This is a genomic window from Streptomyces hyderabadensis, from assembly GCF_020404845.1.
Classification (GTDB): domain Bacteria; phylum Actinomycetota; class Actinomycetes; order Streptomycetales; family Streptomycetaceae; genus Streptomyces; species Streptomyces hyderabadensis.
Genome location: NZ_JAIOJZ010000016.1, coordinates 1 through 112,882, shown reverse-complemented (window position 1 = coordinate 112,882; position 112,882 = coordinate 1). Strand labels below are relative to the sequence as shown.

General features: G+C 72.8%; 104 protein-coding genes, 1 tRNA gene and 1 pseudogene (1 of these 106 cut by a window edge). 48 read left to right on the top strand and 58 right to left on the bottom strand.

The genetic code is table 11. The annotated features are described in order from the left end of the window. A protein-coding gene (gene ddaH, locus K7854_RS15065) for a dimethylargininase (RefSeq protein ID WP_226026997.1) crosses the window boundary here: on the top strand, positions 1-399 show its final stretch. Its footprint begins 441 nt before the window's first position; 399 of the gene's 840 nt are visible here — the last part of the coding sequence; the start codon falls outside the window, past its left edge; it ends in the stop codon at positions 397-399. Further along, a complete protein-coding gene (rocD, locus tag K7854_RS15060; protein ID WP_226026996.1) occupies positions 396-1,619 on the top strand; it encodes an ornithine--oxo-acid transaminase in 1,224 nt (407 codons plus the stop codon). Before ddaH ends, rocD begins: the two co-directional genes overlap by 4 nt. Positions 1,620-1,634: 15 nt before the next feature. On the opposite strand, the gene K7854_RS15055 is transcribed toward rocD, so the two are convergent. After that, entirely contained in the window at positions 1,635-2,093 is a 459-nt protein-coding gene (locus K7854_RS15055; RefSeq protein WP_226026995.1) for an RpiB/LacA/LacB family sugar-phosphate isomerase, read from the bottom strand. A gap of 141 nt (positions 2,094-2,234) precedes the next feature. Here K7854_RS15055 and K7854_RS15050 point away from each other — a divergent pair, with 141 nt between their 5' ends. Beyond that, a complete protein-coding gene (locus tag K7854_RS15050; RefSeq protein WP_226026994.1) occupies positions 2,235-3,749 on the top strand; it encodes an MFS transporter in 1,515 nt (504 codons plus the stop codon). Between the two features lie 88 nt (positions 3,750-3,837). Here the strand turns inward: K7854_RS15050 and K7854_RS15045 are convergent, their stop codons facing one another. Both K7854_RS15045 and K7854_RS15040 read right to left on the bottom strand, forming a co-directional pair. Beyond that, a complete protein-coding gene (locus K7854_RS15045; protein ID WP_226026993.1) occupies positions 3,838-7,038 on the bottom strand; it encodes a M20/M25/M40 family metallo-hydrolase in 3,201 nt (1,066 codons plus the stop codon). Positions 7,039-7,306: 268 nt separating this feature from the next. Next, positions 7,307-8,782: a helix-turn-helix domain-containing protein gene (locus K7854_RS15040; RefSeq protein ID WP_226026992.1), complete on the bottom strand. Its 1,476-nt coding sequence runs from the start codon at positions 8,780-8,782 to the stop codon at positions 7,307-7,309. Positions 8,783-9,000: 218 nt separating this feature from the next. On the opposite strand from K7854_RS15040, the gene K7854_RS15035 reads away from it, so the two are divergent. Further along, positions 9,001-9,723 (top strand): lysophospholipid acyltransferase family protein, encoded by a 723-nt coding sequence (locus tag K7854_RS15035; RefSeq protein WP_226026991.1) that lies wholly within the window; start codon positions 9,001-9,003, stop codon positions 9,721-9,723. 91 nt (positions 9,724-9,814) lie between these two features. Beyond that, positions 9,815-10,828: pseudogene (locus K7854_RS15030) on the top strand (NAD-dependent epimerase/dehydratase family protein). Positions 10,829-10,894: 66 nt separating this feature from the next. On the opposite strand, the gene K7854_RS15025 reads toward K7854_RS15030, so the two are convergent. The 8 genes from K7854_RS15025 to K7854_RS14990 form a co-directional block, all read right to left on the bottom strand. Continuing rightward, positions 10,895-12,508, bottom strand: coding sequence for an alpha/beta hydrolase (locus K7854_RS15025; protein WP_226026990.1), 1,614 nt, complete (start codon positions 12,506-12,508; stop codon positions 10,895-10,897). Between the two features lie 152 nt (positions 12,509-12,660). After that, positions 12,661-13,425: an urease accessory protein UreD gene (locus tag K7854_RS15020; protein WP_226027033.1), complete on the bottom strand. Its 765-nt coding sequence runs from the start codon at positions 13,423-13,425 to the stop codon at positions 12,661-12,663. Next, the gene (gene ureG / locus K7854_RS15015; protein ID WP_226026989.1) at positions 13,422-14,099 is read right to left on the bottom strand and encodes an urease accessory protein UreG; all 678 of its coding nucleotides are present in this window, start codon (positions 14,097-14,099) and stop codon (positions 13,422-13,424) included. The genes K7854_RS15020 and ureG overlap by 4 nt, the downstream gene beginning before the upstream one ends. Positions 14,100-14,290: 191 nt before the next feature. Then, positions 14,291-14,965 carry an urease accessory protein UreF gene (locus tag K7854_RS15010; RefSeq protein ID WP_226026988.1) on the bottom strand — a complete coding sequence of 225 codons (675 nt, stop codon included), beginning with the start codon at positions 14,963-14,965 and terminating at the stop codon, positions 14,291-14,293. A gap of 8 nt (positions 14,966-14,973) precedes the next feature. Next, positions 14,974-16,695: an urease subunit alpha gene (locus K7854_RS15005; protein ID WP_226026987.1), complete on the bottom strand. Its 1,722-nt coding sequence runs from the start codon at positions 16,693-16,695 to the stop codon at positions 14,974-14,976. Then, on the bottom strand, positions 16,688-16,999 hold the full coding sequence (locus K7854_RS15000; protein WP_226026986.1) for an urease subunit beta: 312 nt from the start codon (positions 16,997-16,999) through the stop codon (positions 16,688-16,690). Before K7854_RS15000 ends, K7854_RS15005 begins: the two co-directional genes overlap by 8 nt. Before the next feature lie 14 nt (positions 17,000-17,013). Continuing rightward, a complete protein-coding gene (locus tag K7854_RS14995) occupies positions 17,014-17,316 on the bottom strand; it encodes an urease subunit gamma (RefSeq protein WP_059297606.1) in 303 nt (100 codons plus the stop codon). A gap of 223 nt (positions 17,317-17,539) precedes the next feature. Further along, positions 17,540-17,821: a type II toxin-antitoxin system Phd/YefM family antitoxin gene (locus K7854_RS14990; RefSeq protein WP_226026985.1), complete on the bottom strand. Its 282-nt coding sequence runs from the start codon at positions 17,819-17,821 to the stop codon at positions 17,540-17,542. A 108-nt stretch (positions 17,822-17,929) separates the two neighbouring features. Between K7854_RS14990 and K7854_RS14985 the strand changes: the two genes are divergently transcribed. The 3 genes from K7854_RS14985 to K7854_RS14975 all read left to right on the top strand — a co-directional run bounded on the left by K7854_RS14985 (position 17,930) and on the right by K7854_RS14975 (position 19,870). Further along, complete coding sequence (locus K7854_RS14985; protein WP_226026984.1) at positions 17,930-18,565, top strand: ATP-dependent Clp protease proteolytic subunit; 636 nt, start codon at positions 17,930-17,932, stop codon at positions 18,563-18,565. A 7-nt stretch (positions 18,566-18,572) separates the two neighbouring features. Further along, positions 18,573-18,881 (top strand): hypothetical protein, encoded by a 309-nt coding sequence (locus tag K7854_RS14980; RefSeq protein ID WP_226026983.1) that lies wholly within the window; start codon positions 18,573-18,575, stop codon positions 18,879-18,881. Between the two features lie 515 nt (positions 18,882-19,396). Continuing rightward, entirely contained in the window at positions 19,397-19,870 is a 474-nt protein-coding gene (locus K7854_RS14975) for a C40 family peptidase (RefSeq protein ID WP_226026982.1), read from the top strand. Here K7854_RS14975 and K7854_RS14970 read toward each other — a convergent pair. After that, positions 19,841-20,353: an ATP-binding protein gene (locus K7854_RS14970; RefSeq protein ID WP_226026981.1), complete on the bottom strand. Its 513-nt coding sequence runs from the start codon at positions 20,351-20,353 to the stop codon at positions 19,841-19,843. The two genes, K7854_RS14975 and K7854_RS14970, sit on opposite strands and share 30 nt — an antisense overlap. A 216-nt stretch (positions 20,354-20,569) precedes the next feature. On the opposite strand from K7854_RS14970, the gene K7854_RS14965 reads away from it, so the two are divergent. After that, positions 20,570-21,430 (top strand): helix-turn-helix domain-containing protein, encoded by an 861-nt coding sequence (locus tag K7854_RS14965; protein WP_226026980.1) that lies wholly within the window; start codon positions 20,570-20,572, stop codon positions 21,428-21,430. Between the two features lie 9 nt (positions 21,431-21,439). Continuing rightward, a complete protein-coding gene (locus K7854_RS14960; protein WP_226026979.1) occupies positions 21,440-21,682 on the top strand; it encodes a DUF397 domain-containing protein in 243 nt (80 codons plus the stop codon). A gap of 41 nt (positions 21,683-21,723) precedes the next feature. Here K7854_RS14960 and K7854_RS14955 read toward each other — a convergent pair whose 3' ends face one another. Then, positions 21,724-22,851, bottom strand: coding sequence for an 8-amino-7-oxononanoate synthase (locus K7854_RS14955; RefSeq protein WP_226026978.1), 1,128 nt, complete (start codon positions 22,849-22,851; stop codon positions 21,724-21,726). 150 nt (positions 22,852-23,001) lie between these two features. Between K7854_RS14955 and bioB the strand changes: the two genes are divergently transcribed. The 4 genes from bioB to K7854_RS14935 all read left to right on the top strand — a co-directional run bounded on the left by bioB (position 23,002) and on the right by K7854_RS14935 (position 27,171). Continuing rightward, on the top strand, positions 23,002-24,237 hold the full coding sequence (gene bioB / locus K7854_RS14950) for a biotin synthase BioB (protein WP_226026977.1): 1,236 nt from the start codon (positions 23,002-23,004) through the stop codon (positions 24,235-24,237). Continuing rightward, positions 24,230-25,516, top strand: coding sequence for an adenosylmethionine--8-amino-7-oxononanoate transaminase (locus tag K7854_RS14945; RefSeq protein WP_226026976.1), 1,287 nt, complete (start codon positions 24,230-24,232; stop codon positions 25,514-25,516). The genes bioB and K7854_RS14945 overlap by 8 nt, the downstream gene beginning before the upstream one ends. Position 25,517: 1 nt before the next feature. Then, a complete protein-coding gene (bioD, locus tag K7854_RS14940; protein WP_226026975.1) occupies positions 25,518-26,234 on the top strand; it encodes a dethiobiotin synthase in 717 nt (238 codons plus the stop codon). A gap of 259 nt (positions 26,235-26,493) precedes the next feature. Then, the gene (locus tag K7854_RS14935; RefSeq protein ID WP_226026974.1) at positions 26,494-27,171 is read left to right on the top strand and encodes a class I SAM-dependent methyltransferase; all 678 of its coding nucleotides are present in this window, start codon (positions 26,494-26,496) and stop codon (positions 27,169-27,171) included. A 25-nt stretch (positions 27,172-27,196) separates the two neighbouring features. Here the strand turns inward: K7854_RS14935 and K7854_RS14930 are convergent, their stop codons facing one another. Together K7854_RS14930 and K7854_RS14925 are read right to left on the bottom strand one after the other, a co-directional pair. Next, positions 27,197-27,571, bottom strand: coding sequence for a fic family toxin-antitoxin system, toxin component (locus K7854_RS14930; RefSeq protein ID WP_226026973.1), 375 nt, complete (start codon positions 27,569-27,571; stop codon positions 27,197-27,199). 19 nt (positions 27,572-27,590) lie between these two features. Then, complete coding sequence (locus K7854_RS14925; protein WP_226026972.1) at positions 27,591-27,818, bottom strand: toxin-antitoxin system HicB family antitoxin; 228 nt, start codon at positions 27,816-27,818, stop codon at positions 27,591-27,593. A 119-nt stretch (positions 27,819-27,937) separates the two neighbouring features. Here K7854_RS14925 and K7854_RS14920 point away from each other — a divergent pair, with 119 nt between their 5' ends. The 7 genes from K7854_RS14920 to mug all read left to right on the top strand — a co-directional run bounded on the left by K7854_RS14920 (position 27,938) and on the right by mug (position 34,826). After that, positions 27,938-28,828, top strand: coding sequence for an LLM class F420-dependent oxidoreductase (locus K7854_RS14920; RefSeq protein ID WP_226026971.1), 891 nt, complete (start codon positions 27,938-27,940; stop codon positions 28,826-28,828). 98 nt (positions 28,829-28,926) lie between these two features. After that, positions 28,927-29,367 carry a GNAT family N-acetyltransferase gene (locus K7854_RS14915; protein WP_226026970.1) on the top strand — a complete coding sequence of 147 codons (441 nt, stop codon included), beginning with the start codon at positions 28,927-28,929 and terminating at the stop codon, positions 29,365-29,367. A gap of 67 nt (positions 29,368-29,434) precedes the next feature. Next, positions 29,435-30,856: a hemolysin family protein gene (locus tag K7854_RS14910; protein ID WP_226026969.1), complete on the top strand. Its 1,422-nt coding sequence runs from the start codon at positions 29,435-29,437 to the stop codon at positions 30,854-30,856. Continuing rightward, entirely contained in the window at positions 30,853-31,866 is a 1,014-nt protein-coding gene (locus tag K7854_RS14905) for a hemolysin family protein (RefSeq protein WP_226026968.1), read from the top strand. Before K7854_RS14910 ends, K7854_RS14905 begins: the two co-directional genes overlap by 4 nt. 94 nt (positions 31,867-31,960) lie before the next feature. Further along, positions 31,961-32,743 carry an SGNH/GDSL hydrolase family protein gene (locus K7854_RS14900; RefSeq protein ID WP_226026967.1) on the top strand — a complete coding sequence of 261 codons (783 nt, stop codon included), beginning with the start codon at positions 31,961-31,963 and terminating at the stop codon, positions 32,741-32,743. Positions 32,744-32,829: 86 nt separating this feature from the next. Further along, a complete protein-coding gene (gene purB / locus K7854_RS14895; protein WP_226026966.1) occupies positions 32,830-34,272 on the top strand; it encodes an adenylosuccinate lyase in 1,443 nt (480 codons plus the stop codon). Between the two features lie 20 nt (positions 34,273-34,292). Beyond that, complete coding sequence (mug, locus tag K7854_RS14890; protein ID WP_264087321.1) at positions 34,293-34,826, top strand: G/U mismatch-specific DNA glycosylase; 534 nt, start codon at positions 34,293-34,295, stop codon at positions 34,824-34,826. A gap of 9 nt (positions 34,827-34,835) precedes the next feature. Here mug and K7854_RS14885 read toward each other — a convergent pair whose 3' ends face one another. The 3 genes from K7854_RS14885 to K7854_RS14875 all read right to left on the bottom strand — a co-directional run bounded on the left by K7854_RS14885 (position 34,836) and on the right by K7854_RS14875 (position 36,987). Further along, entirely contained in the window at positions 34,836-35,276 is a 441-nt protein-coding gene (locus K7854_RS14885) for a hypothetical protein (RefSeq protein ID WP_226026965.1), read from the bottom strand. Between the two features lie 62 nt (positions 35,277-35,338). After that, positions 35,339-36,064, bottom strand: coding sequence for an ABC transporter permease (locus K7854_RS14880; RefSeq protein ID WP_226026964.1), 726 nt, complete (start codon positions 36,062-36,064; stop codon positions 35,339-35,341). 2 nt (positions 36,065-36,066) lie between these two features. Then, the gene (locus tag K7854_RS14875) at positions 36,067-36,987 is read right to left on the bottom strand and encodes an ABC transporter ATP-binding protein (RefSeq protein WP_226026963.1); all 921 of its coding nucleotides are present in this window, start codon (positions 36,985-36,987) and stop codon (positions 36,067-36,069) included. 107 nt (positions 36,988-37,094) lie between these two features. On the opposite strand from K7854_RS14875, the gene K7854_RS14870 reads away from it, so the two are divergent. The 3 genes from K7854_RS14870 (at position 37,095) to K7854_RS14860 (ending at position 40,186) form a co-directional block, all read left to right on the top strand. After that, entirely contained in the window at positions 37,095-38,255 is a 1,161-nt protein-coding gene (locus K7854_RS14870) for a sensor histidine kinase (protein WP_226026962.1), read from the top strand. A gap of 14 nt (positions 38,256-38,269) precedes the next feature. Continuing rightward, on the top strand, positions 38,270-38,932 hold the full coding sequence (locus tag K7854_RS14865; protein ID WP_226026961.1) for a response regulator transcription factor: 663 nt from the start codon (positions 38,270-38,272) through the stop codon (positions 38,930-38,932). A gap of 99 nt (positions 38,933-39,031) precedes the next feature. Next, complete coding sequence (locus K7854_RS14860; RefSeq protein ID WP_226026960.1) at positions 39,032-40,186, top strand: ROK family transcriptional regulator; 1,155 nt, start codon at positions 39,032-39,034, stop codon at positions 40,184-40,186. 51 nt (positions 40,187-40,237) lie between these two features. Here K7854_RS14860 and K7854_RS14855 read toward each other — a convergent pair whose 3' ends face one another. Continuing rightward, complete coding sequence (locus K7854_RS14855; protein WP_226026959.1) at positions 40,238-40,999, bottom strand: GntR family transcriptional regulator; 762 nt, start codon at positions 40,997-40,999, stop codon at positions 40,238-40,240. A 187-nt stretch (positions 41,000-41,186) separates the two neighbouring features. Beyond that, positions 41,187-42,083, bottom strand: coding sequence for an RNA polymerase sigma-70 factor (locus K7854_RS14850; RefSeq protein ID WP_226026958.1), 897 nt, complete (start codon positions 42,081-42,083; stop codon positions 41,187-41,189). 153 nt (positions 42,084-42,236) lie between these two features. On the opposite strand from K7854_RS14850, the gene K7854_RS14845 reads away from it, so the two are divergent. Then, complete coding sequence (locus K7854_RS14845; RefSeq protein ID WP_226026957.1) at positions 42,237-43,115, top strand: alpha/beta fold hydrolase; 879 nt, start codon at positions 42,237-42,239, stop codon at positions 43,113-43,115. On the opposite strand, the gene K7854_RS14840 is transcribed toward K7854_RS14845, so the two are convergent. The 9 genes from K7854_RS14840 to K7854_RS14800 all read right to left on the bottom strand — a co-directional run bounded on the left by K7854_RS14840 (position 43,067) and on the right by K7854_RS14800 (position 51,137). After that, positions 43,067-43,936 carry an esterase/lipase family protein gene (locus K7854_RS14840; protein WP_226026956.1) on the bottom strand — a complete coding sequence of 290 codons (870 nt, stop codon included), beginning with the start codon at positions 43,934-43,936 and terminating at the stop codon, positions 43,067-43,069. The genes K7854_RS14845 and K7854_RS14840 overlap by 49 nt on opposite strands. Beyond that, a complete protein-coding gene (locus K7854_RS14835; protein WP_226026955.1) occupies positions 43,933-45,225 on the bottom strand; it encodes a beta-ketoacyl-[acyl-carrier-protein] synthase family protein in 1,293 nt (430 codons plus the stop codon). Before K7854_RS14835 ends, K7854_RS14840 begins: the two co-directional genes overlap by 4 nt. Next, positions 45,222-45,479, bottom strand: coding sequence for an acyl carrier protein (locus K7854_RS14830; protein ID WP_226026954.1), 258 nt, complete (start codon positions 45,477-45,479; stop codon positions 45,222-45,224). Before K7854_RS14830 ends, K7854_RS14835 begins: the two co-directional genes overlap by 4 nt. A gap of 106 nt (positions 45,480-45,585) precedes the next feature. Continuing rightward, positions 45,586-46,704: a 2-oxo acid dehydrogenase subunit E2 gene (locus K7854_RS14825; protein WP_226026953.1), complete on the bottom strand. Its 1,119-nt coding sequence runs from the start codon at positions 46,702-46,704 to the stop codon at positions 45,586-45,588. Continuing rightward, positions 46,701-47,714, bottom strand: a complete 1,014-nt coding sequence (locus K7854_RS14820; protein WP_226026952.1) for an alpha-ketoacid dehydrogenase subunit beta — start codon at positions 47,712-47,714, stop codon at positions 46,701-46,703. Before K7854_RS14820 ends, K7854_RS14825 begins: the two co-directional genes overlap by 4 nt. Next, a complete protein-coding gene (locus K7854_RS14815; RefSeq protein WP_226026951.1) occupies positions 47,711-48,682 on the bottom strand; it encodes a thiamine pyrophosphate-dependent dehydrogenase E1 component subunit alpha in 972 nt (323 codons plus the stop codon). Before K7854_RS14815 ends, K7854_RS14820 begins: the two co-directional genes overlap by 4 nt. A 10-nt stretch (positions 48,683-48,692) precedes the next feature. Beyond that, on the bottom strand, positions 48,693-49,655 hold the full coding sequence (locus K7854_RS14810; protein ID WP_226026950.1) for a ketoacyl-ACP synthase III: 963 nt from the start codon (positions 49,653-49,655) through the stop codon (positions 48,693-48,695). Beyond that, positions 49,655-49,927 carry an acyl carrier protein gene (locus tag K7854_RS14805; RefSeq protein WP_226026949.1) on the bottom strand — a complete coding sequence of 91 codons (273 nt, stop codon included), beginning with the start codon at positions 49,925-49,927 and terminating at the stop codon, positions 49,655-49,657. Before K7854_RS14805 ends, K7854_RS14810 begins: the two co-directional genes overlap by 1 nt. A gap of 70 nt (positions 49,928-49,997) precedes the next feature. Further along, positions 49,998-51,137, bottom strand: coding sequence for an SDR family oxidoreductase (locus K7854_RS14800; RefSeq protein ID WP_226026948.1), 1,140 nt, complete (start codon positions 51,135-51,137; stop codon positions 49,998-50,000). A gap of 348 nt (positions 51,138-51,485) precedes the next feature. Here K7854_RS14800 and K7854_RS14795 point away from each other — a divergent pair, with 348 nt between their 5' ends. The 6 genes from K7854_RS14795 to K7854_RS14770 all read left to right on the top strand — a co-directional run bounded on the left by K7854_RS14795 (position 51,486) and on the right by K7854_RS14770 (position 57,951). Beyond that, entirely contained in the window at positions 51,486-52,145 is a 660-nt protein-coding gene (locus tag K7854_RS14795) for an HD domain-containing protein (RefSeq protein WP_226026947.1), read from the top strand. A gap of 49 nt (positions 52,146-52,194) precedes the next feature. Continuing rightward, complete coding sequence (locus tag K7854_RS14790; protein ID WP_226026946.1) at positions 52,195-53,952, top strand: NAD(P)/FAD-dependent oxidoreductase; 1,758 nt, start codon at positions 52,195-52,197, stop codon at positions 53,950-53,952. Positions 53,953-54,031: 79 nt separating this feature from the next. Then, a complete protein-coding gene (locus tag K7854_RS14785) occupies positions 54,032-54,628 on the top strand; it encodes an RNA polymerase sigma factor (protein ID WP_226026945.1) in 597 nt (198 codons plus the stop codon). Between the two features lie 53 nt (positions 54,629-54,681). Then, the gene (locus K7854_RS14780) at positions 54,682-55,359 is read left to right on the top strand and encodes a hypothetical protein (RefSeq protein ID WP_226026944.1); all 678 of its coding nucleotides are present in this window, start codon (positions 54,682-54,684) and stop codon (positions 55,357-55,359) included. A gap of 91 nt (positions 55,360-55,450) precedes the next feature. Then, on the top strand, positions 55,451-57,028 hold the full coding sequence (locus tag K7854_RS14775; protein WP_226026943.1) for an ABC1 kinase family protein: 1,578 nt from the start codon (positions 55,451-55,453) through the stop codon (positions 57,026-57,028). 44 nt (positions 57,029-57,072) lie between these two features. Beyond that, a complete protein-coding gene (locus K7854_RS14770) occupies positions 57,073-57,951 on the top strand; it encodes an SAM-dependent methyltransferase (protein ID WP_226026942.1) in 879 nt (292 codons plus the stop codon). A 61-nt stretch (positions 57,952-58,012) separates the two neighbouring features. Here the strand turns inward: K7854_RS14770 and K7854_RS14765 are convergent, their stop codons facing one another. The 9 genes from K7854_RS14765 to K7854_RS14725 all read right to left on the bottom strand — a co-directional run bounded on the left by K7854_RS14765 (position 58,013) and on the right by K7854_RS14725 (position 66,938). Then, positions 58,013-59,254, bottom strand: coding sequence for a wax ester/triacylglycerol synthase domain-containing protein (locus K7854_RS14765; RefSeq protein ID WP_226026941.1), 1,242 nt, complete (start codon positions 59,252-59,254; stop codon positions 58,013-58,015). Positions 59,255-59,368: 114 nt separating this feature from the next. Next, positions 59,369-60,691, bottom strand: coding sequence for an NAD(P)/FAD-dependent oxidoreductase (locus K7854_RS14760; protein ID WP_226026940.1), 1,323 nt, complete (start codon positions 60,689-60,691; stop codon positions 59,369-59,371). Continuing rightward, positions 60,688-61,287 (bottom strand): flavin reductase family protein, encoded by a 600-nt coding sequence (locus tag K7854_RS14755; RefSeq protein WP_226026939.1) that lies wholly within the window; start codon positions 61,285-61,287, stop codon positions 60,688-60,690. Before K7854_RS14755 ends, K7854_RS14760 begins: the two co-directional genes overlap by 4 nt. Beyond that, entirely contained in the window at positions 61,259-61,726 is a 468-nt protein-coding gene (locus tag K7854_RS14750; RefSeq protein ID WP_226026938.1) for an aromatase/cyclase, read from the bottom strand. Before K7854_RS14750 ends, K7854_RS14755 begins: the two co-directional genes overlap by 29 nt. An 81-nt stretch (positions 61,727-61,807) precedes the next feature. Beyond that, positions 61,808-63,106, bottom strand: a complete 1,299-nt coding sequence (locus K7854_RS14745; protein ID WP_372481034.1) for an aspartate aminotransferase family protein — start codon at positions 63,104-63,106, stop codon at positions 61,808-61,810. Further along, a complete protein-coding gene (locus K7854_RS14740; protein WP_226026937.1) occupies positions 63,103-64,224 on the bottom strand; it encodes an SDR family oxidoreductase in 1,122 nt (373 codons plus the stop codon). Before K7854_RS14740 ends, K7854_RS14745 begins: the two co-directional genes overlap by 4 nt. Before the next feature lie 55 nt (positions 64,225-64,279). Beyond that, entirely contained in the window at positions 64,280-65,413 is a 1,134-nt protein-coding gene (locus K7854_RS14735; protein ID WP_226026936.1) for an acyl-CoA dehydrogenase family protein, read from the bottom strand. A 72-nt stretch (positions 65,414-65,485) separates the two neighbouring features. Beyond that, on the bottom strand, positions 65,486-66,448 hold the full coding sequence (locus K7854_RS14730) for a bifunctional lysylphosphatidylglycerol flippase/synthetase MprF (RefSeq protein WP_226026935.1): 963 nt from the start codon (positions 66,446-66,448) through the stop codon (positions 65,486-65,488). Beyond that, complete coding sequence (locus K7854_RS14725) at positions 66,432-66,938, bottom strand: hypothetical protein (RefSeq protein WP_226026934.1); 507 nt, start codon at positions 66,936-66,938, stop codon at positions 66,432-66,434. Before K7854_RS14725 ends, K7854_RS14730 begins: the two co-directional genes overlap by 17 nt. Positions 66,939-67,099: 161 nt before the next feature. Between K7854_RS14725 and pdxR the strand changes: the two genes are divergently transcribed. The 5 genes from pdxR to K7854_RS14700 all read left to right on the top strand — a co-directional run bounded on the left by pdxR (position 67,100) and on the right by K7854_RS14700 (position 76,138). Further along, entirely contained in the window at positions 67,100-68,620 is a 1,521-nt protein-coding gene (pdxR, locus tag K7854_RS14720; RefSeq protein WP_226026933.1) for a MocR-like pyridoxine biosynthesis transcription factor PdxR, read from the top strand. 188 nt (positions 68,621-68,808) lie between these two features. Beyond that, positions 68,809-70,395 (top strand): alkaline phosphatase D family protein, encoded by a 1,587-nt coding sequence (locus K7854_RS14715; protein ID WP_226026932.1) that lies wholly within the window; start codon positions 68,809-68,811, stop codon positions 70,393-70,395. Positions 70,396-70,557: 162 nt separating this feature from the next. After that, positions 70,558-71,961 (top strand): SWIM zinc finger family protein, encoded by a 1,404-nt coding sequence (locus K7854_RS14710; protein ID WP_226026931.1) that lies wholly within the window; start codon positions 70,558-70,560, stop codon positions 71,959-71,961. Continuing rightward, positions 71,958-74,663, top strand: a complete 2,706-nt coding sequence (locus tag K7854_RS14705; protein ID WP_226026930.1) for a DUF7824 domain-containing protein — start codon at positions 71,958-71,960, stop codon at positions 74,661-74,663. The genes K7854_RS14710 and K7854_RS14705 overlap by 4 nt, the downstream gene beginning before the upstream one ends. A 116-nt stretch (positions 74,664-74,779) precedes the next feature. Next, a complete protein-coding gene (locus tag K7854_RS14700; protein ID WP_226026929.1) occupies positions 74,780-76,138 on the top strand; it encodes a GNAT family N-acetyltransferase in 1,359 nt (452 codons plus the stop codon). Positions 76,139-76,194: 56 nt separating this feature from the next. Here the strand turns inward: K7854_RS14700 and K7854_RS14695 are convergent, their stop codons facing one another. Beyond that, positions 76,195-77,418, bottom strand: coding sequence for a trans-sulfuration enzyme family protein (locus tag K7854_RS14695; protein WP_226026928.1), 1,224 nt, complete (start codon positions 77,416-77,418; stop codon positions 76,195-76,197). Positions 77,419-77,478: 60 nt separating this feature from the next. On the opposite strand from K7854_RS14695, the gene K7854_RS14690 reads away from it, so the two are divergent. Then, positions 77,479-78,000, top strand: coding sequence for an Lrp/AsnC family transcriptional regulator (locus tag K7854_RS14690; protein ID WP_226026927.1), 522 nt, complete (start codon positions 77,479-77,481; stop codon positions 77,998-78,000). A 78-nt stretch (positions 78,001-78,078) separates the two neighbouring features. Further along, complete coding sequence (locus K7854_RS14685) at positions 78,079-79,767, top strand: DUF885 domain-containing protein (protein WP_226026926.1); 1,689 nt, start codon at positions 78,079-78,081, stop codon at positions 79,765-79,767. A 22-nt stretch (positions 79,768-79,789) separates the two neighbouring features. Here K7854_RS14685 and K7854_RS14680 read toward each other — a convergent pair whose 3' ends face one another. Together K7854_RS14680 and K7854_RS14675 are read right to left on the bottom strand one after the other, a co-directional pair. Further along, positions 79,790-80,635 (bottom strand): SDR family oxidoreductase, encoded by an 846-nt coding sequence (locus tag K7854_RS14680; RefSeq protein ID WP_226026925.1) that lies wholly within the window; start codon positions 80,633-80,635, stop codon positions 79,790-79,792. Positions 80,636-80,755: 120 nt separating this feature from the next. Further along, positions 80,756-81,247 carry a rhodanese-like domain-containing protein gene (locus K7854_RS14675; protein ID WP_226026924.1) on the bottom strand — a complete coding sequence of 164 codons (492 nt, stop codon included), beginning with the start codon at positions 81,245-81,247 and terminating at the stop codon, positions 80,756-80,758. 121 nt (positions 81,248-81,368) lie between these two features. On the opposite strand from K7854_RS14675, the gene K7854_RS14670 reads away from it, so the two are divergent. Further along, positions 81,369-81,815: an Lrp/AsnC family transcriptional regulator gene (locus K7854_RS14670; RefSeq protein ID WP_226026923.1), complete on the top strand. Its 447-nt coding sequence runs from the start codon at positions 81,369-81,371 to the stop codon at positions 81,813-81,815. A gap of 18 nt (positions 81,816-81,833) precedes the next feature. On the opposite strand, the gene K7854_RS14665 is transcribed toward K7854_RS14670, so the two are convergent. The 11 genes from K7854_RS14665 to K7854_RS14615 all read right to left on the bottom strand — a co-directional run bounded on the left by K7854_RS14665 (position 81,834) and on the right by K7854_RS14615 (position 95,578). Further along, positions 81,834-84,830, bottom strand: a complete 2,997-nt coding sequence (locus K7854_RS14665) for an AAA family ATPase (RefSeq protein WP_226026922.1) — start codon at positions 84,828-84,830, stop codon at positions 81,834-81,836. Then, the gene (locus K7854_RS14660; protein WP_226026921.1) at positions 84,827-85,990 is read right to left on the bottom strand and encodes an exonuclease SbcCD subunit D; all 1,164 of its coding nucleotides are present in this window, start codon (positions 85,988-85,990) and stop codon (positions 84,827-84,829) included. The genes K7854_RS14665 and K7854_RS14660 overlap by 4 nt, the downstream gene beginning before the upstream one ends. A 374-nt stretch (positions 85,991-86,364) precedes the next feature. Beyond that, positions 86,365-87,288, bottom strand: a complete 924-nt coding sequence (locus K7854_RS14655) for an NAD(P)/FAD-dependent oxidoreductase (protein WP_226026920.1) — start codon at positions 87,286-87,288, stop codon at positions 86,365-86,367. After that, positions 87,285-87,998 carry a GntR family transcriptional regulator gene (locus K7854_RS14650; protein ID WP_226026919.1) on the bottom strand — a complete coding sequence of 238 codons (714 nt, stop codon included), beginning with the start codon at positions 87,996-87,998 and terminating at the stop codon, positions 87,285-87,287. Before K7854_RS14650 ends, K7854_RS14655 begins: the two co-directional genes overlap by 4 nt. Position 87,999: 1 nt before the next feature. Next, entirely contained in the window at positions 88,000-88,746 is a 747-nt protein-coding gene (locus K7854_RS14645) for an enoyl-CoA hydratase/isomerase family protein (RefSeq protein ID WP_226026918.1), read from the bottom strand. Then, on the bottom strand, positions 88,746-89,621 hold the full coding sequence (locus tag K7854_RS14640; protein ID WP_226026917.1) for a 3-hydroxyacyl-CoA dehydrogenase family protein: 876 nt from the start codon (positions 89,619-89,621) through the stop codon (positions 88,746-88,748). Before K7854_RS14640 ends, K7854_RS14645 begins: the two co-directional genes overlap by 1 nt. Before the next feature lie 87 nt (positions 89,622-89,708). Then, the gene (locus K7854_RS14635) at positions 89,709-90,935 is read right to left on the bottom strand and encodes a CaiB/BaiF CoA transferase family protein (RefSeq protein ID WP_226026916.1); all 1,227 of its coding nucleotides are present in this window, start codon (positions 90,933-90,935) and stop codon (positions 89,709-89,711) included. Further along, entirely contained in the window at positions 90,935-92,131 is a 1,197-nt protein-coding gene (locus K7854_RS14630; RefSeq protein ID WP_226026915.1) for a CaiB/BaiF CoA transferase family protein, read from the bottom strand. The genes K7854_RS14635 and K7854_RS14630 overlap by 1 nt, the downstream gene beginning before the upstream one ends. Positions 92,132-92,195: 64 nt before the next feature. Then, entirely contained in the window at positions 92,196-93,023 is an 828-nt protein-coding gene (locus tag K7854_RS14625) for an enoyl-CoA hydratase/isomerase family protein (protein WP_226026914.1), read from the bottom strand. A 102-nt stretch (positions 93,024-93,125) separates the two neighbouring features. Next, positions 93,126-94,340, bottom strand: coding sequence for an acetyl-CoA C-acetyltransferase (locus K7854_RS14620; RefSeq protein WP_226026913.1), 1,215 nt, complete (start codon positions 94,338-94,340; stop codon positions 93,126-93,128). An 11-nt stretch (positions 94,341-94,351) separates the two neighbouring features. After that, entirely contained in the window at positions 94,352-95,578 is a 1,227-nt protein-coding gene (locus K7854_RS14615) for an FAS1-like dehydratase domain-containing protein (protein ID WP_226026912.1), read from the bottom strand. A 274-nt stretch (positions 95,579-95,852) separates the two neighbouring features. On the opposite strand from K7854_RS14615, the gene K7854_RS14610 reads away from it, so the two are divergent. Further along, positions 95,853-96,986 carry a lactonase family protein gene (locus tag K7854_RS14610; RefSeq protein ID WP_226026911.1) on the top strand — a complete coding sequence of 378 codons (1,134 nt, stop codon included), beginning with the start codon at positions 95,853-95,855 and terminating at the stop codon, positions 96,984-96,986. 15 nt (positions 96,987-97,001) lie between these two features. Here K7854_RS14610 and K7854_RS14605 read toward each other — a convergent pair whose 3' ends face one another. Continuing rightward, positions 97,002-97,751, bottom strand: coding sequence for a GntR family transcriptional regulator (locus K7854_RS14605; RefSeq protein ID WP_226026910.1), 750 nt, complete (start codon positions 97,749-97,751; stop codon positions 97,002-97,004). 233 nt (positions 97,752-97,984) lie between these two features. Between K7854_RS14605 and selD the strand changes: the two genes are divergently transcribed. From selD to selB, 6 genes are read left to right on the top strand one after another with little or no spacing between them, the layout of a single operon-like run. Next, on the top strand, positions 97,985-99,010 hold the full coding sequence (selD, locus tag K7854_RS14600) for a selenide, water dikinase SelD (protein ID WP_226026909.1): 1,026 nt from the start codon (positions 97,985-97,987) through the stop codon (positions 99,008-99,010). Positions 99,011-99,046: 36 nt separating this feature from the next. Next, on the top strand, positions 99,047-100,174 hold the full coding sequence (locus K7854_RS14595; protein WP_226026908.1) for an acyl-CoA dehydrogenase family protein: 1,128 nt from the start codon (positions 99,047-99,049) through the stop codon (positions 100,172-100,174). Positions 100,175-100,229: 55 nt separating this feature from the next. Then, on the top strand, positions 100,230-101,084 hold the full coding sequence (locus K7854_RS14590) for a phosphate/phosphite/phosphonate ABC transporter substrate-binding protein (protein ID WP_226026907.1): 855 nt from the start codon (positions 100,230-100,232) through the stop codon (positions 101,082-101,084). Further along, complete coding sequence (locus tag K7854_RS14585) at positions 101,062-102,258, top strand: ferritin-like domain-containing protein (protein ID WP_226026906.1); 1,197 nt, start codon at positions 101,062-101,064, stop codon at positions 102,256-102,258. Before K7854_RS14590 ends, K7854_RS14585 begins: the two co-directional genes overlap by 23 nt. After that, entirely contained in the window at positions 102,255-103,610 is a 1,356-nt protein-coding gene (gene selA / locus K7854_RS14580) for an L-seryl-tRNA(Sec) selenium transferase (protein ID WP_226026905.1), read from the top strand. Before K7854_RS14585 ends, selA begins: the two co-directional genes overlap by 4 nt. Next, positions 103,601-105,379, top strand: a complete 1,779-nt coding sequence (selB, locus tag K7854_RS14575; RefSeq protein WP_226026904.1) for a selenocysteine-specific translation elongation factor — start codon at positions 103,601-103,603, stop codon at positions 105,377-105,379. Before selA ends, selB begins: the two co-directional genes overlap by 10 nt. A 96-nt stretch (positions 105,380-105,475) precedes the next feature. On the opposite strand, the gene K7854_RS14570 is transcribed toward selB, so the two are convergent. From K7854_RS14570 to K7854_RS14550, 5 genes are all read right to left on the bottom strand, one after another. Beyond that, positions 105,476-105,570, bottom strand: a tRNA-Sec gene (locus tag K7854_RS14570). A gap of 67 nt (positions 105,571-105,637) precedes the next feature. After that, on the bottom strand, positions 105,638-107,338 hold the full coding sequence (locus K7854_RS14565; protein WP_226026903.1) for an ABC transporter permease: 1,701 nt from the start codon (positions 107,336-107,338) through the stop codon (positions 105,638-105,640). A 235-nt stretch (positions 107,339-107,573) separates the two neighbouring features. Continuing rightward, positions 107,574-108,632: an ABC transporter substrate-binding protein gene (locus K7854_RS14560; RefSeq protein WP_226026902.1), complete on the bottom strand. Its 1,059-nt coding sequence runs from the start codon at positions 108,630-108,632 to the stop codon at positions 107,574-107,576. 260 nt (positions 108,633-108,892) lie between these two features. Continuing rightward, positions 108,893-109,645, bottom strand: coding sequence for a GntR family transcriptional regulator (locus K7854_RS14555; RefSeq protein WP_226026901.1), 753 nt, complete (start codon positions 109,643-109,645; stop codon positions 108,893-108,895). Between the two features lie 112 nt (positions 109,646-109,757). Next, positions 109,758-110,915 (bottom strand): ABC transporter ATP-binding protein, encoded by a 1,158-nt coding sequence (locus tag K7854_RS14550; protein WP_226026900.1) that lies wholly within the window; start codon positions 110,913-110,915, stop codon positions 109,758-109,760. 258 nt (positions 110,916-111,173) lie between these two features. On the opposite strand from K7854_RS14550, the gene trxB reads away from it, so the two are divergent. Both trxB and K7854_RS14540 read left to right on the top strand, forming a co-directional pair. Next, entirely contained in the window at positions 111,174-112,124 is a 951-nt protein-coding gene (trxB, locus tag K7854_RS14545) for a thioredoxin-disulfide reductase (RefSeq protein ID WP_226026899.1), read from the top strand. Continuing rightward, a partial coding sequence (locus K7854_RS14540; RefSeq protein ID WP_226026898.1) for a permease occupies positions 112,121-112,882 on the top strand: 762 nt, incomplete at its 3' end. The genes trxB and K7854_RS14540, both read left to right, overlap by 4 nt.

Below are 112,882 nucleotides of genomic sequence, written 5' to 3'. Positions count from 1 at the left end.
GAGGTGCAGGAGTTCTTCGGCGTGCCGGTGATCTCGCTGACCCTGGTGGACCCGTACTTCTACCACCTGGACACGGCGCTGTTCGTACTGGAGGAGGGGTCGGACGCGGACGGCGGGAACATCGCCTACTACCCCGGCGCCTTCTCGCCCGGCAGCCGGGAGGTGCTGGAGCGGCTCTACCCGGACGCGGTGCTCGCCACCCGCGAGGACGCGATGGCATTCGGGCTCAACTCCGTGTCCGACGGGCGGCACGTGTTCATCGCGCCCGAGGCCCGGGCACTGGCCGACCGGCTCGCCGGTCTGGGCTACGTGCCGGTCCCCGTCGACCTGTCCGAGTTCCACAAGGCCGGTGGCGGCATCAAGTGCTGCACCCAGGAGATCCGGGAGACCCGCTCATGACCGCACCCGCCCGCGCCGACCGCGGCTCCGCGGAACTGATCCGCGCGGAGGAGCCCGTCCTCGCGCACAACTACCACCCGCTGCCCGTCGTGGTGGCCCGCGCCGAGGGCGCCTGGGTCGAGGACGTCGAGGGCCGCCGCTACCTGGACATGCTGGCCGGGTACTCGGCGCTCAACTTCGGCCATCGCCACCCGGCGCTGATCGAGGCCGCCCACCGGCAGCTGGACCGGCTCACGCTCACCTCGCGCGCCTTCCACAACGACCGGCTCGCGGGCTTCGCCGAGCGGCTGGCCGCCCTGACCGGCACGGACATGGTGCTGCCCATGAACACCGGCGCCGAGGCGGTGGAGAGCGGCATCAAGGTGGCCCGCAAATGGGCCTACGACGTCAAGGGCGTCCCGGCGGACCGGGCGACGATCGTGGTCGCGGCGGACAACTTCCACGGCCGTACCACGACGATCGTGAGCTTCTCCACCGACGAGACGGCCCGTGCCGGTTTCGGCCCCTTCACGCCCGGTTTCCGGATCGTCCCGTACAACGACCTGGCCGCGCTGGAGGCGGCGGTCGACGAGACGACGGCGGCCGTGCTGATCGAGCCGATCCAGGGCGAGGCGGGCGTGCTGATCCCGGACGACGGCTATCTGGCGGGTGTGCGGGAGCTGACCCGGCGCACGGGCTGTCTGTTCGTCGCGGACGAGATCCAGTCCGGCCTCGGCCGCACCGGGCACACCCTGGCCGTCGAGCACGAGTCGGTGGTGCCGGACGTGGTGCTGCTCGGCAAGGCGCTGGGCGGCGGCATCGTGCCGGTGTCGGCGGTGGTCGGCAGGCGCGAGGTGCTGGGGGTGCTGCACCCGGGCGAGCACGGTTCGACGTTCGGCGGCAATCCGCTGGCCGCCGCGGTGGGCACGGCGGTGGTGGAGCTGCTGGAGACCGGCGAGTTCCAGCGCCGGGCGGCCGAGCTGGGCACGGTGCTGCGCGAGGGCCTGGCCGCCCTGGCCGGCAAGGGTGTCGTCGGCTTCCGGGCGCGCGGGCTGTGGGCGGGCGTGGACGTGGACCCGGCGCTGGGCAGCGGACGCGAGATCAGCGAGCGGCTGATGCGCGAGGGCATCCTGGTCAAGGACACCCACGGCTCCACGATCCGCCTGGCGCCGCCGCTGACGGTCACGGCCGAGGAGCTGGCGGGCGCCCTCGGGACGCTGGAGAAGGTCCTGACCGCCTGATCGCCCCGCCGGGGCTCACCGAGCGGCTCGGCGGTCCTCGTCGAGCCGCTCCACGTGTGCGACGTTGTCCCGGTCCTCGGCGTCCTCGCTCGGCCCGGCCGCGAACCAGGCGTCGAGGATCTCACCGAGCAGCGGCCCGGACGTCAGCCGCAGGCTCAGGGCGAGCACGTTGGCGTCGTTCCAGCGGCGGGCCCCGTCGGCGGTGTACGCGTCGGCGCACAGGGCGGCGCGCACGCCCGGCACCTTGTTGGCGGCGATGGAGGCGCCGGTGCCGGTCCAGCAGCAGACCACGGCCTGGTCGGCCCGCCCCTCGGCGACCTCGCGCGCCGCCCGCTCGGAGCAGACCGCCCACTGCGCGTCCGCCCCGGGGTCCAGCGCGCCGTACGCCCTGACCTCGTGGCCGCGGGCGCGTAGTTCCCCGACGAGGAGCCGGGCCACGGGTTCGTCCATGTCGGAGGAGACGGAGATACGCATGTGCGAAGCGTACTCACCGGCCGCTCACCTCATCGGCCCAGTCACATGACCGAAGTCACGACCATACCCAGCATGATCGGGGGAACGGGTACGACCTGAGAGACGTACGACCGAGCAGCGCTCCGCCCGGAGTGTCTGCGCGTGGAAAGGGAGGCCGCCACGTCCCCCACCGAGAACGGCCAGGAGACCGACGCCGCGGCGGTGCGCCGCCACCCCGCCCTGTTCCGGGCGATCAAGCGTCGGCAGAACCCCCGACTGCGCCGGTCGGACATCACCGTCACGGACGAGGCGGCCGTCAAGCGGGCCGTCAAGGCGGCCTCCCTCGGCAATGCCATGGAGTGGTTCGACTTCGGCATCTACGCCTATCTGGCGGGCACGATCGGCCGGGTGTTCTTCCCCTCCGGGAGCGACACCGCACAGCTGCTCTCCTCGTTCGCCACGTTCGCGGTGGCGTTCCTGGTGCGGCCGATCGGCGGCATGGTCTTCGGCCCGATGGGCGACAAGATCGGCCGCAAGAAGGTGCTGGCGCTGACGATGATCCTGATGGCGATCGGCACGGCCGCCATCGGGTTCATCCCCAGCTACGACTCGATCGGCTTCTGGTCGCCGCTGCTGCTGATCCTGTTCCGCCTGCTCCAGGGCTTCTCCACCGGCGGCGAGTACGGCGGCGCGTCCACCTTCATCGCCGAGTACGCGCCCGACAAGCGGCGCGGTTTCTTCGGCAGCTTCCTGGAGCTGGGCACGCTGGCCGGGTACACCGGTGCGGCCAGTCTCGTCACCGCGCTGACGGCGGGGCTGGGCAGCGACACGATGGACGCCTGGGGCTGGCGGATCCCGTTCCTGGTGGCGGCGCCGCTCGGCATCGTGGGTATCTATCTGCGGCTGAAGCTGGACGACACGCCCGCCTTCCTGAAGCTGGAGGACTCCAACGTCCACATCTCCGAGGCGGCGAACGCGGTGGAGACCACCGCGCGGGGCGACCTCGCCAAGATCTTCCGCACCCACTGGCGGTCGCTGGTGCTGTGCATCGCGCTGGTCGGCGCGTACAACATCACCGACTACATGCTGTTGTCGTACATGCCGACGTACCTGTCGGACGAGCTGGACTACAGCGAGAGCCACGGTCTGATGATCCTGGTGGCGACGATGGTGCTGCTGATGCTGATCATCAACCAGGTGGGCCGGCTGTCGGACCACTTCGGCCGCAAGCCCGTCCTGATGACCGGCATGCTCGGGTTCTTCGTGCTGTCCGCGCCGGCCTTCGTGCTGGTGCAGGAGGGCAGCCTGCTCGCGGTCTCGGGCGGCATGCTGATGCTCGGTCTGTCGCTGGTCTGTCTGCTGGGCACGATGTCGGCGGCGCTGCCGGCGATGTTCCCGACCAACGTGCGGTACGGGTCCCTGTCGGTCGGCTACAACCTGTCGGCGTCGATCTTCGGCGGGACCACACCGCTGGTGATCACCGCGCTGATCAGTGTGACCGGCTCCGACATGATGCCCGCCTACTACTCGATGGCGGCGGCCCTGTTCGGTGTCGTGGCCGTGGCCTGCATGAAGGAGACGGCCCAGAAGCCGCTGGCGGGCTCCCCGCCGTCGGTGGGGACGGAGGAGGAGGCCGCGGAGATGGTCGAGGCGCAGGCGCCGACGCCGAAGTTCTGACGCGGGGCGTCGCACCGCCGACGGGCGGTGGGGTTCGGTGTGCGAACCCCACCGCCCGTGGGCGTGTCAGGCGTCTGTCAGTCGTGTGTCACAGGCGCTGCCACAGGGCCGGCACGTTGGGCGGCTCCCAGCCGGGGTAGGCGGTGTGGCCCTGGAGGCACCGGTAGTTGACGCCGTCGTAGCTGACCACGTCACCGGCCGCGTAGGTGGCTCCCAGCTGCCAGGTGGTCTCGCCGCCGCCGTCGCCGGGCACGGTGAGGGTGTACGTGGTGGTGTGTGTGACGGTGCCCGTGCCCGTGAGGGTCAGGGTGTAGGAGCCGGGGGCGGTGCCCGCGGCGACCTGGACCGTGGCGGTCGAGGACTGGCCGGAGGTCACCGAGTCCGGGGTGAAGCCGACGCTCACTCCGGTCGGCGCGCCGGACGCCGACAGCCGCACGTTCTGGGCGTCACCGCTGGTCGTGGCGGTGTTCACGGTGACCGTCGCGGAGCTGCCCGGCTCGACCGTGCCCGAGGACGGGTTCGCGGAGATCGAGAAGTCGTCCTGCGGGTTCGGCGCGTCGCCGACGGCGGTCTTCCAGATCGTGTACGCGATGCCGTCGGCGCTGCGGTTCAGCGCGGTGGCGCTGATGTTGGAGGTGGTGTCACAGGCGGAGTGGTAGCACGGGTCGTAGGACCGGCCCGCGGTGCCGCCCCACTTGGCGGCCTCCGTGGCCGACTTGATCGCGGAGGCGCCGGTGGCGTAGCCCGAGGTGGGGACGCCGACCTGCTGGAACGAGTAGTCGTCGGAGCGGCCCTGGCCCTCGACGTTCTCCTGCGGGGCGAGGCCGAGGGAGGTCCAGTACTCCCGCATCGGGGCGGAGGCGGCGGAGGTCAGGTTGTTGATGAAGTAGCCGCCGTTGACGGAGCCGACCATGTCGAAGTTGTAGTACGCCTTGATCCTGGCGCGCTCGGTCGAGGACAGGGCCCGGGCGTAGAAGTCGGAGCCGTTCAGGCCCTGCTCCTCGTCGGTCCACCAGGCGAAGCGGACGCGGTTCTTCATGGTCGGGTTCTGCTCGGCGAGCGTGAGTGCCGTCTCAAGGAGCGCGGCGGAACCGGAACCGTTGTCGTTGATGCCGGGGCCCGCCGAGACTCCGTCGAGGTGGGCGCCGAACATGTAGACGCTGTTGGCGTCGCCCTTCGGCCACTCGGCGATCAGGTTGTTGCCCGCGCCGGCGGAGCAGCCGGAGGTGCAGGTCTGCTCGGTGACGGTGTAGCCGGCCGCCTGCAGCTTGCCCTTCACGTACGCGAGGGAGGCGTCGTACCCGGTGCCGGTGGAGCGGCGGTTGCCGCCGTTCTGCGCGGCGATCGAGCCGAACTGGGCGAGGTGGGCCTGCACCTGGGCGACGTCGACGTCGGGCGGGGTGCCCGGATTGCCGCCGCCGCCCACGGTGAGGGTGTACTGGGCGGTGTGGCTCTTGCTGCCCGCCGTGCCCTTGACGGTGAGCGAGTAGGTGCCCGCGGCGGTGCCCGACGTGGTGGACACGCGCATGGTGGAGCTGGAGCCGGAGGTGACCGTCGAGGGGCTGAAGGTGACGCTCACGCCGGGCGGGGTGCCGGTGGCGGTCAGCGACACCTGCTGGGCGCTGCCGGCGACGGTGGTGGTGTTGACCGTGGCGTTGACCGCGGAGCCCGCCTCGACGTTGCCGCTCGCCGGGCTGAGGGCCAGCGAGAAGTCGGTCTCCTGCCGGACACAGGTCGGGTCGCCGCTCTGGGCCGGGATGTCGATCGCGTTCCAGGCCGCCTTGGTGCGGTCGAACAGGTCGCAGGACGGGTCGAGGTTCTTGGCCGCGGTGAGGGTGGCGCTGCGGTAGCGCTTGTAGGTCATGCCGCTGGTCTTGAGCAGCATGCCGCCGTAGAAGATCTTGCCGGCGTTCTGGATGCCGATGCCGGTGACCTGGCTGCCGTCGCAGGTCGGGCTGGAGGGCTTGCCGCCGCCGGGGTTGGAGCCTTCGGCGAGGAGGTAGAACCAGTGGTTCATCGGCCCGGCCGCCGCGTGCTCCTCGGTGCGCGGGATGGCGGAGGAGTAGCAGTTGGGGTCGTTGTTGACCAGCTGGGGGTTGTACATGTTGCGGATCGGGCCGCGGCCCTGGAGGTTGATCTCCTCGCCGACGGTGTAGTCGGGGGTGTCGTGGGGGGCCGGCTGGTTCGCGTACGCCTCGGTCAGGGCGCCCATGATGTCGCCGGTGGCCTCGCCCAGGCCGCTCTCGTGGTTGGCGCCGCCGGGGGTGAAGCTGTCCAGGCCGTGGCCGTACTCGTGGCCCACCACGTCCATGCCGGCGATCCACTTGCCCGCGCTGTTGTGGCCGATGGTGACCCGGGAGCCGTCCCAGTAGGCGTTGAGCTGGTTGAGACCGACGAGGGTGGGCCAGCTGCCGCCGTTGCCGTCGTGGCCGTTGCGGCCGAGCCAGTCGCGGAGCATGTCCGACTCCTTCTGCGCCGCGTACATGACGTCGACGCAGCCGGTCTCACGGCTGGTGGCGTTGCCGGTGCCCCAGTCGTCGTCCGGTCCGGTGAACAGGCCGCCGTTGTAGTCCGAGCACTGCAGTCCGGGGCGGGTGGTGTCGCGCAGGGCGTACTGGCTGCCGGAGCGGGAGGTGTCGATGGTCAGCGGGTCGGGGCCGTTCCACTCGCTGTGGCCGGTGCCTGCCTTCACGTCGTCGTAGCTGTCGACGACCTTGCCGGTGCGGGCGTCCACGAACACGTGCAGCTTGCTGGGCACGTGGTCCTCGGTGGTGCCGACGAGCACGGTCTCCCAGGCGAGGGTCTGGACGTCGTCCTTGACCCGCACCACCAGCCGCTTGGAGTCGACCTTGTCGACCTTCGCGAGCCGCTCGCGGCTGGTCTTCACCGCCTGCTCGGCCTTGATCCGGGCCTCGGTGGGCACGGCTATCGCGGCCTCGGTCGCGGACTGGACGGCGCGGACCCGTCCCTTGCCGTCGGCGAGCACGACGGCGTCGCCGCCGACCACCGGCAGGCCGTTGTAGGTGCGCTCGTAGGCGACGGAGAACAGGTTCTTGTCCCAGGGGGTGACCTGGTGGCGGTCGTACTGCTCGTCGGGGCCGCCGGCGACGAGGGCGTCCAGGCCGCTGCGCACGGCCTGGTCGGCCGCTGCTACGGCCCTCTCGACGGGGGTGGGCTGCGCCGCGGAGGGCGCGGACCGCTCCGAGGCCGAGGCCAGGGAGGTCGGTACCACCACCCCTGCGAGTGTCATGGCCAGGACTGTCCCGGCCACCGCGGTCTGTCTGAGCATCGTGGCTCCTTGTGAGAGTGGGGGGGCTCCTTGCGGGCCGGCCCGGGCCGTGCCATGCCGGACGCGCACCCTGGGGTGCGGGGACGCGTCCTCGGATGTCATTTGCATGTCAGGTCGCGGGCTGGCGGAACCCTCACACCCCGGCGCACCGGATTCAACGGCTCCGCGGGCGCGGTACGGTCCTGTCAAAATCCGGCAAGTGGGCGTGCGCGGCGGCGAGGTGCCGCGCGCCCCGCCTCCCCGTGCGCCACCGGAGCCCTCCCCCGCCTCACTCGCCCGCGTCCAGCAGCCGCTCCCGGTACGCCCTGACCTCCGGCAGGTCGGCCCACTGCCCGGTGAGCCGGCTGTGCAGGCCGCGCAGTTCGGCGGTGACCATCGACTCGCGCGAGCGCACCGCCTCCGGCAGGGCCTCCGAGGCGAGGGCGACGGCGGCGCCGGGATCGCCGGCACACGCCCAGCTGTCCGCCAGGCGCAGGGTGAGCAGCAGCCGGGCGCTGCGCATCTGCGGCGGCACCTGTGCGCGCGAGCGTGCGGTGGCGTCCACCGCCCGCCGGGCCGCCGCCCGGTCCCCGGTCGCCACGGCGAGGTCGCGCAGGGCGCCGCCGATCGCCGAGTCGACCCGCATGGCGCCCTCGGGCCCGGCCATCCAGGGCGCCTCCAGGTGGTCCTGGGCGCCGAGGCGGGCGAATCCCCGCCGGGCCAGGGTGATGTGGTGCCGGCAGGCCGCCGTGTCCCCCGCCAGGGCGTGGCCGCGGGCCTGGTACAGGTCGGACAGGGTGGCCATCCACCGGCGTCGCGCGTCCACCGCGCCGATGCCCTGGGCGTACCCGAGCATCAGGGACGGGTCCCCGTCGAGCCGGACCAGGGTGCACATGTCGCTGAGCAGGGTCGCGCGGGCCGAGGCGTCCCGGACGGCGTCCGCCCAGCGCAGTCCGTGGCCGAACCAGGCCATCGCCACGCCGACCTGACCGCGTTCCATCCGCAGCCGGCCGGCGACCTGGGCGTACTGCGCGCCGAGCCGCAACTGCCCGTAGGGCAGCCGTCCGGCGGAGTTGACCTCGCCGGCCCAGCGGGCCAGGGCCCGCAGCAGGCCCTCCACGGCGGTCACCCGGCCCTCGTGCCGGAACGCCTCGCGGATCAGGCAGGCCAGGACGGCGGTCAGGCCGTGCAGCAGCTCCGTCTCGGCGACCGCCGGTCCGTCGTCCGCGCCCCACGCCGGGGCCGCACCGCCCGCCGGATGCGGACCGCCGAGCAGTACCGGTAACTCACCCGGATCGGGCACCGCGCAGCCCGCGGTGCCGTGCAGCGGGCAGGCCAGCCCTTCGGCGGGCAGCCGTGCGGGCCACATCCGGGCGTCCGGCGCGCCCTGTCCGGCGGGGGCGTCCGCCCCGGGCAGCGGCGCGAACAGCGCCGGGTCGGCCGGGAAGCGGCCCGGCCGCGGTACCTCGCGCGGCGCGGCGGCGAGCGCGGCCAGCTCTCCGCCGGTCTCCAGCACCGCGTCGAGCCTGCGCACCAGCCCCACGGGCGGCTCGCGCAGGCCCGCCTCCAGCTTGCTCACGGCGGAGTGGTGGTAGCCCACCCGGAGGCCCAGTTGCAGCTGCGTGAGCCCGGCCGCCCGGCGCAGGGACCGCAGTTGCCGTCCGAACTCCGCCCACGGGGCCCCGTCCGCCCGCGCCGGCCCTTCCGCCCGCGCCGGCCCAGCCGTCCGTGCCGGTCTGTCTCCCGGTGCCGATCCGCCGGTCATCCGCCCTCCCCCGGGTCGCGCCCCCGCCGCGGGCCGTGCGCCACCCGGGGCTTCGCGCCTTGTGCCACCGGACAGCACAGAGGAGCGGGCAGGCCGCGTCAATCGAGTTGACCGAAGAGCGTCCGAACCGGTCCCGTCCGGTTTCGGCGCGGTCGGGCTACGATCGATCACCGGTCGCGGACGACCGGCCGAGAGCCCGGAGAACTGGGAGACACACCGTGTTCTACTACGTGCTCAAGTACGTGCTGCTGGGCCCCCTGCTGAGGGTCGTCTTCCGCCCCCGGATCGAGGGCCTGGACCATGTGCCGGGGTCCGGGGCGGCCATCGTCGCGGGCAACCACCTCTCCTTCTCCGACCACTTCCTGATGCCCGCGGTGCTCAAGCGCCGCATCACCTTCCTCGCCAAGGCCGAGTACTTCACCGGGCCGGGCCTCAAGGGCAGGCTGACCGCGTTCTTCTTCCGCAGCGCGGGACAGATCCCGGTGGACCGCTCCGGCAAGGAGGCCGGGCAGGCCGCGATCCGCGAGGGGCTCGGCGTGCTGGGCCGGGGCGAGTTGCTCGGCATCTATCCGGAGGGCACCCGCTCGCACGACGGCCGGCTGTACAAGGGGAAGGTCGGCGTCGCGGTGATGGCGCTCAGGGCCGGGGTGCCGGTCGTGCCCTGCGCCATGATCGGCACCTTCGAGGCGCAGCCGCCGGGCCGGAAGATCCCGAAGCTGCACCCGGTGGTCATCCGCTTCGGCGAGCCGCTGGACTTCTCCCGCTACGCGGGCATGGAGGGCGAGAAGGCCGTACTGCGCGCCGTGACCGACGAGATCGTCTACGCGATCCTCGGCCTCTCCGGTCAGGAGTACGTCGACCGGTACGCGGCGGACGTGAAGGCCGAGGAGGCCGAGAAGGCCGCCCAGGGCCGTAGGTTCCCCCGGCTGCCGCACCGCTAGCCGGGGCCCTGAGGGTTCCGCCGTCTGCCGTCGGCAGAAGGGCGTGGCCGACCGGTGGCGGGGCGCCTACGGTCGCCGTATGACACGTGCAGTGGTGATCGGGGCGACGGGACAGATCGGACGGGCGGCGGTCGGTGCGCTGGCCCGGGACGGCTGGGAGGTGACGGCCGTCTCGCGGGGCGGCGACCGGGACGCACGGTGACCCAAGGACGTACGGGTGGCGCGCGCCGACCGGGAGGACGACGCGGCGCTGTCGGCGGCGGTGGGCGAGGGCTGCGACGTCCTGGTGGACATGGTGGCGTACGGGGCAGGGCACGCACGGCAGTTGGTCTCGCTGGCCGGGCGGGTCGGCTCGGCGGTGGTGATCTCCAGCGTCTCGGTTTACGAGGACGACAAGGGCCGCAACTTCGACACCCAGGCCGAGCCCGACGGCTTCCCCGAGTACCCGGTGCCGGTCCCGGAGACGCAGCGCACCATCCGCCCGGGCGACGGCTCCTACAGCACCGGCAAGGCGGCGCTGGAGCGGGAACTCCTGGCGGCGGGCGACCGGTTGCCGGTGACGCTGCTGCGGGCGGGCGCGATCCACGGCCCCTACTGCCGGACCCCGCGCGAGCTGTACTTCGTCAAGCGCAACCTCGACGGCAGGCGCCGGCGTGTGCTCGCGTACGGCGGGGCGAGCCGCTTCCACCCGGCGAGCGTGCGCAACATCGCCGAGCTGATCCGGCTGGCCGCCCCGCGGCCGGGCACCCGCGTCCTGAACGCGGTGGACCCGGACGCCCCGACGGTGGCGGAGATCGCGGCGGCGATCGACGCGGTGATGGGCGTCGAGACGCAGGACGTGCTGCTGGACGGCCCGCCGGTGGACGGCGTGGGCGACACGCCGTGGACCGTGCCCGCGCCGGTGGTGTGCGACATGAGCGCGGCGCGGGAGCAGTTGGGCTACCGCCCGGTGGCCGGGTACGCCGACACCCTTCCTGAGACGGTGGCGTTCATCGAGGAGCGGCTGGCGGGGCGGGACTGGCGGGAGGCGTACCCGAAGATGTTCCAGGCCTACGGCGACCTCTTCGACTACGCGGCGGAGGACGCCTGGGCCGAGGGACGGTAGCGGGATACCGACAGGGGACGGCCGGTCGGACCGGTCGCCCCCTCCCTCAGGTGTCCGCCCGCCGGGTTACGGCTTGGGCGTGGCGTGCGGCGCGCAGGTCACGTCGCGCGCGTCCACCTTGCCGGTGAGCAGGTAGCTGTCCACCCGGTCGTTGACGCACGGGTTGACCAGTCCGGTGACGCCGTGCGAGCCGGCGTCCCGCTCGGTGATGAGCCGGGAGCCCTTGAACCGCTGGTGCAGTTCGACGGCGCCCTCGTACGGGGTGGCCGCGTCGCGCTCGGACTGGACGATCAGCACCGGCGGAAGTCCCTTGCCGGTCTTGACGTTCAGCGGGGTCTGCTGCTTGACCGGCCAGGTGGCGCAGGGCAGGTTCATCCAGGCGTTGGCCCAGGTCATGAACGGGTGGTCGCGGTGCAGCCGGGTGTTGTCCCGGTCCCAGGTGCGCCAGTTGGCGGGCCACTTGGCGTCGGTGCACTCGACGGCCGTGTAGACGGCGTTGCCGTTCTCCGCGGAGGCGTTGCCCGCGGTGTCGGACAGGTCGGGTGCGGCGGCGTCGACGAGGGCCTGGGTGTCACCGGCGGCGTACTTGCTGAAGATCTCGGCGGTCGGCGCCCAGGCGGAGTCGTAGTACGGGGCGCTCTGGAAGAAGGAGATCAGCTCGGCCGGTCCGACGACGCCGCCGAGCGGCTCCTTCGCGGCGGTGGCGCGCAGCTTCAGCCACTGTTCCTGGACCTCGGCGCGGGTGTCGCCGAGGTGGTAGGTGGCGTCGTTGGCGGCCACCCAGTCCTGCCAGTCCTTCCAGCGGCCCTCGAAGGCGACGTCCTGGTCCAGGTTGGCCTGGTACCAGATCTTGTCGCGGGACGGGTTGACGACGCTGTCGACGACCATCCGGCGGACGTGGTCCGGGAAGAGGGTGCCGTAGACCGCGCCGAGGTAGGTGCCGTAGGAGACGCCGAGGTAGTTGAGCTTCTTCTCACCGAGCGCGGCGCGGATCACGTCGAGGTCGCGCGCGGTGTTCGGCGTGGTCATGTGCGGGAGCATCTCGCCGCTGCGTTCGAGGCAGCCCTCGGCGTACTCGCGGGCGAGCTTGCGCTGGGCGAGCTTGTCGGCCTCCGAGCCGGGCACGGGGTCGGCCTTGGGCGCCTTGACGAACTCCTGCGGGTCGGCGCAGGAGATGGGCGCGGAGTGGCCGACACCGCGCGGGTCGAAGCCGACGAAGTCGTAGGCCCTGGCCGTCTTGGCCCACACCGCGCTCTTGCTCGTGACCCGGGCCGGGAAGCGCAGGCCGGAGCCGCCCGGGCCGCCGGGGTTGTAGATGAGGGCGCCCTGGCGCTCGCCCTTGCCCCCGGTGTTGCCGATGCGGTCGACGGCGAGCTTGATCTGCTTGCCGTTCGGCTTGGCGTAGTCCAGCGGCACCGTGACGTAGCCGCACTGGATCGGCTTCGGCAGGTTCCAGTCGGCGGCGCAGTCCGCCCAGTCGATGCCGGCCCGGGCGGCGCGGGCGGCGGCGATGGCGGCACCGCGCGCCTCCCGGTCCCAGCCCCGGGCGTGCCCGTGGCCGTCGGCCGGGACCGCGCTCGCGGCGGGTGCCGTGACGGCGCCGGCTATCAGCGTGGCGGTGACCAGCGCTCCGGCGGTGCCGAACGCGGTCGCCCTCCGCCGCATGCTGCTCGTGCTCAAGTGGCCCTCCCCGTACGTGTTCGCGACAAGTACGGGGATCCTCGCGGCTGTGGGATTCCTGAGAACAGAGCCAGTACTACTTCTTTGCCAATCCGATAAACGGAGAAGGGCGTTCGATCGACGGACCCGGCGGTCTCCCCCGCGTCGGGAAGTCAGTCCAGCGAGGCCAGCGCCCCGTCCAGCAGCCGTCGCAGCCGCAGCGCGTCCGGCGCCACGGCGGTCACCAACGCGGCGGGCCCGGCCAGCGGCAGGACGGCCGCCCCCTCCTCGAACACCCGGGCCGCCGGCGGCCCGGTGGCGAACCCGGGCCGTACGACGACCAGCTGGCCGACCGCGCGGTGTCCCGCCAGCCCCGCGGGCCCGTCCCAGCCGCCCGGCGCGCCGGGCCCGCACGCCAGCTCCTGGTCGAGGACGCACCGCCCGTCGATCCGTACCGTCAGCCGGCTGGTCAGGCGCCCCGGTTCCTCCCCGGCCCGCCCGAGCACCTGCTCCTCGCGCAGCAGCAGCCGCGCCCCGGAGGCGACGTCGACGGACGTGGTGACGCGCAGGTCGCTGCCGTCGGCGGAGATCAACTGCTCGGGCAGCCAGTTCAGTTCGGCGTCCTCGTCGACGCCGAGCCGGACGTCGTAGCGTGCCCCGGCCTTGTCCTGCCCCGGCAGCGCGAGGGTGGCGGCGGCCGAACCGACGCTCAGGCGGGCGCCGTCCGCCGCACGGGCCGTCACCGTGAAGTGGTCGCCGCCGAGCGGCCCGCTCATCGCGCCGACCAGCATCACCCGGGCCTCGGCACCGCTGCCCCGGGTCCGCCGCACGGCGAGGGGCCCGTCGCCCTCCAGTACCGGCAGGACGGTGCCGCCGCGCCCGTCGCCGCGGGCGAGCACGCGGGCGCTCGCCCGGACGCCGCCCGGGGCGGTCCTCACGCGGTCCACGCGGCGATCCGCTCCCGCACCCAGTCGGCGACCTCCCGGACCCCGTCCTCGCTCCGGAGCGACTGCAGGATGACGGGCAGTTCGCCGCGCGCGGCCTTGGCGTCGGCGGCCATGCGCGCGAGGTCGGAGCCGACGTACGGCGCCAGGTCGGTCTTGTTGACGATCAGCAGGTCGGCGGTGGCGACCCCGGGGCCGCCCTTGCGCGGGATGTCGTCACCGCCCGCCACGTCGATCACGAACACCTGCGCGTCGACGAGTCCCCGGGAGAAGGTGGCGGTGAGATTGTCCCCACCGGACTCCACCAGGACCAGATCGAGCGGTCCGACCTCGTCCTCCAGGTCCTCGACGGCCTCCAGGTTGGCGGAGATGTCGTCACGGATCGCGGTGTGCGGGCAGGCGCCGGTCTCCACGGCACTGATCCGCTCGGGCGGCAGCACCGCCTCGCGGAGCAGGAACTCGGCGTCCTCCCGGGTGTAGATGTCGTTGGTCACCACGGCGAGGGACAACTCCTCCCGCAGCGCCCGGCACAACGCGGCGACGGTCGCGGTCTTCCCGGACCCGACGGGCCCACCGAGCCCGATCCGCAGCGCACGGCGGGTCCCGTCGGGCCGCCGGGCATCGGCGGACACGGCGGCGGAAGATTCGAGGTGATGGTCGAGATGCATAACAACGGCTCCTGTCAAAACTAGGGGACTGTCAGCCCGTCCGGCGCTTGAGGACGAGGCCGTCCAGGCCGAACGGGGGTCCAGGGGGCAGAGCCCCCTGGCGGGGGTCGAAGGGGCAGAGTCCCTGGGTTCGGGACGGGAGGGGCGGCGGGGGCGAACCCAACAGGGCGGCGGGGGGCGAACCCACCCGCCTAGGAGGCGAACAACCGCACAGCCCAAGCGGCATGCGCCTCGGCCCCGATCTCCAGCAGCGGCGCCGACCGCGCGGGCAGCACGTCGACCCCGTCGGTCACGACGCGCTCGCCCGTCTCCACGGCCTCCTGAGCCACCCGGTCCATGTCGTCCGAGAGCCGCGCCAGCACCCCCGTCGCGTCGAACGGATCGAGACCGAGCAGCCGCACGACGGCCGTCGCGGGCCCGCTCACCCCCTCGTAGAGGGAGCAGTACGCGGCGTCGAGCGGCCCGAGACCGGCCGCACGCGCGGCCAGTCCCAGCACCACGGGCTGGTGGGCCCCCTTGGGGAACCGCGAGGCCAGGGCGTCGAGTTCGGGGCTCGGCCAGGTCGCCCGGGCGGCCCGCATCAGCTGCCGACCCAGCCTGCGCGCCGCCACCCGCAGGGCGGGCGACGGGGTGCGGGCGTCGGCGGCCCGGTCGAGCTGCCCCGGGTCGACACCGAGGGCGGCGGCCGCCGCGACGCACGCCGCGACGACCCCGCTCGTGTGCAGCCGCCCCCGGCAGAAGGACTCCAGGCTCGCGGCGTCGGTGATGCGTCCCGCCCGGACGGCGGCCTCCGCCCCGCCGGAGTGGGCGTGCCCGCCGGCGGGGAAGCGGCCGTCCGCGAGGACGAGCAGTGCGGCGCGGGTCATCCCGGCGCTCAGAAGAGGAAGTACCGCTGGGCCAGCGGCAGCTCGGCGACGGGGGCGGGTTCGACGAGTTCGCCGTCGATGGTCACCGCGAAGGAGTCCGCGGCCACCTCCACCCGGGGCAGCGCGTCGTTCTGCCGCATGTCGGCCTTGGTGCGGCCGCGCGTGGACCGGATGGGCACGAAGGACCGTCCGAGTCCGAGCCGCTCCGGCAGCCCGTCCTCCACGGCCTGCTCGGACACGAAGTTGACCGAGTTGGTCGCGGGTGCGGTCCCCAGGGCCCCGAACATCGGGCGCGGCAGGACGGGCTGCGGCGTGGGGATGGAGGCGTTGGCGTCGCCCACCTGCGCGTACGCGATCTGGCCGCCCTTGATGACGAGCTGCGGCTTCACCCCGAAGAAGCGGGGGTCCCAGAGCACCAGGTCGGCGAGCTTGCCGCTCTCCACGGACCCGACCTCGTGCTCGATGCCCTGGGCGACGGCGGGGTTGATGGTGTATTTGGCGACATAGCGACGGGCCCGCAGGTTGTCGGCGCGGGTGTCACCGGGCAGCAGGCCGCGCCGTCGCTTCATCACGTGCGCGGTCTGCCAGGTCCGCAGGATCACCTCGCCGATACGGCCCATCGCCTGGGCGTCCGACGACATGATGGAGATCGCCCCCATGTCGTGCAGGATGTCCTCGGCCGCGATGGTGCTGGGCCGGATCCGGGACTCGGCGAAGGCGAGGTCCTCGGGGACTGCGGGGTTCAGGTGGTGGCAGACCATCAGCATGTCGAGGTGTTCCTCGACGGTGTTGACGGTGTGCGGCCGGGTCGGGTTGGTCGACGCCGGCAGCATGTTGGGCAGCGACACCGCCGTGATCATGTCAGGTGCGTGGCCGCCGCCGGCGCCCTCCACGTGGAAGGCGTGCAGGGTGCGGCCGGCGACCGCGTCGAAGGTGTCGCCGACGAAGCCGGCCTCGTTCAGGGTGTCGGAGTGGACGGCGAGCTGGACGCCGGACTCCTCGCACACGTCCAGACAGGCGGAGATGACGGCGGGCGTCGCACCCCAGTCCTCGTGGATCTTGAAGCCGAGGACGCCGGCGCGCAGTTGGTCGCGCATGGACTCCTTCGACATGGTGCTGCCCTTGCCGAGGAAGCCGATGTTGACGGGGCTGGACTCCAGGGCGGCGAACATCCGCGCGAGGTGCCAGGCACCGGGCGTGACGGTGGTCGCCTTGCTGCCCTCGGCCGGGCCGGTGCCGCCGCCGATGAGGGTGGTGACGCCGGACGCCAGCGCCTCGTGGACGGCGTCGGGCGCGATGAAGTGGACGTGGGTGTCGATGCCGCCCGCGGTGACGATCTTGCCGTTGCCCGCGACGATCTCCGTCTCGGGGCCGATGACCAGGTCGGGGTGGACACCGTCCATGGTGTCGGGGTTGCCGGCCTTGCCGATGCCGGTGATCCGCCCGTCGCGGATGCCGATGTCGGCCTTGACGATCCCCCAGTGGTCGATGATCACGGCTCCGGTGATCACCGTGTCGGGGGCGCCTTCGGCTCGGGTGGTGCACGCCTGCCCCATGGACTCGCGCAGCACCTTGCCGCCACCGAAGACGGCTTCGTCTCCGGAGCGGCCGGGGCCGCCGGAGCGGTCCTCCTCGATCTCGACGAGCAGGTCGGTGTCGGCGAGGCGGATGCGGTCGCCGGTGGTCGGGCCGAACAGGTCGGCGTAGGCGGTGCGGGACAGTTCAGGCATCGAGGGCACCTCCGGTCGCGCCGCGCAGTCCGACGACGACCCGGGCGCCCGCGAGGGGGACCAGCCGCACGTCGACGGGGATGCCGGGCTCGAACCGGACGGCGGTGCCGGCGGCGATGTCCAGCCGCCTGCCGTGCGCCGCGGCGCGGTCGAACTCGAGACCGGGGTTGGCCTCGGCGAAGTGGTAGTGGGAGCCGACCTGGACGGGCCGGTCGGCGGTGTTGAGCACGGTCAGGCGGGTGACTTCGAGGCCCGCGTTGAAGGCGACCGGCTCGTCGGCGAAGAGGATCTCTCCGGGGATCACGACTGCCGCCCCCGTCAGATGATCGGTTCGTGGACGGTGACCAGCTTGGTGCCGTCGGGGAAGGTGGCTTCGACCTGCACGTCGTGGATCATCTCGGGGATGCCCTCCATGACCTCGTCGCGCTGGATCAGCTTGCGTCCGGAGGCCATGAGTTCGCCGACGCTGCGCCCGTCCCGGGCGCCTTCGAGGATGTGCGCGGTGATCAGCGCGACGACCTCGGGATGATTGAGCTTGACGCCTCGTGCGCGGCGCTTCTCCGCCACGTCCGCGGCCACATGGATGAGCAGTCTCTCCTGCTCGTGCGGGGTCAGTTGCATTTACCACCTCACAGGGCATCACGCCAGGACCGGACGGTCCGGCAGCCGCGGCCACCGCGACGGCTCTAGATGTAACACACATGGAGCAGCCCGAACGCACCCGCCGGTTCCGAAAAACCGCAGGTGGATCGGGGTGCAGACTAGGGCTACAGTGTTACGGCCACGTCACCCGGTTTTGACCGATTGATTACCGATGCCGTCGGCGACTTCCAGCGTGTCCGCATTACGACGGGTTCGGCCCGCGATGCTCTGCGGCGATGCCGAAGCGGTGGTGCTCCCGCGGGGGCGCGGCGCCCGGGTCGTGGACCGCGGCAACCGAGGTGACCACCTGGCCGTCCGGGGACTCCTGGGCCTCTTCCAGGCTTTCGAGGTCGGCGGCTGAGACGAGGGCGACGAGAGGCTTGCCGTGCCGCGTCACGACGACGCGCTCGCCGCCGTACACCACCCGGTTGATCAGGTCGGCCAGCTCGGCCCTGGCTTGCGTCACCGGAATCTCGTAGGCCATGACCCCAGCTTACGGTTTGCCCTTCTCCACTCCCGAGAAGCGTACGTCCTGTACATTTTTTACAGAGAGCGCAGCCGACGCCGGTTCTGCCACGAGGAGGGGTTCGCCATGACCCGACCGTCCGCCCGCCACGTCCTGCCCGAGTTCACCGAACGCACGAGCGACCGGGCCCGGATGACGGACCCCTACTCCAAGCTGCTCCAGGAGCGCATCGTCTTCCTCGGGACGCCGATCGACGAGACCTCGGCGAACGACGTGACGGCCCAGTTCATGCACCTGGAGCACCAGGCGCCGGACCGGGACATCGAGCTCTACGTCAACTCGCCCGGCGGCTCCTTCACCGCCATGACGGCGATCTACGACACGATGCGCTACGTCACCTGCGACGTGGCGACGACCTGCCTCGGGCAGGCCGGTTCGTCTGCCGCGGTGCTGCTGGCGGCGGGCACCCCGGGCAAGCGCGCCGTACTGCCGGGCGCCCGGGTGGCGATCCACCAGCCGGCGCTCACCGAACCGGTGGAGGGCCGGGCGAGCGACCTGGCCGTCCACGCCGCCGAACTGCTCCGCGTCCGCGCCCGTCTGGAGGAGAACCTCGTACGGCACACGGGCCGCACGCCTGAGCAGATCCACGCGGACGTCGAGCGGGATACGGTCCTGGACGCGCAACAGGCCCTGGAGTACGGGATGGTGGACCGGATCGTGCCGGGGCGCAGGACCCCGCCCGCATCGCCCGGCGCGAGGTGATCCGCCCGTGCTGCCACCTGAGTTGCCGCCGCTGCCCGCCCTGACCCGCGCCGAGGCCGAAGTCATCGACCGCTACCTGGACGTCGTCGACCTGCTCGGGCGCATCAACCCCGGGCGCGACGGCGACACCTACGGCGGCCTGCGGGCCGCCCAGGCGCTGGTGGGCAAGGCCACGGCGCTGCGTGACGCGCTGGCACTGATGCACCGGCGCGGCGAGACGGAGGTGCACGCCGCCACCCTGGCCCGGGCGCTGCGGGTGCTGGACGGCGAGCGCCGGACCGCGCGGGTCGGCCTCCCGCCGCACACCGGGAGCTGAGAAGGTCCGAGTCGAAACGGACCAAAAGGCGTACCCCCTTTCGGCGTAGGAACACCTCCGATTCGTGGCCGGTCGAAGTTGCGGCGCCCCGCGCCCGGCCGGTGCGATGCGCCGTTCCGCCGCTGGTCCCGGGGCCCTCGCCGCACTCGGCGGCACCTGGAACACGAGCCGGCGACCCGAACGGGCGAGTGGGACGTAACAACACAAAGGGCACGTTCCGGTGGGAATTCCCCACGGTGCGGGACAAGATCCGTGACTGACGACAAGCCCCCGCCGCAGCGGCGGGGCGGTCCGGGCGGACGCCGAGTCCTGCCGCCGTCCGGACGACCGGTCGCGAGGAAGTGGATCGGCAGGAGTGGAGGACCCGAGCACGACGGGTCGCCGGCACCGCCGCCTCCGCGAGAGGCGCCGGACCGAGCGGTCCTTGGGGTGAAGCCGCACGCGTGCGGCCGGGCAACTTCGCCAGCCCGAATCCGACAGGTCATCCTTCACAGGCGGCTGACGAAGGGTTGCGCATGTCCGCGCTCAATCGTGTCCCGTCCCTGATGGCTCGTGCCGGTACGGCCTCTGCCCTCACCCTCGCCGCCGTGGGCGGCTCCGTCGTGGTTCCCGGTGTCGCCGCCGAGGCGGCCGCGGCGAGCCATGCCACCAAGGCCCTCAAGATCGCGGCCTCCAAGAAGGGCTCCCCGTACCGCTGGGGTGCCACCGGACCGCACCGGTTCGACTGTTCCGGCCTGACGCTGTACTCGTTCAAGAAGGCCGGCAAGAAGCTGCCGCGCACCGCGGCCCAGCAGTACAACCAGACCCGCCATGTCTCCGCCAAGAACCGCAAGGCCGGTGACCTGGTGTTCTTCCACTCGGGTCGCAGCGTCTACCACGTCGGCATCTACGCCGGGAAGGGCAGGCTCTGGCACGCTCCGAAGACCGGGGACGTGGTGCGCCTGCAGAAGATCTGGACCTCAAGCGTCTGGTACGGCCGGGTCAAGTAGCCCGTCCGCGGGGGTGACGGCGTTCTGCCCCGCCGTCACCCCCGCGGGCGCGACCGGCCCGCCCGGGGGCGTCCAGGGCAGTTCGATGGAGATGGTCTTGCCGCCCTCGCGCGTGGGGCGCACTCTCAGCCGGCCGCCGCACTCGGCGGTGAGCCAGCGGATGATCACCATGCCCCGCCCGTTGTCCTGCTGGACGGCGGCGGGCAGCCGCTTGGGGAAGCGCGGATGGCTGTCCGTGACGCCCAGGCGCAGCCGCTCGTCCCGGTCGAGGACGAGGTCCACCGTGAAGGTGGGCGACTGCCCGAAGGTGTGCTGGACCGCGTTGGTCGCCAGTTCGGAGACGATGAGCCGCACGGTCTCGGACAGATCCGCGTCGCCGGGCAGCCCCCACTCCGCCAGGGTGCCGACCACATAGGTCCGCGCGGCGGCCACCGAGGCGGGATCGCTCGGCAGAGTGACGGATGCTTCCAGATGGTCTGCCATGGCGACGTCGTCCCTTTCTCACGGGACCGCAGGCCCGACACGGAGCGGATGGTTCGAGTACGGTCCCGGACTGGTGCTTCGCCGCCAGACTGCCACCAACAGACCCGTGGAGGGCGGCGATCCACCAAGATATGCATATATCTGTCGCTCGAAGCGGTGAACTCTGCGACGGCAGAGCGTATTCGGGCGGCTCATAAGGAGTAGGGGAGTTGTCCCATGCAGCACGGTCCCGTGGTGCGCCGCCGGAAGCTGGGCGCGGAACTGCGCGCCCTGCGCACGTCGGCGGGCATCACCAGCGGTGAGGCGGCCCGGCTCGTGGGCTGGCACCAGTCGAAGATCAGCCGGATCGAGACGGGGACGAGCGGGGCCAAACCCTCCGACGTGCGGTTACTGCTGGACGCCTACGGTGTGGACGACGAGCAGCTGCTGGGGCTGCTGGTGACGCTGGCGCGCTCCGAGGACGCGGCGGGACGCAACCACTGGTGGCACGCCTACCGCGGCGTGCTGCCACCGACGTACCGCGACTTCATCAGCCTGGAGTCGCAGGCCAGCGCGATGCGCACGCTGGAGACCACGGTGGTCCCCGGGCTGCTCCAGACACCGGAGTACGCCCGCGCGGTGACGCGGGCCGCGGTGGACGGCATGCCGGCCGACCGGCTGGACACGCTGGTGGAGGTCCGGCTGGCCCGGCAGGACGTGCTGCGCGGCGAGCCGCCGCTGGAGCTGAGCGCGGTCCTGGACGAGGCCGTGCTGCGCCGGGAGGTGGGCGGTCCCGGGGTGATGGCCCGTCAACTGGCCCGGCTGGTCGAGGCCGCGCGACTCCCCCATGTCCGCCTCCAGGTCCTGCCGTTTGCCGCCGGGGCGCACATCGGTGTCACCGGCCCTTTCGTAATCTTCTCCTTTTCGAGCACTTCTGATCTGGACGTGGTTGTTCTCGACCACTTGACGAGTAGCCTGCATCTCGAACGGAAAGAAGACCTAGAGGCCTACACCGAGGCCTTCAACGCCCTTCTGATCCATGCCCTTTCGCCCGAGGACTCGTTGGACTTCATCGCCGCGACCGCGGCAGGCGCGTAAGGAGGCACCATGTCAGGCTCCCTGTCCGAACGTCCCCGGAACATCCCTGTCAGCACCGATATGACCGGTGCGCGGTGGCTGCGCAGCAGCTACAGCACCGGAGCGAACAACTGCGTGGAGACGGCCCGTCCGTCGGCCGACCGCTGGGCCGGACTGCTCGCGGTGCGCGACTCCAAGAACCCGGCCGGGCCCGCCCTGCTCTTCTCCCCCGAGAGCTGGACGACGTTCACCGCCGCAGTCCACCGCGGCTGACCCGCCGTACACCGGACGGCGCACGGCCGTGTCCCGCCGACTCATGGCCGCGTGTCGCCGATCACCCGTACAGCGCGCTCGATCTGTTCCCGGGAGAGGTCCCCGCGAGCGGTCAGTCTGAGCCGTGAGATGCCGTCGGGCACCGAAGGAGGGCGGAAGCAGCCCACGGCCAGGCCGGCCGCCCGGCAGTCGGCCGCCCACCGTACGGCCCCCTCCGGGGAGGGTGCGCGCACCGAGACGACCGCGGCGTCCGGACGTACCGCGTCCAGGCCCGCGGCGGTCAGGCGCGCGTGCAGTTCGGCGGCGACGGCGCGGGCCCGCGCGGCACGCTCCGGTTCGCGGCCGAGCAGCCGGAGCGCCGCGAGGGCCGCCCCCGCCGCCGCGGGGGCGAGTCCGGTGTCGAAGATGAACGTACGGGCCGCGTTGACCAGGTGGTCGATCACCCGGGCGGGGCCCAGCACGGCGCCGCCCTGGGCGCCGAGCGACTTGGACAGCGTGACCGTCACGACCACGTCCTCGCTGCCCGCGAGGCCCGCGCCCTGCGGGGCGCCCCGGCCGCCGTCGCCGAGTACGCCCAGGCCGTGGGCGTCGTCGACCACCAGTCCGGCCCCGTGCGCCCGGCACGCGTCGGCCAGCGCGGCCAGCGGCGCGGCGTCGCCGTCGACCGAGAACACCGTGTCGGAGACGGCCACGGCGGGCCCCTCGTGGGTGGCCAGCGCCTTGCGCACGGCGTCCGGGTCGGCGTGCCCGACGACCTGCGTGGTGCCCCGGGCGAGCCGGCAGCCGTCGATCAGCGAGGCGTGGTTGCCCGCGTCGGAGACGACGAGGCTGCCGTGCGGTGCCAGCGCGGTGACCGCGGCGAGGTTGGCCGCGTACCCGGAGGAGAACACCAGCGCGGCCTCGAACCCGCAGAACCCGGCCAGTTCGCGTTCGAGTTCGGTGTGCAGCGCGGTGGTGCCGGTCACCAGCCGCGAGCCGGTGGCGCCGCCGCCCCAGGTCCGCGCGGCCGCGGCCGCCCCCTCGACGACCTCCGGATGCCGGGCCAGCCCCAGGTAGTCGTTGCTCGCCAGGTCCAGCAGCGGCGACGCCGCCTGACGGGGGCGCAGCACCCGTACGAGCCCGGCCTCGCGGCGCGCCCGGTCCTGCTCGTCGATCCAGCCGAACGCCATGGGGCGGTCCTCCGGGGTTTTGTAGGCAATGAACAGACATTAGCGGTCCGGCCACCCCCGCGAGGTGTGGCAATACCCACACGTCGATCTGTCAGTGTTGTGCGAACTCTCCTTGGCCGCGAACGGCCCCTTAGGACAGGATCGGCTCTCATGGACCTGCTGAACACGCTGGTGGACAAGGGGCTTCGGCGCGAGGCGCCGACCCGCGAGGAGGCGCTCGCCGTCCTCGCCACTTCCGACGACGACGTGCTCGACGTGGTGGCCGCGGCCGGAAAGGTGCGCCGTCACTGGTTCGGCCGACGGGTGAAACTCAACTACCTCGTCAACCTCAAGTCGGGCCTGTGCCCGGAGGACTGCTCCTACTGCTCGCAGCGGCTCGGCTCCAAGGCGGAGATCCTCAAGTACACCTGGCTCAAGCCCGACCAGGCCTCGGCAGCGGCCGCGGCGGGAGTGTCCGGGGGTGCCAAGCGGGTGTGCCTGGTGGCCAGCGGACGCGGTCCGACCGACCGGGACGTGGACCGGGTCTCCGACACCATCAAGGCCATCAAGGAGCAGAACGAGGGCGTCGAGGTCTGCGCCTGCCTGGGGCTGCTCTCCGACGGCCAGGCGGAGCGGCTGCGGGCGGCGGGTGCCGACGCCTACAACCACAACCTCAACACCTCCGAGGCAACGTACGGGGACATCACGACCACGCACACGTACGCCGACCGGGTGGACACGGTGCACAAGGCGCACGCGGCCGGACTGTCCGCGTGTTCGGGCCTCATCGCGGGCATGGGCGAGAGCGACGAGGACCTGGTGGACGTGGTCTTCTCGCTGCGCGAGCTGGACCCGGACTCGGTGCCGGTCAACTTCCTGATCCCGATGGAGGGCACGCCGCTGGCCAAGGAGTGGCACCTCACCCCGCAGCGGTGCCTGCGCATCCTGGCGATGACGAGGTTCGTCTGCCCGGACGTCGAGGTGCGCATCGCGGGCGGACGCGAGGTGCACCTGCGCACCATGCAGCCACTCGCCCTGCACCTGGCCAACTCGATCTTCCTCGGCGACTACCTCACCAGCGAGGGCCAGGCGGGCCACGCCGACCTGGAGATGATCGCGGACGCCGGCTTCGAGGTGGAGGGCGCCGGGGAGGTCACCCTGCCCGAGCACCGCGCGGCCGCCCGGGACGGCGGCTGCGGCGCGCACGAGGGCGACGGCGGATGCGGGTCGCACGGAAGCGGTGGCGGCTGCGGCGCGCACACGGGCGGCGGGGTGTGCGCCCCTGCGCCCGCGGCCACCACCGCGCCCGCGGCCGCCACCGGGCCGCGCCCCGCCAAGGAGCCCCGTACGGACCTGGTGGCGGTGCGCCGCCGCGGGGCCGGGACGGACCTCGCGCCCAATGCCTGAGCCCGCGTTGAACGTCGCCGAGCTGCTGGCGCTGGACCGGCGGCACGTCTGGCACCCGTACGGACCCATGCCCGGCCGGCAGGACCCGCTCGTCGTGGAGTCGGCGAGCGGGGTCCGGCTGCGGCCGGCCGACGGCTCCGGGGAGCTGGTCGACGGGATGTCCTCCTGGTGGTCGGCGATCCACGGCTACAACCACCCGGTGCTGAACGAGGCCGCGCGCGAGCAGTTGGAGCGGATGAGCCACGTGATGTTCGGCGGGCTCACCCACGAGCCCGCCGTACGGCTGGCGAAGCTCCTTGTCGACATGTCACCCGAAGGCCTGGAGCACGTGTTCCTGGCCGACTCCGGGTCGGTGTCGGTCGAGGTCGCCGTCAAGATGTGCCTGCAGTACTGGCGTTCGCTCGGCCGTCCCGGCAAGCAACGCCTGCTCACCTGGCGCGGCGGCTACCACGGCGACACCTGGCAGCCCATGTCGGTGTGCGACCCGGAGGGCGGGATGCACGAGCTGTGGTCCGGCGTCCTGCCGCGCCAGGTCTTCGCGGACGCGCCCCCGGCGCAGTACGAGGAGGCGTACGCCGACCACCTGCGGTCGCTGGTCGAGCGGCACGCCGGCGAACTGGCCGCGGTGATCGTGGAGCCGGTGGTGCAGGGCGCGGGCGGGATGCGCTTCCACTCCCCCGCGTATCTGCGGGTGCTGCGGGAGGCGTGCGACGCGCACGACGTGCTGCTGGTGTTCGACGAGATCGCGACCGGCTTCGGGCGCACCGGCGCGCTGTTCGCGGCGGAGCACGCGGCGGTGACGCCGGACGTGATGTGCGTGGGCAAGGCGCTGACCGGCGGCTATCTGACGATGGCGGCCACGCTGTGCACGTCGCGGGTGGCCGACGGCATCTCCCGCGGCGAGGTGCCGGTGCTGGCCCACGGACCGACGTTCATGGGCAATCCGCTGGCGGCGGCCGTGGCCTGCGCGTCGATCGGGCTGCTGCTCGGCCAGGACTGGCGCGCGGAAGTGAAGCGGATCGAGACGGGCCTCGGCGAGGGGCTCGCGCCCGCCGCCGGGCTGCCGGGCGTGCGCGACGTGCGGGTGCTCGGCGCGATCGGGGTGGTGCAGCTGGACCACCCCGTCGACATGCGGGCGGCGACGGAGGCGGCCGTGCGCGAGGGCGTGTGGCTGCGCCCGTTCCGCGACCTGGTCTACACGATGCCGCCGTACGTCACGGGCGACGCGGACGTGGCCCGCATCGCCCGCGCGGTGTGCGCGGCGGCACGGAAGGGATGAGATGCCGGTACTGGTGATCACGGGGACGGGCACGGAGGTCGGCAAGACGGTCGTGACCGCCGCCGTCGCCGCGACGGCCCTGGCGGGCGGCCGGTCGGTGGCCGTGCTGAAGGCCGCGCAGACGGGGGTCGGACCGGACGAGGCCGGGGACGCCCAGGAGGTGGCACGGCTCGCGGGTGACGTGACGGTCGCCGAAGTGGCCAGGTTCCCCGAGCCGTTGGCGCCGGGCACGGCCGCGCGCCGGGCCGGGCGGGCGCCGGTGCGCCCCGGCGAGGTCGCGGAGGCGGCGGCCAAACTGGCCACCGAACACGACCTGGTGCTGGTCGAGGGCGCGGGCGGGCTGCTCGTGCGCTTCGACGCGGCCGGCGGGACGCTGGCGGACGTCGCCGGTCTCCTGGACGCACCGGTGCTGGTGGTGACCTCGCCGGGACTGGGCACGCTCAACACCACGGAGCTGACGGCGCGCGAGCTGCGTTCCCGCGGCCTGGAGCTGCCGGGGCTGGTGATCGGCAGCTGGCCGGGGTCCCCGGACCTCGCCGCCCGCTGCAACCTCGCGGACCTCCCGGACGTGTCCGGCGCCCCCCTCCTCGGCGCCGTGCCCGCCGGAGCGGGGAGCCTCTCCCCGGCGGCCTTCCGCTCGTCGGCACCCGACTGGCTGGCGCCCGCGCTGGACGGCACCTGGGACACGGACGCCTTCGTCACCCGGCACGCTCCGTGACCGTCCCCCTGGGGGCGCACGGCCCCGGGCCCCGGCCAGGACAGGCGAACGGGCAGGTCCGGCCCCTCGCCGACCGCCGGCGGGCGGGCCCCGCCGACCGGCGGTGGGCGGTCGGCGGGACCGGACCACGCCCGCAGTGAGGGCGCCCCGGGGCCAGAGCCGGTCAGGGGGCGCTCCGAGAGAGTCGCTCGCGCGGTGGGTGCGGGGCGGCGGGGCGGGGGACAATCGCGGTGAGGCGTCACCTCGTGAGGGAGGTCCCATGCCGCTGCGATCCGCCCGGGCCCGCGGGGTGCCGCACGACGCGGTGCACCATCCGCTCTTCGCCCGCTACTACGCCCGGTTCAGTGTGAGTGCCGAGACCCGGATGGGCATGGCCCGGGTACGCGAACGGATGCTCACCGGGCTGTCCGGGCGGGTGATCGAGGTCGGCGCGGGAAACGGGCTGAACTTCTCGCACTACCCGGGCACCGTCTCCGAGGTCGTCGCCATCGAACCCGAGCGCGTGCTGCGTCAGTTGGCGGTGGAGTCGGCGCAGCGCGCCGGGGTGCCGGTGGACGTGGCACCGGGTGCGGCGGAGGCCCTGCCGGTCAAGAGCGAGGCCTTCGACGCGGCCGTGCTCTCGCTGGTACTGTGCAGCGTCCGGGACGTGCCCCGCGCGCTCGCGGAGCTGCGGCGGGTCCTGCGGCCGGGCGGACAGCTGCGGTTCTTCGAGCACGGCCTGGGCGGCGGGCGGGTGATGACCGCCACCCAGCGCGCGCTCGACCGGACGCTGTGGCCTCCCCTGTCCGGCGGCTGCCACCTCTCGCGCGAACCGGTGGCCGCGCTGCGGGACGCGGGCTTCACGCTCGGGCCCTACCGGCAGGTGATGATGCCGGAGAACGGTCCGGCCCTGCCGAGTTCGTACTGCGTCCTGGGCACGGCCTGGCGCCCGTCCTGACCGGCGGGCCCGATCTGCGCCGCCGTCACCCGCTCCAGCCGCGCAGCTCGTCCGCGATCTCCTCGACCGACGCCTCGCCCTTCTTCACCAGCAACGCGAGGTCACGCACCCGTTCGGGCGTGGTGGCGACCCGCACCCCGCTGGCGACCAGGTAGGCGTAGGCGACCGCGGAGGCGAACAGGGCGTTGGAGCGTTCCAGCGCCGGGACGTGGATCAGCAGCTGGAGCAGCGCGGCGGCGCGGGCGTGCGGGGTGTCGTACACGGGCGTGCCGAATATCTCGGCCCGGTGGCGCGCGACGGCGGCGACCAGCGCTCCCCAGTCGGTGACCTGCGGATCACCGGGGGTGCGCTGCTCGGCCAGCATCAGCAGCCAGGCGAGATCGATGGTGAGGTCGTTCATCCGGTGGGTGTGCGACGGCTCAGCGACGGCCCTCGGCGATCTCCTCGGCGAACACCTTCTCGTACTGCCGCATGAAGTCGGCGGCGGCCTCGACGAAGGTGCGGCCGGCCTCGCCGGTGTCCTGCCGGACCAGTTCCTCGATGTAGCGGTTGACGCTCAGGCCCCGGGCCAGGGCCTTCTCCCGGGCCGCCCGCGCGGTGCCCTCGTCCACCCGCACGTTCAGCTGGGCCTTCTGGGTCTTCGCCATACCTCGAAGCTAGCGCCGGAGCGCTAGCAGCGGCAAGGGCGCTCGGCGGTCTTCCCGTTCCGGCCGCGGGAGTGATTGACTCGCCGTGACCGGAAGCCCCCTGTGCGTGAGGAGAGTTCATGTCGCGCCCGTTCCGCTTCGGCGTCAACCTGACGAGCGCCGCCCCCGCAGACGAGTGGGACGCCAAGTGCCGGCGGGCCGAGGAACTCGGCTACGACGTGATCCTGGTGCCGGACCACCTCGGCATGCCGGCGCCGTTCCCGGCCCTGGTCGCCGCGGCCCGGGCCACCGAACGGCCCCGGCTGGGCACGTTCGTGCTCAACGCGGGCTTCTGGAATCCGGCGCTGCTGGCCCGGGAGGTGGCGACCACCGACGCGCTGACCGGCGGGCGGCTGGAACTCGGGCTCGGCACCGGCTACGTACGCGCGGAGCACGACACCGCCGGACTGGCCTTCGGCTCGCCGGGCGAGCGGGTGGACCATCTGCGGCGCACGGTGGAGGAGCTGGAGCGGCTGCTGGGCGACGAGGAGCACCTGCCCCGGCCCGTGCAGCGCCCCGGGGTGCCGCTGCTGATCGGTGCGAACGGCGACCGGATGCTGGAGCTGACCGCCCGGCACGCGGACGTCGCCGCGTTCACCGGCGGGCGCACCGTGCGGGGCAGCACGACGGGCCGGCTGGCGCCGATCACGGCCGAGGAGCTGGACGAGCGCGTCGCCCGGTACCGGGAGCTCGCCGCCGGCCGCAAGGAGCCGGCGGAGCTGAACCTGCTCATACAGATGGTCGCCGTCACGGAGGACCGCGAGTCCGCCGTCCGGCCCTACCTGGAGCGCATCCCTCATCTCACCCCGGAGCAGGTGCTGGAGCTGCCGATCCTCCTGGCGGGCACCCTGCAGCAGATCACCGCGCAGGTGCGGGCGCAGCGCGAGCGGTACGGCTTCACCTATCTGACGGTGCTGGAGCCGTTCATGGAGGCCTTCGCGCCGGTGCTGCGGGCCCTGCGCGAGGACTGACCCCCCGCCGCGCGCCGCGGCCGCGACGCCGGGGGCCGGGCCGGTCCGCATGCCGGAATCACCGCACGGGGCTCCGGCACGCGTGGTGGGATCGCGGCATGACCGATCTGCGCATACGGCCCGGCGGGCCCGAGGACCTGGACACCGTGCTGGCCTTCTGGAAGACGGCCGCCGAGGGGACGAGCATCAGCGACGACCGGGCGGGCGTGGAGCGCCTGGTGGCGCGCGACCCGGAGTCCTTGCTGCTGGCCGAGCGCGACGGGGAGCTGGTGGGCACGGTGATCGCGGGCTTCGACGGCTGGCGCTGCCATCTGTACCGGCTGGCGGTGCACCCGGACCACCGGCGCCGGGGCATCGGCTCGGCCCTGCTCGACGCGGCCGAGGAGCGCTTCGTCCGGCTCGGCGGGCGCCGCGGGGACGCGATGGTGCTGGTGCGCAACGAGCGGGCCCGGCATGCCTGGCGGGCCGCCGGGTACGAGCCGCAGGAGCAGTGGCGGCGCTGGGTGAAGCACCTCGGCGACCGAGCGGCCGCGGAGTGAAAGGTTGAAGGCTTGAGCATCGGGCGAACCTCCGGGTCCTGGCCGATCATGGGTCCGAGGTGACCCGATGACCGAAGTGCTCCTGCTGCTGGTGGCGATCCTGCTCTCGCTCGCGTGCGGCGCCTTCGTCGCGGCCGAGTTCTCGCTGACCACCGTCGAACGGGGCGAGCTGGAGCGGGCCGCGGCCCGTGGTGAGCGGGGCGCGGCGAGCGCCCTCAAGGGCGTCCGGAACCTGACCTTCCAGCTCTCCGGCGCGCAGCTCGGCATCACGGTCACCAATCTGGTGGTCGGCATGCTCGCCGAGCCGTCGGTCGCGGCGCTGATCGCGGGGCCGCTGGAGGACCTGGGCGTGTCGCGTTCGGCGGCGTCCTCCCTGGCGCTGGTGCTGGGCACGGCCCTGTCGACGGTCTTCCTGATGATCGTCGGCGAGCTGGTGCCGAAGAACTGGGCGATCTCCTCGCCGTTGGCCGTGGCCAAGCGGGTGGGCGGCCCGCAGCGCTGGTTCAGCGCCGCCTTCCGGCCCTTCATCACGCACCTGAACAACACCGCCAACCGGGTGGTGCGCCGCTTCGGTGTAGAGCCCGCCGAGGAGCTGGCGTCCGCGCGCGGTCCGCAGGAGCTGGCGGCGCTCGCCCGGCACTCCGCCAAGGAGGGGGCGCTGGAGGCGGACACCGCCGAGTTGTTCGTGCGCACGCTGAACCTGGCCGATCTGACGGCCCAGCAGGTGATGACCCCGCGGGTCCAGGTCGTGGCCCTCGACGCCAGGGCGACGTGCGAGGACGTGGCGAACGCGACGCGGGCGACGGGGCTGTCCCGGTTCCCGGTCTACCGGGACAGCCTCGACGCCGTGGTCGGGACGGCGCACGTCAAGGACGTGCTGGCGGTGCCCGCCGAGCGGCGGCCCGGGATGCCGGTCGCCGACCTGATGCGCGAGCCGCTGCTCGTCCCCGAGTCGCTGACCGTGGACCGGCTCCTGGACCGGCTCTCCGGGCGGCGCACCATGGCCGTGGTGATCGACGAGTACGGGGGCACGGCGGGGGTGGCCACGCTGGAGGACATCGTCGAGGAGGTCGTCGGCCAGGTGCGGGACGAACACGATCCGCACGAGACGCCCGACCTGGACCCGGCCGGCACGGACGAGGCGGGCCACGCGCTGTACTGGGCGGACGGCTCCGCCCGCGTGGACCGGCTGGAGCGGCTGGGGCTGCGGGTGCCCGAGGGACCGTACGAGACGGTCGCGGGGCTGGTGGCGGCCGGTCTCGGCCACATCCCCGTCGTCGGCGACAGTCTCGACGTGGCCGGCTGGCGGCTGGACGTGGTGGACGCCACGGGGCGCAGGGCCGCCCGGGTGCTGATGCACGCACCTCTCGACGACACCGCCGACACGGCGGACAGCCCCGACGGGACCGACCGGCCCGACGCCGGTTCCGGCGGCGGTTCCCGCGGTGGTTCCGGCGGCGGGGAGGACGAAGGGGAGGCCGGCCGGTGACCGCCGTACAGCTGCTGATCGGTCTGGCGACCCTGGTCGTCAACGCGTTCTTCGTGGGCGCCGAGTTCGCGCTGATCTCCGTGCGCCGCAGCCAGGTGGAGCCGTACGCCGAGGAGGGCGACGCCCGGGCGAAGCGGGTGCTGTGGGGCCTTGAGCACGTGTCGGCGCTGCTGGCGGCGGCGCAGCTGGGCATCACGCTGTGCACGCTGGTCCTCGGCGTGGTCGCGGAACCGGCGATCGCGCATCTGCTGGAGCCGGTGTTCCACGCGATGGGCGTGCCCTCGGGCGCCGGGCACGCGGTGTCCTTCGTGATCGCCCTGGCGCTGGCGACGTATCTGCACATGCTGCTGGGCGAGATGGTGCCGAAGAACATCGCGCTGGCCGAGCCGGTGCGCAGCGCGCTGCTCCTCGGGCCGCCGCTGGTGGCGCTCTCCCGGGCCCTGCGTCCGGTGATCTTCACGGTCAACGCCTTCGCGAACGGGCTGCTCAAGCTGCTCAGGGTCGAGGCCAAGAACGAGGTGGCGGCGACGTTCACGGACGCGGAGCTGGCCCAGATCGTCAAGGACGCCGGGGAGGCCGGGCTGATCGACGACCGGGCCAGGGAGCGGCTGTACGACGCCCTGGAGCTGGGACGCCGGCCCGTGCGGGACGTGGTGCTGCCGCTGGAACGCGTCGTCCACGCGCGCGTGGGCATCACCCCGGAGCAGCTGGAGCGGCTGTCGGCGCAGTCGGGGTTCTCCCGCTTCCCCGTGGTGGACGACGGGCGGCGGATCGTCGGCTACCTGCACGTGAAGGACGCCCTGGACGCCTCGCCGCGCGACCTGCCGTTCCGCCTGCGGGACATGCGGCCCATCGCCCGGGTGCGCGAGCGCACCCCGCTGGACGACGTACTGACCGCCATGCGGCGCAGCCGTACCCACCTGGCGGCGGTGCTCGGCTCCGACGGACGGCTGGCCGGTCTGGTGACCATGGAGGACGTCCTGCGGGAGCTGTTCGGGCAACGGACCTGAGCCCGCCGCCTCCCGGGCCCGCGGACCGGAGCACCGGAGGGCGACCGACCGGTGGGTATGTGCAGGGGACACAGGCGATACCATTTCCGTCGCCATGCAGACGAACCCCGCGTACACCAGTCTCGTCGCCGTCGGCGACTCCTTCACCGAGGGCATGTCGGACCTGCTGCCCGACGGCTCCTACCGGGGCTGGGCCGACCTCCTCGCCGCCCGGATGGCGGCCCGCACCCCCGGCTTCCGGTACGCCAACCTGGCGGTGCGCGGCAAGCTGATCGGCCAGATCGTCGACGAGCAGGTGGACGTGGCCGCGGCCATGGGCGCCGACGTGATCACGCTGGTCGGCGGGCTCAACGACACGCTGCGCCCCAAGTGCGACATGGCCCGGGTGCGGGACCTGCTCACGCAGGCGGTGGAACGGCTGGCGCCGAGCTGCAAGCAGCTCGTCCTGATGCGCAGCCCCGGCCGCCAGGGTCCCGTGCTGGAGCGGTTCCGGCCGCGCATGGAGGCGCTGTTCGCGATCGTCGACGACCTGTCCGAGCGGCACGGCGCCGTGGTCGTGGACCTGTACGGCGCCAAGTCGCTGGCCGATCCGCGCCTGTGGGACGTGGACCGGCTGCACCTGACCGCCGAGGGGCACCGCCGGGTCGCCGAGGCCGTGTGGCAGTCGCTCGGCCACGAGCCCGAGGACCCCGACTGGCACGCTCCGGTCCCGCCGACCCCGCCGCCGGGCTGGACGGCCCGCCGGACCGCCGACGTCCGGTTCGCCCGGCAGCACCTGCTGCCCTGGATAGGCCGCCGGCTGACCGGCCGCTCGTCCGGGGACGGCCTGCCGCCCAAGCGTCCGGACCTGCTCCCCTACGAGGACCCCGCGCGGTGATCCCCGGCGCCGCAGGCCCCTTCGTAGCTTCCGACGAACGGCCCCGCGGCGCCGACCTGCACGAATCGCCAGTAGAATCCGTCCACGTGACTTCCGCTCCCGCCAAGCCCCGAATCCCGAACGTCCTCGCCGGACGCTACGCCTCCGCCGAGCTCGCCACGCTCTGGTCGCCCGAGCAGAAGGTGAGGCTGGAGCGGCAGCTCTGGCTCGCCGTGCTGCGCGCCCAGAAGGACCTCGGCATCGAGGTGCCCGACGCCGCGCTCGCCGACTACGAGCGCGTCCTGGACCAGGTCGACCTGGCCTCGATCGCCGAGCGCGAGAAGGTCACGCGGCACGACGTGAAGGCGCGGATCGAGGAGTTCAACGACCTCGCCGGGCACGAGCACGTGCACAAGGGCATGACCTCCCGCGACCTCACGGAGAACGTGGAGCAGCTGCAGGTCCGGCTCTCGCTGGAGCTGATCCGGGACCGCTCGGTGGCCGTCCTGGCCCGCCTCGGCAAGCTGGCCGGCGAGTACGGCGAACTGGTGATGGCCGGCCGCTCGCACAACGTCGCCGCGCAGGCCACGACGCTGGGCAAGCGTTTCGCCACCGCCGCCGACGAGCTGCTGGTCGCCTACGGCCGGGTGGAGGAGCTGCTGGGCCGCTACCCGCTGCGCGGCATCAAGGGCCCGGTCGGCACCGCCCAGGACATGCTGGACCTGCTCGGCGGCGACGCGGGCAGGCTCGCCGAGCTGGAGCGGCGGATCGCGGAGCACCTGGGCTTCTCCGAGGCCTTCACCTCGGTCGGGCAGGTCTACCCGCGCTCCCTGGACTACGAGGTCGTCACCGCGCTGGTGCAGCTGGCGGCGGCGCCGTCCTCGCTGGCCAAGACCATCCGGCTGATGGCCGGGCACGAGCTGGTCACCGAGGGCTTCAAGCCCGGCCAGGTCGGCTCGTCCGCGATGCCGCACAAGATGAACACCCGCTCCTGCGAGCGCGTCAACGGCCTGATGGTGATCCTGCGCGGCTACGCCTCGATGACCGGCGAGCTGGCGGGCGACCAGTGGAACGAGGGCGACGTGTCCTGCTCGGTGGTGCGCCGCGTGGCCCTCCCCGACGCGTTCTTCGCCCTCGACGGGCTGCTGGAGACCTTCCTGACCGTGCTCGACGAGTTCGGCGCCTTCCCGGCCGTCGTGGCCCGGGAGCTGGACCGCTACCTGCCGTTCCTGGCCACCACCAAGGTGCTGATGGGCGCGGTGCGCGCCGGGGTCGGCCGCGAGGTCGCGCACGAGGCCATCAAGGAGAACGCGGTCGCCTCCGCGCTGGCCATGCGCGAGCAGGGTGCCGAGCGCAACGAGCTGCTGGACAAGCTGGCCGCCGACGACCGCATCCCGCTGGACCGTGCCGCCCTGGACGCCCTGATGGCGGACAAGCTCTCCTTCACCGGTGCCGCGGCCGACCAGGTCGGTGCCGTCGTCGCCCGGATCGAGGAGATCGTCAAGCGGCACCCGGAGGCCGCGGGCTACACCCCCGGGGCGATCCTCTGACCCGCTTCACCCGGGCCGAGCTGGAGGCCGCCCGCGACCGTCTCGTACCGGACGTCGTCGCGGACGGCCTCCGCGTGCTGTTCTGCGGCATCAACCCCGGTCTGATGACGGCGGCGACGGGCCACCACTTCGCCCGCCCCGGCAACCGCTTCTGGCCGGTCCTGCACCTGTCCGGATTCACGCCCCGGCTGCTGAAGCCGTCGGAGCAGGGTGAGCTGCCGTCGTACGGGCTCGGCATCACGAACGTCGTGGCGCGGGCCAGCGCGCGGGCGGACGAGCTGACCGCCGAGGAGTACCGGGAGGGCGGACGGCTGCTGGCGCGGAAGGTGGCGCGGCTGCGGCCCGGCTGGCTGGCGGTGGTGGGTGTCACCGCGTACCGGGCCGCGTTCGACGAACCGAAGGCCCGGGTGGGGCCCCAGGAGCGGACCTTCGGCGACACCCGGGTGTGGGTGCTGCCGAACCCGAGCGGGCTCAACGCGCACTGGACGGCGCAGACGATGGCGGAGGAATTCGCCCGGCTGCGGGTCGCGGCGGAGCCACGGCCGCAGGCGTAGGCGGGACGCTCAGGGCGGCGCCTCCTGGGTGACCACCGCCAGCAGCCGCACCTCGTCCGTGTCGTCGCGGTCGGCGACGGCCACCGCGACCCAGCGGCCGGTGCCCTCGGCCTCCCACAGGTACGCCACCCGCGCCCGGGCACTCAGGTCCGCCCACGGCTCGGGTATCTCCTCCCGCTCGGTCCGCAGCAGGACCGTCTGCAGGTTGAACGGGGCGGTCTCGCCCCAGCGCCGGGCGAGTCGTTCGTACAGGGCGTCCCTGTCCTTCTCGTACTGCTCGACCGTCGCCGCCCGCTCCCCGGGGTCCCGGCCGCCGAGGCCGCGGCTGCCCTCCAGCACCGCGGTGAAGTACCCGGGACCCGCGGTGCCCCCGTCCGACGGGCCGTGCTCCGCCGGGAAGGGCCGGAAGCACAGCTCGTCGACGAGGGCGAGGTGCCGCGCGATGTTCATGCGTCCAGTAAACCCGCCGCCACTGACAATTGGCGGGGCGTCAGCCGGCCTGCGAACCGTGGTCAGGCGTCGCGGCGGCGCAGCCGCCAGAATCCGGCCAGGAGCGCGACCGCGGCCCACAGCGCGGTCACCGCGAGCCCCGTCCAGGGTCCCAGGGTCCCGTCGTACGTCCGGTACAGGGCGATCTGGCCCGCCTTGTCCGGCAGGAAGTCGGCGACGGTGCCCGCCGCGTCCCCGATCACGAAGGAGACGATGAGGATGAACGGGATCAGGGTGGACAGGGTGGCCACGCCACTGCGGAACAGGGCGGTGAGCCCGGCCGCGAACAGGGCCATGAGCATGAGGTAGATCCCGCCGCCCACGACGCCGCGGACCTGCTCGCCGACGGTGAGTCCGTCCGCCGCCGTGCCGAGGCCCGCACGCGCGGCGAGCAGCGCGGCGAGCGCGGTGACCAGCCCCACCGCGAGCACCGGTACGGCGACGACCGCCAGCTTCGCCGCGAACCACCGGCCCCGCTGCGGAACCGCGGCCAGGGTGAGCCGGATCCCGTTGCCCTGGTACTCGCTGGAGACGACGACGGCTCCGAAGGCGATGGCCGCGATCTGGCCCGGCATGACCCCGGACAGGGCCATGAACAGCGGGTCGAAGTCCGGGGCGGAGGTGTCGGACACCCCCGCCAGCGCGGAGAACGCCGTGGTGGCGGCGAACAGTGCCAGCAGGGTGCCGCACAGCGAGCGCAGGGTGAGCACCTTGAGCGCCTCCGCGCGCAGGACGGGCGTGAGGTTCATGGTCAGGCCTCCTGGGGCTGTGCGGTGAACTCGGTCTCGGTGGCGGTCAGGTCGAGGTAGGCCTGTTCCAGCGTGCCTTCGTCCGCGGCCAGTTCGAGGACGGACACGCCCGCGCCGGACACGATCCGGCCGATGTCCTCCACGCGCGCGTCGGGCACGGTCCAGTGGCCGTCGGCGTGTTCCACGGCGTCGTGGCCGTGCCGGGCGAGGGCGGCCTTCAGCGCGGTCGCGTCCGGCGTCCGGACGCGCACCCGTGGCCGCACGCGCGCGTCGATGAACTCCCGCATCGGCGTGTCGGCCAGCAGGCGGCCCCGGCCGAGGACGACCAGGTGGTCGGCGAAGGACGCGGTCTCGTTCATCAGGTGACTGGAGACCAGGACGGTGCGCCCCTCGGCCGCCATCCGGCGCAGCAGTTCGCGGATCCAGATGATGCCCTCGGGGTCCAGCCCGTTGGACGGCTCGTCCAGCATCACCACTTCGGGATCGCCCAGCAGCGCGGCGGCGATGCCCAGCCGCTGGCGCATGCCCAGGGAGAACGTCTTCACCCGGCGGCGGGCCACGGACGCGATGCCCGTCTCCTCCATCACCTCGTCGACCCGCCGCGCGGGGACGCGGTTGCTCGCCGCAAGGACGCGCAGGTGGTTCCGGGCGGTGCGGGAGCCGTGGGCGGCGTCCGCGTCGAGCAGGGCGCCGACCTGCCGCAGCGGCTCCTGCAGGGTGGTGTAGGCGCGTCCGCCGACGGTCGCGGTCCCGGAGGTGGGCCGGTCCAGTCCCAGGACGAGCCGCATGGTGGTGGACTTGCCGGCGCCGTTGGGGCCGAGGAAGCCGGTGACGCGGCCGGGGCGCACGGTGAAGGTGAGGTCGTCGACGGCTCGTCGGGTGCCGTACTCCTTGGTGAGGTGCTGGACGTCGATGCTGGTCATGGCAGCAGCGTGCCGGTCGGGGCGGGGCGTTGGCCTCCCCCGCCGGTGGAGACCGCCTCCCCCGCGCGGGGGAGCCGGGTGTCGGTTGCGGCTGGCACGATGGGCGAATGGTCCGCTTCCTGCGCCCGCTGTTCCGGGGGGCTACTTACACACGGTTCGTGTACCTGTGGGTGCCGATGCTGATCGTGAGCGTCTGGGTGCTCATCGACGGCGAATCCAGCATCTGGGTGCCGGCGGCCCTGTTGCTTCCGGTCGGTCTCATTCCGGCGGTGCGAACCGGCGAGGGCGTGCAGGCCCGGTGGCTCCTCACGCCGGGTCAGGGGGACGGCGGCTTCTCGGTGGCCCCGTCGGCGACCGGGCGGGACCGGCTGCGCACGGTGGTGTGGATGCAATGCCGGCTCGTCCTGGGACTGCTGACCGCGGGTGCCTGCGTCTGGCTGCCGATCCTCACCGTCGAACTGGTCCGGCACGCCGCGGGTCGCCGGGTCGACGACATCCCGGTGCTGCGGGACACCGCGCCGCACTGGGCGTACGCGCTCCTCGCACCGCTCCCCCTCCTCGCCCTGTACGGCGCCGTGGTCGGCCTCGGCGCGCTGGCCACGGCCGGGGCCCGTGCGCTGCTCGGTCCCTCCGCCGCCGAGCGGCTCACCGCCCTGGAGGAGCGAACCGAGCAGCTCCTGGAACGCAACCGCATCGCCCGCGAGCTGCACGACTCCATCGGCCACGCGCTGACCGTCGCCGTCGTCCAGGCGGGGGCCGCCCGCGCGGCGAACAGCCCGGAGTTCACCGACCGCGCGCTGACCGCGATCGAGGAGACCGGGCGGGCCGCGCTGGAGGATCTGGAACGGGTCCTCGGCGTCCTGCGGGAGGCGGAGCGGCCGGTGAGCGCCCGGCCGACGCTCGCGGACGCCGACCGCCTCCTGGAGTCCGCCCGGGCCTCCGGCGCCAAGGTCGACGCCGAGGTCACCGGCCCGCTGGAGACCCTGCCGGGTCCGGTCTCGCGCGAGGGCTACCGCATCCTCCAGGAGGCGCTGACCAATGTGCTGCGGCACGCGGGTGCCGTGCCGGCCCGGGTGCGCGTCCGGGTCGCGGACGGCACGCTCACTCTGGAGGTGCGCAACCCGTTGCCGGACGGGAGGGCCGCGCCCGGTCGCGGCAGCGGACTGCGCGGGATACGCGAGCGGGCCGCGCTGCTGGGCGGACGGGCGCACACCGGCCCGGACGGCGCCGGTGACTGGGAGGTACGCGTCGAGCTGCCACCGGGCTGATCTACGCTGGGCGGATGCCGCTCAGAGTGCTCCTCGTCGACGACGAACCCCTGGTGCGCGCCGGTCTGCGGGCGGTGCTGGAGGCGCAGCCGGACATCGAGGTGGTCGGCGAGGCGGCCGACGGGGCGGCGGTCGTTCCGCTGGTGCGGCAGACCCGGCCGGACGTGGTCGCCATGGACGTCCGGATGCCCTTGCTGGACGGCATCGAGGCCACGCGCGCGTTGCTGCGGACGGTGGCGGACCCGCCGAAGATCCTCGTGGTGACGACCTTCGAGAATGACGAGTACGTGTACGAGGCGCTGCGCGCGGGCGCCGACGGCTTCCTGCTCAAGCGCGCCCGCCCGGCCGAGATCGTGCACGCGGTGCGGTTGATCGCCGAGGGCGAGTCCCTGCTGTTCCCGGCCTCGGTACGGCAGTTGGCCGCCGAGTACGGCGACGGCGGCGGGAACCGGGCGGCCCGCGCCGCGTTGGCACGGGCCCGGCTGACCGAGCGGGAGGGCGAGGTGCTGCGGCTGATGGCGCGCGGGTTGTCGAACGCGGAGATCGCCGCGCGGCTGGTGGTCGGCACGGAGACGGTGAAGTCGCATGTGAGCGCCGTACTGGCGAAGCTCGGGGCGCGGGACCGCACTCAGGCGGTGATCACGGCGTACGAGTCGGGGTTCGTGGCGCCCGGGTGAGGACGCCCGGCGGACCGGGAAACGGAGGCCGGAACTCGCCGGGGTCGGAGCGGCCGAGTACCATCCGGCCAACACGCGCACGAGCTGGGAGGACGGACCGTGGCAGGCCTGACCGGCGGGGACCCGTCGCTGTTGCGGAGGATCAATTCCGCCGTGGTGCTGCACGCGTTGCGTGCGACGGACTCCGCGACGCTGACCGAGATCACCCGGGTGACGGGGCTGTCCCGGCCGACCGTCGAGGGGGTCGTCGAGGGGCTGATCGAGGCCGGCCTGGTCGTCGAGGCGGCCGCCGACGAGGGTACGGCCCGGCGGCAGGGGCGGCCCGCCCGGCGGTTCCGGTTCCGGGCGGAGGCGGGACACCTGCTGGGCCTGGAGATCGGCCCGCACCGCGTCGCCGCGCTCCTGTCGGGCCTGGACGGCCGGGTGATCGGGGCCCAGGCCAAGGACGTGGCCGAGGACGCGCCGGCCGACGAGCGGCTGGAGCGGCTGCGCACGGCCGTCGCCGAGCTGCTGCGCCGGGCCGGGGTGGCGCGCGGCTCGCTGCGGGCGGTCGGCGCGGCCACGCCCGGCATCGTCGAGGCGGACGGCACGGTGCGGCTGGGCACGGCGCTGCCGGGGTGGACGGGGCTCGGTCTGGGTGAGCGGCTGAGCCGTTCCTTCAAGTGCCCGGTGCTGGTGGAGAACGACGCGAACGCGGCGGCGGTGGCCGAGCACTGGAAGGGCGCCGCCACCGAGAGCGACGACATCGTGTTCGTGCTGGCCGGGCTCAGTCCGGGGGCGGGGGCGCTGATCGGCGGGCGGCTGCACCGCGGGTACGGCGGGGCGGCCGGGGAGATCGGCGCGCTGCACCTGCTGGGCCGGGACGTGACGCCGGAGACGCTGCTGTCCACCACGGACCAGCCGCTGCACCCGCTGGACGAGCAGGCGGTGGCCAAGGTCTTCGCCGAGGCCCGGGAGGGCGACGAGCGGGCCCGCGCGGCCGTCGAGCGCTTCATCCAGCGGCTGGTGCACGACGTGGCGGCACTGGCGCTGGCGCTCGATCCCGAGATGGTCGTCATCGGCGGCTGGGCGGCCGGGCTGGACGGCGTGCTGGAGCCCTTGCGGCGGGAGCTGGCCCGCTACTGCCTGCGCCCGCCGCGCGTGGCCCTGTCCCTGCTCGGGGAGGCCGCCGTGGCGACGGGGGCGCTGCGGCTGGCCCTCGACCATGTCGAGGAGCAGCTGTTCGCGGTGGAGGGTGCGACGGCCCGCCGCTGACCCGTCGGCGTCCCGCCACCGGCGGGGGGCCGGTGGCGTGCGACGGGCCGGTCAGGACGCCTGGGTCTGGGGGCCGTGGTGGATCTGCACATCGCCGGATTCGCCGAACGTCAGCCGACAGGTGTCGGCGCGGTAGGTGGCGACGGACAGGGCGGCGGTGCGGCCCCCGGCGAGGTAGCGGGTGGTGACCACGAGGACGGGCGCACCCGGCAGCCGGTCCAGTTCCTTCGCGTCGTCCGCGCCGGCCGAGCCCAGCTCGACGGCGCTCTCCTGCCGCTCCAGGTCCCCGCGCTGCAGTTCGCGCAGCACGGCACGCGCGCGTGCCGGGCCGGAGGGCGCGTCGATGGCGGTGAGCTCGGGCACCGAGGCCGGCGGGACGTACAGCAGTTCCGCGGCGACGGGCTGCCCGTGGCTCACGCGGGAGCGGCGGACGGTGTGGACCGGTTCGTCGCGGTCCGTCTCCAGCGCGTCGGCCACGGCGGCGGGGGGTGCGGCGAGCCGGCAGTCGGCCGGCTGCCAGGCGTCGTCGGCCGTGCCGGGCCAGGTGTGGTCCGGGGTGCCGACCGCCACGCCGACCCGCGGCGGGGCCACGGTGGTGCCGACGCCGCGGCGGCGCTGGAGCCTGCCCTCCAGCTCCAGCTGTTCCAGGGCCTGGCGCAGGGTCGCGCGGGCGACGCCGAAGCGGGCGGCGAGGTCGCGTTCGTTGGGCAGGATCTCGCCCACCTCGAACTCCGAGTCCAGGGCCTCGCTGAGCACGGTCCTGAGGTGCCAGTACTTCGGCTCCGGCACCGATTCCAACTGCGTGGTCCCCACCCTGTCCTCCGCAATCGCCGTGGTCCGGCGGCGTTTTGACGCCCTTGTTTATTAAAGGTTGTTGCAGTTCTCTGCGACCATAAAACGCGCCACCCCCTTGGTCAAGACCAATCCCGCGCACAGAACGGCCCCGGCACCCGTCGCGGGACGGGTGCCGGGGCCGCGAGCCTGCTCGGAGGGGGGCGGGCTAAGGAGTGTCGGCGGCGTCGGCCAGGGAGACCAGCTTGTCCGGGTTGCGGATGATGTACACGGACTGGATGCGGCCGTCGGCGACGTCCACCTGGACGACGGAGTCGGGCTTCCCGCCGGAGCGGACCAGCACGGCCGGGCCGCCGTTGAGCTCCAGGAAGTGGAAGGTGGCGTCGGGGATGCCCTGCTGGGCGACGGCGAACAGGAAGCGGCCCACCTTGTCCGCGCTCTCCAGCACGCGCAGCGGCGCCCTGGACCTGCCGCCGCTGTCGCCCACCAGCCGGACGTCCGGCGCGAGCGTCGCCAGCAGGCCTGCCAGGTCGCCGTCGGCCGCGGCGGCGAGGAAGCGCTCGGTGAGGTCGCGGCGCTGGGCCGGATCGACGTCGTAGCGGGGGCGCCGCTCGTCGACGTGCTTGCGGGCGCGTCCGGCGAGCTGGCGCACGGCGGCCTCGCCGCGCTCCAGCATGGCGGCGATCTCCGCGTACGGATAGCCGAACGCCTCCCGGAGGACGAACACCGCCCGCTCCAGCGGTGACAGCGACTCCAGGACGACGAGCACGGCGAGGGACACGGAGTCGGCGAGCACGGCCCGCTCGGCGGTGTCCGGCACGGCGTCCCCGAAGTCGGTGGCGTAGGGCTCGGGGAGCCACGGGCCGACGTAGGTCTCGCCGCGCGACTTGACCTGGCGCAGCCGGTCGACGGCGAGGCGGGTGGTGACGCGCACCAGGTAGCCCCTCGGCTCGCGCACGGCGGACCGGTCGGCGCCGGACCAGCGCAGCCACGCCTCCTGGACCACGTCCTCCGCGTCGGCCAGGCGGCCCAGCATGCGGTAGGCGACGCCCAGGAGGACGGGCCGGTGCTCTTCGAAGACGTCGGTCGCGGTGTCGGTGGTCACCCCTCCATCCCAGCGGACTCGTCCAGTGGTGTCCAGACGGATTCGCTCGTGCCCGACACCGGGGCTACCCGCCGGTAGCAATTGCTGACAAGCTGTCTACCCGACGTCATCGCGCACACGTTCCCGGAACACCTGTTCCCGACAAGGAGCCCCATGTCCGCAACGCTCTCCTTCACGGCCCCCACCGCGCACGGCCCGCGGGACCTCACCCTCGCCTACACGCGCGTGGGCACCGGCGAGCCGCTGGTGCTGCTGCACGGCATCGGTCACCACCGGCAGGCCTGGGACCCGGTGGTCGACATCCTCGCGACCGAGCGCGAGGTGACAGCCGTGGACCTGCCGGGGTTCGGGGAGTCGCCCGCGCTGCCGACCGGGCTGCCGCACGACCTCCCGACGACGAACGCGGTGCTCGGCGCCTTCTGCGCGGCCCTGGGCCTCGACCGCCCCCATGTGGCGGGCAACTCGCTGGGCGGCCTGCTGGCCCTGGAGCTGGGCCGGGCGAACCTGGTGCGGTCGGTGACGGCCCTGTCCCCGGCCGGCTTCTGGACCCAGGCCGAGCGGCGCTACGCCTTCGGTGTCCTGACGGGCATGCGCCGGACCGCCCGGAGCCTGCCCCTCCCACTGGTCGAGCGGCTGTCCCGCACCACGGCCGGCCGCACCGCGCTGACGAGTACGATCTACGCCCGCCCCGGCCGCCGCTCCCCCGAGGCGGTCGTCGCCGAGACGCTGGCCCTCGCACACGCGCAGGGGTTCGCCGAGACGCTCCAGGCCGGGCGGAGCGTGCTGTTCACCGACGACGTCCCCGGCGTCCCCGTCACCGTGGCGTGGGGCGACCGGGACCGGCTGCTCCTGCCCCGGCAGGGCATACGCGCCAAGCACGCCATCCCGCGGGCCCGCCTGGTGCGACTGCCCGGCTGCGGCCACGTCCCGATGAACGACGACCCGGCGCTGGTCGCCCGGGTCCTCCTGGACGGCAGCAGGGCTCAGTCGGCCAGGGCCTTGAGGACTTCGTTCAGCACGGTCGCGTTGTAGGGCATGCTCACGTGCGGGGTGTGGTCGTCCGGGTCGATGTCCTGGAGGACGATGTTGTTGACGTAGCGGCCCTCGGTCTTCGCGAGGGCGCACGACGTGTACGGAGTGACCACGTCGTCGTACCGGGTGGCGATGACGGTGTGCCGGACGCCCTCCGTCGTCTCGCCCAGGTCGGCCAGCTCGCGCTGGAAGGGGTGGTCGTGCTGGAGTTGCGGCCAGGCCGGCACGACCTCCCCGACGGCGCCCTGTTCGAGCAGTTCCACCGCGCCGGTGATCTGGCGGGCGAGGTTCATCAGTCCCTGCGCCGTGACTCCGTGGTTGCTGGGCGCGATGCCGACGAAGTTGTGCACCTTGGCTCCGCCGCCCAGGGCGTTCAGGTAGTAGCGCGGCATCATGCCGCCCTGCGAGAAGCCGACCACGTCGACCTCCTGGGCGCCGGTCCGCCGCAGTACCTCGTCGACGAATTCCGCGAGCTGCCGGGCGGAGTGCTTGATGTCCCCGAGGCCGAAGATCACAGGGTGGCCGTGGTGGCCGTAGTCGAGCCGGAAGACCCGGTGACCGTGCTGGCGCAGCAGCGGTGCCGCCGTGCTCCAGGTGTAGCCCCGGTTACCGAAGGTGCCGTGCACGAGCACCACCGGACGCGGATGCTCCTCGGTGGACGGGACGTTCCAGTCGTCCTCTCCCGCCGGTACGTCGACGGTCGCGATGACCTGCGCTCCGCAGGCCTGGGCGATCGCGCGCAGGCGGTGCGGGGCCTCGGTGATGTCCGTGCCGATGTCGTCCGAGTTGGGACCGGGGCTGCGGGGATTGAGGAAACTCACGGTCCTCTCCATTTCGTCGGGGAATGGCTCGGAGTCCGGGCCGACTCGGCCGGTTCGGTGGGGCAGCTTCTGAACGCGAGCACGGCGTTGTGGCCGCCGAAGCCGAAGGAATGGCTCAGGGCGAGGTCGACGGGCTGCGCCCGGCTGGTGCCGGTGACGGCGTTGATCTCGGCGTCTCCTTCCTGTTTCTCGAGGTTGGCCACGGGAGGCACCCGGCCGTGGGCCACGGACAGGGCGGTGATCGCCGCTTCGACCGCCCCGGCCGCGCCGAGCAGATGGCCGAGGGTGCCCTTGACCGAGGTCACGGAGGGCCGGTGAGGGAAGAGGCGGCGGATCAGCCGGGCCTCGGCGGCGTCGTTGAGCGGCGTGCTGGTGCCGTGCGCGTTGATGTGCTGCACGTCCGCGGGGCGGGCGCCGGCGTCGTCGAGGGCCCGCCGCACGGCGAGGGCGGCGCCCCTGCCCTCGGGGTCGGGTGCCACTGGGTGGTGGGCGTCGGACGATGCGCCGTAGCCCGCCAGCAGGGCGTAGCCGGTGCGTCCGCGGGCCCTGGCCGCACTCGCCGGCTCCAGGACCAGGGCCGCACCGCCCTCCGCCATGACGAAGCCGTCCCGGGCGGTGTCGAAGGGCCGGGAGGCGGCCTGCGGGTCGTCGGCGCGCCGGGACAGCGCGCCCATCCGGTCGAAGCCGGTGACCCAGAAGGGCTGTACGACCGCGTCGGAGGCGCCCGCGACGGCGATGTCGCAGGCCCCGGAGCGCAGCAGTTGCAGGGCGGTGCCGATCGCGGTGGCGCCCGAGGCGCAGGCGGTGACCGTGCACAGCGCCGGGCCCCGGGCCCGCAGGTGGATGGTGAGCTGTCCGGTGGCCATGTTGGGCAGGAACATCGGCAGCAGCAGCGGTGAGACACGTGCCGTGCCCGCTTCGAGCAGCTTGCGGTGCTGTTCCAGCATGGTGCCGGTGCCGCCGGCCGAGCTGCCGAAGACCACCGCGACGCGGTCCGCGTCCCAGTCGGCCGGGTCCAGGCCGGCGTCACGGACCGCTTCCAGGGCGGCGTAGAGGGCGAACTGGGTGAAGCGGTCGTACTGCCAGGGGCGAGAGCCGGGGACGTGATCACGGGGTGAGAAGTCCGGTACCAGGCAGGCGAAGTCGACGTCGAGACCCTTGAGTTCGGGGACGTGCCGGGCGGTGGGGCGGCCCGCGCACACCCCGTCCCAGGTGGCCTCGCGACCGGTGCCGGCCGGAGTGACCAGGCCGATCCCGGTGACGGCGACGTCGGGACGGGCGCCGGTCACCGCTTGACGGCCTCGGCCAGGAGGTCGGCCACGCCGGCCAGGGTGAGGTCCGGGTCGGCCTCGCCGTCCTGTACTTCGATGCCGAGTTCCTCGGTGAGGACGACGAAGAGCTCCACCACGGCCAGTGAGTCGAGGTCCAGCTGCTCGAAGGTCGCGGTGGGGACGATGGCCTCGGGGGGCACTTCGAACTTGTTGCTGAGAACCGAGGCGAGCAGGTCGTAGGCGCGGCTGTGGGGCGTGGTGTCGGTGGTCATGTCAGGGGTGTCCTTTCCGGTCCGACGGGCGGTACCCCGGGGGTGGTGGGGTTCCGTGTGGTGGGGGTTCCGTGTGGTGGGGGCTCCGTGGCGGCGGGGGCGGCGGTCAGGCGAGCGCGGCCGGTGCCTCCAGCTCCTCCTTGACGTCCTTGAGCAGGGCCATCGCGTCCCGGCCGTTGACCACCCGGTGGTCGTAGACCAGGCCGAGGTGGACGAACCGGTGGGTGCGAGGAGTGCCCTGCGCGTCCAGGAGCACCTGGTCGTCGACGGCGCCGACGGAGATCACGCAGGTCTGGCCGGGGAAGACGATGGGGGTGGCCAGGACCGTGCCCTCGGTGGTGTGCGGGGCGACCATGATGTTGGCCCCGGTGAGTTCGGCGGCCTGGAACGTGCCCCGGAACGCCTTGCTCCGGAAGCCGGTCAGCAGGTCGGCGATCCGGTCGCTGGTCAGCTCGGCGGCGTCGTGCACCACCGGGGTGTACAGACCTCGGCCCGCGTCCATGGTGACGCCCACATGAGCCCGTTCGCTCTCGCGCACCGCGCCGTCGTCGGTGAGCGCCGCGAACATCAGGGGATGTGCCGCGTGCCGCCGCGCCACCGCCTTGATCAGCAGGACGGGCAGGGAGACGAAACTGCCGGTGCGCTCGGACAGCTGCCGGGCCAGTTCCTCCGCCTGTCCGACGTCGACCTTGGCGTAGGCGGCCGCGGCCGGAACGGTCCGCATCGACTCGGTCACCACCGCCCCCACCGTCCGCTGCTGCTTGGACAGTTGGCGCTCGGCGGAGGCGGGCGCCGCCCCGGCCCGCCGCACCAGGGCCTCGACGTCGGCCGTACGGACGACCGTGCGCCCGAGACCGCGCAGCTCGGCCTCGGACACGCCGTGGCGGTCGGCGAGCTCGCGGGCCGCGTTGGTGATGCTCAGCTCCGCGCCGGGGGGTGCGGATGTCGCCGCCGGGGTGGCGGCCGACGCCCGGTAGGAGTCGCGCTCCTGGGCCGACTCGAAGAGATAGGCGATGGTCTGCCCCGGCCGGCACTCCTGGCCGCCGCCGACGAGGACGTGCAGGATTCCGGAGCCGGTGCTCTCGATCTCCTCACTGGCCTTGGAGGTCTCCACCACCGCCAGCGGTTCCTCGCCCTCGATGCTGTCGCCGTCGGGGACGAGCCACTCGACCAGGGTGTAGCTGGAGTCGTTCGTGTTGAGTGTGGGCAGCTCGATGCCGATCACTTCATCGCCTCCGTGATCGCGCGGTGGATGGTGGAGGGCTGGAGCAGCACGTCGTGCTCCAGGTGCGCCGCGGTCGGTACGATGCTCGGCTCGGCGCTCAGCGGCAGTACCGGGCGGGCCAGCCGGCCCCACAGCTGCTCGTGGAGCTGCTGTGCGAGCAGTTCGCCCCAGGTCCCGTCGGCCGTGGAGTCCTCCAGGACACAGATGCGGTCGGCACGGGACAGCACCGGGAGCAGCGCCTTGCTGTCGAAGGGGTAGAGCTGGGAGGGCACCAGCAGTTCACACGTGATCTCCTCTTCGAGGAGCAGGGTGCGCAGGGCGGTGACGGCCCGTTCGGTGAGCCCGCCCGGGGCCAGGACGATCCAGTCGGGGGGCCCGCAGTCCGGCGCGAACACCCGGGCGGTCTCGCTGGGATCGGCCAGCACCTCGTAGCGGAAGAGGTCGTCCACGACCCCCTCCTGGTACATGGCGCGGGTGTAGAGCACCTTGTCCTCGAAGAGCACACCGGGCTCCTCGCGGTCGAGCATCGCGGTCAGTACGCGCCGGTTGTCGTGGAAGGGGGAGACTTCCCGCAGGTGCAGCGAGGGAATGCCGAGGAAGTGCTTCTGCAGGCTCTGGCTGTGCGTCGGGCCGTACCCCCGGTTGCCGCCGGTGGGGCAGCGCACGACCATGCTCATCGGGACCCTGCGGCCGTACATCGACACGGACTTGGCGGCGAAGTTCAGCAGCGGGTCGAAGGCCAGCGCGGCGAAGTCCGAGAACATCATCTCGACCACGGACCGGTTGCCGGCCAGGGCCAGGCCCGCGCCCACCCCGGCGATGCCGCCCTCGCTCAGCGGTGAGGACAGCACCCGGTCCGGGAAGCGGTCGGAGAGCCCCCGGGTCACCTTGAACGCCCCGCCGTAGGGGTCGGCGACGTCCTCGCCGATCAGATACGTGCCGGGGTGGGCGCCGAGCAGGTGGTGCAGTGCGCTGTTGAGGTTCTCGGCCACGCGCTGGCGCCTGGTCATCGGGCCTCCCAACGGGAGGCCGGACGCGCGCCGACCTCTCGTACGACGGCCGCGACGGCCTGAGCCTGTGCCTGGTCGGCGGCGGCGAACTGGGCGGGATGGCACTGTCGGTAGCGGCGGTACCAGTCGTGCCGGGCGGCCCGCTCACGGACCTCGGCCGCGCGGGTGTCGTCCCCCTTGCTGTGCGGGCCCACACGGTGGGTGACGCACTCGACCACGTACGGCCGGTGCCGGTCGCGGACCTGCTCGACCACGGGGGTGAGGGCGGCCCGTACGTCGGTGACGTCCACGGAGTCGATCCGCAGGTGGCCGACGCCGAACGCCGCGGCCCGGGCCGCGACGGTGCCGGACATCTGCCGCTCGGTCGGTGTCGACTGGGCGATCCCGTTGTGCTCCACCACCACGAGCACCGGGACCTGCCACAGCTGCGCCATGTTGAGCGCCTCGTACACGGCGCCCTCGCCCCAGGTGCCGTCGCCGATGTGGACCACCGCGATCCGGCCCGGCTCGGCCCCCTTCAGGTGCAGGCCGACTCCCACGGCGACGGGCAGGCTCTGGCCCTGTACGCCGGTCGACAGGTAGCGGTCGCGGTAGATGTGCTGGCTGCCGCCCACGCCGTGGCAGACGGCACCGGCCCGCCCCATGATCTCCGCGAGCAGGCCGTGCGGGTCGTGGAAGCGGGCCAGGTAGTGGCCGTGCCCGCGGTGGTTGCTGAAGACGTAGTCGCCCTCGTCCAGCAGCGGGTAGAGCGCGACGGGGATGTACTCCTGGCCGAGGCAGGTGTGCGTGGTGCCGTGCAGCCGGCCCTGGGAGAACAGCTCAAGCACGGCCAGTTCGAAGTGGCGGATCATCAGCAGGGTGCCGAGATCGGCGTCGGACAGACGGGACAGGGGACGGGCCACGACACCGGCTTCGGCTTCGCCGGCGGGCCCGAGGTCGACCGCGGGGGACGCGGACGTGACGTTCATGAGGTGCTCCTTACGGAAGTTCGACCACCTGGGCGCACCAGGTCAGCCCGGCGCCGAAGCCCAGGAGCAGCGCCTTGTCGCCGGGCCGTACGGTGGCCGAGGCGAGCAGCGACTCCAGAGCCAGCGGGATGGACGCCGAACTGGTGTTGCCGTCGGTGACGATGCTGCGGGCGACCGCCACGTGCTCGGGCGGGCGCAGTCGGCGCACCATCGCGTCGATCAGCCGCCCGTTGCACTGGTGCGGCACGAAGGCGGCGATGTCGTCCCAGGTGAGCCCGGCCGCGTCGAGTGCGTCCCGGGCCACCTGCGGCATGTGCGAACCGAACCAGCGGACCACCCGGGTGCCGTCCATGTGCATGTACGGGCGGGGGGCACCGGGTTTGGGCGGGGCGCTGGTCATCCAGGGCTCACCGGGGCCGTGGGTTCCCCACACCGCCGGTCCGATCCCGGCGTGGTCCGCGGCGCTGACCACCGCCGCCCCGGCGGCGTCGCCGAAGACCATGACGGTCGCGCAGTCGTCGGGGTCGGTGATGTCGCTCAGCCGCTCGGCGGCGACGACCAGGATCTGACGCGCCTGCTGTGCGGCGATGAGTCCGGAGGCCAGGGTCAGCCCGTAACTGAACCCGGCGCACCCGCCGTTGACGTCGAACCCGCCGGCCCGGCCGGCTCCGATGCGGTGGGTGAGACTGGCGGCCCGGCACGATGCCTGGCCGACGCTGCTGGCGGAGGAGAACAGGACGCAGTCCAGGTCCTCGGCGAGCACGCCCGCGTGGGCCAGGGCCTTGTCCGCCGCCTGCGCGGCCATCTCGACGAAGGTGTCGTCGGGGTCGGCTTTCAGCCTGGTCCGGATTCCGGTGATCTGCTCGATATAGCCGTCCTCGTGGCCGAACCTGGTGTCGAGTTCGGCGCTGGTGAGCAGGCCACCGGGGCGGTAGACGCCGATGCCGGTCAGCCGTCCCGCGCCCCGGGCCATCAGCGGGCTCCGTCCGCCGCGGCGACGGCTGCCTGGCCGTTCACGTAGTCGAGGGTCCGCCGGACGGTGCGCAGGTCGTGCACCGCCTCGTCCGGGATGGGGACGCCGTAGCGCTCCTGGATCCGCTCGGCCAGTTCGATGACGGCCATCGAGTCGAAGCCCAACGAGGTGAAGGGCGCGTCGGCCGGCTGCTCCGCGAGCGCCCGGGCCGCTTCGGCGCCGGCGATCTCGGCCACCATCGCCGTCAGGTCTTCCAGGGTGAAAGGGGACATGCAAGAACTCCAGCTGATGAGGTGCGGGGAGGGGTGACGGGAGGGACGGGAGGAGAGGACCGCGCGTGCGTCACCGGGCGGGCAGCAGGGCGTCGCGGTTCAGGAAGGCGAGCATCCTGCGGAAGTAGTCGGAGTCGAGCACCGGCGGGGCGCGGTGCGCAGCCGCCGCGGTGGGGCCGGCGGTGTCCTGCCCCGGGTCCGGGATCATCTGCCGGAGGGTCTCGCCGGCCAGCCTCAGGGTGCTGCGGGGAACCTCGTCGCCCAGGTCGCGAAGCCGCTCCAGCCAGGTGTCGAACGCAACGAGCGGAAGGTCGACACCCGCGTCCGCGAAGCCCTGGAAGTACGACCGGAAGGGCAGCGGCTCGGGGTCGATCACGTGGAACACCTGTCCTCGGGCACGCCGGCTCAGGGACAGGTCGACGATGGCGCGGCTGGTGAAGTCGACCGTGCCCACCGGCAGGAGGCCGGGGTGGTCGGGGGCGCAGCCGGCGCGGATGCTCGCCGTCGTCAGGTGGACGAACCAGTCCGACTTCCCCACCAGGCCGGTGCGCGAGTCCGCCAGGATCACACCGGGCCGGTGCACCATCGTGGGCGATCCGCGGTCCGCGGCCTGCGCGACCAGCTGCTCGGCGACCCATTTGGTGGCGCAGTAACCGGAAACACCGGTCCCGGCCTCCCGGGCCGCCGGGATCACCCCCATCGTCGAGATGTAGTGCACGGGAATTCGACGGGTCCGGGTCGCCAGTCTAAGGATTTCCAGGGTCCCCGACACATTGCAGCCGCGCAGGATCGGGTAACTCGCCAGGAGATTGACCCAAGCACCGCAGTGGTAAATGACGTCGATGTCGCGCGAGAGACCCGAGAACTCCTCGTCGGTCAAGCCGAACCGCGGCTTCGCCAGGCTGCCCGGCACGACGTCGATCCGCGACATGTGGTGCTCCGGCACATCCCGGGCGAGCAACTGGCCGGCGAGCCGTTCCCGGGCCTGAGCGGCCGACTCCGCCCGCACCAGGCAAAGGATTCGAGCGTCGGTCGAATCCAGCAGGTCGGCGAGCAGGAAACCGCCGAGGAATCCCGTGGCTCCGGTCAGCAGAATTCTCTCAGGCGGCCCTTCGGGAACATCCGGCAGAGCCGACGCATCGATTTCCGCGGGAAGCCGAAGATCGTCGCTGATCGGAAAACTGGCCATACCAACACCGCATTTCAGCACAGGTGGGATTCGGTCCTGCCCTGAACACTCCCCGCACCTCACGAGGTTTACTACAGAAATCTTCCACCAGTGGGAGCGCAGGGCGCATCCTCCTGGCCGTCACCCGCACCCGCACCCCCACAACGGGTGAGTAGGGCTCATCCATTCGAACAGACCACGACTCCGCACGGCCGGCCCGGAACGTACGCCCGGAGCGCGTTACCGGAATCGCGCGCCGTCGGTTGCACGCCAACGCGCTTACGCGGACACAGCGTTGCGAAACGGAGGGCGGGGGGCAGAGGCGGCCCGAGCGTAAAGACAGATGAGAAGGACACAGTCAATAGGTCGTGAGGCAAGGGGGGTTGAGCCATGGCCGCAGGGCCTGAGATGCCGGAGGTTCCCGATCCCGGTGGGACCGGGGCGAGTTCACACTCCGATCCGCCGAGGGCGTTACCCGGGGCATGGCAGCCTCTGCTCGGCCACCCGGCCCTCGCGGAGCTGCTCGGGCACCCCCTCGCGGGCGCCGCGCTGCAGGAGATGCGCCGGATCCTGCCACCCCGCGTCGCCCTGCACTCGCTGCGGACGTTCCTGCTGGCCGACGCCTGTGCGCGGACTCACGGGACCGCCTACGACCGGGTCGGCCTGCTGGCCGCCGCGGCGTTCCACGACGCCGGGCTGGTAGGGCGCACTCCGCTCGGTCGCGGTGGATTCCCGGGCCGCTCCGCCCAGTTGCTCGACCACTTCCTGGCCCGGCATCAGGTGGGCACGGTACGGCGCACCACCCTCACGCGTGCGGTGCGCGAGCACATGCGGCCGTTCCCCGCTCGCGACGCCGGACCCGAGGCGCGACTGCTGCACTTCGGCGTGTGGCTGGACGTCACCGGGCGCGGCGAGCGGCAAGTACCCGGCGACCGCCGCCGGTTGACCCGACTGGCACCCACCCCCTGGTTCGCCGTCTCCTTCTCCGCCCGGTTGGCGGCCTGCGGGCTGCGCCGGGTGCTGCCGGGCTCCCCGGTCACCCACCGGTGACCGGGGAGCCCGGCGACTCGCCCTTCCCGTCGCGAAAGGAACCGCAGACATGCAAGAAGACGAGCGTGTTTTCGATGTCGCCATCGTCGGAGGCGGCATCGGCGGGACGATGCTGGGGACGGTACTCGCACGTCACGGCGTGCGTGTGCTGCTGCTCGAAGGCAGCGGCCACCCCCGGTTCGCCATCGGAGAGTCCACCGTCCCCGAGACCACGTTCGGGCTCCGGGTCCTGGCCCGCCGCTACGACGTCCCGGAGCTCGATCACCTGGCGACCAACGCGGCACTGCGCCGCCACGTGTCGTCGAACAGCGGGGTCAAGCGGAACTTCAGCTTCATCTACCACCGGGAAGGTGAGCCCACCCGGCCCGACGAGTGCACCCAGTACCCCACCTGGGGGCCTCCGCTCGGTCCCGACTCGCACTACTTCCGGCAGGACGTGGACGCGTACATGTTCCACGTCGCCGTGTCCTACGGCGTGACCGCGTACACCCACACCATGGTCGACGACGTGAAGTTCGAGGAGGACGGCGCGACTCTCGTCACCCGGGACCGGGGCTCCTTCCGGGCTTCGTACGTGGTCGACGCCGGCGGCATGCGGGCGGTCCTGCCCGAGCGCCTCGGGCTGCGGCAGGAACCGCCCTACCGCACGAGGTCGCGCACGATCTTCACGCACATGGTGGACGTGCGCCCCTTCGACGCCGTGGCTCCGTCCCGTGAACAGCACGGCATGCCCAGCCCGTTCAGCCAGGGAACGCTCCACCACATGTTCCCGGGCGGATGGTTCTGGGTCATCCCGTTCGACAACCAGACGACCAGCACGAACCAGTTGTGCAGTGTCGGCCTCAACCTCGATCTCGACCAGCACCCCCGGCCGGAGGACATCTCCGCGGAGGAGGAGTTCTGGCAGTACGTGCACCGGTTCCCCAGTGTGGCCCGGCAGTTCGAGCGGGCGCGGGCGGTCCGGCCGTACGTGTCCACCGACCGCACCCAGTTCGCCTCGCAGAAGGTGGTCGGCGACCGGTGGTGCCTGCTGCCGCACGCCAGTGACTTCATCGACCCGCTCTTCTCCAGCGGTCTCGCCGTCACCGTGATGGCACTGAACGCACTGGGCCACCGGCTGATCGACGCGGTGCGCCAGGACGACTTCGACACCTCCCGGTTCGCGTACCTGGACCACTGGACCAAGCGCATGTTCCGGTTCTACGACGACCTGGTGTCCTGCAGCTACATCGCGTTCGACGACTTCGACCTGTGGAACGCCTGGAACCGCGTGTGGACCATCACCACGCTGTACGGCACGAACGCCCAGAACCAGGCCGCCGTGACGTTCGAGAAGACGCACGACCCGGCCTGTTTCGACATGCTGGAGCAGCCGCCGTACCGAGGTCTCCAGGGTATGGACAACCCCTGGGTGGAGCGGATGTTCGACCAGACGCGGGACGCCGTACTCGCCTATCGTGCGGGCGAGTTGACGAAGGAGCAGGCGATCGCACGCATCTACGAGCTGCTGGGCGAGAGCGGACTGGTCCCGTCGGTGTGGGGCACCCTGGACCCCGACGACCGGTGCCCGGCCGGGGTGTTCACCCTCTGGCCGCTGATGAAGATCCTGCTGTGGGGCAAGTTCCGCTCACCGCAGCACGTCCGGGGTTCCTACTTCACCGGCGGAGCGCGGCTGGTGGGCAAGGAAGCGGTCCAGGCGTACACCACCGAGCTGCGCGCCGGCAGCTCCCAAGTGCACCAGACCGTACGGGACATGTGGCGCAACTGGAACCGCGACTGGACGCGGCGGCCCGCGCCTCGGAAATGAGTACGGAAGAACATTCCCACCGACCGACGGAGGCACATATTCCGGTTTGCCGCTCCAGGGCCTCGGGTAGAAAATCCACATGGCCGAACAAATGGAAAATCGGCCGCGGTTCTCCCTGCTCAATCCGAGAGACAACGGGCTGCAATCCACGATGGTGCGACATTCCACCTGCCAATCGCCCGCTGAATGCTCCTGGGAAGAAATCTTCCAGCATCAGGACCGCCTCATGCGGCTGGTTCGGCGAAGACTACCGAGTTTCCAGGACGCCGAGGACTGCGTTCAGGAAACCATGGCCCGGGCAGCCGCCCACGCGGCGTTGGACAGGAATCGACTCGGCGCCTTTCTGACGTCGGTGGCGCTTCGCCTCTGCATCGACTTCTACCGCGACATAGACCGTCGCAGCAGACTCCTCCAGCGTGCGGCGCTCGCGGAAACCCCGGGCACGACCGAGGAGGACGTCTGCGACGAGGACTTCGGCAGATGGCTTCTGGGCCAGGTACAACACCTGCGGGGGCGTGAGCAGGAGGTCATACTCGCCCGCGCCAAGGGTATTTCCACTGCGGAATTCGCCCGCATGCACAACATCTCCGTCAAGGCGGCCGAAGCCGCCTTCACCAGGGGCCGCGCACGATTGAAGAACGTCTGCGCGAAAGCCTTGGAAGGCTGCGCCCGATAACACCCGAAAACCGCACCTCTCCCATCGCAGAGAAACGGAAAGGGACCCCACTCATGGGCAACAGCAAGAACGTCCAAGACATCTTCAAGGATCTGGTCGGTGATATGACCGACAGCTGGAAGGACGCGTTCGACGACCTCCTGAACCGGGACGACGACTCGGGATCGTCGCGCGGCTCGGGATCGTCGCGCCGCTCCGGCAACGCCGTCGACACACTGGCCGGGCTGCCGCCGAACGCCCTCGCCGCACTGGCCGGGGCCGTCAACCCGGCGACCGCGCTCGCGGGTGTCACCAATCCGCTGGCCGCACTCGGCGGGACCGGCGCGGGCGCAGCGCAGAACCCCCTGGCCGCGCTCACCGGCGCCGCGGGCGGCGGCAACCCGCTCGCGGCCGCGCTGGGCGGGGCGGGCAACCCCCTGGCCGCGCTGGGCGGGGCGGCCAATCCGCTCGCCGCGGTCGGCGGCGCGGCCGGCGCGCTCGGCGGGCTCGGTCAGCTGGCCGGAGGCCTCGGACACGCGGCGAGCGGGGCGGGCGACCTGATGGCGCTCCCGGGCCAGCTCACCCAGCTGCTCCAGGTGCTGCCCAAGCTCCTCGAGGCGGTCCAGGGCCTGCAGAACCTGACCAACCTGCCGGCCCAGGCCGGTCAGCAGGGGCTGGCGGCGCTGCAGGGCCTCACCGGACAGCAGGGCGGCGGTCAGTCCCGGGGCGGGCAGTCCTCGTCCTCCAGCTGACCAGTCGTTCACCGTCCCGCCCCGGCCGGCTCCGTGCCGTACGCCGACCGCCGTTCCGTACCGGGTCCCGATCTGAGGAGGATCACACACGATGACGTCTGTCGTCGGCGATCGGCTGCGTCTCGTGGTCAGGGTCCTGGGCAGCCTCGTGGCCGACGAGGTGGGACAGGCGACCCGGCTGCGGAGGCGTACGAAGCGGGACATGCGGTCCCCGGCGGAGGGCCTCGACGGCTCCGCCGGGTCCGCGGCCGAGGCCACCGCCGGGGCGGAGCAGCGCCGCGCCAAGGCGGTACGACATGCCCTGGAGAGCCTCGGCCCCTTCTACGTGAAACTCGGCCAGGTCCTCTCCACCCGGCCCGACATGGTCCCCCAGTCCATCCGCGACGAACTGCAGAACCTGCACGACGAGGTCGACGTCCAGCCGTTCTCTGAGTTCGAGCCGGTACTGGCCCGGGACCTCGGGCCGAACTGGAAGCTGCGCTTCGACGACATCGAGACCGTCGCCCCGCTGGGGGCGGCGTCCCTCGCCCAGGTCTACCGCGTGACGCTGCCCGGCGGGCGCGCGGCCGTGGTGAAGATCCAGCGACCCGGCATCCGCGAGGGCGTACTCGCGGACATGGCCCTGATGCGCCGGGCGTCGAAGATCGTGGCCCGTGTCGCGCCCCGGTTCAACGAGGTCATCGACATCGAGGCGATGCTCGGCTCGGTCTTCGACGCCATGGAGCCGGAGCTGGACTTCACCGGCGAGGCCCGCAACATGGACGAGGCCCGTGACCACGTCCGCCCGTTCCGCTCCCTGGAGGTGCCCCGGGTCCTGCACGCCAGCCCCCGGGTCCTGGTCCAGTCGCTGGCCGACGGGAAGTCGGTGCGGCACGTCGACCCCGCCCACTTCACGGACGACGAGCGCGTGGAGATCGGCAAGGACCTGCTGCGGTTCATGTACCACGGGTATTTCGTCCATCGCTTCTTCCACGCCGACCCGCACGCCGGCAACGTCTTCGCCGCTCCCGGCGGACCCGCGACGCTGATCGACTGGGGCATGGTCGGCCGCCTGGACCGCAGGACCAGTCTTCAGCTGCTGCCGCTGTTCATGGCCATGGCGCAGAACGACGGGGCCGGGCTGGCGCAGCACTGGGCGGAGATGGGCCGGCTGACGCCGTGGGCCAACATGCCCGCGTTCGCCGCCGACATGGCCGCGTTCGTGCCCACGGTCTCCCATCTCTCACTGGAGGACATGAACTTCGGCGTCGCGCTCACGACGGTGCTGGCCAAGGCGACCAAACGCGGAATCGGTTCGCCGCCGGCCGTCTCGCTGCTGGGCAAGTCCTTCGCGAACCTCGACGGTTCGGTGCGGTGCCTGGCTCCCGAGATCACACTGCCCGAGGTGTTCCAGGCGGAGGTGCCGAAGATCCTTTTCGCACTGGGCCGCGATTTCCTCGGCCGCAACCAGTTCGCCCGGAACTCCATGGAGCTTCTGCTGGCCGCCGTCACCAGCCCCGAACAGGTCCGGGGCGTCCTCTCCGACGTGGCCAACCGTCAGTTCGCACTGAACATCCACGAGCCGCGCACCCCCGCCGCGATGGGCGGCCAGCGGCCCACCCGCCCCTCCGGAAGCCTGCTCGCGCTGGGTGCCGCGGCCTTCCTGCTGGGCCGTCGCCGCTCCGGATGATCCGGGGCCGCCCAGCCGCCCCTGCCCCACCTCAAGGAGATCCCATGCCGGAAACCACACGTCCGCAGTCACCGTTCGCGCCGCCCGCCGCGACCCCGCACGGCATTCCCCGCGCGGCGCTCTGGACGGCCGCCGCACACGCGGCGGAGAACCTCCGGCCCGCGCCGATCGTCCGCGACCCGTGGGCCGCCGACTTCCTCCACGCGGCCGGGTTCGACGGGGGCCCGCCCGGAGACGGACCGCTGCAGCGCCTGCTGCCCGACTATCAGGTGGTCCGCACCCGCTTCTTCGACGACTACGTTCTCACCGCGGCCCGTTCGGGCTGCCGCCAGGTGGTGCTGCTCGGCGCCGGTCTTGACACCCGTGCCTTCCGGCTCGACTGGCCGACCGGGGTGCACGTCTTCGAGGTGGAGGACGCGGCCGTACTGGCCTTCAAGGAACGGGTACTGGACTTGAGCCGGCTCTCCTGCGGACGCCGCACCGTCGTCGAAGCCGACGGTGCGGCACCCTGGCAGGAGGAACTCGGGGCGGCGGGATTCGATCCCGGCAGGCCCACCGCATGGCTCTGGGAGGCACCCCTGTATTTCCTCCGGCCCCCGGAGGTGGCGGCCGTCGTCACCGCGATGACCGAACTCTCCGCCCCCGGCAGCATGTTCGGCGCCGAGTGCGTGAACTCCGCGACCATGTCCTCCTCGTTCGTCGCGCCCTTCATGGACGCCCTGGCGACGATCGGACTGGCCTGGAACTGGCAGATCGCCGATCCGGAGCGCTGGTGGGCCGAGCACGGCTGGGACGCGGCGGCCGCCGACCTGTACACGCTGCCGTACGCGGTAGAGCGCCTGACCCCGTATCTGCCGCTGATCGGCACGGCCGCCGCGGACAGCGTCTTCCTCACCACCGGAACGCTGCGCCGCACGCCCTGACCCGGCATCATGCGCAGGCCCCGGACGCACCGTCCGGGGCCTGCGCATGATGCCGTGGCGGCTACGGCCGCTCAAGCTCCAGCAGCGCCGCGAGCCACAGGTCGGGGAGTTCGTCCGCGGTCGCCAGGGCCTCGTCGTGGACGACGGTCAGGCACGCGGTGTCGTGCTGGCTCGTCAGCGTCGTCACACACCGGATGCCTGAGGCGACACCGGCGAAGACGGCCGCGCGACGGGCCGCAATCCCCTGGTGGACCAGGGCGGTGCCGAAGTTCACGCTGCTCACCGGGCCGGCCACGAACGCCCCGCGGACCAGTCGGGTGCCGACGGTGGCACCGAGCGACCGCGGGGCGGCGGACAGCAGCAGGCGCATGGCGTCGCGCCGCCGGCTCTCCCGCAGCCGGCCCGTGCGGGCGACGACCCGGGCCAGGGTCCGCTGGGGCGACTCCTCCTCGCAGGGCAGCAGGAGCCGGGCGGTGACCATGCGGTTGCCCGGGGCGAACTCCTCCCCCGGGGCCCGTACCGACATCGGGATCGACACGGGCAGCGGCGGATGGGCCGAGCCGGTGTCCTTCAGGTACCAGGTGCGGACGGCGTGGGACAGGGCCGCGAGATAGACGTCCGTGACCGTGCCGCCGTGGGCGCGGGCAATGGCGCGCAGCCGGGGCAGCGGGGTGTCGGCGTGGCAGACGTCGACGCGGCCCGTGAATGCTCCGTCGAACGCCGGTTTCGGGGTGGGCGCGCGGAAGGCGGACACCACCTCGCCCAGAGCGTCCGCGAGGCCCTGTGCGGTGGGCCGGGCGGGACGCTGCGGGGCCGGTCCGCCCTCGGGGTGGTCGCCGAGGAGGGCGCGGGCGGTGTAGGCGGCGCCCATGCCGTCCTGGAAGGTGTGGTCGGTCCGGTAGACCAGGGTGTGCCGGTCCGCCGGGCCGTGGACCAGCCATACGTCCCAGGGGGGCCGGTCGTCCGTGTTCATCGGCCGGGACAGCATCAGGCGGCTGGTCGCCGACCCGTCGGTGTCCTCGGGCAGCCACGCCTCGTGCACGTGCCGGTCCACCGCGATCCGGTCCACTCGCCGGAATTTCCCGCGGTCCCGTGCGATGCGGTAGCGCAACGTCGGGACGCGGTGGACGCGTTCGGCGACCCGCGCGCGTACGGAGTCCAGGGTGGGGGCCCGGCCTTCGAACCCGAACGTGAACGCGAGGGGCACCGGGTCGCCGCCCGTCGCCAGGTGGAAGGCGACGTCTACGGTTCCCATGGGCAGGGCCGACGGCAGGCGGCCGTCCGTACCGAAGTCGGGTCGCATGGTGGGACCTCCTGGTCGGGTTCTGGGGGTCTGTGGGGCTGCGAGGCCGGGGGGTTGCGGAGCTGGAGTCCGCGGTCTGCGGAGCCGGGGTACGGATGCGGGCCGCGTCCGCCGTCAGCATGTATGCCGAGCGATTCGCCCCAGTGTGTCCACGTACGCCCGCAGCAGGGGCCCCGCGGGTCCGCGGGCCGGCAGGCGCGGGGCCCGGGAACGGTGCCACGGAAGCGGTTCGCCTGGTTCCGGCTCGCCCAGCAGGGCCGCGGCCACGTGCGCGCCGTGCGCCACGGACAGGGCGAGTCCGTGCCCGCAGCAGCCGCCGATGTACCAGACGTCCTCGAAGCCCGGCACCGGCCCCACCACCGGCAGGTCGTCGCCGGTCATGCCGATGCGGCCGGACCAGCGGTGGGTGACCCGTACCCGGGCGAGGTCCGGATGCAGGGACCGCAGCCACTTCTCCAGCCAGGTCCAGGCACGCTCCCTGACGGCCTGGAGACGGGGAGCGCCGATACCCGCCGGAACCGCGGCGGTACCGCCGCCCGCCACCAGGCCCCGGTCCGGGAGCAGCCGGAAGTACGGCGCCATCGGGACGGCGTCGACGACGGAGTGCCCGGCGCGTCCGCCCAGGGCCTCGTAGGCCGGGGCGCTCAGCGGTTCGGTCGCGACGGCGTACACCTCGAGCGGCAGGACGGTGCCCACCGGCAGGTCCAGTGCCTGCGCGGCCGAGTTGACGGCCAGCACCGCCTGACCGGCGTAGAGCCTGCCGTGCGGCAGGACCAGCTCGGGGCCGACCAGATCGCCGGGGCGCAGGGCCAGCAGCGGGCTGCGGCCGTAGAATCGCACGCCTTTGTCGGCGCAGGCCCGGGCGAGGGCGCAGGTCAGGGCTGCCGGGTCGAGGGTCGCGGCGGGGCGGTGCAGGAGCGCCGCCCGGTAGGGCACGCCGACCCGGTCGCGGATGCCGGCCGGGGTGAGGACGGGGACGTCCAGTCCGAGTTCGCGGCAGGCGCGGGCCTGGCGGGCGAGTGCCGCCAGGCCCGCGGACGACCGGGTGGCCACCAGCTGCTCGCCGGGCCGCAGCCCGCAGGGCACGTCGAGCCGGGCGCACAGGGCGAGGACGTCCCGCACCGCCCGTTCACTGGCCCGGTGCATCCTGCGCGCCGTCTGCGGGCCGAAGCGGCGCACCGCGCGGTCGACCGCGGGGCCGGCCCGGGGGCCCAGCAGACCGGTGCCCCGGCCGCTGGCGCCGGCGGCCGGGTGCTCGGCGTCCACCACCGCGATGTCGAGCCCGGGGGCACGCTCCGCCAGGTGGTAGGCGCAGGACAGCCCGGCCAGCCCGGCCCCGACGACGGCCACGTCCGCGGTGACCACCCCGTGCAACTGGGGCTGCGCCGGCAGTTCCGCGGGGTCCCAGTACGGCGTTCCGGCCGGCGGCCTGATCATCCGGCGGCGTCCGGCACCGGCTCGGTCAGCGCACCGAACCGGCGGTCGTGCCACAGCAGCGGGCGTCCGCCGCCCACGTGCACGGCGGCGACCCGGCCGACGACGAGGTGGTGGTCGCCGTAGCGGCGTACGTCCTCGGTCAGGCACACCGACCAGGCGAGCGCGCCGGCCAGCACCGGGACGCCCAGCACCTGCCGGGTTTCGGTGCCGGCGAACCGCTCCGCCGCGGTCGTGGTGGGGGACGCGAACCGGCCCGCGAGCTCCTGCTGTTCCTCGCGCAGCAGGTGCACGGCGAAGACCCGGCGGGCGCGGACGGCGGCGAAGGTGCGGGAGCCGTCGCGCAGACAGGCGAGCAGCAGCGGCGGACGGGCGGACAGCGAGGTGACGGCGGACACCGTCATGCCCAGCGGGCCGTCCTCGCCACGGGCGGTCACGACGGTCACGCCGGCGGCCAGCTTGGCGTACAGGCCGAGACAGCGGGCGGCGCCGGGCCCCGGTTCCTCGTGCAGCGCTTCCTCGCCCAGCTGGTCGGCGGCCGGCGGCGGGGCGCCCGCGACGGCCGCCCGGTCAGTCACCAGCCGCAGCCGCGCGCTCATCGGTCACCTCCGCGCCCGCGAGGCCCCGCAGCACGCGGGCGACGTTGGTCCGCAGGGTCGACTCGGCCACCGGGTCGAGGATCTCGGCCATGGACGGGATGCCGAGGTCGAAGGCCGCGGTGTAGACGATGAGCGTGCCGCCGTCCCTCGCTTCGCAGCGCCAGCTCCCCTCGAAGGCCTGGAAGTCGCCGCTGACCTGTTCGAAGGCGATGGAGTACGTCTCAGGCGAGTAGGTGTCGCGTTCCCGCCACCGCATCAGGCCGCCCCGGAACTCGACGGTCCAGTCCGAGACCGTGGAGCCGTCGGGCAGCGCAGGCTCGACGCGCACCTCGCGGAAGGTGTCGCTGTGCTCGGGATAACGGCGGAAGTCGCTGATGCGGGCGTAGACGTCGGCGGGTGCCAGTCCGTCGACGAAGGCGTGCAGGACCACGTGGCGCATGGTTCGTTCGGTTCCTTCCCGGAGGGTTTTCGGACGCTGGTGTCCGGAGCTGGTGGCTGGCGCCGGCGCCAGGAGCCGGTGTCAGCCGGTCATACGGTCGGCCGTGCCGCGCAGGGCCGCGCCGAGGGTGGTGAGGAACAGGTCGAGCGCGGAGTCGTCGACCACGGCCGGCGGGGTCAGCCGCAGCACCCGGGTGGAGTTGAGGGAGTTGTTGACGAGCACACCGCGGGAGATCAGTTCCAGCAGCAGTTCGCCGACCGCCTGTTCCTCGGCGAACTCGATGCCGATCAGCAGGCCCCGGCCGCGCACTTCGCGGACCAGTCCGCCCTGGTACGGCGCGCACACGTCCCGTACGCCGGTGAGGATGCGCGGGCCGAGCGCGGCGGCCCGGGCCACGGTGTCCTCCTCCTCCATGGCCCGTACGGTGGCGAGGGCGGCGGCGCAGGCGATCGGCGAGGCTCCGAAGGTGGAGGTGTGCAGGTAGGGGTCGCGGCTGAAGGGGGCGTAGGCGTCCGCGGTGGCGACCATCGCGGCGACCGGTACGACACCGCCGCTGAGTCCCTTGCCGACGAGCAGCACGTCCGGACGCACGCCCTCGGCGTCGACGCCCCACCAGGTGCCGAGCCGTCCCATGCCGGTCTGGATCTCGTCGACGACCAGCATGGCGCCGTACGCCTGGCACAGCGCCCGCACCTGCCCGAGGTAGCCGGGGCGGGGGATGCGTACGCCGCCCTCGCCCTGGACGGGTTCGACGATGACGCAGGCCCGGTCGCGGCGGGCGGCCAGCGCCTGTTCGAGGTCGGCCGGGTCGTCGTAGGCCACCTGGGTGACGTCCGGGAGCAGGGGCTGGAAGGGCGTCTGGTACGTGGCGTTGGCGGTGACGCTCAGCGCGCCGAGTGTCTTACCGTGGAAACCGCTGCGGGTGGTGATCACCGAGGTGAGTCCGTGGGCGCGGGCCAGTTTCAGGGCCGCCTCGGTGGCCTCGGTGCCGGAGTTGACGAAGTGTACGTAGTCGAGGCCGGGCGGGGTGTGGGCGGCCAGGGCCTGGGCGGCCCGGGCGGCGACGGGTTCGAGGAGGACGCGGCTGGCCAGCGGGTGGGTGTCGATCTGCCGGTGCACCGCTTCGACGACGGCCGGGTGGCGGTGGCCCATGATGAAGACGCCGTAGCCGCCGAAGTCCAGGAAGCGGCGGCCGTCGTCGGTGTGGATCCAGGTCCCCTCGGAGCGGACCTCGGCCATGCCGCCCATGACTCGGCCCATCACGGCGCGGCCGGAGCCGATGTGCTTGAGGTAGAGGTCCACGACGTCGGGCCGGTCGGTCGGCGCGGCGGTTCCGGCGGGCGGGGTGAAGGACTCGGTGGACGGGGGTGACATGGTCATGACGCCACCTCCATGGGGGCGGTCGTGGCGGATCGGTTCCGGCTGAGCAGCCCGGCCCTGTCCCCGGCCCAGCGCTCGGCGTTGCGCACGAGCGCGGCCCGGATGTCGGCCCGGGTCAGGCGGGTGCCGCAGTCGGGTGCCCCGAGGGAGGTGTCGAACGGCAGCTCCCGCTGGAACACCAGCAGCAGCTCCGCGTAGTACTCCAGCCGCCGCCGCAGGGACGCGGGCAGCGAGGTGCCCTCCAGCATGGGCAGGAGCAGCCGGTGCACGGCATCGACGGGGATGAGCCGGGGCCGCTGGGGCCGGGGCAGGCCGTGGCGTACGGCGACGTCCGCGCAGACGTCGGCGAACTCCCGCAGCTCGATGGCCTCCTTGCCGGCCGTCAGCCAGTACTCACCGTCGGCCACACCGCCCCGGACCAGGTCGCCGATGGCCCGCGAGACGTAGTCCTGGGGCACCATGTCGATCCGGGTCTCGGGGGTTCCGGGCAGCACCGGGGCCTGCCCCAGGAGCATCGAGCCGATCGTCCTGGTCAGCCCCTGCTGACCGGCGATCCGCCCGCTGACGGAGTCACCCATGACGACCGAGGGCCGGACGATGGCGCCGGGCACGCCCGCCTCGCGTGTCAGCTGTTCGGCCCTGGCCTTGGAGTCGAGGTAGGCGGCCGCACCCGGGAAGCGCCGACGGTCCTCCTCGGTGAGGGGGTTGGCCACGAACGCGGTACTCACCAGGTACAGCGGGGCGTCGGCCCGGGCCGCCAGGTCGAGCATGGTGTCGGCACCGCGCAGATTGGTGCGCGTGATGTCCTCGGGCGGGGTACGCCAGTTGGTCTCGGCGGCGCAGTGCAGCACCGCGTCCACCTCGAGGGCCAGTTCGTGCCAGGCCAGCGGGCTCAGGCCGAGCCGGGGAGCGACCAGGTCGCCCTGCAGCTCACGCACCCGCGGATCGCGCAACGGTGTGCTGCGGCGCAGGCACAGCAGGTCGAAGTCGGGTGCCAGCTCGTCGATCAGGGCACGTCCGAGCACTCCGGAACCGCCGGTGAGCAGCAGGGAGGGGCGGTCGCGCCGTCCCGTACGGCCGACGGGCAGGAGGGCGAGACGCTGGTTGTCTGACGGCATGGGGAATGTGTTCTCCCAACGGGTCTCGGCCCACCGATGGACGGTGGGGGCGCGGTCAGGCGATGGCGAGCGGCCGGTCGGCCAGGTACGCGGAGAGCGGGGCGGTCATCCGGGAGCGCGACGGCGGGTGCAGGGACAGTCCGTTGGCGCAGGCGGCCAGATGACCCACCTCGTCGGACGTCATGAAGTTGAGGCCGCCGAGGAGTTCGACCGCGCGCGGGACGACTCGGGCGATGGCGTCCTGGACCCCGTAGCGCACGTACAACGCCTGGGCGAGCGCCGATTCGTCGAGGTCACCGGCGTCGATACGCCGGGCGACGCCCTCGGCGGTGGCCATGGCGGCCTCGGTCTCGACGAAGAGGCGTACGCGCTCGTGCTCGGGGATGCGGTCGTTCAGCAGCACCCGCTCCACCAGCGCGCTCGCGGCGCCGAGGTAGCTGCCCGTCATCAGCGTCTGGAACCAGATCAGACCGGCCGTCTGCAGTTCGTCGAGCTGTTCGCCGGAGGTCGTCCCGGTGCGCAGCAGGAGTTCCGGCGGTACGAGGACGTCGGTGAGCGTGACCTGTTCGCTCTCGGCCCCGGCGAGGAAGGCGCTGGACCAGAAGCCGCTGACGCTCATCCCCTCGCTCTCCGCGGGCACGACGGCTACGGCGAGTTCGTCGCCCTGCCCGTCCTCGCGCGGGATCAGCACGCTGGCGGTGAGCACGTCCATGGAGTGGGCCAGGCTGCACGGCCGCTTGACGCCGTTGATCCGGATGCCGTCCGCGGTCACCGTGGCGGTCATAGACGGGTCGAGGATGCCCGCGCCGCTGCGGCCCTCGGCGAAACCGGAGGCGATCACGCGGTTGGACGAGGCCACGCCCTCGATCAGCAGCCACTCCAGACCGTCGCCGAGGCCGCCGATGGCGACCAGGGTGGCCATGGAGAAGTGGTGCATGGTGGTGGCCACGGCCAGGGACGGCGAGCGGCTGCCGATGGCCCGCTGCACCCGCAGGGCGTCGAGCGCGGTGGCGCCCCGGCCCTGGTGGGCCTCGGGGACGAGCAGACCCGGACCACCGCTGTCCCGGAAGTGCCGGATGCCCGGGCTGCCCGGCCGCTCCAGTTCCATCAGCGGGGCCTCGCGCAGGGCGGGGTCCAGTTCGGGCAGCAGCTTCGCGAGGGTGGCGCGTTCACGCTCTAGGAATCTCATGGGCGTGCGGTCCTCCAGGATGGGATGAATACGGAATCGGCGCGGCACCCGCGCGGCCGTGGACGAGGTGGCTCACAGGGCGTTGGTGGCGCGCAGCAACTGCCAGACCGCGCCGGGGCGGGGCCTGCCGCGGAAGGCGATGTACTCCGGCAGCACCACGTGCGGGGCCCACTTCTGCTTGTACTCGAGCTGGGAGGCCGCCGGGTAGATCACCTCGCCGCGCTCGGCCAGGAAACGGGCGAGCCGGGTGAACATACGGCTGGCGCCGGGCAGTTCGTGCTCCGGGTCGAGCCCGGTGAACGGGGTGAAGCCGAAGTGCAGCCAGCCCGCTCCTTCGGCGGTCAGCCGTTCCATGACGGTGGCGTTGAGCGCCTCCATCACGCCGGGCGGAGCGTCGGGGCGGCGCCGGCTGAGGTCGTGCAGCCAGCCGGAGCGGCTGCCGTAGACCGGCGAGTAGTTGATGTAGCCGGCCGTCTCGCCGCCGATCCGCCCGACGAACAGACGGCGGTGCCGCTGCAGGCTCCCGTTGCGCTGGCCGACCAGGAAGCGCAGCTCCTTGACGTGCCGGCCCTTGTCCCGCAGCCAGCACTGGTCGATCCGGTCCAGTTCGGCGCAGTCGTCGCCGGCCATGACCTCGGCGACTTCCAGGCCCGCCCGCCGGGCGCGCGAGATCTTGTTCCGCAGCCGGACGAAGCGTGAGCCGCGCAGCGTGAAACGGCTGAGGTCGACCGCGTACGACGCCCCGAGCTGGTTGACCGTGAAGCCGTGCGCCGCGTACAGCTCGGCGTCCGCCCGCTGCAGTTGTACGGCGACCAGACGGCGGCCGGCGTGGGCGGCGAACGCGTTCAGCAGGCGTGCACGGTGTTCCGGCGCGGTGAACGGGCCGCCGAATTGCAGTACGTAGCGGCCCGAGGTGCGGTAGGCGCAGGTGCCGTCGAAGCCGTCGTCGTGGAAGTACTCGTTCCCGCTGTTGAGGGCGAGAAAGGAACTGGGGTTGTCGCTGTGTGCGGCGAGTGTGTCAAGTACGGACGGCATCGGCGTCCTCCACGGAGGGCCGCGTGGCGGCGCTTTCACCGGAATCCACCGCCGAGTGATACCGCTGCTCGAACCTGCGGAACTCCGGAGTGGTTTCCGGCTCGAAGGCGACACCGAAGGGTTTGAGGGAGTTCCCGAAGAGGGCCCGGTCGATCATGAGGTGGATCGGAAGGGCGAGCAGGGCCCATTCCGGCCGGACGAACAGCGCCCACGCCCCGGCCAGGACACCCGCTGTGACCAGGCTGTGCATGGTGTTGTAGGCCACGTAGAAGCCGCGTGGAACGTGTCCGTCCGGGCTGCGCCGGAAGGCGATCGCGCCGGGCAGGTAGCCGACGACGTCGATCACCGCGAACAGCAGCACGAAGACGGCCCAGCGGATTTCCGTGAGGTGCTGGAATGCGAGCACGAGCGATACGGTGAGAAAGCCCAGCCATTCGAGTCTGGAGAGTGCGAAGGTGGTCTTCGTCTCGAAACGGTTCTTGGCGTCCACGGGCGCTCCTGGATTGCGCGTACGATTCCGGGGCGTGGCCTCGGCCTGCCCCCTCGCTGTGGTCTGTCACTCCTGTTTACGCACCAGCGGGCCCAACCCCTCGTAAAGTGGAGATGGTTGAGAAGACGTGGTGCTGACGTGATGTTCGGGGGACTTCTTTCATGACGCGGTCGACCGGTCCGGGCGGCCCTCCTGGCGGCCCTCCGGACTCCGCCGCCGGCAGCGCGGCCTGGGAGTTGCTGCTGCCCGCCGCCTCGGCACCGGCACGCGCGCGTGGCCGCGCCTTGCAAGAGGCCCTGCGCGACGCGGTTCGCTCGGGCCGGCTCACGCCGGGCACCCGCCTCCCGTCCAGCCGCGACCTGGCGGCCGACCTCAAGGTGTCGCGGGGACTGGTGACGGAGGCGTACGAGCAGCTGACGGCCGAGGGCTACCTGCGCAGCGGGCGGGGCGCGGGGACGTGGGTGGGGGACGCCGTACGGGCCGCCCGTCCGCGTACGCGTGATCTCGCCCCGCGCTCCCCCGCCGATCACGTCGACTTCGTGCCGGGGACACCGGATCTGTCGCTCTTCCCGCGCTCGGCGTGGGCCGCCGCGCAGCGGAGCGTGCTGGCGGAGCTGCCGCACGAGGGCCTCGGCTACCCCGACCCGCGCGGGCTGCCCCGGCTGCGGACCGCGCTGGCCGAGCTGCTCGCGCGGCGCCGGGGCGTGGTGGCGGACCCGGAACGGATCATGGTGGTCTCCGGCGTGGCACAGGCCACCTCGCTGCTGGCGGGCGTGCTCCACGCGCGCGGGACGCGCACCGCCGGTGTCGAGGACCCCGGCAGCCCTCAGCACCACGCCCTGTATGCCACGGCGGGCCTCGGCACCGTGCCCCTCCCCCTTGACGACGAGGGCCTCGCCACGGGCCCGCTGTACGCGTCGGGTGTCCGGCTCGTGGTGACGACACCGGCCCACCAGTTCCCCACCGGGATCGCCTACTCGGCGCGGCGGCGCGCCGAACTGCTCGACTGGGCACGGTCCGTGGACGGCCTCGTCCTGGAGGACGACTACGACGGCGACTTCCGCTACGACCGTGCCCCCGTGGGCGCGCTCCAGGGGCTCGATCCGGAACGCGTCGCCTATACGGGATCGGTCAGCAAGTCCCTCGCCCCGGGGCTGCGGCTGGGCTGGCTGCTGGTGCCCGACTGGCTGGCGGACGACGTCGTCGAGCGCAAGCGCACCACCGACCTCGGGCACCCGGCCCTCGACCAGGCGGTCTTCTCCCGTTTCGTCGAGCATGGCGACTACGACCGCAGGCTCCGGGTCTGCCAGCGCGCCTACCGGGAGCGCCGCGACGCCCTGGTGGCCGCGCTGGCCGAGCACTTCCCCGGCTCACGGGTCACCGGCATCGCCGCCGGCCTGCACGCCATCGCCACGCTTCCGGAGCGGTACGGGCCCGAGGAGGGGTTCCTCGCGCGCGTGACGGAGGCGGGCGTCGCGGTGCGCCCGCTGACGGCGTACGCGCACGGCGGTGCCGGCCGTGGACCGGTGGGCGACGGTCCGGTGGGCGACCGGCCGGTGAGCGACGGTCCGGCGGGCGACGGTCCGGTAGCGGGGAAAGAGGTGCGGCTGGTGCTGGGGTACGCGCATCTGACACCGGCACGGATCCGGGCAGGGGTGGCGAGGATGGCACGGGCCGTGTGACGCGGCACCCGCCGCGGGCGGGCGACGGATTGCCCGGGGCCTCAGGACCCCGGGACCCCCGGGGCGTCGTCCGGGTTGTTCACCCGCAATTTCCGTGGGCGCCGCGCGGTGCCAGTAGGTCTGGCTCTGCACACTGGCTCGAACCCTGGCCCGTACACCGGCCGGATCCCGTCCCTGGAGGCGCATCCATGTCACACCGTCCGTTGCCCGGCCGCCGCAGCGTGCTGCGCGGTTCGCTCGCCGCGTCGGCCGCCCTGACCCTGCCCACCGCCCTGGGAGCGGCGCCGGCGTTCGCCCGATCGGGGCGGCCGGGGGCGGGCTGGGGCGTGCAGACGGGAGACGTGACCTCCCACTCCGGCCTGGTCTGGGTGCGGTCCGACCGGCCGGCCCGGATGATCGTCGAGACCTCGGCGACCGAGTCGTTCCGCAACCCGCACCGGTGGCACGGTCCGCTGCTCGGGCGCGACACCGACTTCACCGGCACCACGCAGCTGCGCGGTCTGCCGCCGGGCGAGCAGATCCACTACCGCGTGCTCCTCGCCGACCCGGACGACCCGCGCCGCACGGGCGAGCCGGTCACCGGCACCTTCCGCACCGTGCCGGTCCGCCGCCGCGAGGGCGTGCGTTTCGTGTGGTCCGGCGACCTCGCCGGGCAGGGCTGGGGCATCAACCCGGACCTCGGCGGCTACCGCATCTACGACGCCATGGGCGCCCTGGACCCGGACTTCTTCCTGTGCAGCGGCGACAACATCTACGCCGACGGCCCCATCGCCGAGACCGCCGCCCTGCCGGACGGAAGCACCTGGCGGAACATCACGACCGAGGAGAAGTCCAAGGTCGCCGAGACCCTCGCCGAGTTCCGCGGCAACTTCCGCTACAACCTGCTCGACGAGAACCTGCGGCGCTTCAACGCGCGGGTCCCGTCGATCATCCAGTGGGACGACCACGAGGTCCGCAACAACTGGTACCCGGGCCAGGTGATCGCGGACACGGACGACCGGTACACGGAGAAGAGCGTCGACGTCCTGGCCGCCCGCGCCCGGCGCGCGTTCAGCGAGTACTTCCCGATCTCCACCCTGCGCCCCGGCGCGCGCGAGGGGCGGGTGCACCGGGTGCTGCGCCAGGGCCCGCTGCTCGACGTGTTCGTGCTGGACATGCGGACGTACCGCAACGCCAACTCCCCCGGCGAACAGACCGTGGACCCGCAGGGCATCCTGGGCCGCGAGCAGTTGGAGTGGCTCAAGCGGGAACTGGCGCGATCGCGTGCGGTGTGGAAGGTCATCGCGGCGGACATGCCGATCGGACTCGTCGTGCCGGACGCCACCGAGGGCGCGCCCAACATCGAGGCGATCGCCCAGGGCGACCCCGGCGCACCCCTGGGGCGCGAGCTGCAGATCGCCGAGCTGCTGCGCTTCATCAAGCACCGCCGGATCACCGGCACGGTGTGGCTGACGGCGGACGTGCACCACACCTCGGCCCAGCACTACCAGCCCTCGCGGGCCGCCTTCGGCGACTTCGAGCCGTTCTGGGAGTTCGTCTCCGGGCCGCTCAACGCGGGCGCGTTCCCGGCCAGCGCGCTGGACGGCACCTTCGGTCCCGAACGGGTCTTCGTGAAGGCGCCGACCGCCTCGAACGTCTCGCCAGCGGGCGGCTACCAGTTCTTCGGCGAGGTCGACATCGACGGCGACAGCGCCGAGATGACGGTGCGGCTGCGCGAGCAGGACGGCACGGTGCTGTTCACGAAGGTGCTGCGGCCGGGCCGGGTGGGCCAGTAGCCCCGCGTCCGGTCCCGTAGCCTGTCGGGAGTGCCGCGCGCCGGCGTCATCCCCCGGCGCGCGGCCCCGCGTGCTCGTGGGGCGCCTGCTCCAACTTCCCGGCCTTCATGGCTGTTTCCGCAGGCCGGAGCGATTGTCAGTGGTCGCCTCTACGGTTTTTCCATGACGCGATCTTTGCAGGCCGTGGCCTATCGACGACCCTCCGTGCTGGAATCCGCGGCGCACGGGCAGCGCCTGGGGCTGGAGACCTCCCGGGGTGCGACGCCCGCCGGCGCCGTGGCCCATCCGCGGTTCTTCGCTGGTTTCCTGACGTCGCCCCAGAAGGCGTCCGCGGCGCTGCTCGCGGTGGCCGACGTGGCCGCCGCGCGGTACTTCCAGCCCCAGTTGCGGGCCTCGCTGGACCCGGTGGTGACGGCAGGCGGCGACCGGCTCCGCTTCGAGTCCTTCTCCGGCTGCGGCGGGGTCTACGCCCGCTTGGACGTGCTGGAGGCCGGTCTGGACGGCGGCGAGGTCGGGCGCGGCACGACGAACGTCGACGTCAACGACCCCCTGCGCGAGGCCCTGTCCCGGATCGGCGCCGACGACCCGCTGCACCTGCGGGTCGGCCCCGAGGAGCTGGCCGTGACCACGCTGGACGGGCCGGTGGTGGAGAAGAAGGTGCCGCTGCCGGACCGGTGGCTGCGCGGCTTCGCCGAGGCCCAGGTCATAGCGGCCGGCTTCGACCTGCGGGCCGAGCTGGACGCGGCCGAGGCGGTGCGCTTCCTGCGTGCGCTGCCCCGCGGCGGCCGGAGCGGGGCGCCCGGCCTCCGGTGGGTGGTGCCGTCGGGGCGTTCGCTGCGGCCGACGACGCGTGCGGTGCCCGGCGCGGTGTGCCTGCCCGGTCCGGAGCGGCTGGTCGCGCTGCAGCGCGTGCTGCGGCACGCCACGGCCCTGCGGGTCTACGGTCCGGCCCTCGCTCCGGGAGCCGCCGCCACGGCCTCCGCCTGGGAGGTGCTCCTGCCCGGCATGCGCCTCACCCTCACCTTGTCCCCCGACGCCTCGCGAGGTTTCTCCGGAGAGGGCGGTGTGCTCGACGCGCTCGCCACCGACGAGGCCGCCGAGGACGCCGAGTTGGTCTCCGTGCTCCTCGCCTGGGAGCCGCGGATCGACATCGCCGACCTGGCCGCGGCCTCGGGGCTGACCGCGGAGCGGGTGCGTGCGGCCCTGGTCCGGCTCGGCACGTCGGGGCGGGTGGGGTACGACACCGCGGAGGCGGCTTACTTCCACCGGGAGCTGCCGTACGACGCCGAGCGGGTGGAGCGTCACAATCCGCGGCTGCGTTCGGCCCGCGCGCTGGTTGCGGCGGGCGCGGTCGCCCTGGACGGGGCGATCGGGACGGTCACGGCCGAGGACGGCCATGTGCACCGGGTGCGCGAGGAGGCGGGGGTGCTCTCGTGCAGCTGTCTGTGGTGGGCCAGGTACCGGGGCGGGCGCGGTCCGTGCAAGCACGCGCTGGCGGTACGGATGGTGCGGCGGGGCGCCGGCGAGGCACAGGAGACGGTTCGGATCGACGGGGGTGCGCGATGACGGCGACGGCGACGACTGCGACTGCGACCGCGGACACGACGGGGCTGCTGGTGGGGGCGGTGCGCGCGGGTCGGACGGCGGAGGTCGTGGCGCTGCTCGACGGCATGACCGACGCTCAGCGGCGCGGCTGCTTCCCCGAGTTGAAGGCCGTCCGCCAGGAGCTGAGGACGGCCCGCTGGTCCGCGGAGTCCCGTCGTGCCCACCCCGCGCTGCACGCGGCCGGCGCGGCGTGCCAGACCGGCGCCGCGGCCGTGGCGAACTGGCTCGCGGCCGTCGACATGCGCTGGTCGCAGGCGTCACCGGCGGTCCTGCTGCACGTGCTGGGCGACCGTGATCGCGGTTGGCTGGCCGACGTGGTGCACCGGCTCGCCCAGCGACCGGCCGCGTCCAACGTGCCGTACGAGCTGATGGCCGGCCTGGTGCGGCTGTCCGGCTGCCCGGTGCCGACGACGGATGCCTACGTACGGGGCTGGCTGCTCCACATCAGCGGAAGCTGGCAGCGGGCCGGCACGGTCTGCGACCGTCTCCGCCAGGACCCGCACCTCGCGGAGCTGGTCGCCGCCCTCTTCCGCACCGAAGGCGTCGGCGCGCAGCTGGGATGGCTGTCCGGCGACGGACCCGGGAGCTGGACCAGTGCACTGGCACGGCTGACCGCCGAGGGCGCGCTCGACCGCCGGGCCATCGTCGACGCGTGCGTGGCACGGCTGCTGCGCGGGGGCGCACCGGCCGAACTCCGGGTGTTCCTGCGCCTGCTGCGCGATCTGGCGCTCTCCCGCGAGGAGGAGCGCGGGCGGACGGCCGACTGGACGGCGCTCGCCTCGGACGCGATGCCGACGGTGGCCTCCCACGCCCAGTCGGTGCTGGGCGCCCTGGCCCTGGCCGGGGAGCTGCCGCCGCGGCAGTTGGCGGAGGCGACCGACGCGGTGCTGTTCCGCACGGAGAAGAAGCTCGTGCGGTCCCAGCTCGTGCTGCTCGGCAAGGTACTCGCCAAAGACCCCGCCTCGGCCGACGCGTTGCTGCCGGCGGTTGCCCGGGCGTTCGGGCACGAGGACTCCGACGCGCAGGAGCGGGCGCTGAAGCTGGTCGAGCGGCACGTCGGCAAGGTCACCGCCGTGGAGGTCCGGGAGGAGCTCGCCGGGGCGGCGGAGCAGTTGATTCCGGCGCTGCGCACCCGGGCGGTGCGCACCCTCGGTGCGACGCCGCCGGACGCCCGGACCATGTCCCACGAGGAGGTACTGCCTCCCCCGCCGCAGTCGGTGCGCCTGGCCCCCGCTGCCACGTCGGCGGTCGAAGTCGCCGAGGAGATCAGCGCGTTGCTGGCCGCCGGCGGTGACGTGTCCGCGTTCGAGCGCGCCCTGGACGGGCTGGTCCGGCACGCCCACCGGGACCGGAACGCCCTGCTGGAGGCCCTGGAACCGGTGGTCGCCCGCCGCTGGTGGGCCGAAGCGGAGCTGCGGTACGGCCACCCGTCGGACGACTTCTTCGCTCGCCGTCACGAACTCTTCGACGGCGCTCGCGCTTTCGACCTCCTGCTCGCGACCTTGTGCGGGAAGGTCCGGACGGACACCTTGCACCGGGTGGTCCAGGACGGGTTGACGAACTCCGGCTGTGCGCACAACTCCCTGGCCCGCGCCTTCGAGGCCCGGGTGTGGGAGGTGGCCCACCGGCTGCGCACCGATCCTCAGCCGTTCCTGCTGGCCACGCCCACCTGGGGCACGGGCCTGCTCGATCCGGACACGTTGGTGGACCGGCTGGACGACTACCGCCGCGCGGGCGCCCGGGTCGCGCCGGTCGACTTCGGCCAGGCGTTGCTGCGGGTGCGGCGTGACGACCGCACGTCGGCGCTCGCGGCGGCGGAACGGGCGGCGGCGCTGGGGACAGAGGAGGGGGAGCGGCTCGCGCGCCGGTTGACCGCCGAGCGGACCAACCCCTTCGCCACCCGGTGGACGGCGGACGCCCGGATCCTGGTGGAACTGGGTGAGGTGCCCGACCTCCGGTCGGAGGAGTTCCCGGCCGCCCTGCGGCTGTTGGGGCGTCCGGTGAGTCCGGGCTCGAGCCACTGGTACTGCAGCCACTGGAGCGGCGGGATGCGCTCGCACTGGTTCGCCCTGCTGCCCGAGCGGCCGGAGCTGGTGGCCGCACGACTGCTGCGGGATGTGTCCGAGGCGACCGTGAACGACCAGCGGGGCGCCGCCGCCACGGTGCTGCCCCGGCTCGCCGACGCGGACGGCGAGGCGGGCGAGGCCGTGCATCTGTGCGTGGCCTACGGGTTGGGCGCGCGGCACGCCGAGGACCGGCTCGCCGCGGTGGACGCCCTGCTGATGCTGGCGGCCCGGGGCCGGCTCGGCGCCGACCGGCTGGGCGCGGACCTCGGCCAGTTGGTGCGGCGCGGCGCGGTCAAGCCGGCCCGGCTCGCCGATGCGGTGCGCACCGCCGCGGCGACGGGCGCGAACGCCACCGTGTGGACGGTCCTCCGTCACATGCTGCCCGTGCTGCTCGCGGACCTGGCCACCGGCGCGACCACGCCCTCGACCCGGGGCCTCGGTGAGCTGCTGGCCGTGGCGGCCGAGTGCGCCGAGCGGACGGGCGCGCGGGGTGTCCTGCCGCACCTGTCGTCGGTGGCGGACAGGCGCGGCGCGTCACGGCTGGTGACCCAGGCGCGGCGGCTGCGAGACGCGCTGGCGGCGGCACCCGCCGCCTGACGGCACACCGCCCCGAAAGGACACAAAGCACCCCAGAAGCCTTCTTTACCCATCGGTCACAGAGCGTTCGTGATCACGCAACACCGTTCCTTCACAGTGGGTGCATGAGTCGAGACATGTCTGAAGTGACGGACGCCGTGGCGCACCTCGTCGAGCACGGCACGGCGGTGCCCGCCCTGGTGCTGGCCTCGCTGGCGGCACTGATCGCCACGGCGGGTTTCCACACCCGGTGGTCACGACGCCGCGGGCAGGCGCCGCCCGCGGACGATACCGGCGCCCGGCCACCGACCGCCGAGCGGACGGCCGGGACCGGATCGACCGGGCACGAGACGACCGGATCCGAGCCGGGCGGGACCGAACCGGGCGGTGAGAGCGCGCTGTGGCGGATGCGGACGACGGTGCGGGACGCGCCGGGCTCGCTGGCCGTGCTCTGCACCGCCCTCGCCGACCGGCGGATCGACATCCTGAGCCTGCAGACGCACCCGCTGGCCGAGGGCACGGTGGACGAGTTCCTGCTCCGGGCCCCGGGCGAGCTGAGCGGGACCGAGCTGGCCGAGGTGGTGACCGCGGCGGGCGGTGCCCGGACCTGGACCGAGCGGGCGGACGCCCACGACCTGGTGGACGCACCGACCCGGGTACTGGCCCTGGCCGCCCGGACGGCCCTGGACGCGGCGGAACTGCCGCTCGCCCTGCGGCAGTTGCTGGGCCGGTGCACCATCAGGTCGCTGCCCGCGACCGCCGACGGGCGGACGGGGGCGCGGGGGGACCAGGCCGTGCCGCCGGAGGGCACGCTGGAGGACACGGTGCTGCGGCTGCGCGCCCCGGAGGGCGGGGTGATCAGCGTGGAACGCCCCCATCTGCCGTTCACCCCGGCCGAGTTCGCCCGGGCGCGGGCGCTGGTCGAGCTGGACGCCCGGCTCGGTCCGCGGATCCCGCGCGCCCGGGACGTGCTGACCCTGCCCGAGGGGAGCGACATCACGGTCCGCCGGGCCGACACGCGTGACGTTCCGGCCGCGAAGGCGATGCACGAACGCTGCTCGGCGCGGACGCTCGGGATGCGGTACCACGGTCCGGTCGGGGACGCCGACCGGTATCTCAACCACCTGCTCAGCCCCCGCTACGGCCGCACCCTCGCCGTGCAGACCGCTTCGGGGCGGATCGTCGGGCTCGGGCACCTGCTGTGGGACGGGGACGAGACGGAGGTCGCGCTGCTCGTCGAGGACGGCTGGCAGCGCCGCGGCATCGGCGGCGAACTCCTCGGCCGGCTCGTCGCGATGGCGGCGGAGACCGGTTGCGAGAGCGTGTACGCGGTCACCCAGGCCTCCAACACCGGCATGGTCGCCGCGATGCGCGGCCTGGGCCTCCCCCTCGACTACCAGATCGAGGAGGGGACCCTGGTCGTCACGGCCCGGCTGGACCCCTCGTCCCGCTCCGCGGCGCGACTGCCGCACGGGGAGCCGATCGGCCGGGAGTGACGGTCAGGGAGCCGATCGGCCGGGAGGGACGGACGGTGGGCGCGGTGGCCGGCGGCTCACTCGGTCCGCGACAGCGCCTCGCGCCCCGGGACGGTCCCGGCCGCCCCCTCCTTCAGGGCCCGGTCCAGGTCGGCCCACAGGTCCTCGACGTCCTCCAGGCCGACCGACAGCCGCAGCAGCCGGTCGCCGACCCCGGCGCCCCGCCGGTCCTCCGCGTCCACGATGCGGTGGCTGATGGACGCCGGGTGCTGGATGAGCGTGTCGACGCTGCCGAGGCTCACGGCCGGGGTGATCAGCCGGACGCCGCCGATGACCTGGTGCGGGTCGCCGTGGACCTCGAAGGAGACCATCGCGCCGCCGATGCGCGGATAGTGGACGCGGGCCACCCGCGGGTCGGCGGCCAGCCGCCCGGCCAGCTCGGCGGCGTTGGCGGAGGCGGCCCGCACCCGGACGGGCAGCGTGGACAGCCCGCGCAGCAGCAGATAGCCGGCCAGCGGGTGCAGTACGCCGCCCGTGGCGAAGCGGACCTGGCGCAGCCGCCCGGCGAACTCCTCGTCGCAGGCGACCACACCGGCCAGCACGTCCCCGTGCCCGCCGAGGTACTTGGTGGCGCTGTGCAGCACCAGCCGGGCGCCGTGTTCGGCGGGGCGCTGGAGCACGGGCGTGGCGAAGGTGTTGTCCACCAGCAGCGGCACCGACCCGCAGGCGTGCGCGACGGCCCGCAGGTCCACCTCGGCCAGCGTCGGGTTGGCCGGCGACTCCACGAGCACCAGGCCGGTGTCCGGACGCAGCGCGTCCGCGACGCCCGCCGGGTCGGTCCAGGTGACCTCGGACCCGAGCAGCCCCGCGGTCAGCAGGTGGTCGCTGCAGCCGTACAGCGGCCGTACGGCCACCACGTGCCGCAGCCCCATCGAGCCGCGGACCAGGAGGACCGCGCTCAGGGCGGCCATGCCGCTGGCGAAGGCGACGGCGGCCCCGGTCCCCTCCAGCCGGGCCAGGGCCGACTCGAAGCGGGCGACGGTCGGGTTGCCCAGGCGGCCGTAGACCGGCGGGCCGTCCGGCTCGGCGCCGGTGGCCGCGAAGGCGTCGATGCGGGCGGCCTCGCCGCGGCTGTCGTACGACGGGTAGGTCGTGGACAGGTCGATGGGCGGGGCGTGCAGGCCCCGGGCGGCGAGGTCGTCGCGGCCGGCGTGCACGGCCTCGGTGGCCAGTGCCCTGCCCGCGGGTGCGGTGGTGCGTACGTCGTCGGGTGGTGACGTGTGCGTGCGCGCTGAGTCCATGGCCCGAAGGGTGAACACCGCACGGGCCGGTGGCGGCAGACTCCGTGCTACGTTCGGGCCATGGCCGATTCCGTCGTACTGGATCCGGTGGATCTCCATCTGCTGCGGCTGCTGCAGAACGACGCCCGGACCACCTACCGCGATCTCGCCGCCCAGGTCGGCGTCGCCCCGTCGACCTGCCTGGACCGGGTGGCCCGGCTGCGGCGGGCCGGTGTGATCCTCGGCCACCGGCTGGAGCTGGACCCGGCGAAGCTGGGGCGCGGCCTCCAGGCGCTGCTGTCGGTACAGGTGCGCCCGCACCGGCGGGAGCTGGTCGGGCCGTTCGTGGAGCGGATCCGGGCGCTGCCCGAGTCGCGCACCGTCTTCCACCTCACCGGCCCGGACGACTACCTCGTGCACGTCGCGGTGGCGGACATGACGGATCTGCAGCGGCTGGTCCTGGACGAGTTCACGTCCCGGCGGGAGGTGGCCCGGGTCGAGACCCGACTGATCTTCCAGCAGTGGGAGTGCGGCCCCCTGCTGCCCCCGGCCGCGCCCGCGTCACCGCCCTCGGTCCCGCCCCCGGCCGCGGCCACGCCCTGAGCGAAATCCGGCCGCCCGGGCGACCGGGTCCGGCCCACCGGGCTGACGCGGCACCGGAATCCGTATGAGGATGTCCGCATGTCAGAGACCAAGAGCCCGCTGCCCCGCGAGGTCGCCGACGCGTACGTCGACGAGCTCATCGCCCTCGACCCCGTCACCGGTACCTACCTCGGTGTCGCCGAGAGTTCCAGCCGTCTGCCCGACTTCTCACCCGCCGGGCAGGAGGCCCTCGCGGAGCTGGCCCGCACCACCCTCGCCCGGCTGGACGAGGCGGAGCGCCGGCCGGGCGGGGACAGCGACGTGGAGCGGCGCTGCGCCCGGCTGCTGCGTGAGCGGCTCACCGCCGAACTCGCGGTGCACGAGGCCGACGAGGGCCTGCGTTCGGTCGGCAACATGGGCACCGCCGCGCATTCGGTGCGCGAGGTCTTCACCCTCACCCCGACCGGGACCGACGAGGACTGGGCCCGGATCGCCGAGCGGCTGCGGGCGGTGCCGGGGGCCTTCGCGGGCTACCGCGAGTCCCTGTCGCTGGGCCTGGAGCGCGGGCTGTACGCGGCGCCGCGGCCGACCGCGACGTTCGTCGAGCAGCTCGGCGAGTGGGCGGACACCGGCGAGGGGCGTGGCTGGTTCGAGGACTTCGCCGCCGACGGTCCCCAGGCGCTGCGCGCGGAGCTGGACGAGGCCGCCCGGGGTGCGACCGCCGCCGTGGCGGAGCTGCGGGACTGGATGCGCGACGTGTACGCCCCGGCCATCGAGGGCGCCCCGGACACGGTGGGCCGGGAGCGCTACGCCCGCTGGTCGCGCTACTACAACGGCACGGACCTGGACCTGGACGAGGCGTACGCGTACGGCTGGTCCGAGTACCACCGCCTGCTGGCCGAGATGAAGGCGGAGGCCGAGAAGATCCTGCCGGGTGCCCAGACCCCGTGGGTGGCCCTGGCGCACCTGGACGAGCACGGCAGGCACATCGAGGGCGTCGACGAGGTCCGCGACTGGCTGCAGGGCCTGATGGACCAGGCGATCGAGCAGCTGGACGGCACCCACTTCGAACTCGCCGAGCGGGTACGGCGGGTGGAGTCGCGCATCGCCCCGCCCGGCAGCGCGGCGGCGCCGTACTACACCTCGCCGTCGGAGGACTTCTCGCGTCCCGGCCGCACCTGGCTGCCGACCATGGGCCAGACCCGGTTCCCCGTGTACGACCTGGTCTCGACCTGGTACCACGAGGGCGTCCCGGGCCACCACCTCCAGCTCGCGCAGTGGACGCACGTGGCGGAGGACCTCTCCCGCTACCAGGCCTCGGTCGGCATGGTCAGCGCCAACGCCGAGGGCTGGGCGCTGTACGCGGAGCGGCTGATGGACGAACTGGGCTTCCTCACCGACGCGGAGCAGCGCCTCGGCTACCTGGACGCGCAGATGATGCGGGCCGCCCGCGTCATCGTGGACATCGGCATGCACCTGGAGCTGGAGATCCCGGCGGACTCGCCCTTCCACCCGGGCGAGCGCTGGACGCCGAAGCTGGCGCAGGAGTTCTTCGGCGCGCACAGCAGCCGCCCGGCGGACTTCGTGGAGAGCGAGCTGACCCGGTACCTGACCATCCCGGGCCAGGCGATCGGCTACAAGCTCGGCGAGCGGGCGTGGCTGCTGGGCCGGGAGAAGGCCCGCGAGCGGCACGGCGACTCCTTCGACCTCAGGGCGTGGCACATGGCGGCCCTGTCCCAGGGCTCGCTGGGTCTGGACGACCTGGTGGACGAGCTGTCGCGGCTGTGAGGCGCTCGTCGGGCCGTCGGCCTCACCGCCGGAAGCCGCCCTCCGAGTCGATCACCTGACCGGTGACCCATTCCGCCTCGTCCGTGGCCAGCCACGCGATGAGGCGGGCCGGGTCGTCGGGCATGCCCCACCGGCCGGCGGGGAAGAGCGCGGCGACGGCGTCGTAGTCCGCGCCGGTCAGGTAGTCGGTGTCCACGGGACCGGGGTTGACGGCGTTGACGGTGACGGCGTGCTCGGCGAGGGTCGTCGACAGGGAGCGCGTGACGGAGGCGAGCGCGCCCTTCTGGAGCGCGTAGGCGATCTCGCCGGGCATGCCGCCCGCGATGTCCTGGCCGGAGGTCATCATCACGACGCGTCCGCCCGGGGTGCGCGGCGGCAGCGCGGCGCGGCGCCGGGCGTAGGCCTGGATCAGCAGCAGCACCGAGCGGGTGTCGACCTGCCAGTGGGCGTCGAGCATGGCGGCGTCGACGGTGTCGAGGGTGCCGTCGGATCCGCTGAGCGCGTGGTTGGCGACGAGGATGTCCAGCCGTCCGCCGAGCGCTTCGGCGGCGGTGGCGACGAGTTCGCTCGGGGCGTCCGGGTGAGTCAGGTCACCGGGGCCCGCGTGCACGGCGGCGTCCGGGTCGCCGAGCGCCGCGCGTACGGAGGCGGCCACCTCCTCGGGCCGGTCGGCGCCCCAGGGCATGGCGGCGTCGTGCGGGACGTGGTGGTGCAGGTAGACGCTCGCTCCGTAGGCGGCCAGCCGCCGGGCGACGGCGTGTCCGATGCCGCCGCGCCGGCTGGCTCCGGTGACGAGGGCGGTGCGGCCGCGCAGAGGGAGCGGGTCGCGGCGCAGGTCTTCGGGGGCGGGGTGGGGAAGTCGTGGCATGGGCACCCATGATGCGCGGGCCGCGGCCGCCCCGCACGCCAATATCGCCGCGGCGGAGGCGGACTCGATTCCGCGCCCGGCTCCGCGTACCGCACCGTGCGGCAGGACCCGCGTTCGCGCTCAGCAACCGCAGTCGGCCGCGTCCACCGGAGCGGTCAGGGGGTCGGCGGCGCGGCGCTCGGTGCCCTGCCAGGTCTCGAACTCGAAGCCCTCGCGCACCCAGTACTCGAAGCCGCCGAGCATCTCCTTGACCGGGTACCCGAGTTCGGCGAGGGCGAGCGCGGCGCGCGTCGCGCCGTTGCAGGCGGGGCCCCAGCAGTAGGTCACCACCGGCACGGCGGGATCGAGGAGTTCCCCGGCCCGCTCGGGGATCAGGGCGGTGGGGAGGTGGCGGGCGCCCGGGACGTGGCCCTGGTCCCAGGACTCGGTGGAGCGGCAGTCGACGAGCACGAACCCCGGGTCACCGTCGGCGGCGAGCGCACCGGCGACGTCGGAGACGTCGGTGTGGAAGGCGAGGCTCGCCCGGAAGTACGCGGCGGCCTCGGCGGGCGGCGCGGGGGCCGCGCGCAGGACGGGGTTGACCTGTCCGACGGGGGTGGTGGTGACGCTCATGGTCCGGCCTCTCCTCGATGGATCTTCCAACGGAAAACCTACGGTCCGCGCCACGTGGCCTGAAGGGCGATTCCCCGGTCGATCCCTTGTTTCGCCGGGGAATCCCTGCTATTCAATCCGGATGACCGAGTATTCCCCGGACGCCGTCGACTGGCGCCTCCTCGACGCCCTCCAGCGGGACGGTCGGGCCGGCTTCGCCGAACTGGCCCGTGCCGTCTCGATGTCCGCGAGTGCGGTGACGGAGCGGGTGCGGCGCCTGGAGGAGGCCGGGATCATCCAGGGGTACACGGCGGTCGTCGACCCCGAGCGGCTGGGCCTGCCGATCCTGGCGTTCGTGCGGCTGCGCTATCCGGTCGCCAACTACAAGCCGTTCCACGACCTGGTCGCGGTCACGCCGGAGATCCTGGAGGCGCACCACGTCACGGGGGACGACTGCTTCGTCATCAAGGTGGCGGCCCGTTCGATGCGGCACCTGGAGGAGGTGTCGGGCCGGATCAGCGCCCTGGGCTCGGTCACCACGAGCGTCGTCTACTCCTCACCGCTCCCCCGCCGCCCGTTGGGCCGCTGAATCCGGCTCCGGGCGCGCTCAGCCGGCGCCCCGCTGCCGCAGTACCGATCCGGACCGCCCCTTGACGACCTCCAGTTGGGCGTGGATGCGGCGGCGCAGGTCGGCGACGTGGCTGACGATGCCGACGCTGCGGTCCCGTTCGCGCAGTGCGTCCAGGACGTCGAGGACCTCGTCGAGGGTCTGGTCGTCGAGGCTGCCGAAGCCCTCGTCGATGAAGAGGGTGTCCAGGCGGACGCCGCCCGCCTCGTCGGTGACGACGTCGGCGAGGCCGAGCGCGAGGGCGAGCGAGGCGAAGAAGGTCTCGCCGCCGGACAGCGTGGCCGTGTCCCGCTCGCGGCCGGTCCAGGCGTCGACGACGTGCAGGCCGAGCCCGCTGCGGCCGCGGCCGCTGCGGTCGTCGGAGTGGACCAGGGTGTAGCGGCCGGAGGACATGCGCAGCAGGCGGGCGGTGGCCGCGGCGGCGACCTGTTCGAGGCGGGCGGCCAGGACGTACGACTCCAGGCGCATCCGGTGTTCGTTGTCCGCCGAGGTGCCCGCGGCGAGGGAGGCCAGGCGGGCGACCCGGGTGTGCTCCTCGCGCAGCGGGGCGAGCCGGCGCACCGACGCGGCGGCCTGCGCGGACAGCCGGTCCAGCTCGGCGCGGCACCGGTCGGCGGCGTCGCGGGCCGAGGATGCCTCGCGAAGGCGCCGGTCCGCGTCGGCGGCCGCCCCTTGCGCCGCGGCCAGGTCGGCGGGCGGTCGCCGGGCCGCGTCGGCGGTGTCCGCCTCGGCGAGGACGGCCCGGACCGCGGCGTCCTCCGACTGCCAGGCATCCAGCCGTCGCTGCAGCTCGCGGTGGGCGGTGTCGTCGAGCAGGGCGGCGGCCGCGTCGGCCGGGGTGTCGAAACCGGCCCGGAAGGCGGCGTCGGCGAGCCGGGCGTCGGCGTCCTTGAGCCGCTGCGCGGTGTCCGCGGCGGCGCGCGCGGTGTCGGCAGCCTCCGTGAGCAGCGCGGCCCGGCGCTCCAACTGCGCCGCCCGCGCCGCCACGCTCTCGGCGGCACCCCGGGCCCGCGTCAACTCCTCTTCCAGCGCGGCCTGTTCGCGCCCCAGCCGGTCCCGGGTCGCGACCCGGGAGGCGGACCGTACGGCGGCCTGCTGCTGGGCGGCGACGCGCTGCTCGCGTTCGCCCTCGGCCCGCCGCAGTTCCTCCTGCGCGGCGTGCAGGCCGGAGGCGGCCGTCCGCGCACGCGTGTACGCCCCCTCCAGTTCCTCCGCCTCCGCGGCCAGCCGGGCGGTGGGCGCTTCCCCGGCTTCCGCCGTGGCGGCGGCGAGCGCCTCCCGTACGGTGCCCAGGTGCCGTTCGGCCTGCGCGCGCCGCTCCTCGGCGGTCTGGTGGGCGGTGAGGGCGCGCTCCTCCGCGTCGCGGTCGACGTGCCCGGCGCTCTTGCGGGCGGGTGCGGGGTGCTCGGTGGCGCCGCACACCGCGCACGGCGTGCCGTCGGTGAGGTTCGCGGCGAGTTCGGCGGCGATGCCCTGCAGCCGCTGTTCCTTGAGGTCGAGCCAGTGGGCGCGGGCCTCGACGGCGTCCTCCGCGGCGGTGAGCGCCCGCTGCCGGGCCGCTTCGGTGTCGTCGGTGAGCCGGTCCCGTTGCCGGGCGGCGGCCAGCCTGCGCTGCGCCGGGTCGCGCTGCACGGCGAGCTGTTCGGCGCGGGTGGCGGCCTCCTGTGCGGTGTCGACGCGGCTCTGGAGTGCGGTGCGGGTGGCCTCCCAGTCGGCGAGCCAGGTCTCCGCCTCCTGCCGGACTTCCTCGTCGGCGCGTTCCTGGCGGTCGAGGCCGGCCCGCTCGTCGACGAGTTCGGCGAGGCGCCGTTCGGCGCGCCCGGCCGCCTCCAGGCCGCCCAGTTCCTCGGCGGCCCGGCGGGCGGCGGCGGCCAGTCCGGCGGCGCCCGCGTCGGCGAGGGCCTGCGGCAGCAGGGCACGGGCGCGTGCCTCCGCGGCCGCCGCTCTGCGGTGTTCGCCCTCGGCGGCGTCCCGCAGCTCCAGGGCGGGGGCCACCGCCTCGGCCTTGCGGCCCCGTTCCATGCGCTCCTGGGCGGCGCGGTGGTCCTCGGCCCGCTCCGCCAGCCGGGCGGCCCGCTCCCGTGCCTCGGCGAACCGGCGTTGCAGCCGGTCGAGTTCGCGGGCGTCGGCCAGGTGGCGGCCGGTGGCGGCCTGGGCGGACTCGGCGGCCGTCAGCCGGCACTCGGCGACGGTCAGCAGCTCGCGGGCGTCGGCGCGGGCGACGGCGGCGGCTTCGAGGACCGCCTCGGCCAGCCCCGGCTCGCCCGGCGCCAGTTCCGGCAGCTCCATGGCGCCACCGGCGGCCTGCTGCATCCGGTGCGCGTCGGCCAGCAGGGTGGCGTCGCCCTCGCGGACCTGGGCCTCGGTGGCCCGGCGCCGTTCCGCGAGGCGCTTCTCGACCTCGGCGAACCTCCGGGTGTCGAAGAGGCGTCCGAGGAGTTTGCCGCGCGCTTCCGCGTCGGCGCGCAGGAAGCGGGCGAAGTCGCCCTGGGGCAGCAGCACGACCTGGCAGAACTGCTCGCGGCTCATGCCGAGCAGCTGGGTGATCTCCTCGCCGATCTCCTGGTGCGAGCGGCTGAGGTCCTTCCAGGCGCGGGTCGTCGCGTCGTACTCGCGCAGCCAGGTCTGTGCCTTGTCGACGGTCGTGCCCTTGCCGCGGAGCTTCGGCCGTTCCCAGGGCGGCTGCCGGCTGATCTCCAGGCGGCGGCCCGCCACGGTCAGTTCCAGGCGGACCTCGGTGCGGGTGCCGACGGCCGCGTGGTCGCTGCGCAGCGTCATGCCCTGGCCGCTGCCCTGCCGGGCGCCGGGTACGGAGCCGTACAGGGCGTAGCAGACGGCGTCGAGGACGGAGGTCTTGCCGGCGCCGGTGGGGCCGTGCAGGAGGAAGAGCCCGGCGGCCGACAGGTCGTCGAAGTCGACGCTCTGCGAGGCGCCGAAGGGCCCGAAGGCGGTGATGTCCAGCCGGTGCAGCCTCACCGGGCCACCTCCCGCACGGTCTCGTCCGCGCGTACGGCGTCGAAGGCGTCCCGCAGCACGCTCCGTTCGCGGTCGTCGGGTCCGGCGCCGCGCACGTGGGTCACGAAGTCCTCCGCGATCTGCTGGTCGCTGCGGTCGGCGAGGCGCCGGGCGTAGGACACGCCGGGCTCGTCGGGGGCCCGCTCGGGGTCGAAGACGAGGCTGAGCGTGTGCGGGAACCGCTCCGTGAGCCGGGCCATGGGCTCGTCCGGGCGGACCGGGTCGGTGAGGGTCGCCTCGACCCACGCGTCCTCGTGCCGGGTCAGCTCCGGGTCGGCGAGCAGGTCCGCCAGCCGGCCGCGCAGCCGGGCCAGCGCGCGCGGCACCGGGCAGTCGAGACGCTCGGCGGTGACCGCACCCGCCGCGTCCAGGTCGACCAGCCACATGCTCTTGCGGTGCCGGTGCTCGGAGAAGGAGTAGGGCAGCGGGGAGCCGGAGTAGCGGACCCGCTCGGTGAGGGTCTGGCAGCCGTGCAGGTGGCCCAGCGCCACGTAGTCGACGCCGTCGAAGACGCCGGCGGGCACGGCGGCGACCCCGCCGACGGTGATGTCCCGCTCACTGTCGCTCTGCTCGCCGCCGGTGACGAAGGCGTGCGCGAGGACGACGGAACGGGTGCCTCGCGCGCGTGTGGCGAGGTCGGCGCGCACCCGGTCCATGGCCGCGGCGAGAACGGCCTCGTGCCCCGCCCGCTCGACGCCGAACTCGGCCTTGACCAGCGCGGGTTCGAGATAGGGCAGCCCGTAGAAGGCCACGTCGCCGTGGGCGTCGGCCAGCACCACGGGGGTGCCGCAGCCCGCCGGGTCGGTGCGCAGGTGGATGCCGGCCCGGTCGATGAGCCCGGCGCCGACCCCGAGGCGGCGGGCCGAGTCGTGGTTCCCGGAGATCATCACCGTGGGCACGCCCAGGTCGGCGAGGCGGTGCAGGGCGTCGTCGAACAGCTCGACGGCGGCGAGCGGCGGCACCGCCCGGTCGTACACGTCTCCCGACACGACCACGGCGTCGACGGCGTGCTCGCGCACGGTCTCGACGAGGTGGCCGACGAACCCGGCCTGGGCGCCGAGCATGTTCACCCGGTGGAACGCCCGGCCGAGGTGCCAGTCGGACGTGTGCAGAATTCTCACGACGCCGCTCCGACCTGCATGTTTCCCCTTACTCAGCCCCTGTGGTCAGCACCGAACCAGCACGGTCCTCCTGGTCAGCACCGACCACGCTAGCGCCCGTCGGTACCTGGTCCATCACGGGCCTCAGTCTGCCACCCGCGTCCGGGGTCAGACGGCCATGGATGTCGGCCGTGATCTGGATGGTGGAGCGGCCAAGCCACCTCGGCACTTCGAGGATGACACGCCGCCGGCGATGGCACTGCTTGCACAGCCTTCCCGCCCGGGAGCGACATCTCATGGCCCACTGGTGACCAACGCCACCCCCACGCCACCGGCCCGATTCGACTTCGCGTCCTGACCTACCACCACAACCTGGGGTCATCTGGGGACGCCCGCTATGCGCCTTCCAGGTGGCGCACCGCGGACACGGCGGCGGTCGCCCCGTCACCCGCGGATGCGGCGAGCTGGGCGGCCGAGAACTGACGGACGTCACCGGCGGCGAAGACTCCCGGCACCGAAGTGGCCAGACTGATGTCGGTCACGATGTGGCCGGCGGGGTCGAGGTCGACGAGGCCGCCGAGCCATCCGGTGTTGGGCTCCAGGCCTGCGAAGACGAACACGCCGTCGACGGCCTCGCTCCGCTCGGTCTCCTTCTGCCGCAGCAGCGCTCCCGTGACCTTCCCGTCGCCACGGACCTCGACGAGTTCGGTGTCCGCCAGGGTGCGGATCGCGTTCGACGCCTCAGCCCGGTCGGCGATGATCCGTTGTGCGGTCACCCGGGGCCCGCGGTGGGCCACGAGGACCTCCTTCACGCCGCTGTCGACCAGCACCCGCGCTTCGTCCAACGCCGAGTCGCCGCCGCCGACCACCAGCACCCGCTTGCCCGCGAAGAAGTGCCCGTCACAGGCGGCGCACTGGGACACGCCGCGTCCGGTGAACTCGGCCTCACCCGGAACCCCGAGGGTGCGTCGCGACGATCCGGTGGCGACGATGACCGAACGGGTGCGGAACGTGTCCGACTCACACCGCAGTTCGAACTCGCTCCGCGGTCCGTCACCGACGCGGTCCAAGGAGACGATGGTGTCCATGGCGAGTTCGCCGCCCGCGGCCTCGACCTGCTGGAGGACGGTCGGCCCGAGTTCGGCACCGGAGATTCCGTCGGGGAACCCCGGGAAGTTCTCGATGCGTTCGAGGTTCATCACCTGGCCGCCCGGCATGAGCTGCTCGACCACGAGCGTCCGCAGACCGAACCGTGCCGTGTACAGACCAGCGGTCAGGCCGGCCAGGCCGGCCCCCGCCACGACTACGTCGTAGGTCATCTTCCTGCTCCTTCGTTCGTTGGGTCTGCCTGATGAAGCTGCCGCGGCCGCAGTGTGGCGACGACCTGGCGCAGGTGGGCGCGCGCGGCCTCCTCCGCCGCCCGGGGATCGCGCGCGGTGATCGCCTCGATCACCGCGAGATGCTCCCGCAGGGACTGCCGCAGCCGCCCCGGCCGGGACAACGACCGCAGCCGCTCCGGCATCGGCCGGGTGCTGAGCCGGTCGAGCAGTTCGACCGCCGCCCGCTGACCGGAGAACTCCCGTACACAGGCGTGCAGTTCGATGTCCAGCTCGCTGTAGGTCGGCAGGTCTCCCGCCTCGGCGGCCTTGGTCAGGGCGGCGCCGAGATCCTCGAGTGCGGCCAGCTGACCCTCGACGGGGTCGGCGGCTGCCTTGGCTGCGCACAGTCCTTCCAGCACCATGCGGCACTCGGTGATCGCCACCAGCTCGGTCGGCGGCACCACCCGTACCCGCGAGCTCCGATGAGGAGCGCGCTCGACCAGTCCCTCGGCCGCCAGGTCGATCAGCGCCGCCCGGACGCCGGTCCGGGTCACGTCGAACCGGTCGGCCAGCTCGGGCTCGACCAGCCGCTGACCCGGCACCATGTCACCGTGCAGGATGGCCCGTCTGAGGTGGGTGAGAGCCTGCTGTCTGGCCTCCTCCCCCCTGCTCGGCCCGGTGTCCCGTGCCGGGCGCCTTCCGCCCCCCATGTCAGGCGCGGCGCCGCGAGAGGAAAGCGTCCATGCGCCGCGCCTTCTCGTCCGTCTCGAACAGCACCGCCTGGACGACGTTGTCGAGCACGGGGTGCGCCTCGCGTGGAGCGCGCAGCGCGGTCTTGGCCAGCTGGAGTGCCAGCGGGGCGTTGCGCAGCATGCGGTCGACCCAGGCGTGCGCCGTCGCGATGAGCGCGTCGGCGTCGACGACCTCGTTGAGCAGGCGTACGTCCAGTGCCTCAGCCGCGTTCAGGGTCCGGCCGGTGAGCAGAATCTCTTTGGCGAGCTGTTCCCCCACCAGTTCGGGCAGTCGCCAGGCGGCGCCCGCCGCCGCGAGAATTCCGAGTTGCCCCTCCGGGTTGCCGAATCTGGTGCGGTCGGTGCCGATGCGGAAGTCACAGGCGTAGGCGAGTTCGGCGCCGCCGCCGATGGCGGGTCCGGCTACCGCGGCGACCGTGGGCATGGGCAAGGCGGCGATCCGGTGGAAGAGGGCGCTGTTGATGCCTGCCAGGGCGTCGGATGGGCCGCGTGTCCGCAGCTGGGCGATGTCTGCGCCGGCCGCGAAGATGTCGGGTCCCCCGGTGAGGATCAGGGGGCGGGGGGTGTGTTCGAGGCCGGCGCAGATCCGGTGCAGGCTCTCGACCATGGCTGTGTCGATGGCGTTGCGGACCTCGGGCCGGTCGAGGGTGACCACGAGCCGGTCGTCGAGATCCTCGACACGCAGGTGGGGGTAGTGCTCGCCCATCAGTCACCCTCCCGGGTCCAGTCGTAGAAGCCGCGCCCGCTCTTGCGGCCCAGTTCGCCGCGTTCGACCATGTCGGCCATCAGCCGGGGCGGCGCGAAGCGCGGGCCGAGTTCCCTCTCCAGATAGCGGGCGATGCCTAGCCGTACATCGACCCCGACCAGGTCGGTCAGGCGCAACGGGCCCATGGGGAAGCCGTATCCGAGAGTCATGGCTGCGTCGATGTCCTCGGCGGAGGCAACGCCCTCCTCCAGCATGCGGATCGCTTCGAGGCCGACGGCGACGCCAAGCCTGCTGCTGGCGAAGCCGGGCGCGTTCCGCACGGTGACGGGGGTCTTGCCCCAGGAACGGACCCATTCCTCGGCCCGTTGCCGCAGGTCGTCCGCAGTGCGGTCACCGACCACGACCTCGACGAGTTTGCTGGCCGGTACCGGGTTGAAGAAGTGCAGCCCGATGACCCGTTCGGGGTGTTCGACGGCGTCGGCGAGAAGGTCGAGGGAGATGCTGCTGGTGTTGCTGGCGATCACGGTGTCGGCGGCGACCGCGCCGGTGATCCGCCGGAACGTGTCGGTCTTGAGCCCGAGATCCTCGGGCACGGCCTCGACGACCAGTGCGGTGTCCGCCAGGTCCTTGGTGTCGGTCGCGGTGGCCAGGCGGGCGAGGAGCGGTGCGGCGTCGGCGACACGGCCCCGGGTCACGCTGCCGTCCACCGCGCGGGCCACCCGGCCCCGGGCCGCCTCGGCCGCCTCCTCGTCGCGTTCGACGAGGACGACGTGGGCGCCGGCCAGCAGCAGGGCGTGGGCGATACCCGCTCCCATGCGTCCTCCACCGACCACGCCGCATCGGGTGGGAGTGGGGTTGTCGTGTGCAGCTTCCATGGCGGTGTGTTCCGTTCGTGGCGGTGGACCGCTGTCCGGCCCCGCGTGGAGCGGGCACCTCGTTACGGCGGGGCCGGACAGCGGGGCTCAGTAGATGACCTTGGCCTTCTTCAGGCGTTCGATCTCCTCGGCGGGCAGTCCGAGCAGTCGGCCGAAGACCTCGTCGTTGCTCTGGCCGAGCAGCGGAGCGGTGGACCGGATCGAGGCGGGTGTCTCGGACAGCTTCCACGGCGGGCTGACCGCCTGGCGCCGGCCGAGGACGGGGTGCGCGACCTCGGTGACGGCGCCGCGCTCCACCAGGTGCGGGCTGTTGAACAGTTCCTCCGCGCTGAAGGAAGGCATGGCGGCCACTCCACGGCTCTGCAGCAACTCCGTGAGCTCCATCGGCTCGTACTGGAGGGTCCACTCCTCAAGGAGCGCGTCGAGCCGGTCCTCCTCGGCCCGGCGGCCGGCGGCGGTGGCGAAGGTCTCATCGGCCGCCCAAGGCGGGTCACCCATCGTCTCGCGGAGCTTCGCCCACTCGGTGTCGTCGCCGACGGCGATGCTGATCCAGCGGTCCTCACCCTTGCAGCGATACACGTTGTGCGGCGCCATCAGCCGGTCGCGGTTGCCGTCGCGGGCGGGCGATTCGCCCGTCATCGCGTACTCCAGCACCGAGTCACCGACCAAGGCGTTGAGTGCCAGGCTCGCCGCCAGATCGATGTACTGCCCCTCGCCGGTACGCTCCCGGATGTTCAGCGCCATCAGGATGGCGAACGCGGCGGCGGTGCCGGCGCGGGCGTCGTTGGAACTGGTGCCGGTGCCCGGCTCCCCGTCGGCGTAGCCGGTCAGGTGGGCCAGGCCGCTGTAGGAGGAGAAGCAGGGCGCGTAGGCGGTGTAGTCCCGCAGGGGACCGGTGGCGCCCCACCCGGAGATCGACACCATGATCAGGTCCGGCTTGACCTCGGAGAGTGCGTCGTAGCCGAGGCCGAGTCGGTCCATCACGCCGGGACGCATGTTCTCGATCGCGACGTCGGCGGTGGCCACGAGGCGACGAGCCAGTTCGGCACCCTCGGGGGTGGCGATGTTCAGCGAGACGCTGCCCTTGCCGAGGTTCACCTCGAGGAAGTTGGAGGAGGCCTCCACCTCTTCGCTCAGGCCGGCGCGGTGCGCGATGCGCTGTTCGTCGACGCGACGGCGGCTCTCGACCTTGATGACCTCAGCGCCGAGGTAGCTGAGGAGCATCGTGGCGTACGGTCCCGCCAGCACCCAGCCGAAGTCGATGACGCGCACGCCTTGCAGCGGGCCCGGGCGGGAGGTTGCGTTGTCACTCACTAGATCACACCTGCTTCACGGAACTTGGCCAGATCGTCCTGGGAGCAGCCGAGGTGTCGGCCGAAGACTTCGTCGTTGTGCTGGCCCAGCAGCGGTGCGGGCCGTTCGCCCTGCCAGGAGACGTTGGAGAACTTGTAGGGGCGCCCGGGGTGCGTGAGCCGGCCGGCCGCCGGGTGCTCGTACTCGACGAGGTAGTCCCGTGCCGCAAGCTGTGGTGACTGCAGGAACGCTTCGGCGTCGTACACGGGGGCGCTCGCGCTCTTGCACGCCTGGATCTTGTGGAAGATCTCCTCGGCGGTGTGGCCGTCGGCCCATGCCTGGAGGCGACGGCGGAGTTCGGGGTAGTTGGCGGAACGTCCTGCCTGGGTGTCGAACGGGGGCCGCGCGGCCCATTCGGGCTCGCCCATCGCCTTGTACAGGCCCTTCCACTGGATCTGGGACGACAGGATGATCAGGACGTAGCGGCCGTCCTTGCCGGTGACCAGGGTCTCCAGCAGCCGGCCCATGCCGGTGCGGTCGGGGGCGACGCCGTCGTCGACGTAGCGGCGGAGCTGGGACTTCTCCAGGTGCATCACGGCGTGCTGCTTGGAGACGTCGATGTGTTGTCCGGGGCCGCCCCGGCCGCGCTTGAACACCGCGCCGAGGGTGCCGATGGCGGCGGTGACCCCGGCGTCGTACTCCCCGAGGTAGCCGGCGCCTCGCACCGGTTCGCGGGTCAGGTCCGGGGAGTTCATGGGCAGCAGGTAGCCCTGACCGCTCGCGTGGAAGGTGGTGAGGTGACGGGACTTGTATCCGGCCCAGGGGCCGGTCTGCCCGAACGGGGTGACGGAGGTGACGATCAACCGCGGGTTGATCTTCCGCAGGGCCTGGAAGTCCAGTCCGAGGCGTGCCAGTTCTCCTGGCGTGCGGTCCTCGATCAGTACGTCGGCGTCGGCGACCAGTCGCCTGAACAGCTCACGCCCCTGCTCGGAACCGAGGTCGAGGGTGACGCCGCGCTTGTTGGTGTTGAGGTAGAGGAAGAGACCGGAACGCTCGGGGTCCGGCGCGTCGTCCGGGAACGGGCCGCGCCGGCGCGCCTCGTCGCCGTGCTGTGGCGGTTCCACCTTGATGACGTCGGCACCGAAGTCGGCGAGCAGCTTGCCGCAGTACGGCGCGGCCACCAGGTCGGCGAGTTCGACGACCTTCAGGTGACTCATGGGTCCTTGTGACATCGTGGGTCCCTTGTCGAGCGGAGGTGACGGGTGCGGTGGCTCACGCACTTCAGGTGCGGGCCTTCTGCGCCTTCGCGGCGGCGGCGCGGGCGCGGTCGGCGAGGAACGCCCGTACGGAGTCCTGGTGTTCGGCGGAGCCGTAGCAGAAGGCCTGCGCCTGGCTGCCCAGGGTGTTGACCTCTTCCAGGCTGAGTTCCATGCTTCGGTTCAGTACGCTCTTGGCCAGTGCCTGCGCGGTGCGTGGCAGCCGGCCCAGCTCGCGCAGCCAGGCCACGGCGGCGTCCAGCAGGTCGGCCGACGGCAGCGCCCGGTCGGCCAGTCCGAGGGCGAGAGCCTCCTCGGCGGCGACCGCCCGGCCGGAGTAGACGAGCTCCTTCGCGGCTGCCACCCCGACGCGGCGCGGCAGGTGGAACAGCCCTCCGCCGTCCGGCACCAGACCGCGCTTGATGAAGCTCGCGGCCACCGTGGCGGTGTCGGCCATCCAGACGAAGTCGCAGGTGAGAGCCAGGTCGAGACCGAGGCCGGTGGCAGGACCGTTGACTGCGGCGACGGTGGGTCGGTCCAGGTGGTAGAGCTTGCCGAGGGTTTCGTGCAGGCCGCGCTGGCGGCGCCAGCCGATCTCGCCCGCGGCGGCGCCCTGGTCGAGTCGCTCCTGCATGCCCCGGATGTCGCCGCCGGCGCAGAAGGCGCTGCCCGCCCCGGTGAGCACCAGTGCCCGGATCGACTGGTCGGCGGCGACGTGGTCCACGGCGGCGCGCAGGTCGGCGCGCATCTGTCCGTCGATCGCGTTGCGCACCCGCGGACGGTTGAGGCTCAGGATGCCGATGCCGTCCTCGACGCGCAGGTCTATGGTCTCCATCTCGGGAGCCTGGTGCATGGGTGTCTCCTGGGTCGGTGGCCAGTGGCCGGTGGGTGTTCGATGGGCCGCGGGGTGCATCCGGCATCGGGCTTCCGCACAGAGGGCTTCGGACATCGCCCGTCAGGCCGTCACGCGTTCGAACACGGCGGCGAGCCCCTGGCCGCCGCCCGCACACATGGTCTCCAGGCCGTAGCGGGCCTCGCGCCGGTCCATCTCCCGTGCGAGCGTGGTCAGGATGCGCGCCCCCGTGGCCCCGACCGGGTGGCCGAGCGAGATGCCGGAGCCGCGTACGTTGAGCCGTTCGAAGTCCTGGGTGCCCAGGCCCCATTCCCGGGTGCAGGCGAGCACCTGCGCCGCGAACGCCTCGTTCAGCTCGATCAGGTCCATCTGCGACAGCTTCAGACCGGCTCGGTCGAGGGCGACGGCCGTGGCGGGGACCGGGCCGAGGCCCATCGTCTCGGGGGCCACCCCGGCCGACCCCCAGGCCACGAGCCGCAGGATGGGTCGCAGACCGAGTTCAGCGGCCCGCGCCGGGTGGGTGACCACACAGACGGCGGCGCCGTCGTTCTGCCCACTGGCGTTGCCGGCCGTCACCGTCGCCTCGGGGTCGTCCGCACCGAACACCGGGCGCAGCCGGGACAGGGACTCCAACGAGGCATCGGGGCGCGGGTGTTCGTCAGTGTCCACGAGGACCTCACCGGCACGCGTGACGACCGGTACCGGGATGATCTCCTCGGCGAACACCCCCTCCGTCTGCGCGGTGACGGCCCGCTGATGGGAGAGGAGCGCCAGACCGTCCTGTTCCGCGCGGCCGATGCGGTAGGCGCGCCGCAGGTTCTCGGCGGTCTCCAGCATGCCTCCCGGCACCGGATGGTTACGGCCGCCCGCCGTGACACGGCCTCGGGCGAGGCCGTCGTGCAGCATCACACCCCGGCCCTTGACGCCCCAGCGCATGTCGGTCGTGTAGAAGGCGACGTTGCTCATACTCTCCGCGCCGCCGGCGACGATCAGGTCGCCGGCGCCGACCTGGATCTGCATCGCCGCCTGGAGCACGGCCTGCAGCCCGGAGCCACAGCGCCGGTCGACCTGGAGGCCGGGCACCGTGACCGGCAGACCGGCGTCCAGGGCCACCACCCGGCCGATCGCCGGGGCGTCGCCGCTGGGGTAACCGTGCCCGAGGACGACGTCGTCGACGGCGGCCGGGTCGAGTCCGGTGCGCTCCAGCAGTCCGCGCAGGGCCACGGTGCCGAGCTCGGCCGCAGTCACGCTCTTCAGCGCACCGCCGAACCGGCCGACCGGGGTGCGGACCGGTTCGCAGATCACCGCGTCGCGCATGACGGGGGCGCTCACTCGGCCCGGCAGACCAGCTTGACGACGACGTCCGCCTTGGTGTGGACGACCCCGTCCTGGTTCTCGCCCCACACGTGCACGTCGACGAGGTGGTCGCCGTCCTCGACGTACTTCCGGGTCACCCGGCCCTTGACCCAGGTCGCGTCGCCGAGGAAGTTCATCCGCCGGTCCTGGGAGTCCATGGAGCGGACGAATCCGTCGTCGCCCATCCAGTCGGTGACCAGGTGTACGAGCATCATCTCGTTGTGGATGCCGCCGACGTTGGCGTAGGGGACACCGAACAGGCGGGCCGCGTGGTCCTCGTAGTGCCAGTCGCGGCGGAACCGGTGCTCGCCGGTCTCCGGATCGACGGGGTGGTGCTGGAGGTGGCCGCGCATCGCCGCCCACTTGATGGCGAAGGCGTAGGTGTAGGTGCTCACCACCGTGCGGGCGCAGGCGTCGCAGACGTCGTAGACGCCCTTGGCGACGGGGCGGATCTCCTCGCCCTCGACGACGTCCTCCCAGTAACGCACCGTGGCGCCGCGGCGGCCGACTCCGGCGAGCTGGTCGTCGAAGTCCCGGTGGATCGCCTCCAGTTCCGCGGGCTCGAAGTGGTGGCGCTGCTTGTCACGGTAGAGGCCGCCGTCACCGTCGGTCTTCTTCCTGCGCTTGCTCGGCGGGGTCGCCATGTAGATGTTGCGGCCGGTGGCCACGGCTATCGTCTCGTCACGCTGGTTGACGAAGTACCGCGGGACGCTCTCGATGAACATCCGGTACGGCTTGCCGTCGACCTTCTTCTCCTCGAAGCCGAGGTACTTGTCGTGGACGCTGAACTCGTCACCCGGGCGGAACGGCTTGAAGTAGTCGTGCTTGTTGCCGGCGGCGAGGCGGGCCACTCCGGGCACCCGCAGCCGTCCGCCGAAGGACGAACCGAAGGAGATGCAGGACTCGAAGGTCGGCGGGGCGATGATCCCGCCCCACCGGGTCCCGGCCGCGTACGAGGGGTCGCGCCACAGCGGGTTGGGGTCGCCGATGGCGTCCGCGTAGTGGCGGATCAGGTCTTCGGTGACCAGCTTGTTGTTGATGCCGCGCTCGTACTCGTTGTCCATGATGGCGTGCGGCGGCGGAGGGGTCTTGATGGACCCGCGTTCCTCATTGAACCTGGCGATGCGCTCGTCCAGTTTCTTGTTCCATTCCGAGTCGCTGAGGTCGTCCCAGTCCGACTCTGCGGCGTCGTTGTTCATACGGCGTCATCCGTCCCTGCTGCTTCGGTGAAAGTGAATGCGTCAAAAACACGCACATGCATGGAACAAAAGTTGTGACCAAGATTGGTGAACGATCCTGACTGTAGTGCTTCGCCGCCGCGACGGTCAACAGGGGTGAGCTCCAAAGGGGCCTTGACCAGCGCCGAAGTCGGGCACGGACCCCTCCGGCCGGGTCCGCGGCTCACCACGAGCGGCCCGGCGAAGCGCTCCGACGGCGCTTCCGTCCGCGGATGGCGGGGCTTATATTCGCGCGGTGAGCGCTACTGAATTCCTCTACGTCGGCACCTTTCCCAGGGCCTACCGTTCCGACCCGGCCGACACCGCTTTCGGTGTGTACGCATGGGGGCACGACCCGGAGACGGGAGAAATGTCTCCGGCCGGCCTGGCTCCGACACCACGCCCCGGCTGGGTGACGACACATCCCGGCGGGCGATTCCTGTACGCGGCCAACGAGGTATCGGAATTCGAGGGGCGGCCCGGCGGCGGCGTGAGCGCCTTCGCGATCGACCCGGCGAACGGCCGGCTGTCGCCGCTGGGCTCCCGGCCGGCCGGCGCCTCGGTCTGCCACTGCGTGGTCGACGCGACCGGCAGGTTCCTGCTCGCCTCTGCCTTTCACTCGGGCACGGTGCACCTGTTCCCGATCGAGCCGGACGGCCGGCTCGGCCCGGCCCTGGACGTCCACCACCACCGGGGATCGAGCGTGCACCCGCGGCGGCAGGCCGGCGCGCACGCCCATGCGGTCGTCCTCGACCCGGCCAACCGTTTCGTGCTCGTCCCCGACCTCGGCACCGACTCCGTCGTCGTCTACGAACTGGACGGTGCGCAGGGCAGGCTGGTGCCGCACCCCGATCGCGACATACGCCTGCCGCCCGGTTCCGGGCCCAGACACGCGGCGTTTCATCCGTCCGCCCGGTTCGTCTACCTCGTCAACGAGATGTCCGCCACCGTCACGGTGTTCTCCTACGACGCCGGGACCGCGGCGCTGCGCGCGCTGCAGACCGTGGCGACCCTGCCGGACGAGGTCACCGGCTACCGGTCGGCGGCCGGTCTGGCCGTCCACCCGAGGGGAGACTTCCTGTACGTCACGACGCGTAGCCGGGGTACGAGCGCCGAGCCCGAGGAGCGCGGCGTCGACAGTCTCGTCTGGTTCGCGATCGACCAGGACAGCGGGCGGCTCACCCCGCGCGGGCGGGTCCACTCGGGGGGCGAGGTGCCGCGCAGCCTCACCATCGGGCCGGACGGCACCCGGCTGTACGTCGGCAACCAGGGCAGCGGTACCGTCACCCGCTTCGACATCGACGCCCTGACCGGCGCACCGCGGCCGACCGGCCGGGCCTTCTCGACCCCGGTGCCGGTCTGCCTGCACTTCGCGACGCCGCGCCCCTGAGGCTCGGGCGGATCGTCAGCGGCCCACCGGCAACGGAACCGGCGGCCCGCACTTGTCCAGCGTGGCGCGTACCCGCTGGATGTGCTGCCGAGCACTCCGTTCCGCGCCCTCCACGTCACCGGCCACGATCGCTTCCATCAACGCACGGTGCTCGGCGAGGGATTCGGTCTTGCGGCCGGGGACCAGCACCGACTGAAACTGGAACTTCACCAGCGGGAAGTGCAGCGACTCCAGCACGTCGGCGGCCTTGGGGCTGCCGGCCGCCTCGATGACGTCGACGTGGAACTTGCCGTTCATCTCGGTGAACCGCATCAGATCGTCGGCGTCGAGGGCGGCCTGGGCCTCCTCCACCACGGCGCGCAGCCCGGACCGCTGCTCCTCGGTGGCACGCTCGGCGGCCAGCCCGGCGACCAGCGCCTCGACCACCTCCCGCACCCGCAGCAGATCCCGGGCCTCTTCCAGGCTGAAGGAGCGCACCCGGCCGCCCCGGTTGGGCTCCAGCACGATCAGTCCCTCGTACTCGAGTCGCGCCATGACCGTGCGCAGGGTGTTGCGACTGATGCCCAGCTCCCGCGTCAACGGGGCTTCCACCAGGCGCTGGTTGGGGCTGTACACCCCTTCCATGATGTCCTTGCGCAGTTGCCGGCAGGCCCGGTCGATCTTCGCGGAGTCGCGCGTGGACTCGGCGCCCGCGTCCGGGCCGGTCGCCGTGCCCTCACGCCGAGCGGAGCCGCCCCCGGCCATCGCGCCCTCCCTTTCGTTCACCACACCATCGAAACCAGATCGTTCCGCTCAATCGTAGGACACCTGGCCGCCGGGCCAGAGCCCGCCACGGCTCCGATCCCACGCCGCACGACAGCCACCGACAGCCGTGATGACGCCAGAATTCATTGCTTGCCGACAGGCATGTATCTGATTAGAGTTCCGGGCACGCACTCGAACGGTGAGGTGAGCATGATGTGCATACGTGCGGTCGGCCTGGGTCTGGCGATCCACCGGTGAGCGGCACGGACACGGCGTCGACCGCGAGCACCGTCCGCTTGACGCAGTTCGCCCACGGCGGCGGCTGCGCGTGCAAGATTCCGCCCGGTGAGCTGGAGCGCATGGTCGCCGGCCTGGCCCTGCCCGGCCTCCCCGGCGCCGGCCACGAACTGCTGGTGGGCCTGGACCACGGCGACGACGCCGCAGCGGTCCGGCTGAACTCCGGCACGGCGCTGATCCTGACGTCCGACTTCTTCACCCCCGTAGTCGACGACGCCTATGACTGGGGGCGGATCGCGGCGGCCAACGCGCTGTCCGACGTCTACGCGATGGGCGGCACGCCGGTGCTGGCCGTCAACCTCCTGGGCTGGCCGCGCGACGTCCTGCCCGTGGAGCTGGCCGCCGAGGTCCTGCGCGGCGGCCTGGACGTGACCCGGGCCGCGGGCTGCCATCTGGCCGGCGGTCACAGCATCGACGACCCCGAGCCCAAGTACGGCCTGGCCGTCACCGGCACGGGCCATCCCGACCGGCTGTTCCGCATCGAGGCCGGGCGGGCCGGACTGCCCTTGTCCCTGACCAAGCCGCTCGGCGTCGGCGTGCTCAACAACCGGCACAAGACCACCGGCGAGCGGTTCCCGCAAGCCGTCGAGGCGATGACCACGCTGAACCGGGACGCCGCCCGCGCCGCCGCCGCGGCCGGTGCCCGGTGCGCGACGGACGTCACCGGCTTCGGCCTGCTGGGCCACGCGTACAAGCTCGCCCGGGCCTCCGGGGTCACGGCCCGGATCGACCCGGCGGCCGTCCCCTACCTGGACGGTGCGCGGGAGACGGTCCGCGACGGCTTCGTCAGCGGCGGCACCCGCCGCAACCTCGACTGGGTCCGTCCGCACACCCGCTTCTCCCCCTCGGTGACCGAGACGGACCGCCTGCTGCTGGCCGACGCGCAGACCTCGGGCGGGCTGCTGGTCGCGGGCGAGATCCCGGGCGCGCCCGTCGTCGGCGAGCTGGTGCCGGCCGAGGACTCGGCCCTGGTCGTCGGCTGAACCCGCACGCTCCCCAAGCCATGTGAAGGAACGAACGTGACGTACCACAAGGAACTGACCCGCATCATCGAGGAGATCGTCGCTCCGGCGGCATCCGGGACCGACTCGGAAGGGGCGTTCCCGAGCGACGCCGTCGACGCGCTGGGCGCCGCGGGCGTGCTCGGACTGACCGTGCCCGCCCCGTACGGAGGCGGCGGTCTCGGACCGGGCGCCGCCACCGACGTGGTACGCAACCTGGCGACGGCGTGCTCGTCCACCGCCATGGTGGTCACCATGCACTACGCGGCGACGGCGGCACTCACCGCGACCGGCCGCGAGGACGTGCTGCGGGAGATCGGTGCCGGACGGCACCTGACGACGCTGGCCTTCTCCGAGTCCGGCTCGCGCAGCCACTTCTGGCAGCCGGTCTCCACCGCCACCGCGGACGGCGAGGAGGTGGTGCTGGACGCCCGGAAGAGCTGGGTGACCTCCGCACGGCACGCCGACAGCTATGTCTGGTCGTCCCGTCCGCTGGCCGCCGACGGACCGATGTCGCTGTGGACGGTGCCCGCCGGCAAGGACGGTCTATCCCTTCCGGGCCGGTTCGACGGCCTGGGTCTGCGCGGCAACGAGTCGTTGCCCGTGCACGCCGACGGCGTCCGGGTGGCACGCACCGACCTGCTCGGCGAGGACGGCGCGGGACTGGACATCGCCCTGACGGCGGTGCTGCCGTGGTTCCTGCTGCTGAGCGCCTCGTGCGGGGTGGGCCTGGCCCAGGCCGTCACCGCCGCCACGGCCGAGCACCTCACCGGTACCCGGCTGGAACACCTGGACCAGTCGCTGGCGCAGCAGCTGCCGTCCCGCGCCAAGCTGGCCCGGATGCGCATCCAGACCGACCGCACCGGGGCGCTGGTGGCGGACGCGGTGGCCGCGGTCGACGGCGGCCGGGCTGACGCCCAGCTGCTCGTGCTGGAGGCGAAGGCCGCCGCGGACGAAACGGCGGCCGAGGTCGCGGACCTGGCGATGAGCGCGTGCGGCGGAGCCGCGTTCCGCAAGGAACTGCCGATCGAGCGGCGCTTCCGCGACTCCCGGGCGGCGCGGGTGATGGCCCCGACGACCGACGCGCTGCACGACTTCGTCGGCCGGGCACTGTGCGGACTGCCGCTGCTGGACGCGCCCGCGTGAGCACCGGCACGGCCGCGGCATCCGTCCGCCACCACCACACAGCGAAGGCAAGGGCATGAAGACACTGCTGCTCGGCGCGGTCGCCTACGACCCGAAGACCGTGACCATCTGGGAGGGATTCCGCCGCTGGCTGCGGGCCCGCGACTGCGACCTGGACTTCGTCCTGTACGCCCACTACGAGCGGCAGGCGGAGGATCTGCTCGCCGGACGGATCGACGTCGCGTGGCACTCACCGCTGGCCTGGGTCCGCTCCCGGCGCCTCGCCGACGCCGACGGCACCGCACTCACGGCCGTCACGATGCGGGACACCGACCGGGACCTGACCACCGCTGTGGTGGTCCGCGCCGACTCGCCCCTGACCTCGGTGACGGACCTGGCGGGCCGGACCGTGGCGGTCGGTGCGGTCGACTCGCCGCAGGCGACCCTGCTGCCCCTGTCGCTGCTGCGCTCGGCCGGTCTCGAGCCGGACACGGACGTGAAGGTGCTGCGCCACGACACCGGGGTGGGACTGCACGGCGACCACATCGGCGGCGAACGCGACGCCGCGATCGCCCTGCGGGACGGGAGGGCCGACGCGGCCTGCATGACCGACTCCAACCTGCTGCTGTTCCGTCAGGAGGGCACCCTGCCCGCCGCCGCGACCAGGGTCCTCGCCCACACCGACCGCTACGACCACTGCGTGATGGCGGCGGGCCCCTCCGCGGACCCCGCGGCACTGGACCACCTCACGGGGCTGCTGCTCGACATGTCCTACGCCGACGCCGAGGCCCGCCCGCTGCTCGACCTGGAGGGCCTGACCCGCTGGCTGCCGGGCCGCACCGACCGGTACGACGCCCTGGAGAAGGCCGTCGACGAGGCCGGGTTCTACGACAGGCGAGGGGGCGTGAGTGTCCGCGGCTATCGACCTTGAGTCCCTGACCCTGGACAACGGCGGCCATCTGCTGGTCCGGCGGGCCCTCGGCACGCTCCGGCCCGGCGAGCGGCTCACGGTCCGGGGCGCGCACCCGGAACTCCCCCTGCAACTGGGCGCCTGGGCCCGCTCCCGCGGGCACCGCGTCGACCACGAGGCTCCCGCGCCCACCGACGGCCGCCCGGTGACGGTGCTCGTCAAGGGCGCCGCCGAGGAGCTGCGCTGGTCGGGCGCGCGGCGTGCGGGCCGGGCGGACCGTGCCGACCCGCACGCCGATCCCCGCTGGGGCCTCGCCGCCCGCGGGGCATTGGTCGAGGAGGGCGGTCCCGCGCTCGACGTGGCCTGGGTCGACCGGGATCTGGTGTGGGCGGACGTCGCACCCACGCTGTACGCGCGGGCGGCGGCCTCGCAGTGGGACCCGGCGACCGCCGTCGACTGGGCCGTGCCGGACGCGTTGCCCACCGACATCGAGGACGCCGTGGTCCAGGTGATGACGTACCTCGTGGAGAACGAGCAGGCGGCGCTGATGATTCCGGCGCGCATGCTCGCCAACCTCCACCCCCACTACCGGGAGGTGATGCAACTGCTCGCCTCCCAGGTCGCCGACGAGGCCCGGCACGTCGAGGTGTTCACCCGCCGCGCCCTGCTCCACCGCGAGCGGCCCGGCACCTCCGGCGCCGGCGGACGGGCCTCGCTCCAGACGCTGCTCGGCGAGCCGGACTTCACCCTGGCCTCGTTCCTGCTGTCCGTGCTGGGCGAGGGCACCTTCGTCGATCTGCTGGGTTTCCTCCACCACCACGCACCCGACCCGGTGACCGCGGGCATCACCCGCCTCGCCGCCCGCGACGAGGCCCGGCACGTCGCCTTCGGTGTCGCGCACACCGCGCACGTCACCCGCAGCGACCCGGCGTTCCTCGGGCGGCTGCGGCAGGCGGTGGAGCGGCGGCACGACGCGCTGCGCGACACCGCCGGACTCAACCAGGAGGTGTACGACTCCTTGGTGCTGCTGGCCGCGGGCTCCTGGGAGCCTGCGGCGATCCGGCGCGGCTGGGACGCGGTGCAGGAGTTGCAGCGCCAGATGGACGACGGCCGCCGGCGTCGCCTGCACGCCATCGGCTTCCCCGACGACGAGTCCGCCGAACTGTCGGCCCTGCACACCCGGAACTTCATGTGAGCACAGCAGCGAACAGCCAGGACTCCCCCGCCCCCGATCCGCGGCGACGGGTGCCGCGCACCGACGCCGTACTGGCCGACCCCCGCGTCGCCCCGCTGCGCGCACGTCTGCATCCGGATGTCGTCAAACGGCAGGTGCAGCGGGCACAGCAGCGGGCCCGGGCCGGGGAGCTGCCCCCCGAGGAGGTGGCGGAGGCCGTCGTACAGGCGTTGCCCGCGGACGGCTGCTCGATGCGGCCGGTGCTGAACGCGACCGGAGTGGTCCTGCACACCAACCTGGGCCGTGCCCCGCTGTCCCCCGCCGCCGTGCGGGCCCTGACCGTGGCCGCCGGTTACGTCGACGTCGAGTTCGACACCGGGAACGGCAGCAGGGCCCGTCGCGGCCGGGCGGCGCTGGACGCGCTGCTGGCCCGGGTGCCCCGTGCGGAGGACGCGCTGGTGGTCAACAACGGGGCGGCGGCGCTGGTGCTGGCCGCCAGCGCGCTGGCCCGGGACCGGGAGATCGTCGTCAGCCGGGGTGAGCTGGTGGAGATCGGGGACGGGTTCCGCATTCCGGAGCTGCTGGAGAGCACCGGCGCGCGGCTGCGCGAGGTGGGCACCACCAACCGCACCCACCTGGCCGACTACCGTGCTGCCGTCGGACCGCGCACCGGGTTCGTCCTGAAGATCCACCCCTCGAACTTCCTCGTCCAGGGCTTCACTTCCTCCGTGCCGGTGCGGGACCTGGCGGGCCTGGGCGTCCCCGTCGTCGCGGACATCGGCTCCGGTCTGCTGTCTCCCGAGCCCCTGCTGCCGGACGAACCGGACGCGGCCGGCTGGCTGGCCCAGGGCGCCGGCCTGGTCACCGCGAGCGGCGACAAACTCCTGGGCGGACCGCAGGCCGGTCTCGTCCTCGGCCGGGCGGAACTGGTGCACGCCCTGCGTCGCCATCCGCTCGCCCGTGCCCTGCGGGTCGACAAGCTGACCCTGGCCGCGCTGGAGGCCACGGTGAGCGACGGGGCCACGGTCACCGAACATGCGCTGCGCGCCGATCCCGGGCGACTGCGCCGACGGGCCGAGGCACTCGCCGCCGAGCTGGCCGCAGGCGGCCTGACGGCGCCCGTCGTGCCGAGCGACGGCCTGGTGGGCGGCGGGGGCGCACCCGGCCTGACGCTGCCCGGGTGGGCGGTCGAACTGCCGGCGCACCTGGCCGCCGTACTGCGGCATGGTGATCCGTGCGTGGTCGCCCGGGTCGACGACGGCCGCTGTCTGCTGGATCCCCGGTGTGTGCCGGACGGCGAGGACGAGCGGCTCGCCCGCGCCGTGCTCGCCGCCGCGTCCCGGGCGCCGGAGGGCGGACCGTCATGCATGTGATCACCACCGCCGGGCACGTCGACCACGGCAAGTCCACCCTCATCTGCGCGCTCACCGGCATGGAACCCGACCGGTGGGCGGAGGAGCGCCGCCGCGGGATGACCATCGACCTGGGCTACGCGTGGACCGGGCTCGACGACGGCGACAGCCTCGCCTTCGTCGACGTGCCCGGACACCGCAAGTTTCTCTCCAACACGCTGGCCGGGATGGGACCGGTACCCGCGGTCCTGCTGGTGGTCGCCTCCGACGAGGGGTGGCGCCGGCAGACCGCCGAGCACGTCGAGGCACTCGACGCGCTCGGGGTACGGCACGGCGTGCTGGCGCTGACCAGGGCCGACCTCGGCTATCCCGAACTCGCCGAGGAGGAGGCCCGCGACCATCTGGCGGGCACGAGCCTGGCCGGCATCGAGGCGGTGCCGGTGAGCGCGGTCACCGGCACCGGCCTGTCCGAACTGAGGTCAGCGCTGGGCAGGCTGGCGGCCGCCCTGCCCCCGCCGCCGGACCGGCCGGCCCGGTTGTGGGTCGACCGTTCCTTCTCCGTCCGGGGCGCCGGCACCGTCGTCACCGGCACCCTGGCCACGGGTTCTGTGCGCGTCGGGGACGAGGTGGAGGTCGTCCCGTCCGGCGCCCGGGTGCGCGTCCGGGGCATCGAAACGCTGAAGCGACCCGTCGACGAGGCCCATGCCGTGGCGCGGGTCGCCCTGAACCTGCGGGGTGTGAAGCCGTCGGACGTGCCGCGGGGTTCCGCGTTGGTCGCACCGGATCAGTGGGCCGTGACGGACTCGATGGACGTCCGGATCGACGCCCGGATCGAGCGGCTGCCCGCGCAGGCGATCCTGCACCTGGGGTCGGCCGCCGTACCCGGGCGCGTACGCCCGTTGGGCGACGACGCGGCGAGGTTGGTCCTCGCCCGGCCGGTGCCCGTGCGGATCGGTGAGCGGGCGCTCCTGCGCGACCCGGGGCGGGTGGGAATCGCCGCCGCGGCCGTGGTGCTGGACCCGTTCCCCCCGGCGCTGGTCAGGCGCGGGGCGGCGCGGCTGCGGGCCCGGGCGCTGGCCGGGCTGTCCGGCGCGGCCGAACCGGCGGCCGAGGTACGCGTGCGCGGCGCGGTACGGCGCACCCGACTGGTCAGGGCGGGGGCGCTGGCGGCCGGGGAGGCCACCCCGGCCGGTGCCGTGGAAGAGGCCGGCTGGCTGGTCGATGCCGAGGTGTGGGAGCGCTGGCACGACGAGTTGGGCCGGCTGGTCGAGGACTGGGCGGCACGGCACCCGCTGCGTCCCGGCCTCCCCGGGGCCACCGCCGTACGACTGCTGGGTCTGCCGGACGAGGCGCTGCTGGCGCCCTTGGTGCGCAGGCGGCCCGAACTGGTGGCCGACGGCGAGGGGGTGCACCATCAGGAGGCGGGACTCACCCTGCCGCCGGAGGTGCAGCAGGCCCTTGACCGGCTGGTGGCCCACTTGACCGACCGCCCTTTCGCCGCCTGGGAGTTGGCGGAGCTGACGGCGGCCGGCCTCACCGAGCGTCATCTGGGCGCGAGCGCCAAGCGGGGCGACCTGCTCAAGCTGCCCGGCGCGATCTACCTGCTGCCGGACGCCGCCGAACACGCCGCGGCCGTACTCGCGGAGCTGCCGCAGCCCTTCACCGCGGGCCAGGCGCGGCAGGCGCTGGCGACGACCCGCCGAGTGGCGCTGCCGTTGCTGGAGGAACTGGACCGCCGACGGCTGACCCGGCGGGTGGACACGCAGCTGCGATTCATTTCACGCACTTGAGCCAAGCGATTTTCTGGAATGAATCTGGAATGAATAGGGAGGGTCCGGCACCCGCGGGTGCCGGACCCTCCCTATTCAAGCAAAGCACTTTTCACGTGGCGGAGATGGACGGGAATCGAACCCGCCAGGCCGATGTCATCGACCTCGTCGGTTTTGAAGACCGCGGCGCCCACCAGGACACGTACATCTCCCTGTCACGTGGTGACGTAATTCTATCAGCTGAACTTCCCGGAAATCCAGAGAGCTTGAATTCCTCGGTCAGCCGGTGGCCCTGGCGAAGCGCCGGTTGCTCAGCCGGAGCATCAGCAGGACGAATACCGAGGAGATGAGCCAGATGACAATCGCCAGGGCCGTCATCTGCGGGAAATTGCCCTGGCCCCACAGGTCGAGCAGCACCCGGCCGACCACGGGATTGGACGAGCCGGACAGCAGCGAGGACGCGGTGACCTCGCCGAGGATGTGGATGAACACCAGTACCCAGCCCGCGGCGAGCCCCGGAAGCACCAGCGGCAGCAGGATCCGGCCGACCGTACGGCGCTCGGACGCTCCGAAGATGCGCGAGGCCTCCGCCAGTTCGTTGCCGACCACGCTCGTCGCCGTACCGGCCGCGCTCGCCGCGTAGGGCATCTCCATCGTCAGGTAGGCCAGCAGCAGGATGAACACCGTGCCGTACAGGCCGAAGGGTTTGCCGCTGAAGGCGAGGATGAAGCTGACGCCGATGAGGCTGTGCGGGATGGTCGCGGGCAGCGAGGTCACGAAGTCGATGACGCGCTTGTGGCCGCTTTCCTGCCCGTCCCGGCGCTTTCCGCCCCTGCGACGCCCGCCGGTGCCCCGACGCTGGTGGGCATAGAGCATCAGGAAGCCCGCGACCAGCATCGCGACGGTGGCGCACACCGCCGCGAGGCCCAGGCTGGTCAGCAGGGAGCGCAGGGTCTGGGTGTTGCCCAGCACGTTCTGGTAGTTGACGAGACTGAGCTGGCCCCACCGGATCTTCATGCTCCAGAACGGCTCGACCGAGACGAGGAGCAGTCCGAGGACCGGCAGGACCACGGCTGCCGCGATGTACCCGGCCACCAGGAGACGGGTGAGGAGCCGGAAGGGGCCGAGCCGCATGCGAGTGGCCCGCACCCCGCGTCCGCCGATGGTCGCTTGGCGTCCGCTCGGCACCAGGTACTTCTGGACGGTCCGCAGCGCAAGGATCACCACGAGCATGCCGGCCGCGAGGACGAGCGCGGCGTCCGGGTTGGACGGGTAGTCGGTCAGGTAGCGCCAGATCCGGACGGACAGGACCTCGATGCGGGCGTTGGTGCCGAGGATGACGGGCACCGAGAAGAGGCCGATGCCGTTGATGATGCCGAGCAGCCATGCTCCGGCGAGTGCGGGGGCGACGGCCGGCAGTGTCACGCGCACGGCGGTGCGCAGCGGTCCCGCTCCGTTGATGCGGGAGGCCTCCTCGATGGCCGGGTCCAGGTTGCGCAGGGCGGCGGACACGATGAGGTAGACGACGGGGACCAGGTGAAGGCCGGTGATGGCGACCATCCCGCCCATCGAGTAGATGTCGATGGGGCCGTCGGCGAGGTCGATGCCCACGTACGACAGCAGGGTGCGGATCAGCACGTTCAGCAGGCCGATCCGAGGGTCGAGCAGGACGACCCAGCCCAGCACCCCGGTGACCGCGGGCAGCAGCAGCGGTGCCACCGGCATGAAGTCGCCGAGGCCGCGGAAGCCCCCGTCGGTGCGTTCGTTGATCCAGGCCAGCGTGGCTCCGCAGACCAGGGCGAGGATGCTGCCGCCGCCGACGACGACCAGCGTGTTCCACAGCACGGACAACAGGGACGAGTCGATGCCGAGGTCGCCGGAGTCACTCGTGGCGCTGAAGAGTCCGATGACCGTTCTGGCCATCGGGTAGATCACCAACAGGGCGATCAGGACCAGCAGGACGGCGGACAGGGTGTCCATGGAGCCCAGCCGGGAGCGCAGCGGGCGGCGACCCGGGGGCGGGCCGGGTGGTGTCGGTGTCGGGGTCGGCTCAGATGCGGGCGGGGCGGAAGGCGCGGTGTTCACGGTGGATGGAACTCTCCAGTCCGGGTTGGAGCCCCGGCCTGCCTGTTCCGGCATGCCGGGACGGCTCGCGGCTCTTACGGGCGGGGTGCGCGGGCGGACGGGACCTGCCGTCGACGGGCCGCGCGGGCGACTAGGCGTCCAGCAGCTTGAGCAGCCGGCTCTTGTTCGCCTTGGCCTTCGTGTAGTCGGGCCGCACGAACTTGGCGGGCAGCGCCGGTGTGCCGGGGGCGTCGGCCGGCGAGGACGAGACCGGGTTGAGGATCTTCTGGCCCGGGCCGGTCATGAAGAAGTTCAGCAGGAACCGGGCGGCGTTGGGGTGGGGTGCCTTGGCGGAGACGCAGGCGGCCGACTCGATGCCGGTGGTCGGGGCATCGGCCGGGACCACCGCCGCGACGGGGGCGCCCAGCTTCTTCATGGCCTGCACCGAAACCACCGAGCTCAGCATGAAGACGGCGCCCGCTCCCGCGGCGACCTGCTGCATCGCCGAGGTGGCGCTGTCGAAGAGGTTGGGTTTGCGGGCGCCGACCTGCCGGAGGAAGTCGTCGCCGTACCGCTCGCGCAACAGGTTCCAGGCGGCCAGGTTCACGGTGCCCGTGGTGGCGGGGTTGGCCATCACCAGTTGGCCCTCCCACTTCGGGTCCACCGCATAGGTCCACTCCCGCGGTGTGCCGTCGGTCAGCTCGGTGTTGAGCCCGAGGCAGTAGGGGTTGACCGACAATATGGGGTAGTGATCGGTCTTGAAGCGGGCGGGCCACTCGGCCAGGGCGGGCAGGGAGCCGATGCCGGCCAGCCACCCGTTGGCTCCGGCGTCGTCGGCGAACATGGGGTCGCCGGTGACGATGACGTCGGCGACGACCTTTCCGGCCTGGGCCTCGGCGCTGTAGCGCTGGGCCAGCGGGGCGGAGTTCAGACGCTGGAAGTCGACCTTGATGTCGTAGTGGTCCATGGCGGCGACGATGTTGTCCACCACGGAGGGGTCGTTCGAGCTGTAGAGGGTGACGGTGCCCTCGCGCCGTGCGGCGGACAGCAGTTCGCGCTGGTCCGCGCTGAGGGCGTCGGCGCGGGGCAGTGCGGGGAGTTCGGCGGACTTCGCGGTCTGACAGGCGGTGAGCAGGGCGGTCATCCCGCCGAGCCCCAGGCCCAGCGCCGCGCGCCGCGAGATACCGGCGCCGCGTTTGTTCGTCTCCATTGACGATGCTCCCGTCTTAGAGGGTCTGCTCACTCCGGGTGAGACAGCTGCACGGAGATCGTTCATCAATCTTGTCAACAATTTCGGTCACCGTAATCAGGGCGCCTGCCAGTGTCAACAGATGTGGCACAGGCGGTCCGCGCAGGCCGGCAGAGCGGTCGACCGGGCCGCGTCGGACAAAAAAGAAGGCCGCCGCGACATGGCGGCAGGCCGGTGACGGGGCGGGCCGGATGCTGCGGACGGCCCGCGGGGGACGAGGACTACCAGGCCGGCTTGGTCCGGGTGAGTTCCTCGGAGCGTGCCAGGGTGGCGCGCACCTGCTGGATGTGCAGGCGCGCGGAACGCTCCGCCGCCTCGGGGTCGCCGGCGACGATGGCGCTGGTGAGGTCGTGGTGTTCGGCCAGCGAGTCGGCCTTGCGACCGGGGACCATGACCGCCTGGAACTGGTACTTCACCAACGGAAAGTGCAGCGACTCCAGGACGGAGGCGGCCTTGGGGCTTCGAGCCGCCTCGATGACGCGGGCGTGGAACTCCCGGTTCAGCGCGGTGTACCGCATGATGTCGTCGTCCTTGAGCGCCTGTTCGGTCGCCTCCAGGACGCTGCGCAGTCCGGCTCGCTGCTCGTCGGTGGCGCGTTCCGCGGCGAGGCGCGCGACCAGGCTCTCCATGGCCTCCCGCACGCGCAGGACGTCGTGCGCCTCTTCCAGGCTGAACGAGCGCACCCGCCCGCCACGGTTGGGCTCCAGTACGACCAGGCCCTCGTACTCAAGGCGCGCCATGACCGTGCGCAGGGTGTTGCGGCTGATGTTCAGGACCCGGGCCAGCGGCGCTTCCACCAGCCGCTCGTTGGCGCTGTAGACACCGTCCATGATGTCCCGCTTGAGCTGCTGATAGGCCTGTTCGATCTTGGCCAGGTCACGGGGGGCCGCACCGCTCGACCGGACGGCGGACGGTGCGGCGGAGTCGGCCGGCCGAGGCGTCGCCGCAGTCGGTGTCTTCCGCCCCGCATTCATCCCAGACCCGCTCTCTACCGCACTCGGCTCCAACGATTTTGTTCTCCCATATTGTAGAACAACCGATGGACCCATCGCCCGCGGTTCACCACGGACCCTTCGGACCGGCCCGTCAGTCCGCCGGGAAGACCCGGGCCAGGGTCGGATCGAGACTGACCGCGACCTTCGCTCCGGACGCGAGCAGGTTGCCGTCCATGGTCTTGAGGACGAGGCGCTGGCCCGAGGCGCTGAGGTTGTACTCGACGTGCGAGCCCAGGAACGTGGAGCGCTCCACGGTGCAGCTGAACCGATTGCCCTCGGCCGCGGCCCCGTCCGGCGCGATGAGGCAGTGCTCGGGGCGGAAGAGCACCCGCACGGGCTCGCCCTTGGCCATCCCCGCCGTCGGCGTGCCGAGCAGCGGCCCGACGGACGTGTCGACCCGGACCCGGTCGCCGACGGCCTCCGCGACCGATCCGGTCAGTTCGTTGGCACTGCCGACGAAGTCGGCGACGTAGCGCGAGGCAGGTGTGTAGTAGATGTCGGTGGGGCTTCCCAACTGGGCCACGGTGCCCACTTCCATGACCGCGATGCGGTCGCCGAGCCCGGTGGCCTCGGTCTGGTCGTGCGTGACGTACAGCGCCGTGAAGCCGATCTTCCGTTGCAGCGTGAGCAGTTCCTCGCGCAGGCGGTCGCGGACCTTGGCGTCCAGGTTCGACAACGGCTCGTCGAAGAGGATCACGCCCTGGTTGGCCACCAGGGCACGGGCGAGCGAGACCCGTTGCTGCTGTCCGCCGCTGAGCTGTCCCGGGTAGCTGGAGCCGTACTTCTCCAGCCCGACCGTGTCCAACACCTCACCGACCCGCCGGCGCACCTCGTCCGCTGACGTCTTGGCCGTCCGCAGCGGGTAGGCCACGTTGTCGAAGACCGACATGTGCGGCCACAGGGCGTACGACTGGAAGACCATGCTGAGGTTGCGCCGCTCGGGCGGAAGCGAGATGCCGCGCTCCGAGGAGTACACCGTGCGGCCGTTGACCGTGATCTCGCCCGCGTCCGGGTGCTCGAGTCCGGCGACACAGCGCAGCAGGGTCGTCTTGCCGCAGCCGCTCGGTCCGAGCAGAACCATGATCTCGCCCTCGTCCACGTCCATGGAGACGTTGCGCAGGGCCGTGACGTCACCGCGGCGGGTGCGGTAGGTCTTGGTCAGATTGCGCACGCTGATGCGTGACCGGGCCGGCGCCGACGCGGTTCCCGACTGCTCCGGATCACTGACTTCTCTTGCCTGGGTCACCATGCGGCACTCCCCTGTCGACTGTTCCCTGAGTGCGCCCGAGCACCCACGGGACCTAGATCGTCCCCAAAATCGTGGTACAAAATTGGTGAACGATCAGACCGTAAACCGGGGGCGAGACGCGGTCAACCTTCCGCGTACGACCATCTCCGAAGTCGTGCATTCCCCCAACAAATGATTGCTTGCCGGTAGGTAATTACCTTGCTACAAAGGGCCTCGGCGGACCCGTCGCGGCCCGCACCGACACAAGGAGCACCGCTGTTGAGCACACATCGCAACGTCATCGTCGTAGGGTCGGGTCCCGCCGGATACACGGCCGCTCTGTACACCGCCCGCGCGGGTCTCGAACCGCTCGTCCTGGAGGGCTCCCAGAACGGCGGGGCCCTGATGAACACCACCGAGGTCGAGAACTTCCCTGGTTTCCCCGAAGGGGTGCTCGGCCCCGAACTCATGACTCTGATCCGCACCCAGGCGGAGCGGTTCGGCGCCGAACTGGTCGCCGACGACGCCACCGGCCTCGAACTGGCCGACGCTGTGAAGACCGTCCGGACACACGACGGCGAGTACACCGCCGACACCGTGATCCTCGCGATGGGTTCGGCGTACCGCAGGCTCGGGCTGGCGAGGGAGGAGGAGCTGTCCGGACGGGGCGTGTCCTGGTGTGCCACCTGCGACGGCTTCTTCTTCCGGGGCAAGGACATCGCGGTCGTCGGCGGCGGGGACACCGCGATGGAGGAGGCCGCCTTCCTCACCCGCTTCGCCGACTCCGTCACCGTGGTGCACCGCCGCGGCGAGCTGCGCGCGAGCACCATCATGGCCGAACGCGCCCGTCAGAACCCCAAGATCAGGTGGGCGCTGAACTCCGAGGTGGTGGACATCGCCGGCGAGGACAGGGTGACCGGCGTGCGGCTGCGCGACACCGTGACGGGCGACGAGCGCCTCCTGGACGTCGGCGGCCTGTTCGTCGCCATCGGCCACGAACCGCGCAGCGAACTGGTCCGCGGCCAGACGGACCTGGACGACCAGGGATACGTGGTGACCACCGGCGGCACCCGCACCAACCTGGAGGGCGTGTTCGCCGCCGGTGACCTGGTCGATCACACCTACCGGCAGGCCATCACCGCCGCGGGCAGCGGCTGCCAGGCGGCGCTGGACGCCGAGCGTCACCTCTCCGCACTGGCCGCGGCCTCCGCCGGGGCGGTACGGCTGTGACGGCGGCGGTCGATCCGGCGCCCGGCGCGCGACCAGTCGCCCGCACCTCGATCCGCGCCGGTGTGGTGGGCGTCGCCCTCCTGGCAGCGCTGTTCGTCGGCGGTCTGCTCTGGGCCAAGTGGCTGCCGTACGCCGGCAAGACCCGGGGCCTGAGCCAGACGCACACCTGGCCGGGCACGGCGATCTTCGCCTCGGCGGGCGCGGACTCCTCGCCCTCGCTGTCGGGGGCGTGGCACTTCACCACCGCCTACTTCCAGTCGGTGTGGCAAGCCGCGACGGTGGCCCTCCTGGTGGCGGCCGCGGTCGACGCGCTGGTGCCGCGTGCCTGGCTGCTGTCCGTGCTGAACCGCCGGACCGCGCTCGGGCAGAGCCTCGCCGGCGGCACCGCCGCGCTGCCCAGTCTGATGTGCACCTGCTGCACCGCTCCAGTCGCGGTCGGCCTGCGCAAGCGGGGGGCGACGGTCGCGGCCAGCCTGGCCTACTGGGTGGGCAACCCGGTACTGAACCCGGCGGTGCTGGTGTTCCTGTTCCTGGTGGCACCATGGCAGTTCGGCGCGGTGCGCATCGTGGTCGGGGCGGTGCTGGTGTTCGGCGCGACCGCGTTCGCGGCCCGGTTCGCCAAGGGGCCGGCGGACACCGCGGTGACACCGGCGGCAGACCCGGGCCAGGACCCGCTACGCGTGCGTGACCTGCCGCTGCGCTATCTGCGGTCGTTGGCCAGGTTCGCCGCCGTGCTGGTCCCGGAGTACTTCGTCGCG

Bases quoted from the DNA above. Each gene is read 5' to 3' on its own strand.
- rocD (WP_226026996.1), top strand. From the start codon at position 396: ATGACCGCACCCGCCCGCGCCGACCGCGGCTCCGCGGAACTGATCCGC.
- K7854_RS15055 (WP_226026995.1), bottom strand. From the start codon at position 2,093: ATGCGTATCTCCGTCTCCTCCGACATGGACGAACCCGTGGCCCGGCTC.
- K7854_RS15045 (WP_226026993.1), bottom strand. From the start codon at position 7,038: ATGCTCAGACAGACCGCGGTGGCCGGGACAGTCCTGGCCATGACACTC.
- K7854_RS15040 (WP_226026992.1), bottom strand. From the start codon at position 8,782: ATGACCGGCGGATCGGCACCGGGAGACAGACCGGCACGGACGGCTGGG.
- ureG (WP_226026989.1), bottom strand. From the start codon at position 14,099: ATGCATCTCGACCATCACCTCGAATCTTCCGCCGCCGTGTCCGCCGAT.
- K7854_RS15010 (WP_226026988.1), bottom strand. From the start codon at position 14,965: ATGACCCGCGCCGCACTGCTCGTCCTCGCGGACGGCCGCTTCCCCGCC.
- K7854_RS15005 (WP_226026987.1), bottom strand. From the start codon at position 16,695: ATGCCTGAACTGTCCCGCACCGCCTACGCCGACCTGTTCGGCCCGACC.
- K7854_RS14995 (WP_059297606.1), bottom strand. From the start codon at position 17,316: ATGCAACTGACCCCGCACGAGCAGGAGAGACTGCTCATCCATGTGGCC.
- K7854_RS14990 (WP_226026985.1), bottom strand. From the start codon at position 17,821: ATGGCCTACGAGATTCCGGTGACGCAAGCCAGGGCCGAGCTGGCCGAC.
- K7854_RS14985 (WP_226026984.1), top strand. From the start codon at position 17,930: ATGACCCGACCGTCCGCCCGCCACGTCCTGCCCGAGTTCACCGAACGC.
- K7854_RS14975 (WP_226026982.1), top strand. From the start codon at position 19,397: ATGTCCGCGCTCAATCGTGTCCCGTCCCTGATGGCTCGTGCCGGTACG.
- K7854_RS14970 (WP_226026981.1), bottom strand. From the start codon at position 20,353: ATGGCAGACCATCTGGAAGCATCCGTCACTCTGCCGAGCGATCCCGCC.
- K7854_RS14965 (WP_226026980.1), top strand. From the start codon at position 20,570: ATGCAGCACGGTCCCGTGGTGCGCCGCCGGAAGCTGGGCGCGGAACTG.
- K7854_RS14960 (WP_226026979.1), top strand. From the start codon at position 21,440: ATGTCAGGCTCCCTGTCCGAACGTCCCCGGAACATCCCTGTCAGCACC.
- K7854_RS14955 (WP_226026978.1), bottom strand. From the start codon at position 22,851: ATGGCGTTCGGCTGGATCGACGAGCAGGACCGGGCGCGCCGCGAGGCC.
- bioB (WP_226026977.1), top strand. From the start codon at position 23,002: ATGGACCTGCTGAACACGCTGGTGGACAAGGGGCTTCGGCGCGAGGCG.
- K7854_RS14945 (WP_226026976.1), top strand. From the start codon at position 24,230: ATGCCTGAGCCCGCGTTGAACGTCGCCGAGCTGCTGGCGCTGGACCGG.
- bioD (WP_226026975.1), top strand. From the start codon at position 25,518: ATGCCGGTACTGGTGATCACGGGGACGGGCACGGAGGTCGGCAAGACG.
- K7854_RS14935 (WP_226026974.1), top strand. From the start codon at position 26,494: ATGCCGCTGCGATCCGCCCGGGCCCGCGGGGTGCCGCACGACGCGGTG.
- K7854_RS14930 (WP_226026973.1), bottom strand. From the start codon at position 27,571: ATGAACGACCTCACCATCGATCTCGCCTGGCTGCTGATGCTGGCCGAG.
- K7854_RS14925 (WP_226026972.1), bottom strand. From the start codon at position 27,818: ATGGCGAAGACCCAGAAGGCCCAGCTGAACGTGCGGGTGGACGAGGGC.
- K7854_RS14920 (WP_226026971.1), top strand. From the start codon at position 27,938: ATGTCGCGCCCGTTCCGCTTCGGCGTCAACCTGACGAGCGCCGCCCCC.
- K7854_RS14915 (WP_226026970.1), top strand. From the start codon at position 28,927: ATGACCGATCTGCGCATACGGCCCGGCGGGCCCGAGGACCTGGACACC.
- K7854_RS14910 (WP_226026969.1), top strand. From the start codon at position 29,435: ATGACCGAAGTGCTCCTGCTGCTGGTGGCGATCCTGCTCTCGCTCGCG.
- K7854_RS14900 (WP_226026967.1), top strand. From the start codon at position 31,961: ATGCAGACGAACCCCGCGTACACCAGTCTCGTCGCCGTCGGCGACTCC.
- K7854_RS14885 (WP_226026965.1), bottom strand. From the start codon at position 35,276: ATGAACATCGCGCGGCACCTCGCCCTCGTCGACGAGCTGTGCTTCCGG.
- K7854_RS14880 (WP_226026964.1), bottom strand. From the start codon at position 36,064: ATGAACCTCACGCCCGTCCTGCGCGCGGAGGCGCTCAAGGTGCTCACC.
- K7854_RS14875 (WP_226026963.1), bottom strand. From the start codon at position 36,987: ATGACCAGCATCGACGTCCAGCACCTCACCAAGGAGTACGGCACCCGA.
- K7854_RS14870 (WP_226026962.1), top strand. From the start codon at position 37,095: ATGGTCCGCTTCCTGCGCCCGCTGTTCCGGGGGGCTACTTACACACGG.
- K7854_RS14865 (WP_226026961.1), top strand. From the start codon at position 38,270: ATGCCGCTCAGAGTGCTCCTCGTCGACGACGAACCCCTGGTGCGCGCC.
- K7854_RS14845 (WP_226026957.1), top strand. From the start codon at position 42,237: ATGTCCGCAACGCTCTCCTTCACGGCCCCCACCGCGCACGGCCCGCGG.
- K7854_RS14830 (WP_226026954.1), bottom strand. From the start codon at position 45,479: ATGACCACCGACACCACGCCCCACAGCCGCGCCTACGACCTGCTCGCC.
- K7854_RS14820 (WP_226026952.1), bottom strand. From the start codon at position 47,714: ATGACCAGGCGCCAGCGCGTGGCCGAGAACCTCAACAGCGCACTGCAC.
- K7854_RS14815 (WP_226026951.1), bottom strand. From the start codon at position 48,682: ATGAACGTCACGTCCGCGTCCCCCGCGGTCGACCTCGGGCCCGCCGGC.
- K7854_RS14810 (WP_226026950.1), bottom strand. From the start codon at position 49,655: ATGGCCCGGGGCGCGGGACGGCTGACCGGCATCGGCGTCTACCGCCCC.
- K7854_RS14805 (WP_226026949.1), bottom strand. From the start codon at position 49,927: ATGTCCCCTTTCACCCTGGAAGACCTGACGGCGATGGTGGCCGAGATC.
- K7854_RS14795 (WP_226026947.1), top strand. From the start codon at position 51,486: ATGGCCGCAGGGCCTGAGATGCCGGAGGTTCCCGATCCCGGTGGGACC.
- K7854_RS14790 (WP_226026946.1), top strand. From the start codon at position 52,195: ATGCAAGAAGACGAGCGTGTTTTCGATGTCGCCATCGTCGGAGGCGGC.
- K7854_RS14785 (WP_226026945.1), top strand. From the start codon at position 54,032: ATGGCCGAACAAATGGAAAATCGGCCGCGGTTCTCCCTGCTCAATCCG.
- K7854_RS14780 (WP_226026944.1), top strand. From the start codon at position 54,682: ATGGGCAACAGCAAGAACGTCCAAGACATCTTCAAGGATCTGGTCGGT.
- K7854_RS14775 (WP_226026943.1), top strand. From the start codon at position 55,451: ATGACGTCTGTCGTCGGCGATCGGCTGCGTCTCGTGGTCAGGGTCCTG.
- K7854_RS14770 (WP_226026942.1), top strand. From the start codon at position 57,073: ATGCCGGAAACCACACGTCCGCAGTCACCGTTCGCGCCGCCCGCCGCG.
- K7854_RS14765 (WP_226026941.1), bottom strand. From the start codon at position 59,254: ATGCGACCCGACTTCGGTACGGACGGCCGCCTGCCGTCGGCCCTGCCC.
- K7854_RS14760 (WP_226026940.1), bottom strand. From the start codon at position 60,691: ATGATCAGGCCGCCGGCCGGAACGCCGTACTGGGACCCCGCGGAACTG.
- K7854_RS14755 (WP_226026939.1), bottom strand. From the start codon at position 61,287: ATGAGCGCGCGGCTGCGGCTGGTGACTGACCGGGCGGCCGTCGCGGGC.
- K7854_RS14750 (WP_226026938.1), bottom strand. From the start codon at position 61,726: ATGCGCCACGTGGTCCTGCACGCCTTCGTCGACGGACTGGCACCCGCC.
- K7854_RS14745 (WP_372481034.1), bottom strand. From the start codon at position 63,106: ATGACCATGTCACCCCCGTCCACCGAGTCCTTCACCCCGCCCGCCGGA.
- K7854_RS14740 (WP_226026937.1), bottom strand. From the start codon at position 64,224: ATGCCGTCAGACAACCAGCGTCTCGCCCTCCTGCCCGTCGGCCGTACG.
- K7854_RS14735 (WP_226026936.1), bottom strand. From the start codon at position 65,413: ATGAGATTCCTAGAGCGTGAACGCGCCACCCTCGCGAAGCTGCTGCCC.
- K7854_RS14730 (WP_226026935.1), bottom strand. From the start codon at position 66,448: ATGCCGTCCGTACTTGACACACTCGCCGCACACAGCGACAACCCCAGT.
- pdxR (WP_226026933.1), top strand. From the start codon at position 67,100: ATGACGCGGTCGACCGGTCCGGGCGGCCCTCCTGGCGGCCCTCCGGAC.
- K7854_RS14715 (WP_226026932.1), top strand. From the start codon at position 68,809: ATGTCACACCGTCCGTTGCCCGGCCGCCGCAGCGTGCTGCGCGGTTCG.
- K7854_RS14710 (WP_226026931.1), top strand. From the start codon at position 70,558: ATGACGCGATCTTTGCAGGCCGTGGCCTATCGACGACCCTCCGTGCTG.
- K7854_RS14705 (WP_226026930.1), top strand. From the start codon at position 71,958: ATGACGGCGACGGCGACGACTGCGACTGCGACCGCGGACACGACGGGG.
- K7854_RS14700 (WP_226026929.1), top strand. From the start codon at position 74,780: ATGTCTGAAGTGACGGACGCCGTGGCGCACCTCGTCGAGCACGGCACG.
- K7854_RS14695 (WP_226026928.1), bottom strand. From the start codon at position 77,418: ATGGACTCAGCGCGCACGCACACGTCACCACCCGACGACGTACGCACC.
- K7854_RS14690 (WP_226026927.1), top strand. From the start codon at position 77,479: ATGGCCGATTCCGTCGTACTGGATCCGGTGGATCTCCATCTGCTGCGG.
- K7854_RS14685 (WP_226026926.1), top strand. From the start codon at position 78,079: ATGTCAGAGACCAAGAGCCCGCTGCCCCGCGAGGTCGCCGACGCGTAC.
- K7854_RS14680 (WP_226026925.1), bottom strand. From the start codon at position 80,635: ATGCCACGACTTCCCCACCCCGCCCCCGAAGACCTGCGCCGCGACCCG.
- K7854_RS14675 (WP_226026924.1), bottom strand. From the start codon at position 81,247: ATGAGCGTCACCACCACCCCCGTCGGACAGGTCAACCCCGTCCTGCGC.
- K7854_RS14670 (WP_226026923.1), top strand. From the start codon at position 81,369: ATGACCGAGTATTCCCCGGACGCCGTCGACTGGCGCCTCCTCGACGCC.
- K7854_RS14655 (WP_226026920.1), bottom strand. From the start codon at position 87,288: ATGACCTACGACGTAGTCGTGGCGGGGGCCGGCCTGGCCGGCCTGACC.
- K7854_RS14650 (WP_226026919.1), bottom strand. From the start codon at position 87,998: ATGGGGGGCGGAAGGCGCCCGGCACGGGACACCGGGCCGAGCAGGGGG.
- K7854_RS14645 (WP_226026918.1), bottom strand. From the start codon at position 88,746: ATGGGCGAGCACTACCCCCACCTGCGTGTCGAGGATCTCGACGACCGG.
- K7854_RS14640 (WP_226026917.1), bottom strand. From the start codon at position 89,621: ATGGAAGCTGCACACGACAACCCCACTCCCACCCGATGCGGCGTGGTC.
- K7854_RS14630 (WP_226026915.1), bottom strand. From the start codon at position 92,131: ATGAGTCACCTGAAGGTCGTCGAACTCGCCGACCTGGTGGCCGCGCCG.
- K7854_RS14625 (WP_226026914.1), bottom strand. From the start codon at position 93,023: ATGCACCAGGCTCCCGAGATGGAGACCATAGACCTGCGCGTCGAGGAC.
- K7854_RS14620 (WP_226026913.1), bottom strand. From the start codon at position 94,340: ATGCGCGACGCGGTGATCTGCGAACCGGTCCGCACCCCGGTCGGCCGG.
- K7854_RS14615 (WP_226026912.1), bottom strand. From the start codon at position 95,578: ATGAACAACGACGCCGCAGAGTCGGACTGGGACGACCTCAGCGACTCG.
- K7854_RS14590 (WP_226026907.1), top strand. From the start codon at position 100,230: ATGAAGACACTGCTGCTCGGCGCGGTCGCCTACGACCCGAAGACCGTG.
- selB (WP_226026904.1), top strand. From the start codon at position 103,601: ATGCATGTGATCACCACCGCCGGGCACGTCGACCACGGCAAGTCCACC.
- K7854_RS14565 (WP_226026903.1), bottom strand. From the start codon at position 107,338: ATGGACACCCTGTCCGCCGTCCTGCTGGTCCTGATCGCCCTGTTGGTG.
- K7854_RS14560 (WP_226026902.1), bottom strand. From the start codon at position 108,632: ATGGAGACGAACAAACGCGGCGCCGGTATCTCGCGGCGCGCGGCGCTG.
- K7854_RS14555 (WP_226026901.1), bottom strand. From the start codon at position 109,645: ATGAATGCGGGGCGGAAGACACCGACTGCGGCGACGCCTCGGCCGGCC.
- K7854_RS14550 (WP_226026900.1), bottom strand. From the start codon at position 110,915: ATGGTGACCCAGGCAAGAGAAGTCAGTGATCCGGAGCAGTCGGGAACC.